The following is a 115343-nucleotide window of genomic DNA, read 5'->3' as shown; positions in this document are numbered from 1 at the left end:
AAAATGTAGAAGTATCGATATAAAAAACTTTGGAGCTGGGACACAAGGAATCGAAAAAGAATTAAGAAAAATATTGCCAAATAAAGAAATCTATAGAATAGATGGCGATGATGAAAATGTAGATTTTAAAGAAGGGCAAAGAATAATTGTAGGAACTGCAAAGGCTTTCAAAAATATCCGTTGGGAGAAGACAAAACTATTTTTATTTGTAAATATTGATACAGAATTAAATTTGCCAGAATTTGGTGCTCAAGAAAAAATTTGGCATTTAATTCAAAAAGTTCAGTTTACTAGAAAAAAAGATAGTTCATTTTTTGTACAAACTTTATCGCCAAACCATTTTTTGTTTAAATCTTTGTTTGAACCAGATAGATTTTATAGAATGGATTTGAATGGGCGCAAAGCTTTAAACTATCCACCATATAGTTTTATTGTAAAATACATGTATGGCCACGAAAATGAATTTACCGCTCACAAAGAAGCAGAAAAACTGTATAATGAATTGACAAACGGGGTAAAAACATGTAAAATAATGGGTCCACTACAAAGCACGCCAATGTTTTATAGGGGGAAATATTGGTTTGTGATTTTGCTGAAAAAAAAGCTTCACGAAACAGACGAAAAACGCTATAATGTATATAAAGAAATAGCGGAAATTAACAAAAAGATCCCAAGCGAATGGCGGATTGATGTAAATCCATTATCACTATTATCAATATGATTTTACCAATTTTAAAACATCCAAATGAAATTTTAACTACAAGGTCCCGCGAGGTTGATCTTGATTTTGTGGTATCCAAAGAAGCAAAAAAGTTGATAAAGGATATGGTAGAAACTATGTACAACGCAGACGGAGTTGGTTTGGCTGCGCCACAAATTGGAAAAGAAATCAGACTTTGTATAATTACAAAACAATTCACTCCAGACAAAAAAGATTTGGTAATGTTCAACCCAACTTGGGAAAAGACTAGTAGAAAAAAAGTTTCTGATACCGAAGGATGTCTTTCTGTTCCGCACACTTTTGGGAAGGTAAAAAGAATGAAAAATATAAAAGTAAAAGCAGTAAATGAAAAAGGTGAAGAATTTTCTTTTGAGGCCGATGGATTTTTTGCTCGTATTATTCAACACGAAGTTGACCATTTGAACGGCGAACTTTTTATATTCAAAGCTAAAAATATCCACGAAGAAGAAATAAATGGAAAAATCTAAAATAAAAGTAATATTTTTTGGGACGCATAATTTTGCGGTAGAAATTTTGAAAGGACTTTTGAAAGCGCCTTTTATTTCTGTTGAAAAAGTAATTACTCAACCAGACAGACCTGTTGGCAGAAAAAAAGTAATGACTCCTCCGCCGGTGAAAGTTTTTGCACTTAAGAATGGTTTGGAAGTAATTCAACTAGAAAGCCTAAAAACAGCAAATGCCGAGAATTTTAAAACAGATGTGGGAATTACTGCGCAATATGGTTTAATCGTTCCAAATCAGATTTTGGAAGCTCCAACGCATGGAATTTTAAATGTGCACACCTCGCTACTTCCCAAATATCGTGGAGCCTCTCCAATTCAAACTACACTTATAAATGGTGATGATGAAACTGGAATTACGGTTATGCAAATGTCCGAAGGTTTAGACGAAGGTGCAATTTTGAAACAAGAAAAATTGGAAATTTTAGCAGATGACACCTATTTGGATATAGATGAAAAATTAGCAGAAATTGGTGCAAAAATAATTGCTCAAACTGCCAAAGATTTTATAGATAAAAATATAATTCCCCAAGAGCAAAACGACTCAAAAGCAACTTTTTGCAGACAACTAACCCGAAAAAATGGTAAGATAGATTGGAGCCAAACAAATGCTCAAATTTATAATTTATATCGTGGGCTAACTCCTTGGCCAGGAATTTCTACTTCTTGGGAAGGAAAAAATCTAAAGCTTTTGAAAATTAAACCTTCAGAAAAGGAAATCCACGTAGGAGAAGTACTGATAGAAGGAAAGCAAATCTTCGTAGGAACTGGTGAAAAATCTATTGAAATTTTAGAACTTCAACTAGAAGGAAAAAATAAAATGGATGCACAAACTTTCACAAATGGTTTTAAAGCAATAGATAACGCACAGCTTTCGTAATGAGAGTTAGTTTTAAGTATGGTTTCGTTAACTAAATTTTAGGATTTAGGTAGAAACAATATTTAAAACTAACTCTTCAAGTATGCTAAAATTCCTCGCAAATCCAAAAAAAATCTTCAACGAGAATGTTCTTCTTATGGTTTCCATTTTTATTGGCGTAAGAATTCTATCTTTTTTCCTTGCACCACATTTATTTATCCAGGCAATAATATCACTGTCTTTTGTTTTTTTATTTGGAATTTTATATTTTTACAAACCCGAGTGGGCGTGGATAATTTTAATCGGTGAATTATTTTTGGGTGGAGCTGGACATTTCTTTGAGTTTGCTGGGCTTTCCATTCGAACCATGCTTGTACTTACTTTTATAGCTCTTTGGTTTATTACTCCACTTTTAAGCAAAAAATACAAACACAATGCTTCGCTTCCTGTCGTCCCTTCTTTTTTAATTTTATTATTACTAATTTATCTAGGCTTAACTTCTGTAATGGCACTTGTAAATGGTCATGGGTTTAGAGCTGTTGTACAAGATTTTCTACCATTTTCAATTTTACTTCTTACACCGGCTTCTTATTATTTTCTAAAAGAACGCGAAACTCAAATTAAATTTTTACAATTTGCAGTGGCTTTTATAACTGGCTCATTTATATTTTCGTTATTCAATTTTATTGTTTTTTCGGCTGGTTTTACCAAAATCCATGGAATTTATTACAAATGGTTTCGCGATGTGGCAATGGGCAAAATCACAGAAATGGGAGATGGATTTTTTAGAATTGTAACGCCAGAACATTTACTTCTTGTAGTTTTAAGTTTAGTTTTAGTTGGACTTCTAATTAAAAAACAAAAAGACTACAAAAAATTCTTAGTAGCACTTTTGCTGTTTAGTTTTTTTGTCTTAATTCTCAACTTTTCCCGTGCATACTTTTTAGGATTTGGAGTTGGACTTTTGACTCTCAAATACAAACATAGCTGGACAAAATGGACTCAAATCTGTGCTTTTAGTATTGCTTCTGTATTTTTGATATTTTTTGGTACTTCCCTACTCGCAAGCGGTGGAAGTTCACTCGGACTTCCACTTTTGGGAGTTCGTACAGCTAGCTTTGTGCAACCACAAATAGAGACAAGCACAGCCACCAGAATGACCTTAATTACACCTATTTTCGACAAAATAAAAGCCAGCCCAATTGTAGGATCTGGACTTGGGGCAACTATCACTTACACAAGTTTAATAAGTTATGACAAAATCACTACACGGCAGTTTGACTGGGGATATTTCGAAATGCTAGCCGAACTTGGAATCATAGGACTTGCCATATTTTTGGCCTTAATTTTGTATATAAAACGGACATTAATCACAAAAATAAATATTGTCCAAAGTGATTACAAAAACCTATATATTGGGCTTTTTGCTGGGCTTATTGCTTTACTTATCATAAATATCACAACTCCAGCACTTTTCCATACGCTTGGGTTATTCTTCATTGTAATTGTTATATCTATATCTTCTAACTCTGTAACAATTTGGGAGAAAATAACCGACTTTTTCACCCGTTTTGTACACAAATAATTTTGGCTAAATTTAGCCAAAATTACCCAAATACTCTTGACAAAAGTGCTTTAAGGGAGTTTAACATGTTTAAGTTAAAAAATGTAATTACCGTTATTTTTCTAATTTTTCCTTTATTTTTTTCTTTTTTAGTTTATGAAATAACACCTTCAAAAATTACATATTTAATAATTATCTTAACATTAAGCATAGTTTATTTTCTTTTTTTATGGTCTTTGCTTTTGTGGTTTCCGTTTTTAGGAAAACACTCAGCTAAAACATTTATAGTAGGATTTCCTACTTCTTTTGTACTTTTTATTATAGGAATAGGGATGACATAATAAGAAAATAGTCACAAAAGTGGCACCGCTCATCTACGAGCCATGCCACTTTTTTCATTTTAAGTTGCCAAAGCACCATTTTTAGTTTAATCTTAAATTAAGATCTTTTTACAAAAGAAGATAGAAGTGGAAAATAAAGAATTGAAGAAGAAACTATCAGAAGCCTGCAAAAAATCTGAAAGAATTCGCATAGATTTTTCACCAGTAAATTTGGATTGGGTTGAGAAACTTCTACGCATGGAACAGCGATGTTTTCTCACTTTTTACATAGGAACAAAAACTATATTGCAAAGATTAAAAATCAAAGGAGGTTCCATAATAGAAGATCATGGTATGCGAGTTGAGATAACAATGGCCAACTTATTCCCCACCGGATTTTTTACCCAACAGCTTGCTCAATATATTTCAGACATTTCATAAAAATAAAACTCACCAGAATCACTGGTGGGTTATTTTATTGTTTTTATATAACATTTTATTTAAACTGTTCCACAAATTTTGTAAAACCAGCAGTATTTACAAAATAATTTCTTTCATTTTTTTCTAAATTATTATTTATATTTGTTATTTGTTTTTTAATTTTATCTTTTTTACTTTTGTTATCTGAAAGTAAATTAAAATATGTTCCATCTAAAAACGAAATATAATATATTTTTACTTTTTTCTTTCTTTCGCTTTGTTCAATAAGTGATATTATCTCATTCATTTGTTTGTTTTGTCCACCACCACCCTCTTTCATATGTTTATGTTCTAAAATATAAATATTATTTCTATAACGAAACAGAAAATCAGGCATTTTATCTTCTTTTTTGGAACTCCATTTAAAATTAATTTTAAAATATTTTAAAATATCTTTAAAAAGCTTTTTACCTTTTTTATCTGTTTCAATAAACTTTTTCTTATTAAAAGACAAAAAATCTTCAATTTTATTGTGGTTACCATCTTCAAAACCAGCATCTTTTAAAATACTAGAAACTTTAATATTTCCTAAAGAACCACTTTGTTTATGTGCTTTAGCATCACGACCGACCTGAAGTGTAACTGGCGTATAACCATATTTTAAATAAGTTTTGTGTCTTAAATCAATATATTTATTTAAAATCTTTTTTATTATTTTTCTTTGTTCTTTTTCTTCAATCGAACAAAATCCACTATAAGACAAATCTACAACAGACCAAAATGATACAAATTCTGAATAATTTATATTTTTATATTTTAAAACCTCTAGTATATCTAGAATAATTTGATTCATTAATTTATTATTCTTTTTTTTCTTAGCAAAATTATAAGTAGAAATTAATTCTAATAATTCAACATTTTTACTCACTAATTCATTTGGCTTATTAGGATTATCGGAAATAATCAAATCTTCATTTTTTATATACCAATCTTCAATTATTGACTCTTTATTTTCAAGTGAAAATTCAAATAATTTTATATTATTTATTTTTTTCATATAATAAACTGTTTATATTCATTTGTTTTTTGTAAATTAAAGAATCATATGCTTTTTCTAAAATAGCTCTAGCGGTTAAATAATCTAATCTTCTTCGCCTCTCTCCATTTTTTTTATTTCCTTTAAATGGTGATAATAATACATCATCTGTTTTTATTCTAAATTCTTGTAATAATTTATTACTTTTTTCTATAATTTTTTCTATATTTTCTTCTTTAATATTTATGTCTATTAAAGTTATTAAACGAGAACTTTGTTTAATTTTAGATAATGAATAATTAAGCTCCTCTCTTTTCATAAAAGATATTGGTCTTTCTATGCTTGTTGTATCTACAGCTCTTAAAGCTATTTTTCCATGTGGTGCATTAAATTTAATTGGAATATTTTTTGTTGGCTTAAATCTCATTTTTTCATATTTATCTAAATCACCTAAAAGTTTATCATTTTTATATAATAAAATTTTATTATAATTTTTTATTTTATTATCAAAACAAACAACACAAGTTGGAATTTCTGTATCCTCAAACATTAAACCTTCTATAATTGTAATACTCTTCATTCTATGTTTTGGAAATTTTGAATTTATAAATGTTTCTGGAATAATCATAACGCCAAAATTATTTTTTAAACTCCTTTCAATTGCTATTTGATATAAATCATTAAACTTAGAACTTTCAAAATAATTTGCAACTTGCTTATAAATTTTTTTTCTTTTAGCGCTGTAATTAGTTAAATAAGGAGGATTAGTGATTATAATACTATTTTTAATAATAGGTATATCTAAAAGACTATCATTAAATTTCCAATTTAATTCTAAATCCACATCCAAACCAATTGTTTTTTTAAATCCAATCTCTTTTGCAACTTTTAATAAATCACCTCCTCCAGCAAAAGGATCGAACGCTATTTTAGAATTTGTTGATTTTATAAAATCAAAAACATGCTTCCTAAGCCAGAAGTTATTTTTAGTAAAAAATTGTCCTAAAATTTGTTTTTTATTTTCCACACTTTTATTTTACACCTAAAATAGAATATCTCAAAAAATAAATTTATTTCAAATTATATTTCTCCTCTATCACTTTCCTGGCTTTTTCGTGTTGTTTTACTCGTTTTTTGAAGAATGGTAGAAAATTCCAAGGTTTTTTGTAGGCAAACTTTGGAAGCCAAGTACTTATTCCAGCTTTTTTGGGAGTTGCTTTAAACAAATATTCATTTATCCAAATTCCTTTTTTACCCTTCTCTGCCATATTTAGCCACAAATCCCAATCTTGAAACCTTTTCAAAAACTCATCGAATCCGGGAAAATCTTCTCTATAAATAAGTGAAGTTGTAATTATGTAATTTTTCTTTTTCAATTCTTCCACATTAAATTCCATTGCTGGCATTTTTTTGAAACCAAAGTGAAAATTAGAATAAGCAAAACTCGCTGATTCATTTTCTACCAAAGCCAAGTGCATTTTTTCTAGCATATCCAATTCACCCACAATATCATCATCCCAAAAAATCACAAACTTTCCAGTTGATTTACTAAACCCTTTATTTCTTGCCGACGGCGCACCTTGATTTTCTTGTCTTATCAAAGTAATCTTTTCAAAAAATAACATATCTTTGAGCATGTCTTCCACAGGAATTTTACTTCCATCGTCCACTACAATTACTTCTATATTTTTGTAAGTTTGCACCATTATACTTTGCAGTGTTTCTAGCAAATGTTTTCCTGGATTATATGTTGGCACTATTACACTTATCAAATCGCTCATAGTATTAATTATTGTTTTATTTTGAACAAAGGACTGATGTTTTATTATAATTATTTATGTTTTGGTGATATTGTACGGGGATATTTCGACTCCACTTTGTTCCGCTCAATATGACGTAAAATAATAACGTCATCCTGAGCGACAATCGAAGGATCCCACAATTTAATTCACCAAAACATAAAATTCATAATTTTGATGATACTTTTCCAAGATCCCTCAAGCTCCACCTTGTTTCGTTCGGGATGACATATATATTTTCTCAACTTTCGACTTTATAAACTTTCTACTTTTTACAATATTTTTGTTAGTTGTTTTTCCCACACAAATTCTTGTGCTACTCTATTTTTTGCATTTTCACCAAAACTTTTTGACAATTCCTCATCTTGCAATAATCTTATAACTGCACTTTTTACAGAAATTCCATCGTAAGCATCTACCACAAAACCTGTTTTGTTATTTATTACAGCCTCCTGTACTCCCCCGCTAATTCCTGCAACAGACGGCAAACCCACAGCCCCAGCTTCTAGGAAAACTAAACCAAAACCTTCTTCTAAATTATTTTCTTTGTCTTTATGAGTTAAAAGTAAAAATAGATCTGCCAAATTATAATATTTTTGTAATTCTCCATTTGGAACATCTCCTAAATATCTTACAAAATTCTGCAAATTCTTCTCACGCACAATCTTCCAAAAAACATCGCTTTTTTCTCCGCTACCTGCCACAAGCCAAATTACATTTGGCATTTCTTTTATTATTTCTGGTAAAACCTGCAAGAAAAGTGAGTGCCCTTTTCCTTCTGCAATTCTACTTGCGGTCAAAATTACCTTTTTCCCACCCAATGCCAATTCGCTTCTTAATTTTTCCAAATCTCCTTCGTAATTTTGAAGGAATTTGTTGTTTGGACAAGGATAAACAACTACAGTTTTTTCAATTAAACTTTTTGTATTTATTATAGCCTGCGTTTTTAAATATTCACTGTTCACCACAATCTTTTCTGCATTGTTTACAATTTTTGCATACCACTTCTTTTTTCTTCTTGTCCTCACCGCCATCTGCACATCTGTGCCGTGCAAGAAAACTAAATATGGAATCTTGTACAACTTATGGATAAGATACGCTATATAACCAACTGGAAGCACATGGTGGATATGGATCAATTCTATTTTTTCTTTTTTTACAATTTTTCTAATTTGAAAAAATAATTTTAACCACTTTGGCCAAAATAGTAAAAAATACGGTTCACCACGAAATAAATTTTCTTTTTCAATAACTTCTTTATTTTTTGGAGCCCAAATAAAAACCTCTCCACCCAAATGCTTAGAATAGTCAGAAATATAAGTAGAAATTCCACCAATTTGTGGTGGATATTCTAGTGTGATTATTAAAGTTTTCTTCATATTTTGTTTTTCCTAAAAATAAAATAAGCGTCTTTTACTTGTGAAATTGTCATTGTCTTCGTGGCAAAAACCATGACAGAATAAACCACCGCTCCAACCAGAACTGCACCAAATAAATTTATATATATGTTGGTCCACCATACAAAAATTCCCATAATTAAAGCTGAAAAGGCGGATTTAAGAAACATTTTGAAAATTCTAGAATGTTTCAACTTTATAACTTGTGGCACAATTGTATAACCCAAAACTGCAAGTAAAATATTTCCAACCAAAGCAGAAATAGCAGCTCCAACAACTCCGTAAATTGGAATTAATATTAAGTTTAATCCAACATTTACAACCATTACAAAACCAACAATTACTGTTTGTATTTTTTGCCTGTCGCAAGCATTTAGGAAAGCACCAATTGGGAAACTGATAAACGAAAATATCAAACTTCCAACCAAAATCTGCAAAGGTAAAATTGAATTTGAAAATTCTGGTGTATAAATTGTCAAAATAATATCTTTGGCCAAAACTGCGATTCCAACCGAAATTGGAAAAACCACAATAAGCAAATATCGTAAACTTTTTTCAAATAATTCTGATAATTTCTTTTTGTCTGAAACAAAATATTCACTAAAGCGTGGGTAAAGTGCAGCCACAAAAGCAAGTGGCACAAACTGAAAAGCATAAGTGATTTTGTATGGAATACTATACCAACCCACTGCTTCGTTGCCGGCGAGCTTGGAAAGTAAAATGGAATCTGCATAAGAATAAACCCGCGCAAAAATAGCAGCAATTGCAAACGGAATGGCGATTTGTATAAGACGAATAAAAACTTTTTTGTCGTATTTTGGACGCAGTGAAATTTTATGTTTTTTGTACAAAACTGTTGCAGAATAAAATACATTTAACATACTTGGAATTAGAAATGCAAACATCAAAAATATAAGCGGATAACCGTTGAAAAGGAAAAAAGTTCCCAAAATAAATGTAATGGTTTGACTCATTACAATTCCAACTGCTTCGTACTTTAAATTTCCAAATGCTCGTAAAATCCCATAAATGGAAAGATGGAGTGAATCAAAAAGCATTGTAATTCCAGAAAGATAAACCAAAGATTTTATATCCATTTCGTAACCCATTGCGTTTATTGCAATAATCACTCCAATATATGCAAAAATTCCAAGAATAAACTTTGCAAAAAGAACATTGGAAAAATATGATTGAGCTTTTTCTTTGTATTTTGCGCTTTCACGAATTAACACATTGTTTAGGCCCAAATCCACAAAAACCACAAAAATTGTGGTAAAAGATAACGCGAAAAAATACATTCCCACACCTTCAGCACCCAGCTGGCGCGCAATAAGTGTAAAATAAACAAAAGCAACCAACTTCTGACCAATAGAAGCTGTTATCATAAACATTGTATTTTTTGTTGTTGATGCCATATTTTTGTAAGTTCTTTATTCTTATTCTATCGTAGAAATAGTTAAAAAACAAGAAAAAAATGTAAAAAATAAACTTATTATCTAAAAACTTTTTTATTTTAGAGAATTAAAAAAACGGACAGTTTCAAACTGTCCGTTTATGTATTGTTAATTTTAAAAATTTTGACCACCCACGCAATACTGAGACCTATATTTTGCAAACTGTATAAGCCTGCAAGAAAAATAGAGGTGATAGAAAAGAATTGCATAATTTCAAAAAATAAAATATTTTCTATTTTTGAACTTCCAAAAATTATAAATTCAGTAATTTTATAGAAACCAGAAAAATAAACTGTTCCGATTCCAAAAAAAACCAATGAACATGCAACAATGTTCAAAAGAAAAGAAATATTTGCATCTTCGCTTGTTGTAATTGCCCAAATAGCGATAAATCCAGAAGTCATAGTTAGAAAATGCTGTAAACTTTCGGAGCTTTCAGCAAAAAATACTATGAAAATAAGTCCAGAAAACCAAAGTGCAAAAAATCCATATAAAATACTAGTTTTTACGCCAGCATTCAAAATAGAGATCTTGTCTTTTCTTTCCAGCTTAGAAATATCTTCTGGTAAAACATTTGTAAAAAAAGCTATTAAAAGTGGATTCAGAGAAATTTTGAAATCAGAATGCTTGCGCGGAGTAAAACTCCACGAAAGTTTTTCAGAAATTTTAAGCCCAATTTCGAACTCTTTTATTTCGACTCCTTTTTGCCTTACTTTCCACACATATCCCAACTCGTGGACTAAAAGTGCAAATATTCCAACAAAAGCCAATAAAAAGATAGACATCTCCCACCTCTTTTTTTGAGTTTAAATGAACAAAACTTAATAGATTAGAATATCACATTTTTTAGCTTTTGTCAATAGAAATGTAATGAAATCTGTATCTAAAAGCAAAATATGCTATAAAAATTATAAATATGCCTGCGATTATAAAAGGAGCTCTTAAATTTATACCCAAAAGCACTCCACCAATTACAGGACCTATTGCGTTTGATAAACTTAAATAAGAAGTGTTTATACCTAGCATCTCCCCTATTCTTTTACTGTCGGATATATTTGTTATAAGTGTTGTTATTATGGGTTTTACCAATGGATTTACAAGACTCAAAGCAACAGAAACTACTACAAAATACCAAAAAATAGGAATAATTGGTAATAATATAAAAGTTATTCCACGCAAAAATAAAGCTACAGATATAATATAGATTAATTTGAATTTTTTAGAAATAGGACCAATAGCAAAAATTTGCACAAGCATACTAACCATTCCAAAAAGTATAAGTAAGTAGGTAATATCCTGGACAGTCCCACCTAAACCATTTAAAATATAAGGTTGAAATGTAAAAGTAAACATTGTAAAAGTAAGTCCACTTGCTAAACTTATAATAAATAAAGGGGCTAGTTTTGGTATTTTATAAGCTGTAAAAATTTCTTTATTAAATAATTTTTTACAGTTTACACTAGTTTTTTCGTCTATTTTTTTCAAAGTTTCTGGAAGAAAAAATAAAGTAATAATCATTGCTGTAAATGCAAAAAGAGCCGACGCAATGTATGGCATATTTAGCGAATACTTAACAAAAACTAAACTTAAAATAGGCCCAACAATAAAGCCAAGTCCAAACATAGCACCAAAAATTCCAAATATTTTCGCGCGATTTTTAGGTTCTACAATATCAGAAATTACAGCTTGGGCTACAGAATTGTTTCCTCCAGTAACTCCATCTAAAAACCTAGCTAAAAATAAAAACAAGACAGTCGGTGCAAAAGCAGTCATAAGACTTGCGACTCCAGTTCCAAACAAACTTATTACCAATAATTTCTTTCTACCAAAAATATCTGCCAACTTCCCTATCACAGGAGTTGCAAAAAATTGTGCCAAAGGAAATAAACCAAAAAGTAGTGAAGTTTGAAAATTATTCAATCCATATTCACGAGCGTACACATAAATAATTGGAATTATAATCGTAAAACTCAATATATTTACAAAACCAATGAATAACGCAATAAATAGTGTTTTTCTCATAATTTCCTAAATATACAAAAAGTCGCAAGCGAAGTAACGGCAAGTTGCAAAAATGGAGTTAAACCTACTTTTAAATAAGGAACTAACGGCATAGATTCTCTATAACCCCACTTTCCCAAATATAATGAATGCAATTCTACAGCCGTAGCACTCAGAAATCCTATGAATAAAATCAAAACTATATCTTTTTTATTTATCTTTTTTACCCAATTTATGTCTTCTTTCAAAAATGCAATAAACAAATACAAAACTGTAATAAATCCTGCATCCCAAAAAGTGGCGCGGATTAACATTGGTATATGTTCTTTGAGGTTATCGGCGCAAGAATACAAAAATGAATGGGAAATTTCCCAGACAGAATTTATAGCAAAACCAATTAGAAAAACATATAAAATTGTTTTCCAGTTTTTTCTTAGAAATTTTATTGTTTTTCTGTGCATAATAAAAATTAAACAGATTAAATAAAAATGTTATATTAAACTTAACATCGTAAAATATATATAACCAATCTTAAATAGTTAAAACAAAGACTAACTTATTATTCCATCTGTTATTTTTAGTTTGACTGAGAATCTGAGATTTATATTAAATTTTATTTATGGCTTCAGAAATCCTTTGTACTGTTTTTTCTTTACCCAACACATTTGCAATTTCAAATGGGCTTGGTGAATTTTTCTTGCCAGAAAGTGCAACTCTCACAGGCCAAAGTACGTCCCCCACTCCGTAGCCTTTTTCACCTATCCAAGCTTTTGTTTTTTCCTCTAAAGTTTCAGTTGTCCAATATTCACTCTCCAAAGTCTCAAAAAACTTTACAACTTCTTGTAATTTTTCTTTTGCATCTTCTTTTGTGCTTTTTTTCCAAGTTAACAAGCCTGCATCATAATCCAAAGTTTCTGCAAACAAAAATGCAACTGCTTCTGGAATTTCTTTTAGTGTTGATACTCTATCCTTTTCCAAACTCACAGCTTTTAGCAAAAATTCTAAATCCGAACTCTTCAAATTTGCATTTACCAAAAATGGATCTGCATTTTCTAATAACTCTTCATTACTTAAATTTTTTATATATTGAGAATTGTACCAATCTAGTTTCTCACGATTAAATACTGCTGCCGCCTTAGAAATTTTCTCAACAGAAAATTCTTGTTCTAATTCTAATAAACTAAAAATTTCACGCTCATCACCAGGATTCCAACCCAAAAATGAAACAAAGTTTACCAAAGCTTCCGGCAAATATCCTACTTCTTTGAAATCTGTCACAGAAACATCACCGTGGCGTTTGGAAAGTTTTTGTTTTTTTTCATTTACCAAAAGTGATAAATGTGCAAACTGTGGAACTTTCCAACCAAACATTTCATACAAAACTATATGTTTTGGAGTTGAAGAAAGCCACTCTTCTCCACGAAAAATGTGTGTAATTTCCATCAAATGGTCGTCCACCACAACTGCCAAATGGTAAGTCGGGAAACCATCTGACTTCAAAACAACCTGATCATCTATGAGTTCATTTTTAAATTCTATTTCTCCACGCACCAAATCTGTAAATTTTGTAATTCCTGCGTCTGGCATTTTCATTCTTACCACAAACTTTTGACCTGCCTCCACTTTTGAATTTACATCTTCTTCTGATAATTTTTTGCAACATCCGTCATAACCAGTTGGTAATCTATTTTCTTGCTGAGTTTTTCTCAATTCTGCCAATCTCTCTGTACTACAAAAACATTTGTATACACTTCCTTTTTCCAACAATTCATCCACATATTTATGATAAATTTCCAATCTTTCAGACTGAACATATTTACCCAAACTTCCTATTTGTACAATATTTTTATCTTCATCAAAACTCACCCCTTCGTCTGGTTTTATTCCAGCCCAAAGCAAAGAATTCAATATATTTTCAACTCCACCTTCCACAAGTCTACCGCGATCTGTATCTTCAATTCGAAGCAAAAATTTACCATTGTTTTTCCTGGCAAACAAATACGCAAAAAGTGCAGTCCTCAAACCACCCACATGCAAAAATCCTGTCGGACTTGGCGCAAATCTAGTTTTTATCATAATTTTCATTAAATTGTGTAATATATAAATAAGGAAAAACAATCACGGCATTCCAAATTCTTTTCCATCTTTTTGGATTATTTTTGAGTCTCCACAACCATTCCAAACCAAAGCTCTGCATAATTTCTGGCGCTCGCTCCACACTTCCACTTATAAAATCAAAAGCTCCACCCACACCCATTACTATTTTTACATTTGGCAATTCTTTCAAATATCTTTCTATCCACTTTTCCTGCTTTCCGTGCCCAAATGCCACAAACAAAACATCTGCCTTACTTCTTCTAATTCTTTCCAAAACCAAATTATTTACAGTCTCCTCAACCCACAAACTTCCATCTTTGTTTTCTATTACTTGTGGACCTTCGTGAAAATCTGAAATTGCCAATTTTGGAAAAACTTTTGTTAAGTTCAGCGCTGTTTTTCTGACAACTTTTGCATCATCGCTTCCCAGCAAAAAAACTTTTACATCTTTCTTTTCTATAATTTTACAAATGTCCAACATAAAATCCACACCGGGAATACTTTGCATAGCCCCAAAAGAGCAAATAGAAATTCCTTTTCCATCGCAAATATTAAGATCTGCTTTGTTCAAAATCTCTCTAAAACCTTTATCGCCATGAGCTTTCACCAACATCTCTGGATTTGGCGTGTAAATTTTATACTGCGAATTTCCATCCAAAAAAACCTGAATTTTTTTTCCAGCCATTCTCCTAGTCAACTTGTCCAATCTTACTCCCAAAAAATACTTGTACATATAATTCTTTTTTCAAAACAAGCTCTTATAACTTATCATTATTAGCCAATTTTTTCCAGTATTTTTTGAGAATTTTAAATTAAACACAATTACATTGACTTTTTACGCAAAATATAGTAAAGTTTTAGCAGATCCTTAACAACCTAACCTTGGAGGAGAAAATGAGTGAAACCACTTTAGGTTCTGATGAACTTTGTGAAATTGATGAGGAAACTATTCAAGTAATTTTTGACTGCGTTACAAAAGATAATAAGGAGTTAGAAGAAGAATTAAAAAATCTTGCTTTTGAAATTTTAAAAGCAACGCTTGCAGGTAATATGAAAAAAATACAAACAACATCAATTCTATGTATGCAGAGACTATTGGAAGAATTTGAAAAAATCCAAGGTAGAAGTCCAAAAAGGCAGTAAACACTGTCTTTTTTTATTTCAAAAAAAATAGCCCAAATAAATGAGCTAATTTAATTTTATACCTGCAGTATATCTACCTATCAAAAAACCAGTTGTAATAGCACATAAAGAAGCTACAACACACAGACCGTAAATTTCAAAGTTTGTAATTGGGACATAATAATGTTCTTTTGGAAAAGTTAATGCCAAAAATATATAAAGTGTAGCACCAAAACACAAACTAAAAAATACGGTTAACGACGAAGTTAAAAGAACTTTTGGTATATTTATCTTCACTTTTTCCTCCTATTTTATTCAGAAAATAAGTATATACCAAAAATTATTCTTTTGGAAATATTTTATTGCCATTCTCATCATAAAGATGAACTGCCAAAACTGGACAAGCTTCTGCAGACATTTTCAAAATATCATCATCACTTGCATCTGGGTTTATAATATATGCAATATTCTCTTCATTCATTTTAAAAATTTCTGGCGCTACAACCACACAAGAGCGAGCACCAATACAACCTTCTTTATCAATTACAATTTTACAAATTTTACCTGTTTTTCTGGTAGCTTCAAATTTTTGTTCTTCCATATTATTTATATATCGCCTAAAAAATTATCTTTTAAATCTATTTTATAATCTTTATTTATTTTCTCCATTTCTTTTCCACTTTTATAAACAGAAAAATATTTATCTCCTTTTTTTATATTTACAAGACCACAGCAGTCACCTCCACATTCTTTAAAATCAAGGTCTATTTTACCATTTTGTACTCCAGCTTTCAAATTATATTTTTTCTCATAATTCCTCATTATTCTTTCTGCACCATTTTTATTGCAAGAAATACCATTACAGATACGGATTTTTTTCATAAAATAAAAACATTTAAATTCCCAAAGCTGCACGCAATTCTGCAGGTGGTTTCCACATTGGATCAAAGGTAATTTCCACTTCTACATTTTCAAAGCCTAAAACTTTGATTTCTTTTTTAACCTCTCCAATCAGCATTGGACCTGCTGGACAGCTTGGAGTTGTAAAAGTCATTATCACTTTTACGTCCTTTTCATTTAAAATTTGAATATCATAAATTAAACCCATTGTATAAATATCTATATTCAATTCTGGATCAATTACAGTTTCCAACCTTTCAATTATTTGATCTTTATTTATCATATTTTTTATAACCTTCTTTTTCAACTTCTTTTGCTAATTTTCTTTCTCCAGATTTTATAATTTTTCCACCCATTAAAACATGTACAAAATCTGGTTTTACATATTCCAAAATTCTATTATAATGTGTAATCAACAAAACTGAATTTTCTTTGTTGTGAAATTTATTTATTCCATTTGATACAATTTTTAAAGCGTCCACATCCAATCCAGAATCTGTTTCATCCAAAATCGCAAACTTTGGATTCAATACTGCAAGTTGCAAAACTTCTGCTTTCTTTTTTTCTCCACCAGAAAATCCGACATTCAAATAACGACTTGCAAAAGCAGGATCCATATTTAAATCTTTCATTTTTTCTAGCAAACTTCTATAAAATTTAATTGGGTTTTGAGCAACGCCTGTCAAAGATGATTTTGCCATTCTCAAAAAATTTGTAATCGTCACACCGCCAACTTCTGGAGAATTTTGCATAGATAAAAATAATCCAAGTTTTGCTCGCTTGTCTGGAGTCAAAGTTTTTATAGATTTTCCGTCTACCAAAATATCACCCTCTGTGATTTTATATTTTGGATGACCTGCCAAAACCAAACTCAAAGTAGATTTTCCAGAACCGTTTGGACCCATAATTGCGTGAACTTCGCCAGCTTTTATTTCCAAATTAATCCCTTTCAAAACCTCTCTTCCTTCAACTTCAACTTTTAAATTTTTTATTTCTAATTGCATACCTATTTTATTATTTTTTGAATTGTATTTTTTCCAAGCATTGCACACTTCATTCTCATATGACTAATTTCTATGTTTAACATTTCCAAAACATCTTCATCTGTTATTTTTGAAATCTCTTCTTTTGTTTTTCCTTTTATAAAATCTGTAATTAAAGATGTTGCGGCTTGCGAAATTGCACAACCATCTCCAAGAAATCCAACATCAAAAACTTTGTCATTTTCAAATTTGATTTTTATTTTTACCTCATCTCCACACATTGGATTTAATCCTTCTTCACAAATATCAAAATCAGCCAAATCTTTTTTATTCAGCGGGTTCTTATAAAGATACAAGATATTTTCTTTGTACATTTGCATTAAGCTCATATTAAAATAATTCCTTTACTTTTTTTAAACCTTCTACCAATTTATCTACATCTTCCTCATTATTATAAATCCCAAATGAAATTCTAGTTGTACCGTTTATTCCCAAATGTTTCATTAACGGCATTGTGCAATGATGTCCAGCACGAACTGCAATATTTTGACTATCCAATATACTAGCGATGTCGTGCGGATGTACTCCCTCAATGACAAAAGAAATTATAGAAATTCGCTCAGCGTACTCGCCCAAAATCTTTAAACCTTCTATTTCTTTTAGTCTTTTTATGGCATATGAACACACATTTTGTTCATGCTCCAAAATAGCCTTCATTCCAATATTTTGTAGATATTTTATAGATTTTGCAAGCCCGATAACTTGCGCAATTGGCGGAGTGCCGGCTTCAAATTTAAACGGTACTTCATTCCAAACTGCATTCTCGTAGCTAACTTTTGAAATCATATCACCACCAAAATTTACTGGTTCCAATTTTTCCAGCAACTCCTTTTTTCCAAAAATTACACCAATCCCAGTTGGTCCATAAAGTTTGTGACCAGAAAAAACAAAGAAGTCACAATCCAAATCTTTTACATTTATTTCTATTGAAACTGTAGATTGCGCGCCATCTAAAACTGTTATTGCACCAACTTTTTTTGCAATTTCAATTAGTTTTTTTGCTGGCGCTATTACTCCAAGTGCGTTTGAAATATGTGCAAAAGAAACTACCTTTGTTTTTTTATTTATTAATTTTTTTGCACTTTCCAAATCCAATTCTAGCTTTTCATTTAACTCTATAAACCTAATTTCAAACCCTTTATCTTTTGAAATCTGCTGCCAAGGAATCAAATTTGCGTGATGCTCCAATCTAGTTAGTACAATGTTATCACCGACTTTCAGGTCTTTACAAAGGATTTGTGCAAGCATGTTTAATCCTGATGTGGTTCCATTTATTAATACGATTTCTTGGCTTTCTGCAGACAAAAACTCTGCAATAACCTTTCTTGCATCTTCATATTTTTGGCTTGCATTTTCACTTAGTTTGTAAGCACCACGATGAACATTTGATTTTTCATTATAAAATTTTGAAATTTCTTCAACCACTACATTTGGGATTTGCGCAGTCGACGCATTATCAAGATAGACCAAACCACTAGAATCAAAAATTTTAAAATCTTTTTTTATGTTTTTTCCTAATTTCATATATTTTTTAATATGGTATTTTGCATTTCTTCACTCAAATTTTTTATAGCTTTTGACAAATGTCCAGAAACCAAAATTTCTTCAACTTGTTTTTCATTCAAACCTTTTGTATTTAAATAAAACTTTTTTTCTTCATTGAATTTTGTAATACTCACACCATGCGAACACTTTACATTTTCGTTTTCAATTTTCAAATTTGGAGCGACTTGGACTTTTGCATTTTCACTCAACATCAAAATTTCTGCCTTTTGAGATCCTATGCAGTTGTCTGCATTATGCTTTACACAAACTTCTTCTTTCAAACTCAACTGTGAATTATCATCCACCACAAATGCAGAATAAATATTTGAACTAGTTTTATCAGCCGTGTGCAATGCATTGTGATTTAGCTCAAATTTATCTTTTTTTTTCAAATTTCCAACACTATACACCTCTCCAACAGCTCCTTCACCAATTAGCTCTAAACTTAGCGATTCTCTACCGCTATCACCATTAAAAATATTGTAAATTTTCAGCTCTGCACCAGCCTTAATAACAACTTTATTGTTCAAGTCAAAATTTCCACCAAAATTCAAAATACACTGTGCTTTTACATTTTTTTCTACCACAATATTCAAATTCCTTATTTCAGAAACATCTATTTTTATTTCTTTATTGGATTTTATATTTAAAGTTTTGTTCATAATAATTTATCGCTAAAAAACCTAACCCACAGAATTTTCCATTTCCAACTCAATCAATCTATTTAATTCCAAAGCATATTCAAGTGGCAATGCTTTTACAATTGGTTCCATAAAACCAGACACAACCAATTTTACAGCTTCCTCTTCAGAAAAACCCTTACTCATTAAATAAAAAATTTCTTCTTCGCCAATTTTTCCTGCACGCGCTTCGTGTGTTATATCTACATCTTTATTTTGAATTTTCATTGTTGGAATTGTATTTGAAATAGATTTTTTCCCCATCAAAAGTGCATCGCATTCTACAGAAACAGAAGAATTTTTTGCTTTTTTATTTACAAAAACCATTCCACGATAAGTAGAAATTCCACCATCCACAGAAATTGATTTTGCTTTTATGTTTGACTTTGTATTTTCTGCTGCGTGAATTACTTTTGTGCCAGCATCTTGATTTTGACCATTTCCAGCAAACGCAATTCCCAAACTATCTGAGCACGAATTTTTGCCACGCAAAACAGAACAAGGATAAAGCATCGTCACACCAGAACCCAAATTTCCATTTATCCATTCTATCACCCCATCTTCATCTACCAACGCTCTTTTTGTATTTAAATTATAAGTATTTTTTGACCAGTTTTCTATAGAATAATAACGAACGCGTGCACCTTTTCCAACAAAAATTTCCACACAACCAGCATGCAAAGAATTTACAGCGTAGCGTGGAGCCGAACACCCTTCTATATATTGAACCTCGCTTCCCTCGTCTGCAATTATCAAAGTGTGTTCAAACTGTCCGCCTGCCATTGCGTTCATACGAAAATACGCCTGAAGTGGCAATGTCACTTTTACATTTTTTGGAATATAAATAAAAGTTCCACCAGACCAAACAGCCGCGTGAAGCATTGCAAATTTGTGATCGTTTATAGGAACACACTGATTCATAAAATGCTTTTTCACCAACTCTGGATATTTTTTTACAGCCGTATCCATGTTTTCAAAAACCACTCCCTGCTTTTTTAAACTCTCCTGAATATTATGATAAATAATTCCAGAATCATATTGTGCACCAGCTCCGGCCAAAGATTTTTTCTCGGCTTCTGGAATTCCCAATCTATCAAAGGTTTTTTTTATTTCTTCTGGCACATCCTCCCAATTTACAGATTCCTCTGCATCTGGTTTTGTATAATAAACTATTTCATCCAAATTTAAATCACTCAAGTTTGGCCCCCATTTTGGCATTTCTTTTTTCACAAACAAATCATACGCTTTCAGCCTTTTTTCTAGCATCCATTCTGGCTCATCTTTTTGTTTTGAAATTTCCAAAACCACCCCGCGTGTAATTCCCGGTTTTGTTTTGAAAAGAGAAAAATCACCATCAGCTTTATCATAAAGCTCACGGTTCTTTTTCAATCCATCTAGAATTTTCTGCTCTGCTACATTCATACTTATTTCTGTATTTTCTCTACTTCTCTTAAATTTTCCACAATTCCTGGCAAAAACTTCATCACATAATCTATTTCTTTTTTTGTCGTATTTTTCCCAAGACTAAACCTAACACTTGCCAAATTTCTTTCTTTTGAGTATCCACACACTCTCAAAACATGAGACAATTCTTCTGTTTCTGAAGTACAAGCTGAACCTGTTGAGCAACTAACTCCGTACTGATCCAAATAAAACATCAGACTTTCTCCACTTAATCCTTCAAAAGAAACATTCAAATTATTTACTAATCTTTTTTCTCCAAATTCTACACCATTTAATTTTATATTTTCACTTTTCAATTTTATTTCTTTCCAAAAATAATCTCTTACTTTTTCAATTTTCTTATTATTTTTTTCTTTATTTTTATTTGCAGAATCTAGTGCAAGTGCAATTCCAACTATTCCTGCTGTATTTTCTGTTCCCGCTCTCAAACCCATTTCCTGCTTTCCACCATAAATTAAAGGTTCCAACTCTAAACCTTTTTTCTTATACAAAATTCCGACTCCTTTTGGCCCGTAAATCTTACTCCCATTCATAGTCATCAAATCCACATGCAGTCGCTCTACCGCCAATTCTAAAGCTCCTACAGCTTGACAAGCATCGGTGTGAAATATAACTTTTGAATCTTTATTCTGTTTTCTAAATCTCAAAATCGCTTTGCCAATTTCTGCAATTGGTTGAACAGTTCCAATCTCATTATTTGCATACATTACAGAAACCAAAGCTGTATTTTTGTTCAATGCTTTTTTCAAATCTTTTACATTTACCAAACCATTTTCATCTACCGGCAAATATTTTATTTTAAATCCAATTTCCTCCAACTTTTTGATTGGTTCCAAAACTGAGTGATGTTCTGTTTCTGTTGTAATAATTTCACCTTTTTTAAAATTCTTGCGAACAACTCCAAAAATCGCCAAATTATTTGACTCTGTTCCACTTCCTGTAAAAATTATATTATTTTTGTTTGTCTTTAGATTTTCTGCAATAAGTTCACGCGCACCATTTAAAGTTTCTTTTGCTTTTACGCCAGCGGTATAAATAGAAGAAGGGTTTGCAAAATTATCCTCTATAAAAGAATTCATTATTTTTGCAATATTTCTATCTATTCTAGTTGTCGCAGCATTGTCCAAATAGACATTCTGCTTATTTTTTGGTTTTTTAGGCAACATATTTGTCTATAGTTACACTAGATAAATAATTTAAAATATCTATATTTATTTTTTGAAACACGCTAATTGTTTGGCACTCTGCCACCATTTTGCAATTTCTGTTATACTTAAAACATTCTACAATACTTTGTTCGCCGTCTATGATTTCTGATATGTCTTTCAAAGTCAATTCGTTCAACTGTTTTAACAAAACATATCCTCCATTCACACCTTTTGTAGATTTTACAATTTCGGCTTCACGCAATTTGCCAGCAATTCGTTGTAAAAAAAGGAAAGATATGGTAGTGTTTTTAGAGAACTTGCGAACACTAAGAGGCGCATTTTCTTCTTGGCGAGACAGCGCTATTAGAAATTGAATTGTATAGTCTAATTCCTTGCTAAGTTTTATCATAATTAGAGATTATCACTAAACACCATTTCTACCCAAATCTTTAAATTTTGACTGCGACTTCAAGAAAAAATATTTCCGATACTACGCAGGGCAAAGATTTTTTCTTTTCGTCTCGTTCAAAATTTAGAAATTTCGCTAACGAAAGCGTGTTTAAAGATAATCTCTTATCTCATACTGAATTAGTATGATATAACAATAATCCACTTTTGTCAACCAAATATGCAAACTTTTGAGAGTAAAATTATAAATACAAAAGAAATCGCCAAAAATACGATTTCTATAGAAACAGAAAAGCCAACAGACTTTAGTTTTAATGCTGGACAATTTTTACAATTTATAGTTCCAACCGCAGAAAAAGAAGTTTTACGCTCTTATTCTATAGCTTCTAGTCCAAATGATGGAACTTTACTTTTTTGTGTAAAATTGATAAAAGACGGAATTGCTTCTGAATATCTAAGGAATTTAAAAAGTGGAGATATTATAAAAATGAAAGGGGCTATAGGAAGATTTTCTGAGGAAGAAAGTGGTAATTCACTATTTTTTGTAGCAACCGGAACTGGACTTGCACCAACAATGTCCATTATTAAAGATCAACTGAAAAATAAGGGGAATAAAAATAAAATCCACTTACTTTTGGGATTTCGCTCTGAAAACAATATTATTTGGCAAGAAGAAATAGAAAATCTAGAAAAAGGATATTCAAACTTTACATATATGCTGACACTTTCTCAGCCAAGTGAAAATTGGAGTGGTATGCAAGGACGCGTCACACTTTACTTCAATCACCCATCATCAAGCTACAAATACTTTATGTGCGGAAATCAGGCTATGGTCTCCGAAATCCGCCAAACTCTAATTAAAAATAATATAGAAAACTCTCAAATCCACTTTGAAATTTTTTAGAAACAAAAAAAAGAGAGTTGAATATTCAACTCTCTTTTTTATTTTATAATTTATTTTTTATTTGATCCCAAGTTACACAACTTATATTTTCAATTTCTTGAAGAATATAATATAAAACATCTTTTTCTAATCTTTTTGGAATAGTGAAAGATTTTTGATTTTTCCAAGTAATTTTAAAATGACTACCATTTCCACCTTTTTTATCTATAATAAAACCAAAACGATTTAATGCCTTGATAAATTTTCTTCTTTTATTTTTTTTGGTAGTTCACTAAGCGAGGGCATATTCCTTACTACGTTTACCCACCTTATAAACTTTAGTTTCTTTTTTATATGAAGATGGAACTCCAAAAGAAGTAAGAATCGCATCTTTTATATTTTTATCTAGTTCTTTTACATTTTTTCCAGAAGTTATGATAGAGCCATAACGAAAATTATTACTTATCGCAATTTGCTCACCATTTTTTCCTTTCTTAAAATCAAAAGCTATATTATTATAAAGCCTGAAATAATCGTGCAATTCTAAAAGTTCTCTTGGTACTAAATCGCCCAAAATTAATTTTAAAATTTGATCTTTAGTTTTTTTGATTAAACTCATATTAAATAAATGATACTAGCTTTTTTTTAATTAAGTCAAGTATATCACAATAAAATTAGTTTAAAAATATTTATTTAAATTTCCTCTACAAACAAATTTCCATCTTCTGACCTGCATTGCCTAGGATAACTTTCCATGATTGAATTTCCCGCATTAGCGCATTCCTCAAAATTTGTAATAAAACTTCCATCCAAGAAAATACCACCTTTTGCTTCTTCTCTTTTCAACAACTCTTCCACCAATTCCTTTGCTGATTTATCGCCATCTATTTTTATGTCCAATCTCTCACTTACATTTTCCAATAATTTCTCATAACCTTCGTTTGAAACAGTTTGCTCTGCAGAAGTCACAGGCTGGCCTGCAGTCCTTTTGTATAGCAATTCCCCATCTTTATATTCATATACACCCTCCAAAGACTTTACACCACCAAAATCTGCCTCAAAAAGTCCTGGAAATGCATGCAGAAGCATGTAAGCATCAAAACCTTCAATTGGTTGTCCAACTTCTTCTATCCCAATCTCCACAAGACTAGATTGAAAAGTCTCTGCAGCCTCATTTATTTCCTCATTTGTAGGACTTTTTGCAAGCCAAATAACCGCAAAAATAGTAACAATTATAATTCCCCAAGTTATAAGTCTTTTTTTCATATAATACTTATTATTTTATAACCTTTATTAAATCTACTTTTTCTTCCACTTTTTCAACCTCAAACTTAACTCGCCCTACAACTTGTCCGCGCTCTGTTTCTACCAAAACTCGCCAGCTTCCAGCATTAGGATTAGTCTTAAATGAATAACCACGAAAACCATTGTCTCGCCCACCAACAATAGAAAAACCAACCCTATCTCTATCAATCCACTCATTCCCATTATGATATTGCCAACTGTGATAAATCTTTGCCTCAAGATCGGACGGAGCAAAAATTGCAGAATACACATAAACTTTTTCACCTTCTTTTATATGTACCGTTTGCCCAGGAATTATTTTATCAAAAAAGTTTTCTACTTCAGATATAAGTATATATTTTCCTGCTTTTCTCTCTATACTATGATAAACCCCTGCTTCACGTAATGCAAGTGGAATTGGTGGAATTATGTTTGCAAAGTACAAAAAATACATTCCAGAAAAAATAACTGCAATCACAAGTACAAAATAAGCTTTCTTTCTTTTTATACTTGGCACAATCCTGGAAAGCAAATAAATATATAAGGAAATTAAACCTAAACTTACAAAACCACCAAGTACAAAAGGCCAAGCGCTTACAGTATTTAATAAAAAAGATAAAAATAAAACCGAAATTGAAAAAAGTATAAAAAAGTAAACGCCAATTTGTACAATAGGCTTCAAATAATATTTTCTAAAAATATCGTTGGACACCATAAGCCCAGCGATAACCAAGACAAATGGCCAGCTCGCAGAAAAAGCCCCACTAAACCAATAAAATATAAGTGAAGCACTAAGCAGTGCACCAAAAGTAAATTGGATAAGGAGTGGCACATAAAGCCGTAGATAACTCCAATAAATAGTTCTATATTCCAAACCACTACTATCGTAATAATTCATAAAAGCTATCGCAAACCCTGCCAAGACAATATAAACACCAAGTATTATAAAAACTACATTTAGCTGAATAGTCCTAAAAGTAATAGCATCCATAATAACACCACCAAGCAAAAAAGCCGGCAACATAAATCGCTCATACTTTTTCTGTAGACTTTGCAGTTTCTTAAAATATTTAGATTGTTTTAGTTTTTTTATCACAAACAAATAAACTTACTTTTTAAGTAAGTCTATTATACCATTTTTATTTTATTTAAGTAGTTTACATTTGACTCCAAATATATATTCCACCAATAATTACTATTACAACCACCATTACTCTAAAAATAATTTTAATTATCCTTTCTATATTTTCTGCTTTCATATTTTTACAATGGAAGAGTCAAATTTATAGAATTACCCACTCCACCTACAGAAGTTTGACTAACTGGCATTTCAAAATTTACTGCGATTGGTAATATGTCACCTGTAATAGTTGGGTAATAAAGCATTTTATTTTTTACACCATACTCATAAATTTCCTTTGTCACTTTTACATCCTGTTCACAATATTTTTTTATCTCATCTATTTTTCCTTCATCCCACCATTTCATAGCTTGCAATCCGTCTGCGCTCTTTTCTATCTGCAATGTGGCTTTTGCAATATCATTAAGCCTATACCTTTTTCCACAAGATTCTTTTATAACTTTCAACAAATCCAAATGTGGAAAACCTTTCAAATCTCCAGCATAATATTTATTCAAAATTGGAATATCAAAAGATTCACTGTTATAACCAATCAACCTCTCAGCTTTTTCCAAAATTGGCCACAAATTTGTCAGCTCCTCTTTTGTATAAGATGAATATTTTCCTGTTTCGATTTCACAAATAGAAATAACGGTCATCTCTAATTCTGCAAAATTCCTAATGTCTCCTGTGGTTTCTATGTCGAATACTACTTCTCTTGCCATAAATATTTAGATAAAAGAAAAGGCATCCAAAGACACCTCTTCAATTGATTACAAAAAACTATTTCTTTGCCTTTTCCAAAGCTTCATCAATTTGAGTCTTATCAAAACCTACCAAAATCTCTCCGCCAATATCTAAGACTGGCACTCCAAGCTGACCAGATTTCTTTTGCATTTCTTCTGCTTTTTCGCTATCCTCTGCCACATTTATATCTTCAAACTCTACTCCTTTTTCTTTTAAGTAATCTTTTGCCTTGTGGCAATAAGGACATGTCGGCGTACTGTAAACCAAAACTTTCATAGTTTTATATATTAATACTTAGTTTTTAAATTATATCACTTTTATTTTTTTGAAACAACTAAAATTGCAGTTATTTTTTGTGCAAGCGGAGTCTCGTGAGATCCTGTTTTGTAATCTCTCAATGAGCTCATAATAGTGCTATACGAATATCTAAACTCTTCACCACGCTTTGTACCAGGATCATTGGTGATAAACTCACTTTTTTTCTCATCATACCCACGAATTACAAGCATATGAATCTCTGGCCCAGGAGCTACAAAATATGGATTATTCAAAAGTCTTCCGTCAGAAGGAATAATAACCACCTTTCCGTCGGCCAAATATTTTTTAATATCATTTATCGTAATGTCATAAAATAATTCTACATTTGGATAATTATAATATTCTGTTAATAGCCTTTTTGTGTCTGCCGTAGAGCTATCATGAAAACTACCCCACTGTTCCATTTCCCAAGCAGACATTTCTGCTATCTCTTTTGTGGCTTGTTCTTTACTCAAATTCTCATCATTTGCCCACCTCAAAGCCATTAACACGCTTGCCTCTTCACAACCATCCTGATATCTACTATCGTCCCATTGTGCAAATGGAGCTTGCGATGTAAACGGTACATTGTGATTCACCTTCATTGGCGTTGCTTCTATGTCTATTTTTGGTGGAATCACTATTTCAACTATTTTTTTAATTATACTTTTTTCTTCCACAACAGGTTCTTCCTTTTTTTCTTTAAACCATTCTTCTTTTGGTGATTCTTCTACTTCTACCTTATTGCTTGCAGGGAATATACTTTTTGTAGTTGAAACTATCTCATCTACTGTTTTTGTAATTGGCTTTGGCAACCTACTATATTTCACATAAAAAAATGATAAAAAAAGAATAATAAATAAACCACAAACCAAAAAGAAATATAGAAAAAATGAACTTTTTTTCATAAAAACATTGCCCCTTAAGTAAATTTATAATACTATTAGTATATCATTAAAAAGAAGTTTATGATAAGTAATGCAAAAAAAGAAATTGTAGTAATAGGAGGTGGAACCGGAACTTTTACTGTTTTGAGTGGTCTTCGCAATTATAATGTAAATTTAACCGCCATAGTGTCGATGGCAGACGACGGCGGGTCTACGGGGACTTTGAGAAGTGAGTTGGGAGTTTTACCTCCCGGAGATGTTCGTCAATGTCTAGTTGCCCTATCTACTTCAGATGCTTTTATAAACAAGTTAGTGAACCATCGCTTTACAAACGGCTCTTTAAAGGGTCATAATTTTGGAAATATATTAATTTCTGCATTGGAGCAAGTGACAGGGAGTTTTGACAAAGCCATAGAAAAAGCAGGTGAAATTTTGAATATAAAAGGAAGGGTAATTCCAGTCACTTTAGAAGACATAACTCTTATGGCAAAGTTAGAAAATGGAATGGTTTTGGAGGGAGAACATACAATTGATACAGGAAACCTAACAGGATTAGAAAAAATTTATCTAAAAAACTCAGCAAATGCAAACTCAAAAGCTATAAAAGCAATAGAAAATGCGGATTTAATAATTATCGGACCTGGAGATGTTTATACAAGTCTATTACCAAATTTACTTATTCAAGGAATTTCTAAAGTAATTCAAAAAAATAAAAATCCAAAAATGTTTATTTGTAATCTAATGAATAAGCCTGGGCATACAAATAATTTTTCTATTGTAAATTTGACAGAAGAAATAGAAAAATATTTAAAAGATACTTTTGATTTTGTATTATTCAACACAGCAAAACCACTAGAAAACCTAACAAAAATTTACAAAGAAGATGGTCAGGAAACAGTTTCAATAAATTTGGAAAGGCTTAAAAAAAGAAAACTTAGATCTAAAACAAAATTTTTTGGAACTGATTTATTAAGTCCGATTAGTATAAATTTACAAGAAGGAGATAATTTAAAAAGAAGTTTGGTTCGTCACAGCCCAGAAAAATTGGCAAAACTAATCTTTTCAGTTTTATGATTTTACCAAAAAATAGTTGTATCTTATTCGACTTTGATGGCACGCTCACAACTTTTAGAGATAACAAAAAAGGTTTGTGGGATATTTTTCTTAAAAAAGGAATTTCAAAAGAAACTATAGAAGAAAATTATAAAAAAACTAAAAGTAATGCTTTTAATTTTGAAAAATTTATAAACTCTTTTGATAATTTAGAAAAAGAAAAGGTTTTAAAAGAAATGCAAAAGTGGCTAAAAGAAAATTTAACTCTTTATACAGACGCAGAATTTATAAAAAACAAAAACTTTTCATTTGTTTTGTTTACTTTTGGTGATCCAAAATACCAAATTGAAAAAATAAGAGCTGTAGGAATTACACCAGATTTATTTTTATTCTCTGAAAAATTCCCAAAAATAAACTCAATAAAATCTTTTATAGAAAATTTAAAGTTCGAAAGAGAAAAAAATGGTCCACTTATTTTTATTGACAATTCCTTTTTAGAATTAGATGCTGTACGAGATGCTGGATATTCTGAAAATGAAATAATTACAATCTGGCTAAACCGCAAAAATTCCACCGAAAAACTAAAATATAAACATTTAGAAATAAAAAGTTTAGATGAATTAAATTTTTAATAAAAAAACTCTAGACTTTATAAGTCTAGAGTTGTGTTTTATTTCTTATTCAAACCTCTGCGCTTACGCATTTCTTCAAATGCAAGCAAAGTATCCTTAAAAAGTTTATTGCTCATCCGAGCTTGAGTAAAATGTGATTCCGCAAGTTTTGCAGGATCAACTTTTACATTGGTTAAATTTGCCATAGTAAAATCTGCACGATCTAAAAAAGAGTCTGAAAGGTCTGCACCGGCTAAATTTGCATGTCCAAAATCTGTTTCCACCAAATATATTCCTGACAAATCCGTACCTCTTAGATCTGCACCTCCCAATTTTGCACCCATTAAATCTATAATTATAGAAGGTGCTGAGTTTTTTCTGTGTTCTTCAATAATTTTTTCACCACCAAATTTAAAAATTCGTTCAACCAATCTCTCGTCTGCCATTTTCATCTCCAAAGCTATTGTCAATTTAAATAATTGACATTTAAATTAACCTGCACAAACCTTATCATTTTTATTAGATTTTGTAAGGGTTAAAAACAAAAAACTGCCGAAGATAATTGGCAGTTTTTTTATTTGAAATTTTTAGTGTTTATTTATGATCTTTTTTCTAAATCAATTTTATTATATTTTGAGCGAAAATTTTATAAAAAAGTGAAGTATATCGATACTATATTGAACTTTTTTATAATATTTGTAGCCAAAATAGAATGATATTGAATAGGAAAAAGATTGTAAATAAACGCTTATTTTTTAACGCTTTCTCCACTGATGACCACGTCTTGCTCTTCTTCTTCCCGGTTTCTTTCTTTCTTTTCTGCGCGAATCTCTTGTTAAATATCCTTCTGCTTTTAAGGCTGGCTTAAATGTTTCATCTAATTCTACTAATGCTCTTGCAATTCCATGTCTAATAGCTTCTGCTTGGCTGTTTACTCCACCACCCAATACTCTTATAGAAACATCAAATTGTCCTTCTTTCCCTGAAACAACAAATGGAGATAAAACTTTTTCTTGCCACAAAATAAGTGGAAAATATTCTTTCAACTCTTTGTCATTAACAACAACATTACCTTTTCCTTTTTGGATACGAACACGAGCTGTGGCAGTTTTTCTTCTACCAACAGTGCGGATCATTGTACTTTGTTTATCAGCAACCATAATATTTAAACCTTAATAGTCAAACGCTTCATCATGTTGTTGCGCAACTTATTCTTTGGCAACATACCATAAACAGCTCTTTTCATAACTTCTGTAGGATCTTTATCAAAAACCTTTTTCATAGGAGTTCTTTTTAGACCACCCGGATGCATAGTATGGTGGTAATAGTCTTTTTGTACCAATTTTCTTCCTGTAAATTTTACTTTTCCAGAATTTAAAACTGTCACAAAATCACCACAATCTGTATGTGGAGCAAAACTAGCCTTATTTTTACCGCGCAAAATCATAGCAACTTCAGTTGCCACACGACCAACAGCTCTATCTGTTGCGTCAATTTCATGTTTTTTTCTAATTATTTCTATAGCCATATTTTTAAACAAACTCTATCTTAACTATTGGAGCACCATCGTTTTTTCTAGTTCTCAACTTTATAATACGAGTGTAGCCACCCTCTCTTTCTACATATTTTGGTGCTACTTCTTCCATCAATTTCTTTACTGCTTTTTCTGTAAACAATTTACGAATAACAAGCCTACGAGAAGCTAGTGTATTTTTTCTTGCTTTTGTTACCAAAGGTTCAACATAAGTTTTAAGAGCTTTTGCTTTTGCTTCTGTTGTCTCTATTGCACCATGCAATATCAAACTTTCTGCCAAATTCTTAATAAGAGCAGTTCTGTGTGCCTTCTCTCTTCCCAGTGTGAATTTTTGTTTTCTATGACGCATAAAATTTTTTTACCTATTTTTTTGTTGTTTTCTTTTTAGCTGGAGCTTTTTTAACAGCTGCTTTTTTCTTTGCTGGAGCTTTTTTCTTTACTACCGGCTTAACTTCTGCCGAAGCATCTGATACTAACCCAAAATAATCCATTAAAATCTTTACAGCTTGAGATACAGCTTCTTTTGGTGTAATAGTTCCGTCTGTCTCAATATTCAAAATCAATTTTTCATAATCTGTCACATCACCAACACGAGTTAACTCAACATTATAACCAACATCACGAATTGGAGTGTAAAGTGAATCTATACCAATTGTTCCCAAATCAAATAATTTTGTATCTTTTTCTCCTACTGGAACATAACCACGACCATTTCCAACCGTAATCTCCATTTCAAAATTCTTGTCTGCAGTTGTAAGTGTTGCAATTTTTAAGTCTAAATTAGAAATTTCAACATCAGAATTCTTTTCAAAATCTGCTGCTGTTACATCTCCAAGCCCTTTTTTATTTAAAAACAATGTCACAGATTCTTCTGAAAAAGAACGAACAGCCAACTGTTTTAGATTCATAATAATTTCTATAACATCCTCTGCAACACCTTCTGTAGCAGAAAATTCATGTTGCACACCGTTAATCTTTACAGACTCAACAGCCGCGCCAGGTAATGATGAAAGTAATACTCTTCTAAAAGCATTCCCCAATGTTACACCATAACCTTGATGACAAGGTGTAATAATAACCTGACCTACATTTGTCTGTTCACCTTCTTTGAACTCAATTGTGTTTGGCAATAAAATTTGCTCCATATAATAAATATTTATTATGGAAATCTCTTTAAATATGATTTCATTATTGAAACAATACTTTAAGATAATTCCTTAGAGGATCCCCTCCTTTTTATATTAACGTGATGAGTAGTACTCAATTATTAATTTGACATCAAAAACTCTTTCAAAATCATTCTCATTTGGAGTACTTACTACTTTTCCTGATTTTTTTGCAGAATCTACAGAAATCCAAGATGGTAGTTCAGTATTTGACAAGTCTTCTTCTATATTTTCAAAAATTTTCTTTTTTATCTTACTTTCTTTGATTGCGACCTCGTCTCCAATTTTTACATTATGTGATGGAATATTCATATACTTACCATTTAAAGTAAATAATGAGTGATTTACCATTTGTCTTGCTTGCGCTCTTGTCTTTGCAAAACCCATTTTATAAACAACATTATCCAATCTCATCTCCAAAAATTGATGTAGATTTTTTCCAGAATCTCCAGACACTTTGTTTGATTTTTCAACATAAGTGCTAAACTGTCTTTCTCTAATTCCATACATAAACTTAGCTTTTTGTTTCTCTAAAAGCTGTTTACCATAACTAGAAACATTTTTACGCCTTCTGTTTACACCCTGAACTCCAGGTGGCTGACTCAAACGCTTAGAAACTTTTGCAGGATTACTTTTTAATCCTAAATGTACGCCAAAACGACGTGCTAATTTATTTTTTGGTCCAATATACTTTCCCATAGCTAAACTTTAAATTAAACTCTTCTTCTTTTACGAGGTCTACAACCATTGTGTGGAATAGGTGTAACATCCTTTATAGCCAAAACTTGAATACCGCTAGAGTTGAAAGCGCGTATTGCAGACTCTCTTCCTCCGCCAATTCCTTTTACAAAAATACTAACCTCTTTAAGTCCGCACTGCTTTACAGCTTCTGTCACCTTTTTAACTACCTGGCTTGCTGCGTACGGAGTAGCTTTTTTTGGTCCTTTAAAACCAACCATTCCTGCACTAGCCCAACCCAAAACATTTCCATTTTGATCAGTTACTGAAACAATAGTATTGTTAAATGTTGCCTGAATATAAACTCTTCCTGTTGGAACATTCCTTACAATCTTTTTTTTCTTTGCTTTTTTAGCTACTTTTGCCATAAATATGTCAAATTAATTAAGTCTTTTGTGCTCCTGGCTTCTTTCCGCTAGTAGCAAGATTTCTAACATTCCCTCTTCTTGTGCGAGAATTTGTTTTTGTTCTCTGTCCACGCACAGGCAAACGTTTTGCATGGCGAGATCCACGATAAGATTTAATATCTCTTAATCTTTTTATATTTGAAGAAACAATTCTTCTTAAATTACCTTCTGTTGTTAAACTTTTTTCTACTATGCTACGAATTGAGTCTTCCTGCTCTTGTGTTAAATCTTTAACAGAAGTGTCAGGATCAATTCCAGCACTTTTTAAAACATTTTTGGCACTAGTTTGGCCTATACCAAAAACATAAGTAAGCGCTATTACTACTTTTTTTTCTTTTGGTATTGATACTCCAGATATTCTCATAAAATACTTTTATTAGGCTGATTTCTTTCTTTGTTTTGTACCTTGTCTTTGTTTATGTCTTGGATTTTCACAAATAATATAAACAACGCCACGTCTACGAGTGACCTTACAGTTGATACAACGTTTTTTTACAGATGACTTAACTTTCATAAATAAATTTAAAATCTATAAGTAATTCTTCCTTTTTTTAAATCGTAAGGTGTCATTTCTATTTTTACTTCATCACCAACACCTAAACGTATTCTGTGAATACGCATTTTCCCTGATAAATGTGCCATTATTTCGTGCTCATTTTCAAGTTTAACCCTAAACTTTGCACCAGGCAAAAGTTCTTCAATTGTACCCCTAACTTCTAATACTTCTTTGTTCGACATGTGTATTTAATTAACTGGCAACATTTTACACCAAAGTGAAAAAAATGTCAAGCCAAATTTTATATTTCTAATTTATTTCTTATTTTAGCAGTTTTTATAATCTTAATATTATATCATTTTTAACTATAAATCCAGTACCTATACAAGAAAAAATTCCAAGAAACCCCAAGGGCAATAGTACCAATTCTAACAAGTTTTGCATCGAATTCCAAAAAATGATTAAAAATAATCATAGTCGCGATACCTATTATATAGTTAAATCCTACTACAATCAAGTACTTTATAAACTGCAAACGAATTAATACCATTTTTTTACTACCAAAAGACCAATATTTATTTAGAAAAAATACATAAAAAAAGACTGGAATTTGCCCCAACATTACAGCTCTGACAGAATCTAAATTTAAAAAATCTTTTATAAGAATAAGTAGCGATAAATCCAATAAAAGTGCTGTTATTCCAACCACAAAATATCTAAAAAATTCCAAACGCAGACCCCAAAGAAAATTTAGGCTATGTTTTATTTTAATTTTTATAATTTCTATTTGCATTTTAGTTATTCAAGTATAGCTTTTATTCTACGGACTCCTGCACTTACAGATTCTTGTTTTTTAATTCTAAATTTACCCAAACCTCCTGTGCTTTCTACATGTGGACCACCACAAATTTCCTTGCTTGCTATTTGCGACCCATCTCCAATTGTATAAACCTTTACCTTGTCTCCATACCTATCTCCAAAAAGTCCTATTGCACCTTGAGATTTTGCTTCTTCTACAACCATCTCTTTAAAACTCGTTTGTAGATTACTCTCTATCGCTTTATTTACGAATCTTTCTACTTTTTGAATTTCTTCTTCTGTGAGTTTTTCTGAATGAGAAAAATCAAAACGAAGCCTTTCTGAAGTTATATTACTTCCTTTTTGTTCTACGCGGTCACCAAGCACCTCTCTAAGCGCACTGTGAAGTAAGTGTGTCGCTGTGTGATATTTTATACTCATCTCGCCGTCGTCTGCCATACCTCCTTTAAATTTTTGTTCTGCACCTTTACGGGAAAGTTCTTGATGTTTTTTTAATTCTTCGTTGAAACCATTTTTTAAGTTTTCAATTTCATTTTGAAGTAAGCTTCTTTTAGGTAATTGTTTGATTTCCTCAATTGAAGCCTCAAAATCAAATCCATAAGTTTGATACATATTAAATAAAAATTTAGCATCAAGTTTTGTTGGTACATATCCATCAGATACATCAACAAAATCTAACTTTTGACCTGACTTTGGGTCTTGTACACGCATTTGAGTTCTCAAAATTTTCAAACCTGTTTGCAAAGTTTTTCTAAATTTTTCCTCTTCTTTTAAAAGCTCACTTAATATTGTATCTTTATTTTGTGATAATTCTGGATATGTAGTTATATAATAATTTATTACAGAATCTGCGAGTTCTCCACAAAAATTACCTTCAATTCCAATTTTGTTCGCAAATCTAACAGCACGGCGAACAAGTCTGCGTGTAAAATAACCCTGATCTTTGTTCGAAGGACATGCGCCATCTGAAATTAAAAAAGTTGCAGCGCGCAAATGATCCATAATTACACGAAAAGATTCTTGTACCTCTGCTGAACTATAATTTTTACCACTCAGTCTTTCCAAAGTTTGTCTCATTTTATCAAAGATATCTATAAGAAACACATCTGGCACATTATTTTTTGCTGCCATTATTCGCTCTAGTCCACCACCAAAATCAACATTTTTTTGTGGTAAAAGTTCAAAACCAAGATTTGTCTTTATATATTCCATAAAAACATTGTTTCCAATTTCCATAAAACGACCACAGTCACAGTTTGGATGGCAAGATTCACCTGCCCAATGAGATTTTTTATGCAACCCTAATTCTTCTCCAAAATCCCAAAACACTTCCGTGTCTGGTCCACCAAGTTGACCTACTGGCATTTTTTCTGGCTTTCCACACATACTCCACCAGTTTTTACTTTCATCATAATAAAAAATTCTTCCATTTTGCATTCCAAATTCCGGATCTCCAACAATTTTTGAACTTACTCCAGCAGACACAAATAATTCTTGCCAAATTTTTGCGGACTTTTCATCTCTTGGAATATTTAAATTTTCCTTTCCTTGAAAAACTGTCACATAAATTCTATCTGGATCTAAGCCTACAACCTTTGTAATAAACTCAAAAAACCAAGAAATTTGCTCTTCCTTGAAATAATCACCAAGCGACCAATTTCCAAGCATTTCAAAAAAAGTAGTATGTCTATTATCACCAACCTCCTCTATATCTTGTGTGCGAAAACATTTTTGTGAATTTGTAATTCTCACACCAAGTGGGTGTTTTTCGCCAAGTAAATATGGAACCATTGGTTGCATTCCAGAACTTGTGAATAATGTTGTGGGGTCATTTTCTGGTAAAAGCGAAGCAGAGGAAATTCTTTGATGTCCTTTTCCTTTGAAAAATTCTAGATATTTTTCTCTAAGTTCGTTTGTGTTCATAATTTTAGTTAATCTCTCCCCCACCTAAACATACGTTCTTTTTATAAAAAACTGCAAATTGTCCTGGGCTTAGTGCCCATTGTTTTTTTGTAAAATTTACTGTCAAACCATTATTTTTATCTTTTTTGATTGTACATTTTTGTAAGACTTGCCTGTGACGAAGCCTTACTTCACAGTTTAATGGAAATTTTGACTCATGTCCACTAATCCAAGAAATATTTTTTACTTTTATTTCTTTTTTATACAAAAGTGGATCTTCTCTCTCTCCTACCACAAGCTCATTTTTTTGTAGATTTTTTGCAATTACATACATTGCCTTACTTTTTTTACCTCTTGCTTTCATGTCTACCCCAAGCTGACGCTGACCAAGTGTATATTTATGCAAACCATTATGTTCTCCAATTTGTGTACCGTCATTTAAAATTATTTTTCCTTTTTCTGGTTTTATTTTTTGTGCCAAAAATTCTCCAATTGAAACTTCGCCGATAAAACAAATTCCCATACTCTCTTCTCTGTTTGCATTTGGAAGTTCTTTTTTTTCTGCAATTTTCCTAACCTGTTTTTTATTCAATTTTCCAAGTGGGAAAAGAGTATGTTTTAGTTGATCTTGATTTAATTGATGCAAAAAATATGTTTGATCTTTATTTTTATCTTTTGCTTTTTCTAGAAAATATTCTCCTTTTTTATTTGAAATAGAAGCATAATGACCTGTTGCTAAAAAATCGAATTTTAATTCTTTGGCTTTATCCAACCAAAATCCAAACTTTATAAATTTGTTACAAAGCACATCTGGATTTGGTGTATTTCCTTTTTTATATTCTTTGAATAAATAATCCACTACAAATTTTTTATACTCCTTTTCAAAATTAAATGTTAAAAAAGGAATACCCAAAAAAGCAGCAACTTTTATCGCTTCTCTTCTGTCTTCTTTCCAAGTGCAAACCCCCTTTACCTCTTCCTCATCGCTCCACTGACGCATATATACGCCTGTGACGCCATAACCTTGACCCACAAGAATAGATGCAGTTACGGCAGAGTCCACACCTCCAGACATTGCTACTAATATTTTATCTTTCTTCTTTGTCATAATGGTTTAAACTAACATAAAAAGAAGAAATACTCAAGGAGCAGAATATGTAGAGTCAAACTCAAAACCAAATAAAATAGCTAAAAGTAAAATCTCAAAAAATATAATATAACTAATCAGACCAGAGACAACATTTCCTAAAATTAATTCTAAAAGTATAAGTGAGGCAATCCAAACTACTCCCAATAAAATTCCCTTTTTTGTATTTGGCTCGTCTTGTTTGAAATACCATTTTCCATTTACAAACAAAAAAGGTATTAGAAGTACCCACAAAATTATATTGTAAGCAATTTCTGAAAATTCATAACTAATAAAACCAATAAAAAACCAATTATACAAAATTATAAATAAAACTAGAAAAAGTGAAGACAGTAATAATCTAACAATTTTCATAAACTATAATGTATAAACCAAACCTATAATAAACACACTCAAAAATACAAATAACCAACCAAATGTAGACATTAGCATAACGCTAGCAGCTTTGAAGCTTTTGTGAATTGTCTTTTTCATTGGTTCAAAAAATATAAGATATGCGATAACAGAAGCAGACACTACAAATAAGAAGAGTCCAAATGTCACCTGTATTACAGAAGCTATCTCACCGTTGAATAAGCTATCAAAAGAAAGCAACATTGTAGAAACAAAAAGACAATAAAATACCACAGCAATAGCATGCGTAAACCCTCGCCAAAATGGTCGTCTGTAATTTTTTGAGAAAAGCATAAATATTAAATTATTATTTTAAACTTCTATTATAATGACAGTGTTGCCCTGACTTTATCTGCTATGTCTGTATTACCCGGATTTATCTCTTGTACTTGCTTAAAGAAGTTTAGGGCATTTGCACGATCCCCCCTTCTTTCGTATAAAAGACCTAAACTATACAATGCGTTGGAGTAATTTGGTGTTAATTCTGCCGCCCTAATCCACAAAAGCTCTGCTTGTCTATCGTCTTCTCCTTCATTTTTGTTGTAAAACATTCTTCCCAAACTAAACAGTACTTCTGAATTATTTTGAACAAGATTTAAAACAGGCGTATATACAGAAATTGCTGAGTCTAAATCTTCTTTTGCTTCAAACAGTTCTGACAAATTTAGATAGGCAACCAAATAATCTGGTTTCAATTCTATTGCTTTTTTGTAAGCCTCCTCTGCAGTATCTAGATCTTCACCAAAAACGGACACATCTCCCAAATACCACTGTAAAACAGGGTTTGTAGGTTCTAATTCTACTGCTCTTTGAACCGCATCTTTTGCCCAATCATTTGCTTCTGGCACAACACTTCTTGCATTCATATACATTACAGCCAAAGTCTCCCAGGTTTCCACATTTTTTGGTTGAAGACTTGTGGCAGCTTTTGCACTATTTACTGCGTTTGCTATAAACGCAGAAATTAACTCTGGATTTGACTCCTCTTTTATAGATTCTGTTCTTGCTTTTTGCAAGTTTACACGAGCTATGGCCACATAATAATCTGCATAATTTGACCTATACTGAACTGCCTTTTGTAAATTTAACTCCACATCTTCTATATTTGAAGATCTTACAGCTTTTGTAAAGTGTATTTCTGCCAAATAAATCTTTGCACTAAACACTCCAAAAACCATAAGTGCTGTCACCAAAAGTACAAAACCAAATGATAATGCCAGAGAATATTGAGGAGAAACATGGAGTGAAATTCTTTTTTCTTTTATAAGCCCCGGTATGACAGCTGACAAACTTACAACAACAGCACCTAAAAGCCACCACCAGAGCCACCATAAAACAATACCGTAAAATGCTAAAGCTAAACCAATAGAAGATACAAGCCAGACGACAACCAATACAAAAACTTCTGTTCTAACAACCTCACTATCCCCTTCTATCAAAAACTCAGAATCTTCCTTTTCTCCTTTCTTTTTCCAAACAGAAGGTCTAGTCTTGAGCCAACCGCTAAGTGCACTACCGACACCCAATAAAAGTATGAATAAGAAACTAATAAAACCAAATATTCCAAACTCCAGCAAAAGCGAAAACACTGAGCTGTATGGATATTGAAATCTAGTAGACCAAACTATACTAGACATATTGAATTCCACAGGTTTGTTTTCTGAGAATCCATATACAAAAGTACCAGGACCAGAACCAAATAAAAATATTTTTGCACTAGAAAGGAAGCTGTCTGCGGTTACTTGAAATGATGGCTGTACACCAAGAGAGACTTCTACTGGTAAATTCATTTTTAACAAATTTGGTGAGCCAAAAAATACAAATAATAATGCAATAAGGAATATAAAGAAATTAAATGAAATTCCAACTACACCAACTTCTGCTAGCAAACTTGTACTCACTACCAAAAGTATTCCAGCTCCAATTGCAAAAATAATCCAAGAAATAGCAAAACCAACTTTCAAAAGTACAATGAAAGTTAAGAAAAAAGTAATTGCAGGTAAAATTTTGGATGTCCAGGTTTTTCTTTTTATAGAAAGTAGCCCCAACGATAAAACAGCTCCCAAACCTGAAAAAATACCGAACAAACTACTTTTTTGACTAACTGTATTTTGTGCTATATATTTGTGTAAAATATCTAAACCAGGCAAATCTAGAAGTATAAATAAAAATGCAGATATTGAAAATGAGACTAATAATGTATTTATAAGTGTGTTCCATTTTTTGGAGGTATCAACCAATTGTAAAAACAACCAAAACCAAAGTATAAAAGCAATAATTGAGCTTGCATTTAATAAAAATATATCTGTTTTACCAGCAAAACTAATAGAAGATGACAGTGATAAAAGAGATGAAACAATTGTAATTAGGAAAAGTACCGCGATTGGTATATCAAAAATTGTACGCTTTACCACCAACTCTTTTGAGAGAATAACTTTTGTAAGCCAAACCAACAACAAAACCAAAACTAAAAAATAAAGCATTAGCTGTTTTGGAAGTGTAAGAACATCTGATGTAAATGGAAGATAAAAAAGGGGTATTCCAATAGTTCCAATTAAAAAAATAATCATTCCTATTTTGGAAAATAACTTATCGTATTTACTACTTACTTTTTTCTTTAAAAATGACATACACTATTTTTCTTTATTTTTTAATACTAAATTTTTAAGTGAAACGGTCTCTTCTTTTGACCTGTCTGGCTGCTTAACCTCTACTTTATTTTGTTTATTATCATAATTTTGTTTTTTATTATTTGGCTGAGGTTTTTTAATTGGAGTGTGAGGATAAATCTTTTTTGGTGGTTGTTTTTTTTGTTGTTTATTTTTCTTTCTTTCTATTTGTGCCAACTCTTCCTCGGATGGCTGACTCCACCTTAATATCTTTTCTTCTATATCAGACCTAGGAGTTCCATATCTTTCTCTTGAAACTCTCAATACTTTATCATAACTTCCTGTTGGAGAACCGATTGGTGACATTGTAGCCGCACTAAAAGGTTGAGAAGCCACCCCATCTATCATTAATTTTAAAAATATTTGGAACTTTGAAAGATTTACAATATCTTCTATAACAAAAGTTGGAGAAAATTCTTTCTCCATAGATTCTGCATCTGCGGCACCAACCCTAAAACTAACCACAGTTCCAACATTTCCAAAAACAGCGTCTGCTACAACTTCGTCTAATTGAGCAACATATTGATGAGCTAAAATCAAACTTAGACGATATTTACGCGCCTCGGATAATATGTTGGCAAAAGATGGAGTTGCAAAGTTTTGAAACTCATCCACATATAAAAAGAAGTCTTGACGATCTGCTTCTGGAATATTTACACGCTCCATAGCTGAAAGTTGAATCTGTGTGATAAGCATTCCACCTAACAGCCTACTATTATCCTCTCCTATTCTTCCTTTGGACAAGTTCATTATAAAAATTTTCTTATTATCCATTAGTTCTCTAATATTTATAGTTGATTTTGTTTGGGCAACCATATTTCTAATAACAGTTGCGCTCAAAAATTGACCGATTTTGTTTTGAATTGGGGCGACAGCTTCTGCAGCATACCTATCATTATAACCAGCGAACTCTTTTTCCCAAAAAGCTTTTACAACAGGATCCTTTAGGTTTGCCACCATTTCGCTTCTAAATGTTTTGTCCCCTAACAACCTATTTATACCTAAAAGAGTTGAGCCTTGATTGTCTAGTAAAGTAAGTAAAGTATTGTTCAAAATATATTCCATTCTAGAGCTCCAAGCGTCTGGCCAAATCTTTTTGAAAACTGCCATAAGTCCTGCAGCCACAAGATGTTTTTGCTCTTCATTTTTAACCTCTAAAATATTAAATCCAATAGGATTTTCTCTGTCTGAAGGGTTGAAATATACAACATCATTTATACGATTTGTCGGTATATAATCTATAATTTTTTCTGCAAAATCCCCATGAGGATCTACCAAACCAACTCCATGTCCAGCATAAATATCATGCAAAACCATATTTTCCATCATTGTTGTTTTTCCCATTCCAGTTTTCCCAATCACATACATATGTCTACGACGGTCGTCTAGTTTAATACCAAAACGCCGCATTTGATTTCGGAAATTGGTTTCAGCGAACAAACAGATATCTTCCTGTTCTTCTTGTTTTGCTTGTTTTGCTTGTAGTGATTTTAATTGCGGTGTTGGCATGTTTTTATTTTATATTATCGCAATCTTATTATATCATATTACAAATAAAATCTAGCATATCTTATACACAATTTGACAAAACTCTATTTTAAAAGTTTACTTAATATAAAAGGAGGTTATTATGGGTGTTAATTCTGGAGGTCTTATTTTCAAAGATTTTTGGAAGATGAGAGAAGGTTTTTACAGACTTACATCTCAAAAAAGTATATACATTCACAATTCAAGTCCAAAAAAACTTGCAAAATTAGGTGTTGTAGAAAGATACTATATTTTAAACTTAGCTTTTGGTAAAATAGGTCCAAAAGCAATGACCGCAATATCTTTTCTACTTTATATAACATTCCAAAACCATTGTATCGCGTGGACAGGTATCACCTGGACACAACTATTTAAAGAATGGGATAAAGAGACAAGTAAAGTGCAAAATGATATTGCAAATAATGCAAACATAATTTGCTTTGATGAGGTTTTTTTATCGCCAGAAGGGTTTTCATATTTAGCCGAAGGTTTGATTGAGGCGGTGCAAAAAGGATATCTTTTTATTATCCCAACACCAAACCAAAATGTAATTTACTTCCCAAACAGATTTCTAATTCAAACTATTATAGATGAATATAACGATACCATAAAAAGAAATCTGAAACAAGCAAAAACCCGCTAAGATTAGCGGGTTTTTTTAAACTTTATTTAAGTTTATTACTTCAAAAGTGAATTTATAGTTTGCTCTAGTGAACTAAATGGTTGAGCTCCAGAAATTTCTACCATTTCTCCGTTTGGTCCAATTGCCACACTATAAGGAGTTCCTCGAATTCCAGCTTTTTGACCATCCAAAAAGTCATCGTTTACTTTGTTGTCGTATTTTCCACTTTCCACGCATTCTGTAAATTTGCTTATATTTTTCACACCGACTTGCTGTGCATATTCTGGAAGTTTATCTAAATCCAAACCATCATTTGAAGGAGTTACCTCATTTATTAGATCAATAAATTCCCAAAATTTATCTTGTTCTCCTGCACACTCTGATGCGTTTGCTTCAGCACGCGCTTGTCTGTGCAAACTATCCAATGGAAAATGTCTAAAAACCCATTTTACATCGCCATCAAACTTGTCCATTACCTCTAACATTGTATTATGAAATCTCTTACAAAACGGACATTCTAAATCTGAATATTCTACGATTGTCACTTTTGCATTTTTATCTCCACGAATATGATCTTTTTTTGTAACACTACGAATTGCAATTTTCTTATTACCAACATCTTCTGTGCCTACTTGTTGATTTCTGTTATTATTAACATCTACTTTTGCATTATCTCCGTTTACATAAACTCCAAGCAAAATAAAAAAACCAATCGTACACAAAACTAATATTCCAATTACAAGCCCAGATGCAAAAACCTTTCCCGGAGAAAGTGATTCAAAAATAGAGCCATTTCCTTGTTTGTTGTCCATACGCAAAAATATTTATTATTTAATGAATTCTAAGTATAACACTATCTAAAAAATAAAAGCAAGACTTTCTATTTTTCTATTTTTTGAGGTTTAATGTTCTTATTATTTTTAATCATTTTCTTTATACCATCCAAATTTAATAATCCCGCTTGTGCACCCAGATGTTGTACTACAGAAGATGCGTTAAATGTTCCCCATCGCATTGCTGTTTTTATGTTATTTTCCAAAACTAATGCGCTTACAAAAGCTATTGTGTACGCATCTCCAGCTCCAGTCCTCTCTAAAATTGGAGTATCAAAAATACCCATTTTATACATATCCTCTCCATTATAAGTATAAGACCCTTTTGGCCCGTCTGTTATTACCACCTTCTTTACTCCCAAATTATAAAATTCTTTTAACAAAATAGGCACACTACTATTATTTTTTAATAAAATTTGTGCCTCACGCTTGTTTACAGACAAAACTTCTGTTTTCTTTAAAATAGGCTTCAAAACTTTTAAACCTTCCTTTATTTGAAAAGTCCCCGGATTAAACGCAAGTTTTGCTCCACTTTTTTCTAAATAATTTAATAATTGTTTGTGAAGTGGTTTATGTCCGAAGGCTAGCGAAGTAAAATAAATCCATTTAGATTTTCCAAATTTTGGCAATTTATATTCACGCGACTCATGATAAACAAAAATTGTTCGCTCTCCATCAAAATTCAAAACCGTAGAATAATTTGTAGGCTTAGTTTTATCTATTTTCAAAAATTTACTTGAAACCTTTTCTTTTGTAAAATTCTTTTTTGCCTCTTTTCCACCAATATCATTTCCAACGACAGTATAGATTGCAGTTTTTAACCCAAGTCTAGACGCACCAACAGCAGAATTCGCTGCATTTCCTACTCCGTGCAGGCGAATTATTTTATTTACTGGTATTTTATCTGCATAATCAACACAAAGCTGGCAAATATCTTTTTTAATCTTACAATTTACTGTCGCCTGATCTATCTCCAAAAAAACATCTGTCGTTGTATCCCCTATTGAAATTATATCGTACATATTTTTTTAATTTAAATTAGTTAAATGTTCTGCCAAGCCTATATAACTAGAAGGTAAAAAACATTTTAATTCTCTTTTTATATTAACACTTATTTCCAAACTATCTATAAATAAATGCAAGTCTATAAGTCGTATTTCACCAGTTCCACGAGATAATTTTTTAAGTTGTTCATAAGGTGCTTTTACTCCCTCTCTGCGTAAAACTGTTTGAATTGCTTCTGTTAAAACTTCTGGGTGTTTTTCTAATTCATCTGAAACTTTTTTATAATTTATAGCAATTTTTGAAAGTCCTTTTAATAATGATTTGTACGAAATAAGGCAATGAGAAAAAGCAACACCAAAATTTCTTTGAACAGTAGAATTTGACAGATCTCGTTGAAGTCTAGAAATTGGTAATTTTTGTGAAAAAAAAGTAAACATACTATTTGCTATACTTAAATTTCCTTCGGCATTTTCAAAATCAATAGGATTTACTTTGTGCGGCATTGTGGAAGATCCAACCTCTCCTATTATTATTTTTTGTGTAAGCCAACCATCACTTATATACCTCCACAAATCTTGAGAAAAATCTATTAAAATTGTATTTACTCTACGCAATGCATCAAATATTTCTATAAAACTATCTTGTGGTTCTATTTGAGTAGTAAAAGAATTAAGTTCTAACTTTAGAAAATTATTTTTATTTAAAACTTCCACAAAATCCTTACTAAATTTCAACCAATTTACATTTGGATAAGCACTATAATGTGCATTATAATTTCCTGTTGCACCATTTAACTTTACTAAAATTTGATTTTTCTTTATTATTTCAAACTGTCTTTGTAGTCTACTCAAATAAACTTTAAATTCTTTACCAAAAGTTGTAGGAGATGCTGGTTGACCATGTGTTCTGGCTAAAATGGAAATAAAACGATTTTCTTTAGAAAAAATAGAAATTTCATTCATTATATTTTCAATAAAAGGAAGTATTACAGATTCCAATGAATCTCGTATCATCAAAGCATAAGAAATATTATTTATATCTTCTGATGTTAAACCAAAATGAACCCATTCTGACACATCTGAAAGTGAGCTATTTTTTAATTTATTTTTAATAAAATACTCAACTGATTTTACATCATGTCTTGTGGCTAATATTTCCTTATATCCTGTCTCTTCTAATTCTTTTACAATATTTGCATCTTCTAATGTTAAATTTTGTAATTCTTTTAATAAAAAATTTTCCTCCTTTGAAAATAAGCGCACGCCTATTTGGGCGTGCTCTGAAAGCATTATTAAATATTTTATCTCCACCTTTACTCTATATGAAATTAAACCGAACTCACTACAAATTTTGCTTAATTCATTTGTTTTATTTTTATACCTTCCATCTATAGGACTTATAGCCAAAAGTCTTTCCATATATTAAATAAGATAATTCTGGACAATCACACCCACGATTACTCCAACCAAAACCCCCAAACCACCAAGCAAAAGCATTTCTAAACCTTTTCTAATTTTATTAATTTTAAATATTTTACCACTAACCACTCCCAAAACAAAAAGTGCTACGAGAGAAAAAACTATTGAAACCCAAAATGCTGTCATAGACTCTAAAAAAAGATATGGTGAAAGTGGAATAAAACCTGCCAAAAAATAAGAGACAAACATTATAGAGCCGGCAACTATTGAAGTCCCAAAAGGTGTATTTTTCTTTTTGCTGTATTCCTCTGCTGTGTGCTCGGACAAAAGACTACCAATACCCATAGATGTAGCCTCTACAAATATCAAAATAATTCCTGTGATAATAATAGTACCACGAGCTACACCAGTAATAGCCACACCAGAAATAAGCCCAATTGTGGAAACCAAGCTATCCTCTACTCCAAATATAAAATTTTTTACATAAAGCGCGTAGGTCTTTCTAGAAAACTTTGCCATATTTTATTTTTTCTTTTTTCCGTTTTTAAAAAATATTTTCCAAAAACCTGGGTGATCTACAACCAACTCGGTAATAAGCGCAAATGGAATTGAAACTGCCAAAACAACCCACATAATTCTCCAACTAAATGTTGCGTCTGTTGCGAGCACAACAGCCAACAAATCTTCTACTGTTCCCATTACTACCCCAATTAAAACGAACTCCAAAATACGAAATTTTTTATTTCTATATGGCATATAAATGATTAAAAATAAAATAATATTGTTAACAGTTTTATTATACATCATTTTGTGATTAAGCCCCAAAAATGTTAAAATTAAGATATATGAAATTTATACACAAAAATTCTAGAATTTCAGAAAGAATATTCAAAAAACATATAGGGAAACTCTCTGTTTATTTTAAGCTTTTGCAAGAAGTTATAGATAGAAATTCTTACGATTATTTAGAAAGTTCTATCAACTGCCCTTTTGACAGAAATACTCTGGGGAAAGTTTTGGAAATGGCAAATAAAAAATCTAGTGCAAAATTGAAATATATAATTGTAATAGGAATTGGCGGTTCAAATTTGGGAACAAAAGCAATTTACGATGCACTTTATGGACATTTTGATATTTTGGAAAATAGAGCACCAAAGATGATTTTCCTAGATACCAACAATCCTGTATTTATAGAAAAGCTTGGAAAACTTATCCACAGTTCAAAAGATAAAAATGAATTTTTGATAAACGCAATCAGTAAATCTGGCGAAACAACTGAAACTATTGCAAACCTAGAAATTGTCGCCAAAATGTTTTCAAAAAAGTTTCCAAAATCATTAGACCGATTTGTAATTACCACAGACTACCAATCCAAACTTTGGCTAATAGCACAAAAAAAAGGAATATCTACATTAGCAATTCCGCAGAAAGTTGGAGGTAGATTTTCTGTATTTTCTGCTGTTGGACTTTTTCCTCTTGCCGTTTTAGGAGTAGATATAAAACAACTACTAAACGGCGCAAAACTAATGCGAAGCCGCTGTACGCATTTTGATATTACCAAAAATCCTGCCTTACAATCTGCCATAATTTTGTACGAATATTATAAAAAAGGCCTAGAAATTACAGATACTTTTGTATTCAACCCAGAATTGGAATCTTTGGGAAAATGGTATAGACAGCTTTTGGCAGAAAGTATAGGAAAAGAAAAAAGTAAACGAGGAAAAAAAGTAAACGCCGGAATTTTACCAATTGTTTCTGTGGGTTCTACAGACCTGCATTCTGTGGGTCAACTTTATTTGGGCGGACCAATAAACAAAACTACAACTTTTGTAGAAATAAAGAAAAATTGGGTAGATGTGCAAATTCCAAAAAAACGAAGATTTCCAGAACTTGCAGAAAATATAACCGGAAAAAGTGCTTTGCAGATTATGACTGCAATTATGAACGGCACAAAAATAGCTTACAAAAAAAGAAATTTGCCATTTTGCGAAGTTGTTTTGGACGAGCTAAATCCAAAATCATTTGGAGAATTTATGCAGTTCAAAATGATAGAAATAATGCTTTTGGGAAAACTTATGGACCTAAACACTTTTGATCAACCAAATGTAGAAAATTATAAAATTGAGACAAAAAAGTTATTGAAATAATTTTTTTAAAAGAACAAGAAAAAACAGGACTAACACTTTATTTTAATTACTTACAAAAATAGTGACACTGCACCGGGATATTTCGACTCCGTTTCACTTCGCTCAATATGACGTGAATAAAAATATGTCATCCTGAGCGGAACGAAATGGGGTCGAATGGATCCCCGTACAATATCACCAAATATAAATAATCAAACCAAAACACTCGCACTTTTTGCTTACTCTGCCTAATCTGCTTTTTAAACAATCCACTAAAACTTTTTTTAACCACAAACTTTTAACAAACAACCATATGTATTTTGCCACAGCGAAAGAAATGCAGTTTTTAGACAAGATCGCAGTAGAAAACGGTCTTTGCGTAATGCAGATGATGGAGCTGGCTGGTTGGCACATGTTGCCACTCATCACAAGTATGAGTATCTCCAAAAAATCTCATATTGTTGTAGTTTGTGGTACTGGCAACAAAGGTGGAAATGGTTTATGTGCAGCACGGCATTTGTTAAATCACGGATTTAGAACATCCATTATTTTAATGTCTAAAAACATAACAACGCAAGCAAAACACCATTTAGATTTATTACAAAAAATAGACGCAAATATTTTGACAGTCAAAAATTTGGAAAAGCAAGATGAAATAGAAAAATTAATAAACTCTAGCACACTAATTATAGACGCCTTGATTGGGTACAATTTGAAAGGTGCACCGCGTGATAACTTTGCCAAAATAATAGAAATGATAAATAAAACAAAAAAGAATGTCATTTGCTACGACATTCCAACTGGAATAGACCCAACCACCGGAGAATGCTTTGAGCCACACATTCGCGCTTATGCCACACTTAGCCTAGCACTACCAAAAAAAGCATTTACCAAAAACAAAGCAAAATCAAAAAGTGGAAAAATCTTCATCGCCGACATCGGCATCCCCCACTTTCTATACGAGCGAGTTTCACCAAATAGCAGGCCTAATTTTGGGCAGGTGAAAACTTTCTTTGCTCCTATTTAAGAGTTTACAAATCAAAGTGTTTGGTTAAATAGTTCTTAATTTCACTAAGAACTTCTTTTTTTACCTCTCCAATTTTATGAGAAAATCTAACAGGATCAAAAGAAATAATATGTTGCACTTTTATCACAGAATCATGTAATAATAAATTATTATTATCTTTTTCAACCAAAATATCTTCTTTTAAAGCTTTATCCAATTTTGTAGATAATGGCATAATTGTCACAAGATTTGACTTTTTTATTTGTAAATTTGATTGAATAATAATTGCAGGACGTTTTTTCTGATACTCATGCCCAACTGAATTTTCACTAAAATCAACTAAATAAATATCACCTTGTTTCAAATCCGGATTACGCATATTTCTTAAAATTATCAGCATTATTATAATAAGATTCTTCCTCACTGGACAAAGAACCTAGATTTTTTAAAGAATCAATTGCAGAAATATCGCTAAACATATTTAAATTTTCTTCTGTGGGATTTTTCATAATTTTTACCACAGTTCCAGCAATTAAATATTCATTTAAATCTTTTTTGTGTATATATATTGGTGTAATATCTTGGTTTGACTCAGACATTAAAACTATTTGCCTATTTTTTTTGTCAAAAAAAACTTTTTTTATATTTGCGACATCATTAATAATAGAAACCATATATAAACCACTTTCTAGCTCTTTTTTTTCACTATCCACAATCACATAATCTCCATCTTCAATACTATTTCCACGAATATTAGCACGATTCATAGAAGAGCCAACTGCACGTAACACAAACAAGCTTTCGATTCTTTTGGCAAGTTCGCCCAAAATATTTTTGGTCACTTTCAAATATCCTTCTACATGATTTTCTGCAAAATATGTCGCTACACCACAATTTGCACTTCCCAAAATAGGCAAAGAAATAATTTGAGTTTTTTTGTCCATTCCGGGTTTTATTTTTTTAATTTCTTTATTTTTTTTGTCCACAAAAATAAGCCCTCTTTTTGCGAGCTGATCCAAATGATGTTTTATTTTTTGCGGACTTCCTGTTTCGTTTATCAATTTGGCAATTTCTCTAAGTGATAAACCAGAAATATCTTTTGTTTCCAAAAGATTGAGAATTTTTTCTTGAAGATGGTGCATATTTCTACTTCAAATTATTTATTATCTTTATTATACCATAAAATATTATTTTGTCAATAATTAAGTAAGTCTTATTTTTCTTGACATTTAAACCAATCCTTTATATACTAAAATCATTACTATTGCACTTTTTTATGTTTGTCGTGGATACATAAAAAATATGCTTAAAAGTTGAAATGGTAGTTTTATTAATCTGTAATACAAAGATTATGGCAAAAAACAGAAAAACCAGCAAAAAAGCTGGCAAAGCTGCAAGCAAAGTTCTTAGAGATAAAAGAACAAGTAAACATTCTAAAACAGCAGCAGGAAGTGCAATGTCACAGCGTGCACCAAAAAAGAAACAGAAAAAGTAGACAAGCATAAAGACAAGTTTTAAAAGACTTGTCTTTTGCTTTTTAAAAATTATATAAAATTTTCAGCCCCACAATAAGGACAGAAAACTTTTTTACTCCCTACCACCTGTACAATATTGTTTATTGTTTCATCTTTATATTGAAAATTTTCTTTACAGCCAAAACATTTAGTTTTACAAATTCTATATCCAACTCCATATTTACTTCTAATATTATTAATGCTATCTTCCACGGCTTCGGGTATCCTATAAAAACCTATGGATATTTTATCTTTCTTCAATTCTATAATTTCTTTTTTTATTTCTTTTCTGTCTTTTTTTTCTGCTTTTCTATATTCTTTTTCTTTTACTTTAATTAAAATATCAAAATCTTTTTTAATCTCTTCTTGTCTTTTTTTATAAATTATCTCTTGTTCTTTAAAAAAGTCTTCCGTCCTCTGTTTGTGCTTTTTATTATTTAGATGAATAATAATCGCAGCAATAATCGCTCCAATAGTAAACAGTACAGCCAAAACAGCTACCATAATAGCATAAGGATTAAACCAAAAACTTAATTGCTAATTAGTCTTTTCAACAATTTCTGCGTAATTCATTAACATTATATTATATTGATTTGGTGCTGATTGTATTATTGTTGTATTCATATTTTTTAATCAATTCTATGTTTGTGGCGTAAATCCAGATTTAACTATATCCACAATTAATTTAAATTCTTTAGAGTTTTTATACTTTCCCCTATTAATTATAAATAAATTACCATCTTTTTTAAAAGCTATTTTTGAAAAACTACTTTGCATTTTTTGTTTATCAACTTTAATATAAATACTATAACAATTTGGTAAATAAAAAAGATAAAAACGTCTTTTATCCATATATAACTTAACTGGATTAAGAAAACTTTTATCCACAATCCCATCTAAACCATCTTTTTCAAATTGAGTAATAATAAACGGATAATCTATTAACTTTTTATATTTTTTATTATAGATTATGTCCCTCAATATTTCCTCATATTTATTTAATTGAACAAACCCATACTCATCCAAAGAAGATATACCAGCTCTCCACAATAAGGAAATTATGAAAAAACTTAATTTTTCATAATCCACATCTCTAATTATAAACGCGCTTTCAGTCTGTGGATGTTTTTCTAATTTTTTTTCTAAAAAAACTTTTTTACCATATTCATCATATAAACCAAGATCACTATCGCAATCTTTACACAATATATTCATGTCATAACTTCCAACTGGTCTTCTTTTAATATGTTTATTTTTCCTAACCATTATTAAAGAACTATTATCATCTGACGGATAAAGAAAATCATAAAAAGTTTTAGGTATGATATGTGCTTTTATTAAACTTTTGTCTTTTTTACATAGTCTACATTTCATATTATTTAAAAAACCTTAATAATCAAATTTCATCGTTTGCATATTAAATCTTGATGTTCCACTTTCCCCCTTATCTGACCATATACCATGATAATAAATATATTTTGACCCCTCCACATCTATTAAAATTATTTTTTTAAATGGGTAATTTTTAATACAAATTTTTTGAGATACAGTCAATGGACTCACTTCACAAGATTCACAGAGTATTATTAAATTACAATCAGTATCTCCATATTCTTTTGAAAGGTCGTTAATATAATTAATTAAATCATTAGTATTATTTTGTTTTAAAGATTTCCCAAATCTTTTTAATTGAAAATCAATTCTGCCTTTTTTAGAAGGAATTGCAATAGAAAAATCTATTGGAGTATCTTTAAAAAAACCATCTTTTATAAGATTGATAAAATCTTGCTCAGACATAAGATTATCTTTTGGTAATTTTCTTTTATAACTTTCCTTTACCTCAAATCCTATAAAACATTCTTTTCCAAATTGCCTTTCACAAAATTTAGACATGACCAAAGAACATATCATTTCAATATTATCAGTATCTTGTATTTTATTAGAAGTAATATGGGAGAGATAGTCAATTATAACCCAATTAGGAAAATAATATAATTCTTTTTTCATATCAATTTTAAACTTTATCAATTTCCTGCATAATTCGGTGGGTTTCGGTTAGGGAGACTATCATTTCTTGGTAGTGATCTATGTCTTCATTGCTTAGTTCTCGTTCTCGGCGGTCTTTGAGCCATTTTTGGGCTGGTTGGTATCCGCCGATGTAGAAGTTCCAGGCAACTTCTGGAACATTGCCAAAATATTGAGTATAATTTATAAATACTTTTTCATCTTCGTATTTTGGATATTTCTTTTCAACTTTATTTGAACCACTTTCTGGGAAAGTTGTGATAAAATTTGAAACTTTTGGAGATTCTAATAAATGCAATTCTCTCAATTCTTTTCCTAACCCAACTAAATTCCAAAATTTTTGCTTATTTTCTGGATATGGAACACGGGGGAAATCTATTTTCAAAAATTCTTTGTATTTTTCACGATATTTTGGAGAATGAAGAACTGCATAAATATAATCCAAAATATTTTCTGGTGTAAAAATACTACCATCAGTAATTTGTAGAGTTGGATTATTTGAACTACGTGATACTAAAGTGGCTCCAACTTTATTTTTAATTTCTCCTATTATGTCTATGTTAAAATTATAATTTTTGATGCTATCATTTACATAAGAATATAAAGGAAATACATATCCAATTTCTGATGTTTTATTAGAAACCAATGTTGATTCTGTAATATTGTTAGTTATAAAATTATGTTGATATGATTTACCAGCTTTAACCTGCCTACACAAAACTAATCCTACATTATTTTTATTATTAAAATGTTTCATTGTTTCTTTTCTAGAACGCTCGATAAAATCATTATGATAATATATCCACCTATTATCAAACGGGCGATAGGAAATTTTTTGAAGATTTTTTTCATCAAAAATATGTTTTTGTGCCTTTATAATTTTCCAGTTTTGGTTTTCTCGTAAATTATATTTTTGTTTTGCTTTATCAGGATCAAGCATTAAAAAATCTTTTATTTTAATTATAAGTTTTTCTCTTGAATTATTGATAATAAATTTATCGCGAGAAGTCACAATACCTACTGAATTTGTTTCCATTAAATCTACAATTGAAAAACCTTCATTATATTCTTTTTTCAACTCGTTATTAAACGGTATAAAATAAAGATTTGGTTTATTTGGAGATAATTTTTTCCATTTTATAGATTCCCAATTATTTTCATTTAATAAATTATATTTTTTATTTTGTTTTCCATAAAAATCAGCATGGTAAACTTTTGCAGTTTTGTTTTTTGAATTTTTATTTTTTATTGCAAAAATTATAGAAGTTCCTGTTTTAATTCCAAAGACATTTTCATCTTTTCCTCCTTCAGAAGTTGTCTCGTTTTTATTTGCATTCCCATGCAAATCTAAAACATAAATTTCACTAAAAGTTTCCATTAAATGCCAACGCATACCTCTGAAAGTTGGATTATCTAAATATCCATGAGGTGTGATAAAGCTTACAATTCCTTCTCCCGTTTTTTCTATTTGATTTTCAGCAAAACGAATAAATTTTACATAATCATCGTTAAGCCATTTCGAATTTCGCTCTTGAAGTTTTTGATTCCCTCCCGGTTCTACTTTATAAACATTATGTCCTTTATAATTTTTATTAGAACTTTCACCAGAATAAGGAGGATTACCCAACACAACCATAATTGGCATTTCAGATTTAATTTTTGAAGCTTGGTTTGATTCTTTTGTTAGCCATTGCCCCATAAAAAGATCGGGTATTTTATCTATTGCACCTTCTAAGCTATTAGTAAGCCATACAGACAGCCTTTCATCTCCTTTATAACCAAGTTCTTTTAGCGTAATCCCAAGTTTAAGGTGAGCCATAGTATAACTTGCCATCATCAGCTCAAAACCGTGCAAACGCGAAAGTAAGCTATCTCGAACATAAGAATCCCACTGACCTTCTTGTCCAACAAATTTTTTGTGTATTTCATGAATTACTTCATTTAAAAATGTACCAGTTCCTACCGCAGGATCTAGAATTTGTACTTTATATGTTTGTTTTATTATCCTTTTTACGTTATCTTTTGTTCTACCATCTTCTCCTTGAACTTTGGCTTTATATTCTATTTTTGTGGTATCAGCAAGTCCTTTACTTAAACCAAATTTAGTTTTTAAAATCTGGTCCACACTACGAACAATAAAAGAAACTACCGGCTCGGGCGTATAATACACTCCTCTTTTTTTACGAAGTCCTTTGTCATAACTAGTCAAAAAAGTTTCATAAAAATGAAGAACAGGATCTTTTTGTTTTTTCTCAAACTCTTTGTGCATTATATATGCTACACTTGTAGACGAATAAGTTTCTATCAAACTATCTACCAACCACGCAATTTTGGGATCATAATCTGTGCCAGCCACATGTCCAAAAAACTTTTTCAAAAGTGGATTGGATGAAGGTAATAAATCTTGAGCTTCGTGACGAGAAAAATCTTTCTCTGTTTTATCATAATAACGAGCCACAAACAACCCATAAACAAGAGTTTGAGCATACATATCCGCAAACTCATTTTCCGAAAGATCACGAATAAGAACTTGTTTAAATGATTCGTATTGAGCAAAAATGTCTGAGTCTTTATTTTCACTAAGTGAAGCCAAAGCATTGTCACGAATAATCCGCGCTTTACTTGCCATTATTTCTGCCAATCTTTTTGCAGATTTAATTGTTCTATAAGACGGAGTTATATAATCCTGAATCAAATTTACGAATTTATCAAAATTTTCTTCTGTTGGTACAATTTTATTTTCCTCTTTTACCGCAATTGAAACAGATATTTTTTCTCCCTCTTCTGGAATAAATTGAAAATCATAATAATTTGTAAGTAAAATTTTCCCAAAAGCATCTGCATAACGTTTTGCCTGTTTTTGTGTATCTGTATTTTTTATATCTACCGTCACATCCTTGCACTCTGCATAAGCAATTGGTGTATCACCTTTTTTAAACAAAAAATCAGGCGCATTTCCACCTGTATAGGCTGGCTCATTTATTGCCTGAATATTTGAAACTAAACTTTCAATCAATATCTTGAAATCAGATCTATAAGTATGCTCACGTGCATCTCCAGTATCTAATATCTTTTGAACATTATTAAGATACTCCAAAACTAAATTGTTATATTCACCACCCATAAAATTTTTATTTAAAATGTTCTTCTACTTTACCTTAAAAGCAAAAATATTGAAAATTTTAATTCCAATATTTTTTATTTATAAGTTGTTTTATTTTTATAATTATACTTAAAACTGTGGATAACTTTGACAAATGCACGACATTGTAGTATATTGAAATTGAAGTATGCAATAATAACTTTCATTTATGCCTTAGTATTCCCTCAGACCATCTGAGACTTAAGCTAAGGAATACCATAATGTTAGACGCTACTTCACCAAACACCTCAATCCCCCGATTGAGTTTTTTGGTTGTTAAATTTATTTTCCCAATAATCTTTAAACATTTCTCTTCCTTCAGCAAGAATATTATTTTGCAAAATACCAAATAATTCCTCTCCTAACGGTTTTTTATTTAAATAAGATGCTATAACACCAACAATCCAGTCTGCTAATTGAACATTTGGAAAATCTCTTGAATTAACTCTTTCTATTTTAATATTTGCACCGCTTGGCAAACTAGGTAATAAATGAATTTTTATGTTATTTACAAATTCTTTCTTACTTACACCTTTTAATTTTCTTTGATCACAAAAAACATGAAATAATAGATCACTTGCAGAAGAAGTATACATTTCCAATGTTTCTGCAACTATTTTTGTATAAAGTAAGCCCGTTTGAATTTTCTCTTTTCTTTTGTATTCTTCTGGTATATTTTGCCTTTTCAAAAAAGAAAAACGAATCCTAACATCTAACTTAGAAATAAATTTAACTGTTTTAATTCTTAATTCATCAGAAATACCAGAATCAGAAAACTTTATTTCAGGTCTAAATCTTATTTTTTTAGGAAATTTATCTTTAGACCAAGATTTAAATCTTTTTTTGGTTCTTTTGTGATCCCCAACAGTAAAAGAGCCTATTACAAAATAGTCCTCTGAATCGTTTTTATGAAATTGTCCACTTTCATCCAGAAAAATATGCATAATAAAATAAATTTATTTTATTTCAAAAACTTTCTCACTTTCCACCAAAAACCAAACCTCATCAATTTTGATAGAGAAAAATGCCCACCCTTCTTTTTTAGTATAAAAGTTGCACCTATTTTTTTGCAGAAATTTTGGACTGGATTGAAGTTTATTATTTTATCGTCTTTGGCATGGAAGACCAAAACTTTTTTACCATCTATTTCATTTATATGATTTATAGGATTGAAAAATTTGCCCGTCAAAAGCTTTTGCCAATTTTTGTCTGTGGATCTATAAGCATTATAAAATGAATTTTTTATTTGCTCCACAAATTTATCCAAAGGTTCTTCTTCACTTGGCTCTGTCCAGTCCACAAGCGGAGAAAATGCTACAACTTTTTTTACCAAATCACTCCGCGCGCACATTAGCGCCGTAGCTCCACCAAAGCTAGATCCGACCACACACACCTCTTTTGGATTTACCTTGTACTTATCGCCGTTCCAGCCATCTTTGAAGCCTTTTGGCAACTCGTCTATTATGTCCAACACATCTTGCTCTGGTGAATTTTGTAGAAATTCTCCACCACTTTCCCAAGTCCCGCGGTATCGCAAGTGAAAAACCCAAAAACCTTTTTTTGAAAAAAATTTCAACAACTTTTTCTTGTTTGGAAGTGTCGGCAAACCATCACACAAAATCACAATTTTATCTGAATTATGTTTTGGTGGTAGAAATTCTGCAATTATTTCATTCTTAAATTTTGCTCGTAAAGTATGCATTTAAAAAAATTACTTAATTCAATATTTTAGTGATTTTATTGCAAGATCCATTCGACTTCGCTCTGCTCCGCTCAGGATGACATAAAGAAAATATATATTTATTTTTCTTCTTCAACTTTTAAAATTCTCACAATGTAAACCATAAGCACAACAACAACCAAAGTCATAACGACAGCATAAGCGAATTTTGCCCACACATATTGACCGCTTACTGGGAATACAGCTTCAATTAGTGATTTTATAGCGTCGTTCCAAGCAAACGAGGCAACAAGTCCAAAACCAGCTCCAATATATTTTACAAAATTAGACTTTATTTCTTTTTGCAATTTTTTACTTATTTTTTGTTTTGTTTTTTTTGGCATAAAATTAATATTAGTTTTTAAAGTTAAAAGTTCGTAAAGTTTATAAAGTAAAAAAGGGCAAATATTTTATTTTGATTATTTATATTTTGATGATAATGTACGGGGATATTTCGACTTCGCTTTGCTTCGCTCAATATGACGTGATTATTCTCTTTTTCCCCTCCTAAACCTCCCCAACATTTGAAATTTCCTGCCTGCTGGATAGGCTGGTTGGACTAATTTTTTATAAATATTTACGGTCCTTTTGAGTATACAAAAGGATTGCGAGTGTAGCGAATTGCGGCGAGCAAAATAAATGTTTATATAAAATTAAGCCTAAAATTGTCAACCGTTCGGCACTTTTGGTTACCTTTTGGTGTCAAAAGGTAAAGTAAGAATATTTTAGTATTATCGTTAAAAGAGAGTGTGTTTGAATCAATGTTTAAGAGATTTCTCACTTTGGTTCGAAATGACAGAAGAAACTCAAGATGATGTAATAAATTTTTCTTTAGACTTATTAAAAACTTTTTTATATTCTTCTATGATTTTATTTTGCGTACTATTTTCTAATATTTTCAAAACCTCTTCATGAAACCAAATTCTTTCTTGTACATTTGAACTAAACTTTTTTAAAACACCTTCATCTAGCCCTCTAAAATCAATTGAAAGTGAGGTCATATTGTGAATCTTGTCTGCGGTAGCAACCAGCAAACTTTCTTCAGGAGCAGTTTTCAAATTGTCCAGATAATTCTGCTTTCTCTCTTTCCAGTTTTTTATATTTTTATCCTCTGTCACACCCATTACGATATCTTTTATTTTTTTACCAAAATCTCGCTCCAAATCTTCTGGCGTGTAGCTTGTATCCTCTATTGTATCGTGAAGCAAGCCAGCAATTATAATATCTTCGTCCGAAGTATATTGCGACAAAATTAGAGCAACACCTACCAAATGCGAAATATATGGAGTCTTCTCCAGATCTTTTCTAGTTTGCCCTTCATGAAGAAGAGTGGTTTTTTTTATTGCATTGTATATTATTTCACTAAACATATTTGTAAAAGTTATAAAGTTCTTAAGGTTTAAAGTTAAGAAAAGAAAATGGAAACATTACTTTGATTTAATTATTTATATTTTGGTGAGTCAAATTAGGGGATCCATTCGACTTCATTCCGCTTTGCTCCATTTCGCTCAGGATGACGTGATTAAAAATTCTACCATTTAGAACAAGAGAAGTGGAAAACAATTCGAACATTTGGAACTTCTACTTACCAACTTCCACTAGATCCGCCTCCGCCAGACATTCCACCACCAAAACCTCCAAAACCACCACCTCGTCCACCTCTACCTCCACGACCCATTCCTATCCACCATGGCACAGTTCCCAGAGATTTATGTTTACTGTGAGATTTAGAAACAAAAAAATCGAACATTAGCCCAAGTGGAATTAAAACAGCAATAGATATAATTCCAGTAAATAAAAATCCGTAAATAAACCCAATTACAATTCCACCTATTCCACCCAAAACACCACCTGCCCACCAAGATTTGGAAGCACTCAAAATACTAGTAATCGATATAACTACAAAAATTACAAAGAAAAATATAGTTTGATAATCGTAGCCAGTTTGTGCTGTTTCTGCTTTGTTTATTGCTTCATATTCCCCTTTTGTCGCACCAATCATTACATCTAGCGCACTATTTACGCCCTCAAAATATAACTCTTGTTTAAAATTTGGAACGAGGAAATTTTGTATAATTTGATGACTTTGCAGATCTGTAAGCGCACCCTCCAAACCATAACCAACCTCTATCCTCATTTTCCTGTCATCTCGAGATATTAAAAGCAAGACTCCGTTGTCATTTTTCTTTTTCCCTATTCCCCACTCTGCAAACAATTCTACTGCAAAATTTTCTATTGTATCCTCGCCCAAATTTGGAACTGTCACAATAGCGATTTCGTTGCTAGTTTCTTTTTCAAAATTTGTTAGTTTTTGATTTAGTACATCTTCCTGTTCTTGGGAAAACATATCTGCAAAATCATTTACAAAACCAGTTGGCGTACCCGGATTTGCATAACCAAAAACAGCCACTGGAAATAATAGTGTGGCTGTAATTAGAAAAGCTAGTGCTTTTATACGATTCATAACTTTAGATTATTAAAGATTTACTTCCACGGCTTTTTCTGATCCTTCTACTGATGCAAAGTATGTTCTCTCTTCAAATCCAAACATACTTGCAAAGAATTTTGCTGGAACACGCTTTACAAGTGTATTAAATATTTTTACTTCATCATTATACCTCTTACGCTCCACTGCAATTCTATTCTCTGTTCCTTCTAGTTGAACCATTAGAGACTGAACTGTATCTATAGATTTCAAATTTGGATAATTTTCCATTACAAGCAGCAATCTTCCAAGTGATGATTCCACTTGATTTGTAGCTTGAACTTTCTCTTCTGGAGTCACAGCTCCTGAATATTTTGTTCTAGCATCTGTAATATTTGCAAAAACTTCCTTCTCTTGCTCCATTGCTCCTTTTACAGAATTTACCAAATTTGGGATAAGGTCAAAACGCCTTTGATATTGTGTTTCTACCTGGGCCCACTGCCCATCCACTTGCTCATTTGCTGTCACCATCTTATTATATATATTGAAGGCATAAAAACCTACCAATGCGAATACAACTAACAATACAATCATTACTCTTTTCATAACATTTACTTTTAAAATATTAAATATAATGGTATTGTAGAATAAATTAACTAAAAAATCAACTATAAATATATGGAAACAGAAAAAAAAGAAAATTTAACTGAGAATTTTGAAATCTCAAGCGTAGAATCAGAAGATGCGTCGCAAGATGCAAAAAATTTGGCAGATATTTTAACTGGAAAAATTAAAACCTCTCCAAAAGAATATGCTGAAAATTTAATTAATAATGAAATAAACGAAATTCCATCCGGAACTGAGTTTACAGATGAAGAAAAAGCTACATTTATAAGAACTGCTCAGTCTAGAATGGAACAAGAAAGTAAAATTTTTTTAGATAAAGTATTGCAAGAAGAGTGGACAGACGAAGAGACAATTCAAAAAGCAGGTGAAATATTGAGATCTATAGAAGATATTGCAAGAAAGATGATTTGGGAAAAAGTACAAAAAACAGAACAAATCTCTCAAATGAAAGAGGCAGAAGGTGTAAAAGAAGAAATTAATGACTCTGAAAATATAGAGCTGTTATCAAAACTAGAACTAACCAACACAGAAAGACAGCAGGTAATTGGCAATCTCATTGACCAGCAACTAGACTTGGCAAAATCAAGTAAGCTGTTTAAAGAAGATGTTTTAGGGTTTAGTGGAGATACTCTTCCATATTTAAGTGACGCTGAGAAAACTAAAATTATTGGATTGCTCGACGCCACAGCACTAAAAGCTAAAATGAAAGAACTTGAAAGACAAGCAACAAGCCCGCAAATGTCTGATCAAGATATAAGTATTAAAGCAATGGAAATATTAAACGGATCTGCAGATTTTGGAAAAGGAATGAAAGAGTTAGTCACAAACAAAATAAATGAGGCTGTTTCAATTCGCCAAACAAAAACAACAGAGACACCAACAGTAGGAAGCCAACCAAAAGTACAAACAGAAATAAAAGGACCAACTCCAATTAAAGAAGGTGTTTGGGGAAAAATTAAAGGTATTTTTGGTGGAAAATAATACAAAACCCTTGACAAACAGGTGAAAAAATGTAATAATTGAGCGTTGCTGAAAAGTAGCGTTCTTTTAATCAATAATAGAGGAGGAAGTAATGTCTAAAAATGTTCTTCATTTTCCAACTCACAAAACCAGAAAGCCCACGACAAAAGTAGATCTATACAAAAAACTAAGTCTGCTTATTAAAAAAAATCCAAACATAGAAAATCCAACACAGGTTTGGCTATTTATGTCTTGGCTTCTGAATGATCTTTTCCAGACAAGGTCTGTAAAAGTAAATTCCGAAAAACTCGCACAAACACTTATATATTTTTATGAAGACAATGATAAATTTTATGTAAATGAGTTAAATATATTATGTGCAGAAAATAAAGAAAAATATATTCAAATTCTTTATCAAATACATATAGCTATTACTAAGGAAGTTGACCGTCAAAACGCAATAGGACTGGCGTCACTTCTACTTTATATTAAAAGAAAAGGGTTCTAATCAAAACCACCGCTTGAAACGGTGGTTTTTTTTATTTTTATCTTTTTACCAAATTTTCCACCAAGGTTTTTTTGGTGGGACTTTTGCCATTTCCTCACGACGCTTATTCTCTTCAGCCTCAGAAATCTGCTCTGCAGTTGGAGCTTGAAATCCCTGCGCCTGCACTTCTGGACTTCCGCCACCAATGTTTTGAACACCGTCTCTGGCTGTCTGCTCAACTTCTACAGATTCTTGTACTTCTTGTTGTTGAGCTTCTTTTTGATATTCTGGATTCACTTGCACACTTTCTTCTGCACCAACTTTTTCCAATTCTTGATTTAACTTTGAAGCATCCAAAGACACTCGTTCATTTGGATTGTACGATTTTTCTCCTTCCATAAAATTATATTATATTAAACACTGCTGTCCTTTACATTTTCCAATGTCACTGTTTTCTACTTCTATTACCGCAGATTTATAAATACAATAATCACAATCTTCATCTGCTTCTGGAATTTCATTTTTTACCAAAGTTTTGTGTGCCTCTACCAAAGTTTTTTCTATCCAACTACCATCTCCTTTATACGGAATTACATCTATATCAAATTCAAGTTTTCCATCGAATGCTTCTTTGTCTGTTTTACCATTACAATAAACAAAATATCCTGTGTCTGAAGTATCAAATCCATTTTTACGCATAAGCCACTGGTAAACTTCCATCTGTCGCTTATAGCCAATTTGCCACGGTGCACTTATATTCACTTGCCCGTCTTTACTTGTAGCTTTATAATCTACCACTATTATTTCATTTTTTGGATTTACCCACAAATCGTCTACCGCACCAGTGATAATAAAATTTGTAGGCTCGTGCAAAAATGTGACGCCTTTAAAATTTTCTCTCCACTCATCCATTTTCTCGTGAGCAAAAGGAATTGCATCTACATTGTATGCTTTCATAAGTGGGTGTTGGGTATTTTTTGCTCTGTGAATATCAAATTCTTTTTTTAAAAGTGTATCTACTGCAGAATTTAGATTAAATGGAAATCCAGGTGGACGACCAACCCCAAGCCTTCTGTCTATATAAAAACATCTTGGACAACTCAAAAATAAATCAATTTTTGAACGACTCAATCTAAACGGCTTTTTACTTTTTGGATCATACAAATTTCTACTCCTTTTTCCTTTATAAAATTTGGACATATTTTTTGTTTATTATCTTTATAATATAATCTATATTCACTTTTTACTCAACTTAAAACTTATACACAGTTTACTTTTATTTTAAATAGTATAAAATAAAAGTATATTTCTTTCATAAAGGAGAGGAAGATGCGTAAAAAAATGCCGTCTGTCGAAGAATTACCAGTTTCTGATAGAAAATTTGTAATTGTAGAAAGTCCTTATAAAGGAGATAACCCAAATTGGACTGATGTTGATTTCAACCTTGCCTATTTAAATCTTTGTTTGAATGATTGTTTTCAAAGAGGTGAAATTCCTTTCGCAAGTCATGCAATTTATACCTTATCAGGCGTCTTAAACGATAAAGTTAAAAAAGAAAGAATAATAGGGATTGAATCTGGTCTGGAACTTGGGAACACCCTTTTGAGAGCTAACGGAATAAAAGCTATTTATCACGATATTGGAATGTCCAAAGGTATGAAAGAAGGTCATAAACAAGCCTTAGACTTAGGTCTTAGAGTCGAACTTCGCAGACTTCCAAAAGATATTTTCAATGCACTTTGCACAGAATGGGATAAAACAAACCTCATTCGCCCATAAACAAAACGGAACTTTTATAGCTCCGTTCTTTTTTTATTTCATTTTTTTCAAAATATCTATATTCTTTTTGTCTGGTCCTTTCTTTTCTCCAAAACCCGGAACTTCCAAAATCCACGGAACTTTTTTGAAATCTTTGTTTTTTGATAAATTTTTGAAACTTTCTAAACCTATAAAACCTTCTCCTATATTTTCATGTCTGTCATGCTTGGAATCAAACTCTGTTTTAGAATCATTTGCGTGAATACATACTACATTTTTCCAACCAAATTCTTTGTCACATAATTTTACAAAATCTTTTATCTCTTTTTGTGTATATCTCAAAACTCCCGCTTCAAATGCGTGTGCTGTATCCAAACAGACTTTTACTCTTTTACTACTCACTTCTCGGAAGATTTCTCCTATTTCTTCTGGAGTGTTTCCAAGTTTTGTGCCACCACCAGCAGAATTTTCTATAATTAAATTGGTTTTACCGGGAACTTCTTTCAAAACTTTTTTCATTCCTTTTATAGCACGCTTTATTGCTTCTTTTTTTGTTGTGTCTTTGCCAGAACCCACATGAAAAACAAGTCCTTCTGCGCCAATAACCTCGGCGATTTTCATATGCCCCACCAAACTATTTATTGAGGCGTACCACAATTTATCACTAGGACTTCCCAAATTTACCAAATAACTTGCGTGCAAAAATATAGGCCCAACTTTTGATTTTTTGTGTACTTCTTTGAAATTTTTAACTTCTTCATCTGTTGGTTTTTTTATCTTCCAAGTTCTAGGCGAAGAACCAAAAATTTGCACAGCCTCTGCACCAATTATTTCTGCATTTTCAAAACAATTTATCAACCCACCTGCTACCGAAACATGTGCTCCTATTTTCATAATTTAAATTTTTATTATTTGTTTATTTTTTGTTTTGTGATATTTTCACGAGATCCTTCGACTTCGCTCAGGATGACATGTGTATGTTTTGCGCTTCGCTCAAGATGATGTGTCGGTTTTTTACTCCTTATTAAAAACTATTTTACTACTATTTTATATTTTGATCTCAACTCTTTTCTACAAGCTTTATAATCTGGTATTTCCTGCTCTACCAAAGCCCAAAATCTATGAGAATGATTCAACTCCACCAAATGACAAAGCTCGTGAACTATAATATATTCTGCCAAATGCTCTGGTAAAAATAAAAGTCTATAATTGAAATTCAAACTTCCTTTGGATGAACAACTTCCCCACCTACTTTTTTGATTTCGCACACAAACTCTACCAATTTCAATATTATAGCTTCCTACAAAAATAGCTATTTTATTTTCTACCAATTCCAACGCAGTTTTTTTGTGTTTTTTATAATGGTCGCTACCACCTTTCAGTAAAATATAATTATTTTCATAATTTGCAAGACTCTTCAAAATCCAATCCTGTTTATCTTCAAAAATTCTTTCAACATTTACAAACCTTTGTCTGTGTGGAATTGTCACCAAAATATCACGATCACTCAAAATAGCAACACGCACATATTTTGCGCGCTTGCTTTTTTTAATTTCATAATTTATTTTTTTTCCACCCAACTCTAAGTTAGCCATTTTCTTTATTTTTTTCTTCCCAATATGCTTCAGCTTCTTCCTCCATTTTTTCCAAACGAATATAATAATCTGGAAATTCTTTCAAATGTGCCCACGCTATTTTTCCAGTTATCTTTGTATCATCTCCACTAACATCTGTTTGTGGATCGTGAGCTCCATGCTCCAATTCTACATGTAAACCTTCTGCAAATTGCTCTACATCAAAAAGAGAAGTTTCCCAGTTTATTCCAATCTCTGTCCCAATCTGTTTTGCCTCGTCCAAATTAAATTTCTTTAAATTTTCTAGTGTCATAATGTTTCTTTTTTACTGTATTTATAAATGTATAAAATATCTAAAATTGCGAAAGTGTTCAAGAAAAATAAAGCCACAAACCATCTCCATTCTTGTTTTTTGTAAGCTTTCCACATTGCATAAATTTTCCAAGGCAAAGCCCAAAAAATGAGAACCCCGGCCACAGACCAAAAGGATTTCATGTTATCCAAATGCGTTAAATTATAGAAAAAATCTTCCATAAAATAATTATAACCTCAAAACACAAAAAAGGAAAGAAAAAATGCCGAAATTAATCGACATTTATAAAACTCAAAACAAATATTTTATTTCTGATAAACGATCCTTACCACCATGCTTTTTACTTCTGGAGCTTGAAGCAGAAAAATCAGAATGTTCTATCATAAAAGAACAAAAAGGTTCATCACCGACCACATTACAAGAACCACCCGAAACAACATCAAATGTGACAGCCATTAAATTTATATTCATTGGATCATCTCTATTTTCCAAAGGAAGATACAAGGAATATACAAATTCATTTAACAAAAGTTCTTCGACCTCTACTCTAATTCTAAATATATTTTTACCATCCTCATTTCCATCATATATAAAATGTGCTCCAGGTAAATTTGTTAGCCAATAATAACTAAACTTCTCTGTTATTGGATTGTCTATTTCAATGACTATGTCTAAATATTTATAACTATCAAAATCATTATACTCATCAAAATAAAAAGATAGTGAAATTTCATCTGTCATTTTTACCCATCTTGGAATCCAACCTGCAAGAAGTGGTGGCTTTTCATCCATCGCAACTTCCAGGTATTCCACATTATCTACTCTTTCAACAAAAAAATTTTTAGTTTTAGATAAATCTCCGTAAAAAAAATCTTTGCTCGTCCAAATATGAATATATCGAACCCCTAAAAACTCCGCATCTTCATCTACTCCTTTTACAAAAGATATCGCATCTAAGAGTAAATTGACATTCTCTCGCAACATTAAACTTATAGAACTCTTTTCAAAAGATAAATTAACTTCTGCCAATTCTACCTTTCCAGAATTATCACCTGTCCAAATCTTGAGTTTCCAAAGACTTATAGGCTCATTGAAATAAATACGAGCTAAAACCTCTCTATTAAATTGCGTTACATCTTTTGGTTCTGAACTATTTTTATCACAACTAGAAAAAAATACAAAAGATAAAACAAAAATTAAAAAGAACATTACATACTTACTCATCGCCACCTCCTTTTGTTTGTATTTCATTTATATCACAAAAATGGCAAAATGGCAATTTATTAAACTAAAAAATACCATAAAAACGGTATTTTTTAGTTTAATATAATTTTTATTTACTTTTTCTTTTTAAAACCCTATTTACTGCCAAAACAATATCTTTCTCTGTCATTCCATATTTTTTCAACAATTCTTCTGGTGTTCCAGACTCTCCAAACGAATCTGGCATTCCTAAAAATTCTATAGGCACAGGATGATATTTGGAAGTTAACTCTGCTATTGCTCCACCAAGTCCACCAGCGATCTGATGTTCTTCTACTGTCACAACCGCACCTGTTTTTTTTATTGAAGCAAGTAGTACTTTTTCATCCAACGGTTTTATTGTTGTATTATTTATGACTTCTACATTTATTTTTAAACTTGTAAGTTTTTTTGCAGCAAGTAAAGCCTTATGTACAAGAGGACCACAGGCAATAATTGTCACATCACTCCCCTCTTTGAAAACATTTGCTTTTCCTATTTCAAAATGAGTTTTTGGTGTAGTAAAAACTGCAGTTGCTTCACGAGCAAAACGCAAATATACAGGTCCTTTCATTTTTGCAGCTGCAATTGTAGCCTTCTTAGCCTCCTCGTAATCACATGGTGCAAGCACAGTCATATTTGGTAAAACTCTAGTAATCGCAATATCCTCCAAACCTTGATGGGTCGCTCCGTCTGGCCCAACAGAAATTCCAGCGTGTGCACCAACAATTTTTACATTTGCCTTGTTATAGCATACAGAAACACGAATTTGATCCCAATTTCTACCTGGATTAAAAACTGCATAAGATGAACAAAATGGAACTTTCCCCTCCAAAGCCAAACCAGTCGCAACTCCTATTAGATTCTGTTCTGCCACACCAATCTCCAAAAATCTTTCTGGATAAGCATCTTTGAAACCTTCGGAACGAGTTGACTCTGTAAGATCGCAACACAAGACCATTAGATCTTTGTTCTTTCTTCCTTCAATTACAACACCGTCTCCATAACCATTTCTAGTTGGGACCATTTTTACACTTTTGTCATACCAATTTTTTACCAATGTTTTATCGTACATATTTATAATAAATGTTCTAAGTATTCTATTGCTTCGCCTACCCAAAATATTCTTTTCTATTTTATTATTTGTGATACTTTCACGAGACCCTTCGACTTCGCTCAGGATGACGTATTTTATTCATGTCATATTGAGCTGAGTGGAGTGGAGTCGAAATATCTCGGTGCAATATAATTAAAATATAAATAGCTAAACCTTTTTCTGTCATCCTCACCTTGACTAAGGATCCATTTCTTTTCTTTTTTTTAAAAAATTATTGAACAAAAATTTGTTTTCTACTATTTTTTAACTCTTCCAAAGCATCTTGTAACTGCTCCTCTTTGGAAGGTGATCGCTCTGTTTTTAGTTTTCCCGGTGGAGCTCCGTGCCAACGATAATCATTTTCCATAAAACTCACCCCTTTTCCTGGAATTGTGTGTGCCAAAATCATAACAGGTTTTTCATGAATATTTTTTGCCAATTCACAAGCTCCAATTATTTCTTTCATATTGTTTCCGTCTATTTCCAAAACATGCCAACCAAATGCTTCATATTTGTCTTTCAACGGATTTAACGGCATTATCTCTTCTGTGGTTCCGTCTATTTGAATATTGTTTCTATCCATTATAAAAATAAGATTGTCTAGTTTGTGTTTTCCTGCGAGCATTGCAGCTTCCCAAGTTTGACCTTCTTGTTGCTCACCATCACTAACAATACAAAAAACATAATGTCTTTGCTTGTTCATCTTTGCAGCAATTGCCATACCAACCGCTACCGAAGAGCCTTGCCCAAGCGGTCCAGAAGAATGCTCCAAAGCTGGCATATCCAAAAAAGATGGATGTCCTTGCAATTTTGAACCTAATTTTCGCAAAGTTTTTAACTCTGAAAGTGGAAAATAGCCAGAACGCGCCATAGCGGCGTATCGAACCGGAACAACATGCCCACAAGACATACAAAGCCTGTCTCTTTTTGCCCAAGCTGGTTTTTTTGGATTATGATTTAAAACACGAAAATAAAGTGCTGTAAAAATATCTGCCAACCCAAGAGGACCTGCAGTATGCCCAGAATTTGCTTCTGCCAACATCTTTAAGAGATCTTGTCTTACGGTATTTGCTATTTTTTCTAAATCTGAAACTAAAAAATTAAACTTCTTTTTTGGCATAACAAAAAATTATGTATTTATTCAATTATACCACACTTTTTATCTTGTTTATATTTCTAAAAGGATATATAATAAACAAACTATAATAAAATATTTAAGAAATAAAATATATGGAAAATGAAAATTTTAGAAAACCAATTGTAGGAATGCAATTGCCAGATTTATCTGTGAATATCTTTCACGAAAATAAATTGGAAGACAATGTAGAGCTTTCAAAATTTAAAGGAAAATGGCTTGTGCTGTTTTTTTACCCAGCAGATTTTACATTTGTATGCCCAACCGAGCTTACAGAGCTTGCAGATAAATACAAAGAGTTTAAAAGTTTGAATGCAGAAATTTTGAGCATTAGCACAGACACATCTTTTACTCACAAAGCTTGGCACGACAGCTCCCCTTCTATCGCAAAAATCCAATATCCAATGGGAGCAGATACAAGTGGAAAGTTGTGCAAACAAATGGGAACTTATTTGGAAGACGAAGGGCTTTCACTTCGCGCAACTATTATTGTAGATCCAGAAGGATTTATAAAAACTTATGAATTGCACGACAATAGTATTGGTCGTTCTGCAGACGAATTACTACGAAAACTTCAAGCTGCTATTTTTGTAGATGAGCACAACGGAATGGTGTGTCCAGCAAGCTGGAAACCTGGGAAAGAAACTTTAACTCCTGGAATTGAATTGGTTGGTAAACTATAAGAAAGACAGTAAATTAGGCAGATTAAGTAAGAAAGGAAAAGAAAAAACACAGACGTCATATTGAGCCTAGTGAAACGAAGTCGAAATATCTCGGAATTGCGTCACCAAAACATAAAATATTCATAATTCTGATAACTCTCTCTCGAGATCCATTCGACTTCATTCCGCTTTGCTTCATTCCGCTCAGGATGGCGTGAAATATTATGTCATATTGAGCGTAGTGAAACGAAGTCGAAATATCCCCGTACAATTTCATATAATGTAAATAATTAAAAACAAATATTAGTTTTTTTCTGTCATTTCGAATCCAAGAATACGGGTGAGAAATCGCTTATATTTTGTGATTTTAAAATGTTTAAGGGAACTCTCACTTTGTTCGAGATGACAAAATTAATTCATTAAATATAAAAATATGAAGCACGAATTACCAAAATTAAAATATTCTTATGATGCTTTGGAACCGTTTATAGATGTACAAACAATGCAAATTCACCACAGCAAGCACCACCAAGGATATACAGATAAATTCAATAAATCATTAGAAAAATATCCAGAACTTCAAGAAAAAAGTGCAGAAGATATTTTGAAAGATATTTCTAGCTTAAATATTTATGAAGCAGACAAAAATGCTATCAAAAATAATGGTGGTGGATATGTAAACCACAATTTATTTTGGAGTGTTTTGGGGCCAAAAAAACAAGTTGATGAAAACTTAGTAAAAGAAATAGAAGAAACTTTTGGATCTTTAGAATCTTTCAAAGAATTGTTTAATAAAGAAGCAGGCACAAAATTTGGGAGCGGTTGGACTTGGCTTGTTCGGGATGAAAATGGAAAACTCCAAGTTTATTCTACTTCAAACCAAGATTCCCCACTTTCAACTGGACACACCCCAATTTTGACTTTAGATGTTTGGGAACATGCTTACTATCTAAAATATCAAAATAGACGAGCCGAATATATTGAAAACTGGTGGAATGTTTTAAAACTTTTACCTTAAAACTTTTATAAAATAAAAAACTGCTTAATTTAAGTAGTTTTTTATTTTATAAAATTTATTTTTATTAAGATTCCAAGATATTTAAAAATAAAATATAACCAAATTTAATTAAAAAATTTTTGAATATTTGCTGTTAGCTGATGTACGCTTTTCCTTTTATTTTCTCTTAAGAAAATGCCTCCATAAAATGGACAAAATTGATTTTTTGTCTTGGTTTTTGGGCAGAGGGATTAAGGACGAATGGTCGAAATCCAAAACACCTTATCAGATTATTTCTTATTTTTTAAAGATATCACGCAAAATACATAAAAAAGTATTTCTATCCCAATTATCGAGGGTTATTGTATTTCTATTCATAAAAGGTATATTTTTTTTGTTCACGCAATCTTGGGCGGTTAAAATTTCATATTTGTCTGAATTATTCATAAAAGCGGGATCAAGTGTTTTGATTTTTGTGAGCAATTCCGAACTAATGCTTCCATCTTTTGTGAAGCAATCTTTTGTAATTAATAGTGTAGTATAATTCTTATTATAATTTAACCAAACATGCCATGGTTCTCTAGGATTTCCGGATTCCTGAAATGAAGGTATTAAGTATCCAAGAATTGGTATTGGGGAATCTACATTAACAATATAACGCAATTCACGTTCTTTGGTGCAAACATATAGCGCGACCACTTATAACCAAACCATTTATTTACTAACTCACGCAACATACTTTTTACTTAAAGATTTAAATAAGTACGCACTACAAGATTTAGAATCAGTCCCATTATTGCCAATGCACAACCCCACTCTGCCTCAAGAACATTTTTTCGAATATTTTTTTCGATAGGGTCTTTTAGCGATTTGTCAGCATAATACAAACTTATTAGTCCTGTTATTATGGTAAGACTTGCTACACCTAATTCTGCCAAGATTACAAATGCGAGAGCTGTTTTGCTGTGTTCAAAAAAGAATGGTTTTTTTCATTTTTTTCTCTTATTTCACGCCACATTTCTTCACGGGATATTGATGGGGTTTTCTTTTTGGCAGACATATTAATTATGATTATTTAGTAATTGTTTTTGGAGTGTAGCGGAGAAAACTCAATTACTTTTTTATTAAAAATAAAAAAATCAATTTTGTCCATTTTGGGAAAGCGAAGGCGATAGCCCTAAAAGGAAAAGCATATTTCAGCTAATATTTGTGTATAACCGAAGTTGGCTGGCTATATAATATTGTATTGGAGTATGTTTATAACCAACCAATTTGCGCGAATGAATAGAGCAAAGCGGAATGAATGAGCCGGTTATACACTGTTAGCTGATGTTGAGCTAATTTATTTAACAACTATTGAGTCAAAAATCGCTTTCACTTCTTTTTTAGTTTGGCTGTCATTCTCGCTGTAATAGAGCCAGACTTCGTACTGATTGTCACCAGAACCTACAGTTAGGGTTTTCTTTGGCACGTAACCATCAATATCTTCTTGTGTTTCAGTACCTTCAAAGCCCCATGGACGATCTCCAAAGTCTTTCATCTGAAAAATTTCCACTCTTTTATTTCCTGCTTTTTCCACTGTCAAAGCTGGGAATGATTGTGTTACTAGTGTAACTGTGTAGCTATTTGGATAATTAAAAGAGTATTTTTCAGATGAATATGTTTCCATGCCAGACCGGATTGATAGCGATTGTGTTGCGCTGTCTGGCTCGGCTGTTTGATATGACTGCCAATAGTAAACTCCTCCCCCAACTACGATTGCCGTAATGATTACAGCGAGAACGATTTTTGACGTGTTTGATTGCATACGTTGTTTTATTAAGAATAATTTGATTATAAATGACTATTTAAATTAGCGCAATTTCAGCTAACGTGGCGCGGATGATCCGAAGTTTCTTGGAGCAAATCCCGAAGGGTTTGCGGAAAGAAATTTTGGATATCCGCTGTTAGGCGAAGTCACTGCCGAAGGGAGTGGTAAATTTAACAAATGATGAGTATCCGCGCCACGTTAATCAAAATACACAGCCGAATGGAGTGATTTTGACTAACTAGTTTATTATCCGAAATATATTTAAAATAATAATTATATTTTATATTAAATGTGAACTTCCTAATAATAATCCGCCAACTTATCCACAATATCAAAACCGCGGATACGCTCTAGAGCTTTTGCCTCGATCTGACGGATACGCTCGCGTGTCACATCAAACTCTCTACCAACCTCTTCCAAAGTATGTGTGACTCCGTCGGTCAATCCAAAACGCATTTCCAAGATCTTTTGTTCACGAGCAGAAAGATCTGAAATAGCTTCGCGAATATAACCACGCAAAATTCCACGACCAGCACTTTGAGAAGGTGTCATATTTTTGACATCTTCTATAAAGTCTGAAAGTGATGAATCATCATCATCATCTCCCACAGAAGTCTCAAGAGAAACGGTTCCTTGAGAAATTTTTATAATGTGTTTAATTTTTACCAAAGACTCATCCATTTCTGCAGCAAGCTCTTCTGGAGTTGGGTCACGCCCCAAATCTTGCAAAAGTCTTCTTTGCATTTGTTGAAATCTGTTGATAGTCTCTACCATATGCACCGGAATACGAATTGTCCTAGATTGGTCTGCCAATGCGCGAGTAATAGCCTGGCGAATCCACCAAGTTGCATAAGTAGAAAATTTATAACCACGCCTATAATCGAACTTTTTCACTGCGCGAAAAAGTCCAATGTTCCCCTCTTGAATTAAATCTAAAAGTGTTAAAGATTTTCCAACAAACCTTTTTGCAATTGAAACTACCAAACGCAAGTTTGCCTCAATCATTTTCTTTTCAGCTTCTTTATCAAACCTTTCTTTTCTCTTTGCAAGTGAAACCTCCTCTTCTGCAGTAAGCAAAGGAATTTTTCCTATTTCACGCAAATACATTTGAATAGAATCCTGAGCAATTGAACTTAGATCGAATTTACCACCAGCCGTATCTGGATGTTTTCCTTGTAAACCTTCCAAAAGTTCATTGTGTCGACTTCTGTCTCCCAAAATTCCACCATCTTTGGATTCTGTAATAGTAATACTATTTACATCCAATTCATCCAAAAACCACAGATAAAGTGGTAAATATCTTTCTAAATGTGGGAATATACGCAAAACTTCTATTTCTATCAAAAAACCCCTACCCCTACCTTTTTGTATCAATGACATTACTTGCAATTGAGACGGTGGGGGTGGCAGATCAGATTTTTTGATTATAGATCTTTTTTGCACCTTTTTTTCTACATCTTTAATACTTCTAGGTTTTCTAGAAGTTTTAGCTTTTATTTTTTTTGTAACAACTTTTTTTGTTGCCTGTTTTTTTACTGAAGTTTTTTTGTCGTTCTTTGGTTTTTTGACCGTTAAACGTGTTTGAACTGCCTTTTTAGCAGTTTTTTTATCCCCCTTTTGAGTTGTAGTTTTTTTAGCTTTAGCTGGCATAAATATTAGCCAATACTTTAAATTTAAAATTAATTCTTTTTTAACATTTTATTTAATTCTAACAAAAGTTCTGAGGTTTTTTGATTATCCCCCTTATTCTGTGCTCTATCTAGTAATATTTGCAGTTTTTGAAGTTGTTCCTTTTTCCAATCTTCTTTTATTTCTTTTATTGCAAATATAATGTCTACCTCTGCTTTGTCTTTGTTAAAATTATAAATTTCTTTGCTTCCTTTTCCTTCTAAAATTAAAATTTTAGTTAAAATTTCTGCATCTTTGAAAACAAAATAATCTTGTATTTTTGTAAAATCAAAATCACAAGACTTAGTATACTCTTTTTTCAGCAATTCGTAAAGTTTTTTATACTCGGAACCAGAGAAATACTTTTCTTCTAAATTTTTAAATACTAATTCTGCTGTTTTTGGAAACTTAAAAAGTAAAAGTAAAACCTCTTCAATAAGCAAATCTAGTCTATTTTTTTTTATTTCAGTTTCTTCCTCTTCTTTTTGTTTATCCTCCACCTTTCTAAATCTTTTTTTCTGCAAAGAAAATAACCTCTTCGCCTCATCTCGTAAAACTGAAATATCCACACCCAACTCCGAAGAAAGTTTTTGCATCCAATGATCTTTTTCAATCTCTTTTGGAATAAATGAGATTTCCAAAAGCAAATCCTCTGCTATTTTTTGTTTATCTTTTGGATTATTTACATCTTTTCCTTTGAAAATTCTCTCAAAATTCCAATCCATTACATCTTTTGCACCATCCACCAATTCAAACCATTTTTCTTTATCTTTTTTTATAGCTTCGTCTGGATCTTTACCAAACTCTTCTTGGAGCATTACAACTTTTACACTCATTTCTTGAGTTCTTGCAATATCCACACCTCTTTTTGCTGCAATTTGTCCAGCATTATCAGCATCAAAACTCATTATCATTTCTGGCGCATATCTTTTCAAAAGTTTAATTTGCCTTTCAGTGAGCGCCGTACCACTACTTGCCACAACATATCTCATATCTGCCTGCCAACAAGCTATCACATCCATTTGCCCTTCTACCACCAAAACTTTTTTTTGTTTTCTTATTATTTGCTTTGCTTTATTCAATCCAAAAACCACAGCAGATTTATCATAAACAGGACTTTGCGGAGTATTTACATATTTTCCCCCACTCTTTTCTGTTTCTACTAATACACGACCCGTAAAACCAACTACATTATTGTTTATATCCCAAATTGGAAACATAATTCTTCCTCGAAATCTATCATAAAAACCTCGCCCACTCATAGAATTTGCCCCATCTTTTTTTATAGTCAAACCGGAAAACACCAAATCGTCTATTGAAAATCCTTTTTTGAGCAGATAATTTGTCAGCAAACTCCACTGATCTGGTGCAAAACCAATTCTCCACTCGTCTATTGTTTCCTGTATCAATCCTCTATTTTTCAAATAATCTCTCGCAGGCTTAGCCGTTGGCATTTTTTCTAGAAAATTATAAAAAAATCTAAGTGCCTGAATATTTATTTCGAACAATCTATTTTTTTGACTTTTATCTATTTCGCTTTTGTAAGTTTCCATCTCCACCCCAGCCCTGTTCGCCAAAAGTCGCAAAGCTTCCACAAAATCCATTCCTTCTATTTCTTGAATAAAAGTAAAAATGTCCCCTCCTTTACTACAACCAAAACAATGCCAAATCTGCTTTTCTCGGCTCACCATAAAAGACCCTGTTTTTTCGGAATGAAAAGGACACAAACCTTTCAAGTTTGTTCCTGCAGGTTTTAGCTTTACATATTCACCTACCAAATCACCCACATCTATTTTGTCTTTTATCAATTGTGTATTTGTATCTGCCATAATTTATATACTTATAATATACTTGAATCCACAAAAATATCAAGCTAAAAAAATAATTGACAATTTAATAAAAAAAGATTAAAATTATAACATTATTTTTAACTCTAAAAAAATAGTATGAATTCCATACTCAAGACACTTCGCGGGAAATTTAATCCCTCAAAATCTAAAAGGTTTGTAAAAAAAGCCTTATTTTTTTCACTTTTTGTATACGCTGTCGCACCTTTTATTGCAAAAGCTGGTGAAGGCGCTGTAGAAGGTCACGGAGCACTTGCATCTACTTTTTTGTGGATTGCTGTGATATTGATATTTGCAAAAATATCTAGCTTAATTGAGAAATTTGGACAACCGTCTGTTTTGGGAGAATTGGTAATGGGTGTTATTTTGGGAAATATTGCACTACTTGGAATTCACTGGTTTGAGCCAATAAAACACGATTCTATTATTACATTTTTGGCAGAATTAGGAGTTGTAATTTTACTATTCCAAATAGGATTGGAATCAAAAATAAGCGAAATGAAAAAAGTTGGGACCAAAGCATTAATGGTTGCAATTGTTGGTGTTGTTCTACCTTTTATACTTGGAGCTTATATTGTGGGGCCTTGGCTTATGCCTGGTTTAGATCCAAATGCTTACTTATTTTTAGGAGCTGCACTTACAGCAACCTCTGTAGGAATTACAGCTAGAGTTTTCCAAGATTTAGGAAAACTACAAATGAAAGAAGCACAGATTGTACTTGGCGCTGCTGTAATTGACGATGTTTTAGGACTTATTATTTTGGCAGTTATTTCTGCACTTGTGACGGCTGGAGCAGTGAGTTTAGGAACTATTACTTTAATCACTGCAAAAGCAATTATGTTCCTTGTTGGTTCAATTGTTTTAGGTCAATTACTTGCAAAACATATTGGAAAATTGTTTTCAAAAATTCACTCTGGTGTTGGAATGAAATTTACAATTATAATTTCATTTGGTCTTATATTTGCTTATCTTGCTTCTATTATTGGACTTGCTCCTATTGTTGGTGCTTTTGCAGCAGGATTAATTTTAGATTCTGTTCACTTTAGATTTTTCAAAGATCCAGAGGTTGTAAGCCATGTAAAAGAAGCTGTACAAGATGCGGAGCCAGCTCTAAAGGCAAAGGTGACGCGCGCCATAAATAAATATTCAGATCATCATATAGACGAGCTTATAAATCCAATTGGGCACTTCTTAATACCTATTTTCTTTGTTGTGACAGGCATGACTGTAAAAATTGAGACGATGTTTGATATCAAGGTTTTGGCAGTTGCTCTGACTTTAACAGTTGTAGCATTTTTCGGAAAAATCATCGCTGGTTACGCCGCTGGAAAAGGTGTAAACAAAGCTTTGATTGGTTTTGGAATGGTGCCTCGTGGTGAAGTTGGGCTTATCTTTGCAACAATTGGAAAAACTCTAGGAGTTGTTTCTGACGAAGTATTCTCTATAATCGTAATTATGGTTATTTTGACCACACTTCTCACTCCACCTATTTTGACTCACTTGTTGAAAAAGATGGATAAAAAAGAAACACTTGCTAGAGCTTAGAGAAAAATAAACAAAAAAACCTGTTGTAAAAAGCAGGTTTTTTTATTTAAAATTTATTTCCTATCCAAAGTTTTCTTCTGAGCCGTAGCCAAAATCTCCGGCATCTGTTTTGAATGAGTTTTTATTTTCTGGTATTTTTTCTTCTAATACAGTTTCACCAAACACCCTTTCCATTGGGAGTGAAATTGGCGGTTCTGATTTCTTGCCTTCTGATTTTTGTAGAAGCGGAGTTTTAACTGTGGAAATAGGAAAATGCCAAATAGTTGCAAGTTCTTCTATGTTCAAAACAAAAGGATCTGAACCATTTGAAATCTTTCTTTTTTTGTAAGAGTTCAATAAATTTATCTTTTTTGTGTTTGAACGATTTTTAGTAAAAAAGTATGATGCCCCTACTCCACTCTTTGGAACTAAAGAGTTTGCACTTGGAACATTGAACTGATTAATAGCACCCATTAATGCACTGACTCCTCTGTTTGGTCTAAAAACTTCTTTGCGAGCCAAATACACCCCTCTCATTTTTGTCCTAAAACCAATCTTACTAATTTTATTTTCCATTGCTTCTACAAGTTTCACTTGTCCTGGAGTCATCATAGAAAGCTTGTTCAAAGGCTCTGGTCTTGTTGGAGTTGATTCTGTAGTGAAAAATTGATCTCCAATACCTTGCAAAAGTTTTAACGGTGCATCTGTCATCATGTCTCCAATTGATTTTGACGAAGAATTTTCACCAATCATCTCTTTTATTTTTTTGATCGCTTTTTCTTTCCAATTATTTGAAATTGGTGAAATTAGAATCTGAAACCACATTTGCTCACCTTGACCAATCCTACTAAAACTCTCCAAAAAAGCACTCATTGGATCACGAAGTGCAGTAGTTTCTGTTCTTGCTACAGAATGCTCAAAATCTCTGTAAGTACGAAGTGGGTAAGCGTTGTTTTCAGCAAGACCAAAATCTGCCGCCCAAATGTCATATTCTTCATCTGGAAAACTTTTTGGTGTATTTATTGTATAATCTTCCACTTCTGTAATATCTGCTTCTGGATATTGAGCATACATTGCAGCTTCTACCAAATCTCGCAATGACTCCTCTGTGCGAACCAAAAATTGAATATAACCATCTATACTAATAATCTCAAAACTAAACCAACGCTGAACAAAACCACCGCGATATTTTTCTGCAATATCTGGCTTATTTAGTGCACCTGCCAAATGAGCAAAAAGTTGTTCTACTGCTTTTGGACTCTGTTCATTGTTTGCTGGAATATCTATTGCAAGCAAAACCCACTTCCAATCTTTCATATATTTTCCCTGTCTGTATTCTACATAAAAATAAATAGCAACAAACAAAAGAAGCCACACAAAAATAGCCCAACCAAATGTAATAAATAATTTGAATATTACAACATCAACAGGACTCGAAAAAAAATCTATCAATAATTTTATAAATGAATCTAAACTTGTCATAATTAAGCATCAACCAAGTTATACACAGCTGTATATACTATCAGAATTCCAATAGCTGTCCAAAACCAGCCGTTGGCACCAGAAACATAACCAACCCAATAAATTAGCAGAGCTACTAAAGCTCCAATAAAAGCAATAAAATGTCTGATCATATTTTATATTATAATGATGAATTTATTATATCATAGAAATAATATATACGATATCTTATTTTTCCCCCTAACCTCCCGAACATTTGAAATTTTTGGACTAATTTTTTATAAAGATTTATGGTTTTCTGAGAATACAGAAAATAACGAATTTAGCGAACTGTGGTGAGTTAAATAAATCTTTATAAAAAATTAAGCCGTAAATTATCAACCGTTCGGCACTTTTGGTTACATCTTGGTGTCAAAAGGTAAAGTGAGAACATTTTGATGTTATGGTTAAAAAAGAATGTTTTTAAATCAATGTTTAAGGGATTCTTGCTGGCAGGCAAGCCCCGCTTTGATTCAAAATGACAGAAAAAGGAACTAATATTTTATTTTAATTATTTATGTTTTTGTGATATTGCACAGGGATCTTTCGACTCCACTTAGTTTTGCTCAAGATGCCATAAAGAAATAATACAAATAAAAATCTCGCTTAATTGCGAGATTTTTGAATTTATATATTTTTTACTTTTTTCGTTTTGCCAAATCTTGCCAAGTCGCCAAAAGCGGTGCTGCTAAGAATATTGAAGAATATGTTCCAGTCAAAATTCCAATTATAAGTGCAAGTGAGAAGTAATGGATTGACTCTCCACCAAACAAGAATAATGCTGTTAACACTAAAAGTGTTGTAGCAGAAGTATTTATTGAGCGCGGGATTGTATCTTGCACACCTTGATTGATAGATTCCACAAATCTGTCACTTCCTTTTTTAATAAGATTTTCACGAACACGATCGAATACAACAATAGAGTCGTTTACAGAATAACCTAAAATTGTCATTAATGCCACCACAAACGCCACATTTATTTCTACTCCAAAATACCTACCTAAAATTGCAAATATACCCAAAGTAATAATAACATCGTGAACCAATGCAATAATAGCAGAAACACCATACTTCCAAGATTGGATCGGTCTTGAAACTCTTCTAAAGGCGTAGGCCACATACAAAACTATAGCGATTATAACTGTCAGAATAATATAAACAGACCTTTCTCTAAGCTGTGTACTGATAGTTGGTCCAATAGTTTCAAAACGCTGTTCCAAAACTCTATTTTCTTCTGTTTCAAAACTTGCCCTAACTTTTTCCAATATATCTTTGTGTTCTTCCTCACCAATAAATTTCATTTTTATCAGAACACCTTTTTCATCCACAGATTGAACAGCTACACTTTCATAACCTTCCAGAACTTCCATTATCTCTGAGTTGTTTGGTCGCTCTGTCGCAAACTCAAACTCCATAAGTGATCCGCCAGCAAAGTCTATTCCTGGTTTTAGACCAAACACTGCAAGCAAAATTATACTTATTCCAACAATAACAGCTGAAAAAGTAAAACTAACCTTTCTATAATCTACAATTTTAAAGTTCTTTTTCATATATTTATTTTGCATCTTTATTTGGTCTATATCCTAAAAATAACATATTCCCTTTTTCTTTGAACCAAGGAGCTATATATCTCAATAAAACTCTTGTGACAGTAATTGCTGTGAACAAACTTACAAATATACCAATTCCAAGTGTAATAGCAAAACCTTTTACAAAACTTGTACCAAGCATAATAAGTAGCGCACAAGTAATAAGTGTTGATATGTTTCCATCTCGAATAGAGCTCCAAGCGCGAATAAACCCTTCTTCTGTGGCAGTTTTCAAACTCTTTCCCAATTTCAACTCTTCTTTTAACCTCTCAAATATAAGAACATTTGCATCCACAGCCATTCCAATTGAAAGTACAAAACCTGCAATTCCAGCCAAAGTAAGTGTAACACCGATAAGCTTGAACAAAGCAAGTGTAAGTGATATATAAAGTGATAAAGAAATAACAGAAATTAACCCAGGAATACGATAGTACACAATCATAAATATCATAACCAGTACTATTGCAATCGCTGCAGCTTTCAAACTTTTTTGCATAGATTCTATACCTAGTGTCGCACCAACTGTTTGTTGAGATATTATCTCAACAGGAACAGGAAGTGCACCAGCGTTTAATCTTTGTGAAAGTAGTCCTGCTTCTGTAATGTTGAAACTTCCACTAATTACAGCACTACCGTCTGTGATAGGCTCATTTACTCTTGGGATACTTATCGGCTCACCGTCCAAATAAATCGCAATCGGCTTTCCAACATTTTCAGTAGTTATATTTTTAAATAATTCTGTTCCTTCAGAATCAAACTGAAGTGAAACTTGAACAGCCCCAGTGTTTGGATTACTTACAACCTCGGCTCTTTCCAATTGTTTTCCAGAAAGTCCTGTATTCATCCACGGATCTTGTGGTGGTAAAATATCTAATTCTGATTTTGTGCTGACTACCAAATACCAAGCTTCTATGTTTTGGTTTATTTTTTCATCTGTTTTATAAATTATATGAAAACCGTATTGAGTTTCTACTGGACCCACTATTTCTCCAACACTCGCATTAAACGAAGCTTCTCCAAAATCGCCTACCATTGCCTCTTTTGGAAAAAACCCAAGATCTCCACCATTTTCCTTTGAACCTGGATCTGTGGACCATTGGATTGCTAAATCTGCAAAATTATCAGCATTTGCCTGCTCAAAAATTTTCTGTGCTTTTGCCAACGCTTCTGTTTTTGTATAATTCGCACCCTCACACCTAGAAGCACCTAGATAACAAATCAAAATATGACTTGCACGAACCTCCATATCCCCATCTGTAGACCCACCTCTTTTTGCAATTGCAAAACCTTGATTTGTTTCTAGTAATTCTTGAGATACAGAACCATCGCTTACAGAGCTAGCCCAACTGTACAAATCTGCATAAGGACCAACACTAGAAATAAACCCTAAATATCCACCATTATTTCTGCTTAGTTCATCTTCTGAATTTTGCTCCGCAAACTCTTCAAAGTCTGTACCGTTTTTAATTTCTGTTAAATATCCTTCTGCTTTTTTACGAGCTATTTTATTAAACTCGTCCATTTCTATTCTCTCCTCTTCTGTTAGTTCACGCGGAGGAATTATGTTTTCTTTTTTAAATTCCAAAATTGGAGTCTCGCCAATTTTATCTTTTGCTTCTTGTATATCTGTGACACCTGGTAATTCTACAATTACACGATAATCTTCTCCAACTTTTGTTGTTTGTACATTTGGCTCTCCCACACCAATTGCGTTTACACGCCTTTCAATTACATCTCTCACACCTTCTACTGCATCGCCACGATCTTCCACATCTATCTGACTAACATCAGCTTGATATACAAGATGGGCTCCACCTTGAAGGTCTAACCCTAAAGCAAACTCCTTGTCCAAAACCATTGGGATTCCAATTCCTGTTTTATTATTTATACTTTCTACCCAACCGTTGAACAAGTTTGGCGCGTCAAAAATAACTGTCGCCAAAAGTAACACAAAAATTCCTATCACTCCCCACCTTGTCTTTGCACGCAACTTCTTCTTTATTGAACTCATAAATAAGATTATCAATTATGTGAGTCGAAACCACTCATAAATATATCACCTACCGAAAATTCTAAATTTTGACTGCGACTTTAAGAAAAAATATTTCCACTATTATTATAGTTCAAAGATTTTTTCTTTTCGTCTCGCTCAAAATTTAAAACTCTCGCAACGGCACAATATTTATTAGCGGTTCCTATTATATACCACCCCTCGTAGCAAGTCAATATAAAATTGTTAATAAAAGATTGTTTTTAAAACAATCTAACATCTTTTTTATCAGAAATTCATATAAAATGCAAATTTACAACAAAATAAACAAAAAAAGAGGTGAAATAAATCACCTCTTTGAATTTTACAAACTATCTAATCTCAAATTGATTACACAATTCATTATATCTTTTTGAACCAAAAACTTCTCTAGCATCCGAACTGTCTAATGTGGTAATAATATGATATATCACAAAAGGAATATTCAAAACTCCAGAAGGTTTATTTTCTAATTTTAGATAATTTTGTCCTAAAAAATTACCACTAATATGCATAGTCCCAACATTATCAAGAATAGCAAAAACTCTATCTATTCTATGCTGTCTTTGCCCTAAAAAATATTCAATCGATTCTCGAATTGCAGGACAACTGAAAAGTCTCATAAGTTGATCGTCGTTGTAATCACTATCTTCAGGATTGTTATTTTTTGCTTTGAGTGTTTTTGACTTTTTCTTTTGTCTTTTACTCTTTTTACCCCTCTTCTTTACAACACCACCGTTTTGAATAGCTTTATTTATAAACTTGTCTGTATGAGCTCTTCTTATGTCAGCCAAGCGTTTTTCCTCCGCCATTCTTTCTTTTTTGCTTGCTTCCAAAAAGTTATGTGCTAAAGGATCTTTTAAGCATTTCTCGCAAACTAAAAGATTCCTATCTCCATAACACTGCAATTCATTGGCTGAATACTCTTTTTGGCAAGATTGACATTTAGCATAGGTTTTCACTTCCCCTCCCTTCCTTGGATTGAGTTTGTAAAATTGTAAAGAACTATTCTGCCAATTTATTATACTACATTCTTTTCTTAATTCTTGCAAGCTAATTAACCAAGAAATTTAAAACTTTTTTCCTTTTTTCCATCTATTTCTATAGTTTCCAAAAATATTTATATATTTTTATTAAACAAAAAAACCTGTAATAAGACTTTTTTATTATTTTAAAATACCACAAGCGAGGCTTTTTATCTTCTTACTTAATCGCTAATCTACTTTTCCTACTCTCCGTGACATTTTTTATACTTTTTTCCACTTCCACAAGTACAAGGATCATTTCTTCCAACTTTTTTTCCGCTTTCATCTCGTTCCTTTCCTTTTTGTCTTATTCTTCTTTTTCCTGTATCTCCACTATTCTTTTTTGCGCCTTGCAATATAATTTTATCATTTGCCATTACAGTTGGCGCAACTTTCAACCCTATACTTACTTTGAAAAAAGCATAAACAACTTCTTTTTGAATATCTGCCAAAAGTTGATTGAACATAAAATAAGATTCTTTTTTGTATTCCACAAGTGGATCTCTTTGTCCATAACCTTGCAAACCTATGCTTCCACGCAAATAACTCATACTTACCAAATGCTCTACCCAAAGAGTGTCTATTGCACGCAGAAGTATTCCTTTTTCAACCTGCTTCATCATTTTTTCACCCTTTTCTTTTTCTCCAGAATATTCTGTAAATTTATCTTTCAAAGAATTGTATTCTGTCTCGGCCTTATTCATCAGGAATTTTACTATTTTGTCTCTTGCTTCTACATCTTCCAGTTTTGAATCCCCACTTTTTCCCATATGAAGAAGTTCTTCTCGTTCACTATTTGTAAAAGAAAAAATAGTATGCATTATTTTATAAATACCTTGCAAATCCCACTTATCCATATCTTCCACATTTGTATTTTTAGAAACTATATATTCAATTTCTTGCTCTACATCAGACAAAATTAAGTCTCTAAAAGAAGTAAAGACATCGTCGCTTGTGCTCAATTTTTCACTAGGATTAACAACAACATCCAATCCTTTTTCCAAATCCAAAATTGCTCTTCTTTTTTCATATATTACACCTCTGTGGCGACTTAGTACATCATCATACTGCAAAACATGTTTTCTAATATCAAAATGATGGGATTCCACTTTTTTCTGTGCACCTTCCAACATTTTTGTAATGATTTTAGTCTCAATTGGCATATCTTCTGGGACTTTCATTTTGTCCAAAACAGTTTTCAGCCTGTCCCCTGCAAAAATACGCATTAAGTCGTCTCCAGTTGAAACATAAAATTGAGTTTCTCCTGGATCACCTTGACGAGCAGAACGACCACGAAGCTGGTTGTCTATTCTACGAGATTCATGACGCTCTGTACCCAGTACAAACAAACCACCTAAATCTTTTACCTTTTGCTCTTCATTTTTATCATACGGCGCGCCACCCAGCTTGATGTCTACTCCACGACCAGCCATGTTTGTAGCAAGCGTCACAGCACCAACTCTACCAGCTTGCGCTACTATTTCACCCTCGCGTTCATGGTTTTTCGCATTCAACACTTCATGTTTTACTCCATTTTCATCCAAATACCTACTCAATTCTTCATTTTTTTCTACAGAAATAGTACCAACCAAAATTGGCTGACCTCTTTCTTGGCATTCTTTAATTTTTCTCAAAACCGAAATATTTTTACCTTTTTCTGTTTTATAAATTCCATCAACATGGTCTTTTCTTTGATCTGGTCTATTCGTTGGAATTACAATTACATCCAACGAATAAATTTTTATAAATTCCTCTTCTTCTGTTTTTGCAGTACCTGTCATTCCAGAAAGTTTTTTGTACATTCTAAATAGATTTTGAAATGTAATAGTCGCCAAAGTCTGGCTTTCGCGCTGAATAGCAGAACCCTCTTTTGCCTCAATTGCTTGATGCAACCCTTCTGAATATCTGCGACCTGGCATTTTTCTACCTGTAAACTCATCAATAATCACAATACTCCCGTCAGCTTCAACCACATATTGTTTGTCTTTTATAAACAAAACTTCTGCTTTTAAAGCCTGTTCCAAATGATGAATTTTTCTCATTCCAGCTTCAACATACAAGTTATCCACACCCAGCCAACCTTCAACTTTTTTGATTCCTTCTGCTGTCAAAACAGCGCTATTCAATTTTTCGTCTATTTCGTAGTCTTCTTCTTTTTTAAATCTTTTTGCTATATTTGCAAACTGATAATATTGTTGTGCAGCTTCTTGTGCAGGAGCAGAAATAATAAGCGGAGTTCTAGCCTCATCGATTAAAATTGAATCTACCTCATCGATAACGCAATAATGCATTTCGTTTCCCGGACGCATTACCATTTCGTCTAGGCTTTGCGCCATATTGTCGCGCAAATAATCAAAACCATATTCATTGTTTGTTCCATAAGTTATATCACATCTGTATGCTTCTTTTCTGGAACACGGACGCAGGAATTCGTCTTCTACTTTAAAACTACCTGCTTCGTCTCTTTCACCATCTTCATCACTTCCTTCTGGTCTACCATTTGAATCATAAATAAAACTAACGCGCTGATTTTGCACAATTCCAACAGTCATTCCCAAATAATCATAAACTTGCGCCATCCAAACCGCATCACGCTTTGCCAAATAATCGTTTACTGTCACAACATGAGCACCCTTTCCTGCCAATGCATTCAAATATATTGGCAAAGTTGCAACCAAAGTTTTTCCCTCACCAGTACGCATCTCGGCAATTTTTCCTTGATGCAAAGAAATTCCACCAATAAGCTGAACATCATAATGACGCATTTTGGTAGTACGCTTTGAAACTTCACGCACAACAGCAAAAGCTTCTGGCAAAATATCATCCAAAGTTTCACCTTTTTCCAATCTAGCTTTAAACTCCTTTGTTTTACTTTTAAGATCAGTTTCTGACAATTTTTCGTATTCATCTTCAAGTGAATTTGCCTTATCCACGAGTGGTTGAATCTCTTTTATATATTTTTTATTCTGATCTCCTAGCAATTTTGATAATAACTTTCTCATAAAAATTTTATTAAATAAGCCTTGCTTATACTAGGAGATTGTAGCATAAACATACTTTTTTGTCTATAGTTTTTATTGACAAAGAACATAGAAAGTGATATAAATTTAATGCTCTTTGACAACTCACAAACGGAGAAGTAGAAAATGGAAATGCAATCTCAAGTTTATGCTATTGTTTTTGATATTGGAAATGTTTTACTAGCGACTTCTTTTCAGAAAACAAATAAAGCCATGGCAGAACTTACAGGTTTAAGTGTGGAAGAGGTTGTAAAAACTTTTTTTAAAAATCCTACAGCAAGAAAAATTTGGCGACAATCACAAATGGGTAAGATAAATTTAGAAAAATTTTGTAATGAAATTCTCAGTTTGCTTAATGTTTCAGGACAAAATATAAGTCATGAAGAATTAAAACAAGCTTTAACTTCTAGCGGTTCTGAAAATCCAGAAATTTGGGAGCTAATTGAAACTTTTGCAGAAATAAATCCAAAAGTTAAAAGAGCTATTATTTCAAATAATGCTTCTTTATATAGAGAAAGCGGGCAAAAACTTATGCCGCGTTTGGGAGAGTTCTTTTCTCCTGAAAATATTTTTATGTCTCACAAAGTTGGACTAATGAAACCTGATCCTGCTATTTTTACCAGCACCTGTAAAAAACTAGGTGTTGCAATAGAAAATATAGTTCTTGTGGATGACAACACAGAAAATGTTGAACAATTCAGAAAAATGGGTGGGGTTGCGATTCAATATGATTGTTCAAAACATTATATAGTTCATTTGTGGACAAAATTGGGAAATATCGGTCTTTTATAAAAACTAAAACCCATACTTTTATTAGTGTGGGTTTTTTATTTACAAAAAATATTAAAAATGGTATAACTCTATTGATCTTTAAAAACTTACACAAGGAGAAAAGAATGACTTATCCAATTCGCGCAGTTGCATTTGATATTGGTCGTGTACTTATTGATTTTGAACATTTTGTGTTTTGCCAAAATATGGTTCCGCATTGTAATGAACTTGCAGCTACACAAATTTATCAAAGGATTTTTGGGTGTATTAAAGCTGTTAATTTATGGAATAGCTATGAATTGGGATATTTAAATACTAAAGATTTTGTGAATTCATTGAAATATGCTTTAGGAATTAAAGATGAAAAGTTTGAGGCTGAAGAATTACTTGAAATATCAACAACATCATTTTTCTTAAATGAAGGTATTTTAGAAATTCTTGATGATTTAATAGAAAAAAAAGTTCCTATTTTTATGATTTCAAATATATGTGAACTTCACTGGTCTGCCTTAAGTAGAAAATTCCCCTATTTAATAGATAGATTTCCAAGTCAAAATAGAATTTTATCCTTTAAATTGGGCATCAGAAAACCAGACAGTGCCTTGTATAGAATAGCCCTCCAGACGCTACAAATGTATACACCTAAAGAAAAGTCTAGAGGTATTCAAGATATTCTATTTATAGATGATCTTTTTGAAAATGTATATGAATTTCAACGCTTAACAGGCCAAGCAGAACAATATAGCTGTAGAACACACACAATAGAAGATCTTAAAAAAATAATTCGAAAATACAAAATCTGGCCATAAACCAAAACCCACACTTTAGTTAGTGTGGGTTTTTTATTTTAACTTTCTATTTTAATCTTCCAAATAATATTCTTTACTTTCTCTAATTTCCAGTCTATCAATATGTCTTCGTTTTTCTTTCATTTTTTCCAATTCAACTTTCAAATGATCTTTTGCTTTATCAATTGATTTGTACAAACTCTCGGCATCTTTTTCCATTCTTATTGTTGAGTTTGGTACAAATACATTGATCTTTGAATAAAAAATCTTTCCTTTATTATGATGGTTCGATTTCTTCCCTATTTCCACATCAATTTGCTGGATATTCTCAAAATATTTCTGAAGCATTTCCATTTTTTCTGTTGTGTATTGTTTTATAGTTTCAGTCAAATCTATTCCTCTTGCAGTTATATTTATATTCATAAAAATTAATTAAAAATAAATTAAGCCATAAACTGTCAACCGTTCGGCACTTTTGGTGTCAAAAGATAAAATGAGAAAGTTTTAATGTTATCGTTAAAAAAATGTGTTTGAATCAATGTTTAAGGGATTCCCGACTGCCAGCGTGCAGGTCTCACTTTGTTCGAAATGACAGAAAGGAAATAAGAATTTTACAAAATTCTTATTTCTTCTTCAATATTTATACTATATTTATCGTACACCCCAGCCTTTATTTTTTCAATTAAAACTAGAATATCACTAGCTGTAGCTCCGCCCAAATTCAATATAAAGTTACAATGTTTTTCACTAATTTGCGCATTTCCACTTTTCAAACCTTTTATTCCCAAACTTTCTACCAGCCAACCAACTGGAACCAAATTTTTATCCAAAAACTCTTGTAGTACCCCTTTCTTTTTCAATTCTTCTTTTTCTTCTTCATTTTTTATTTCATAATTTTTGAAAATACAACCACTAGAAGAAAAACCTTGTGGTTGAGACAGATTTCTTTGTTGAATATTTTTTATAGCTTGCTTCATACCCTCTTTTGCTTCTCCTTTTTCCAATTCCAAAACTACTTTCAAAACCACCTCATTACTTGTTTTAAATCTGCTGTCGCGATATCCAAACCCAGACTCTTTGTTTGTTATTTTTATTACTTCACCATCCTTATAAATTTCAACTTCTTTTACAAAATCTTTTACTTCCCCTCCCATTGCTCCAGCATTTCCACGGACTGCCCCACCAATTGTCCCAGGAATTCCAACTCCCCATTCAAAACCAGTCAATCCTACCTCCATAGATTTTCTAGCAACATCAACTGTGGCGCAACCTGCACTCGCCGTCAGTAAATTCCCATCCACATTTATTTCACAAACTTTTACTTTTACCACCACACCATCGTATCCCTCGTCTGAAACCAAAATATTACTTCCTCCACCCAAAATAAAATAATCTTTCCCAGATCCTTCTAAAAATTTCAATAAATCCACAAAATTTTGCATTTTCCCTACTTCCACAAAATATTTTGTAGACCCACCAATCTTGTAAGTTGTATGCTTACTCATAGGTTCGTTTGCACGAACCTTTCCAAAATTCTTCAATTCGTTGTAAAATAAATCCATAGGATACTTTTCAAAAGTTTAATTTTAGTGTATACTTACACATCATACAATATTTTAATTATGATAGAACTAACCAACCCAATAGTTTATGTGAGTCGCGATATTGAGCGCGCTCTTGGTTTTGATATAAATACTACCAACTACTATATTATCTCAAATGATAGTAATTTTGCAACAAAAACAAAGGAAGACAGAGAAAATGTTTTGTTAATAAAAAATGAAAAGATTTTGGATACTTATGAGCTTTTGCAAAATCCTGAAGTTGTGGAGTTTGTAAATAAATTCTCAAATCCACAGATTTTGGTTTTCAAAAATACAATTCAAATAGAAAGAATTTGTACAGAAAAAAACTGGACTTTGTTGAATCCACCAGCAGAATTGGTAAATAGAGTTGAACAAAAAATTTCTCAAGTGGAATGGCTTGGTGATCTTAGTAAATTTTTACCAAAACACAAAATAGAACTTTGTGGAGATTTAAAGTGGAATGAAGAAAATTTTATACTGCAATTTAACAGAAGTCACACAGGATCTGGAACTATTTTGGTAGAATCTGCAAAACAATTAATTGAAATAAAAGAAAAATTTCCAAAAAGAGAAGCTCGAATTACAAAATACATAGATGGTTCACTTTTTACAAACAATAATTCTGTAACCAAAAATGGAATTTTGTTTGGAAATATCAGCTATCAAATTACAGGGCTTGCGTCTTTCACAAAACAAAAATTTGCAACAATTGGAAATGATTGGGGTTTTGCAAATACATTTTTAAACGAAGAACAGAAAACAGATTTTTTTAAAATTGCAAAAGAAGTTGGTGAAAAACTACAAAAAGACGGTTGGAGTGGATTGTTTGGAATAGATGTTATTTTGGAAAAAGAAACAGGAAAAATGTATTTAATAGAAATAAATGCTCGCCAACCAGCTTCCACAACTTTTGAATCAACTCTGCAAACTCCACATTCAAAAGAAGAAATCACAACTTTTGATGCTCATTTGGTTGGACTTTTGGATTTAGAAACAAATTCAAAAGTTAAACAAATTGAAAATGGCGCACAAATTATATTGCGAAAACAAAGTGAAACAAACATAACAGAATTAGCCAAAAAACTTTGTGCAGAAAATTTTACTGTAATTCAATACGAAAATGAAAAAATGGAAAGCGATTTACTAAGAATTCAAAGTAATGAATCCTTAATTTCTGCACCAAACAAATTAAACGAACTTGGTGAAAAAATAAAAAATATTATATCAACCTAAATTATATGAATACAAAAAGCCTATCGAAAAAAGCTCTCGGCGTAATCGCCGGATTCAAAGAATTGGAAATTTCAGGCCTTAAAATTTCTTGCCCATACTTCATAAACAAAGGAAAAAAAGTTCGTGCCGGATTGAAAGTAATGATCGGCAAAGGAAGTCCGGAAGATATAAAAAAAGAGATTGAACTATTGGCATTACGAAAAAAAGTTGATTTGAAAAAGTTGGACAAAAAAACATTAAATCAATTTTTTGTAGATAACAATATTGGAATAGACTGCTCTGGTTTTGTTTTTTATGTTTTGGACGCAGAGATAAAATCTCGCAAACTTGGTGGATTAAAAAGACACCTAAGATTTCCTTTGATAAAAAATCCGTTGCGCAAAATTTTGGCTCAATTTAGACCAATAGAAAATACAAATGTAAAAAATCTAGTACACAACAAAAATAGTTTTGAGGTAATGCTAAGCCAAGTAGAGCCAGGAGATTTAATTGCACTTACCGGCGCTGGAGAAAAAAATAGTTTTGATCATGTTTTGATTGCACACAAAGTTGGCTATGAAAATGATCTACCGACAATTATTCACTATACTCACTCACTAAAATGGTCTGTCGATACAAACCCTAGTCATGGAATAAAAGAAGGCACAATAGAAATATCTGATCCCAAAAAATCCATTTTGGAACAAAAATGGACTGAAAATAAAAAGACAGGAAAAGAAAACGAAACCCTTCAAAGATTTACAGATGCAAAATGGTTTGGGATAAGACGCTTGACAGCTTTTCAAAAATAATAGATCACCTTATTTAGGTTAGAAAAATAAAGGACTGACGTTTAATTTTATTATTTATATTTTGTGATATTGCATGGGGATATTTCGACTCCGTTTCACTTCGCTCAATATGACGTAATATTACCACGTCATCCTAAGCGACAGTCGAAGGATCCCCTATTTTGATTAACAAATTTTATACAAAAATAAAACTTGCAAATTAATGCAAGTTTTTTATATGGTTGGCAAATACTTCCAACATATTTTTCTTTTCCCAAAAAAAATGAATATCGTTAGTATCTCCTATAATAATTTTATAAACAAGGAGTGCTACTAGACAAAGAACAGTACACCTACAAATCCATTTTACACCTTTTTCCTGACCACTCACATCCATGTCTTTACTTTTTTTCATGATTTTCTCCTTTTGTTTGAGAGTGTTCTATGCAATCTATCATATATTTACAAAAAAATCAAGGTCAACTTGTAAAAAACACTACTTTTTGATACTATTTCACTATAGTAAAAATGCATTTAAAATTTCTTTCTTAGCTCCTCTTTACTCTATTTTTGCTACAAAAATTCTAAAAAAGTTCAATATAGTACTGCTATTTTTCACTTTTTTATAATGTTTTCGCTCAAAATATAATAAAACTGACCTAAAAAAAAGATTAAATAAATTCTTAGCGTTAAAATTTACCAATTATGACTATAGCACCAGAATCATTAGACTTACTTAAAACGGCCGTTGGATTCGGTCTTGTTTCGTGCTTTATTGCTTTTTTGTGGGCACCACTTCTTACAAAATTTTTGTACAAATACAAAATAACCAGAAGAGCTGAATACGATGCAACACTTGCGATGGGAGCTAGAAAAAGTAAAGTTGGTGTTCCAGTGATGGGTGGATTACTCGTAATTATCACAGTCGCAATAATCACAATGCTGTTCAATTGGGAGCGTGAGTTTACTTGGGTTCCAATTGGTGTCATGCTTTTGGCTGCGACTTTGGGAGCACTAGACGACATCATGAATATTTTTGGACAAAAAAGAAAACACAGAACCGTAAAACATATTTTAAAACTAATTCGTGTTCACAAAAAAATAAGTCATAGAATTTGGTTTGCAATCACTTTTCCATGGACAGTTTTCAAAAGAGCTACACTTTGGCTTGGTTCTCACCCAGGAAAAGGTGTACATGTTCACGAAAAATTAATCTTACAATTTATAGCTGGTGCAATTACAGCATATTGGATTTACTTTAAACTTGGCGAGCATTGGCGAGAAATTTACATCCCGTTCGATGGATTTTTGAATATTGGCTGGTGGATAATCCCTCTTATTATCCTTTTTGTAATGTTCACAGCAAACGCAGTAAATGTAGCAGACGGTATGGATGGTTTGGCTGGTGGCTCTCTTATCACAACTTTCATGGCACTCACAGTTTTGAGTTGGATTATTGGATACGAAGAAATTACAATTTTAAACGCTACGACCGTTGGCGCATTGATTACTTATACTTATTTCAACATCAAACCAGCTAGATTTCAAATGGGAGATGTTGGCTCTCTTGGGCTTGGAGCACTGCTGGCTATCAACGCAATCGTTATAAACAAAATGTTACTTTTACCATTTTTGGCATTTATTTTTTATATAGAATTATTGAGTGTAATCATACAAGTTGGAGGTCGTTATACACTTGGCAGAAGAATTTTCAAAATGGCACCGATTCACCACCACTTTGAACTTCGTGGTTGGAAGGAAGAAAAAACCGTAATGCGTTTTTGGATGATTCACTTAGCTTTTGTAATGCTTAGTATTTGGATAGCGCTGTTTTAATTATGAAATACCTGTCTTGGGACGAAAAAAATATAAATGATTTTAGCGAAGAAAACATAAACTCTTTGTACAACCAAGGTTATGTTTTTACACGCGTAGAAAAAGGATTGATGAACAAAACTCGTAGTGTTCGTATTGATTTAAGTAAATTTGAATTGTCTAGCGAAAATCGTAGAATACTCAGAAAAACAGAAGAAATACATCTTGAGCTTAAAAATTTACCACTTGAAAATTATCATTGGAATATTCACAAAATGGGTAAAGATTTTTACGAAACTAAGTTTGGTGAAGGGGTTTTTAGCGCAAACAAAATCAAAGAAATTTTTACAAATCCAGAAAAAAGCAATTTCAATAAAGTTTTTAAATACACCACAAACAACGAACCTGTTGGATATTGTATAGCTTATGAAAATTCAGAAATATTTCACTATTCTTATCCTTTTTACAATTTGAATACAGACAACAAAAATACAGGAATGGGGATGATGCTAAAAGCTATTGAATACGCCAAAACTATTGGTGCAAAATATATTTATTTGGGCTCAGCACAAAGACCAACCGATATTTACAAATTACAATTTAAAGGTTTGGAATGGTTTGATGGAGAAAATTGGAGTGATGATTTAGAAAAATTGAAAGAGATATTAGTAAAAAAACCAAAACACATACATTTCATAGGAATTTGTGGAGTTGCCATGAGCGCTCTGGCAATTGCATTCAAGAAAAAAGGTTGGGCTGTCACAGGAAGTGATGCTGGATTTTTTCCACCAATTTCTACACACTTAAAAGAAAAGCAGGTGACATTTTACCCAGGCTGGCATCCAGAAAAAATGGCAGCAAATGGAAATCCAGATTTGGTAGTTGTGGGAAATGTAGCAAGTTCTACAAATGCAGAATGGAAGTTTGTTTTGGAAAATAAAATTCCATATATGTCTTATCCAGAAGTAATTGCAAAATATTTTTTGAAAGAAAATTCACTTGTTTGCGCAGGAACTTATGGAAAAACTTCAAACACAACACTTTTGACTTGGATTTTCAAAAATTCAGAAATGAACCCAAGCTATATGTTTGGTGGGCTTTCTGCAAATATGAAGGAAAGTGCAGAAATTACAGACGGAAAATGGAGTATTTTGGAAGGTGATGAATATAAAACTGCTCGCTGGGATATAAAGCCAAAATTTAGTCTTTATTCCCCCACTCATGTACTTTTGACAGCCTCAGCTTGGGATCATGCAGATATTTACCCAACAGAAAAAGATTACAAAAATGCTTTCAAAAATTTAGTAAAAATGATTCCAGAAAATGGGCTTCTTGTGGCTTGTACAGATGGAAAAAATATTGCCGAAGTTTTAGAAGAATACAGTGGAAAATTGATAAAATATGGTGAATCTGTAGAAAACGATTATAGCTATAAAAACATAGTTCAAACAAAAGAAGGTTTAAGTTTTGATATTATCCACAATAGAGAAATTTACAAAATAATACTGCCAATTATTGGAGAATATATGGCAGAAAATATCTGCGGATGTTTTGCTATGGCGCACCAAACTGGAATTGAACCAGAAAAAATAATAAACGCACTGGGAAGTTTCCGTGGAATAAAAAGAAGATTAGAAAAAAGATTTAGTGGAGAAATAGATATTTACGACGATATCTCCCACTCACCTACAAAAGCAATTTCTGTATTATCCACACTCAAAAAGCTTTATTCTGAAAAAGTTATTGCAATTTACGAACCAAATACAGGAAATAGAAAAAGTCAGTCTTTTCCTTTTTATGACAATGCTTTTGAAAATGCGGATACTGTAATCATCCCAAGACTTACAAAAGTAAAATCTGCCAGCGAAGAAAGTAAACCTGCAGACGGAAAAGAATTGGCAGAAATTATAAAGAAAACTCACAACAATGTTTTATATTTAGAGCAAGACGCTGAACTTCTAGAATATTTAGAAAAAAATAGTGAAGCTGGAAATGTTATAGTTTTCCTAGGTTCCCACGGCTTCCGCGGAATGATTAAAAATTTGGTAGACAAACTTACATCGTCCTGAGTGGAATGAAGTGGAGTCGAATGGATCTCGTGAACAATTCACAAATTTAAAGATTAAAAAAGACGCTAATTCATTTCAGCGTCTTTTTTATTTTTATTCTTTTACCAAAGTTTAAAAGTATTTTTTACTTTATTTAATTCTACTAATATATCCATATACTTTTGATCCTCAAGCCCAGGCATTCCTGCACCATCGGCACTTCCTGACCAATAAAAACTGTAAGTTGAGTCGCCTGCTAAATACGTAATTGGCGCATCTGTGATAGTAGCATGGTTTTTATCTTCAGTTTTTACAACATATATATCAATAAACTTTTCAGTATTATTCACATCAATTATCCTAATACTTTCCACAAACTTTGTTCCAGTCATACCTTCTGAAACCACATCTTTTACATTACCCCATTTATTAGGCACAATAAAAGAAAAACGATAGATATTATTGGAATACTTTATTCCATCTATGTCGCGAATAACCTGAGAATGCAAACCTCTTTCATCCTCTATGTCTTTGCCTACCTCAGGTACATTTGCAAACTGCACGTTATTTATTTCTAAATTTGCTTGATTGTTTAACGAGTTTTCCAATTTTGTATCCCTTTCCTCAAACAAACTACAACCAGAAATTACAAGAACACCTACTAATACCACACCTATTAATACTACTTTAAATTTCATATTTTTTATTTTAATTAAATAAAACAACTTTTTTACTTAGTCTATTATCGCAATTATTTTCCTTCATCCACAACTTCTGCGTTTATCTCGTCTCCGTCTATTCCTAGAACAGAAAGAGTAATTCCACATTTATCACATTCTACAACTTGTCCAACTTTCACTTTTGGATGAGCTTCCAAATCCACATCATTTTTACATTCTGGGCAAACTAAATGCATATTTTTTTATTAATAAATTATTTTTCGTCCTAAATTCCAACCTCCCGAACATTTGAAATTTTTGAACTAATTTCTTTTTAAAACTTATGGTCCTTTTGAGAATACAAAAGGATAATTAAAATAGCGAATGCGGTTAATTAAATAAGTTTTAAAAATAAATTAAGCCTAAAATTATCAACCGTTCGGCACTTTTGGTTACCTTTTGGTCTCAAAAGGTAAAGTGAGAAGGATTGGGTTTTGAATTTAAAAAAAAGTTTTACTTATATATCACGTTTAAGGGATTTCTGACTTTAGTTCGAAATGACAGAGAAAAACTTTACATTACTATTAAAAGTTTAACATTGTTAACGGTAATTTTCAAACAAAAAGACCGAAATGAATCGGTCTTGTGAACTATTTTTTGGTTTTTACCTTCTTTGGCACATTCCCCTGCCCAAGCCAATAATAGAAAAGCGGGAAAAGAAAAAACCACACAAAAATAAAAACTGTTAAACTAAAAATTTTTGCGAAAGCGTAATAATATCCAATAGTTGGAATAGCCAATCCAAAATAAACAATCAAAAATACCTTCTTTTTACCAGAGTCTTTTATACTTTTTGCAAAATGAACATAAATCGCAAAAAAATTCAGAAAACTTTTTACTTTTAATAAAGAACTTAAACTTTTGAAAACTCCTACCTTTTTCATTTTTACCTCCAACAAAATGAAAGGTTCTTATTAGACTTTACACAAAAAAATGATTTTTGTCAATAAAAAAACCCCCAGACAAAGTCTGGGGGTGGTGACAATTGGCTCGCTTTGGAAAAACGATGTGGAAACCCCACTAACCAAAAGTCGATTGTGCAGTGAGAGGGCTGATCAGACCCGTTCTCTAACCCTTCTACAGGGTTGTTCGGGATTTTCCTAAGTACCATCAAACGATACTCAGAAACTCTTGGAACCCAAGAGGATTCACTTCCCGATTCTTCGGTGTCACTATATAATATAAATAGGACACATTCTTCGTACCCAACCAATTGCGTTAATGCAAATGGATCTGCGACTACACACCGCTGTACAAAGAACTTTAATAATACTTTCATATTATTTAAATATAATAGCACATTTTTAATGTTTTGTCAAGTCTTTTAAGACGAAATCACGAAAAAACTTGATACTTTAGCCAAAAACTGATATATTTAACATGTTAAAATATAGAATTTTATTTTAAATTTATGCAAACACCACAAAAATCATACCCAAATTTGGCAAGTAGTATCGGCGTACCAATGCTTTATTTGAAAAGAGAAGACATGCATGAGTACAAATCTCACAAAGGTAGGTCTATTCCAAAAATGATTGAAAGCTATATAAAGACAGGCATTACTGAATTTGTAGTATCCTCCTCTGGAAATGCAGGACTAACTGCTATGCTATTTGTAAAAAAACACAACAAAACAGCTCAAAAAGCTGTAAAATTAGCGGTTTTTGTGGGTAAAAAGATAAGTGAAGGCAAATTAAAACCTTTAAATAAGCTTACAGACGAAAATATAGAGATAAAACAAGTAGAAAGACCAAAACAACAGGCTTTTTTGGAGGGAAAAAAAGAAAATATCGCTTATTTAAGACAATCTACAGATGAAACTGCTTTGGAAGGATATAAGAGTTTAGCAGAAGAATTAGATGAAATAGAGAATTTGGAGGCTATTTTTGTACCAACTTCTTCTGGAACTACAGCAGAAGCTTTGGGAAAGCACTTTGAGAGTTTAAAACAAAATCCACAAATTCATATAGTACAGACAGAAAGTTGCAATCCAATTGCTAGTGAATTTATGAAATGGGATAAAATAGATGTAGAGGATTCAATAGCTGGAGCAATTGTGGATAATGTAGCGCACAGAAAAGATATAGTTACAGAAATTGTAAAAAACTCAAAAGGAAGTGGCTGGATAGTCACAAATAATGAAATAAAAAGCGCAATAAATATAACAGTAGAAGACACAGAAATAGAGATTTCACCAAACAGCGCACTTTCTGTGGCTGGACTTATCAAAGCTCGCGAATCTGGCTGGAGTTGGAATGGGGCAATTGTTTGTTTGATTACTGGAAAATGATGAGAAAACAAACTAGGTAGACTAAGCAAAAAAGGATATTTTATTCGTCATCCTCAACTTGATTGGGGGTCCAGGATTTGATTCAACATTCTGGTTTGCAGACTCTGGATTCCCAGTCAAGCTGAGAATGACAACAAGGCAAAAAACAAGCGAAACGATATAACAATTAGAACTTCTCAAATATGCACACAAAGAAAGAATTGGAAAAAATATTAAGATTTATAATTTCAAAAAAACCGCAACACAAATTTGGAGTAGATGATGCCAAAAGAATAATTGCAGGAAAAATGAAACTAAAACAACCTTCAAATAGGTTGCTTTTTGCTGTTTATAGAGAATTGGTTGAAAAAAAGAAAATAAAAAAAGATAAGAATTTAGAACTTTTTATGCGAAAAGCAGATATTCGCAGTTTGTCTGGAATTGCCGTTGTGACCTCACTTGTAAAACCATATAGTTGTCCAGGAAAATGCATATATTGCCCAACAGAAAAGCGAATGCCAAAAAGTTATCTTGCATCTGAACCTGCAGCAGCAAGAGCTCTACTTTTGGACTTTAGTCCTTACGAGCAAATGCGTAGAAGAATTGAAGCTTTAACAGAAAGTGGACATATTGCAGATAAAATTGAATTTATAATTAAAGGCGGAACTTGGAATGCTTACCAAATAAAATATCAATATTGGTTTATTTTGGAATCTTTTCGCGCGTGTAATGAATATGGAAAACCTAAGAAGGAGAAGGTTAGTTTAGATTCAACCTTAGAAGAACTTCAAGAAGCACTAGAAAAAGAACAAAGGAAAAATGAAAAAGCAAAATTTAGAATAATTGGGTTAACTTTGGAAACACGCCCAGACACAATTACACCAAAAACAATTTTCCATATGCGTAGGCAAGGTTGCACTAGAATTGAGCTTGGACTTCAAGCACCAGACGATAAAATTTTGGAGCTTACAAAGCGCGGACACACAGTAGAGCAATTCAAAAAAGCCATGTTTTTACTAAGACAAGCTGGTTTTAAAGTAGATCTACACTTTATGCCAGACTTGCCTGGATCTAGCCCGCAGCACGATGTAGAGATGTACAAGAGTTTGTTTGTAGACGAGGCACTGCGACCAGATATGGTAAAGATTTATCCTTGCGCAGTTTTGAAAAATACAGAGCTTTATAAATGGTACAAAAATAAAAAATATAAACCACAGAATCCAAAAGATTTGTTTGAGTCTTTGATAAAAATGAAAATTGCCACTCCGCTTTATTGTAGAATTTCTAGATTGATTCGCGATATTCCAAGTACAGAAATCACAGCAGGAAACTCCACTACAAATCTACGAGAAATGCTAAAAGAAAAAATGGCAGAAAAAGGTGAAAAATGTGTATGTTTGCGTTGTCGCGAAATTGGCAGACACAAAGAACTTGCAAATGAACCTCCCCACCTATTTGTGGAAATGTATGAAACAGTTGGTGGGAAAGAATACTTTATAAGTTATGAAACCAAAAACCGCGAAGCTTTGTTTGGATTTTTGAGACTTAGAATTCCAGAAAAAACTCCGAAAAAAATAGGAGTTTATAAATTACTCCCAGAAATAAAAAATTGTGCTTTTGTACGAGAGCTTCATACTTACGGACAACTTGTGGGAATTGGTAAATACAAGAAAAATGCAGCACAACACAAAGGAACTGGTAAAAAATTAATGGTTGAAGCAGAAAAAATTGCAAAAAAAGAAGGCTACAAAAAAATGGCTGTAATTTCTGGAGTTGGAGTAAGAGGATATTATAGAAAATTAGGGTATCGAAAAGTTGGTACTTATATGGTGAGGAAAATTTAAATAAAAAAACCATCTCAATTGAGATGGTTTTGCTTTTATTTGTTAAAAGCTAAGTTGTACAATTTTTCACCTAATTCTTCGGCCTCTTTGAATTCTGGATTAAAGTCTCTCCACTCTTTAGGAATTCCTTCCAAACCGCACTGGGCACCAAGCATAGCGCCAACCATAGAAGCTGTGGTATCTGTATCTCCACCAGCATTTACCGCTTCCAAAATTCCTGCTCGAAATTTATTCATATTACGAACAAATATAGAAACAGAAAATGCAACCGAACTTAAAGCAGAAAAAGCAGATCTACCCATACAAAACTTAAGTTTTAAAGCCAACAAATCATTATATTTCTCTTCTACAAACAACATTTCACTAAGCAGTGTTCTTTTATTTTTATTCCAATTTAACAATAAACCTTCAATTTCATTACCAACTTCACTAATAATAGACTTTAAATAACTATAGTTAGAATAAATATCACCAAGGCTTTCAGAAAAAATATCGTGTATTATACAACCCACCAAACATGCAGAATCAGATGCCTGCTTGTTTAAATGGGTAATAGAACTATTTAAACGAAGTTGTTCATATAATAAGTCAAGATTTTCTCCAGAAACAGAACTAAGAATTGCTAAAGGTGCAATCCTCATAGCCACACCAGCCCCATTTCCATAATTTTGCCTGTTAATTAACCTTCTAAAAGTTCCATACAAATCCACTCTATCCATATTACTATATTTCTGCTTTTCCTCACCAGAAAGAACATCTAAAAATTTTTTTACAGTATACAAACTTTCTCTGGTTGTACGACCCATTCCAACCACGCCACTTTTGTAAACTTCTACAAATCTGCGAGCACAGTCCATATGACTATAGCCGCCTTTTACAATTAAAGATTCTGTAAGTGCTTTTGTAAAAGCCCAATCGTCTGTGGTATCACCAACTTTAAAACGTAAACCCTTGTCCAATCTTCTTTCAAAAACAGAGAGATCTTCAAAATCTTTTATTCCACCGTTTGTAGCTTTTGCAATTTCTTGAAAAGTCATTACTTCACATGGCGCACCCATTGCGTCACCAATCATAATTCCCATCAAACAACCTTGAATATTACTTAGGATTTTTTTACTCATCTCCTCCTCCTTTTTTGAGTGTGAAAGATAGAAAAATTTCTTTTAAAATTGCTTTATTGAACTCTTTTTTAGACAATATCATACCTTGCCTCCTTTCCTCTTTTTGAACTCTCAAAATTGCAAAGTAAAACCAAATTATAAAAATTGTAATACAGACTAACAAAACATAGAAAAACACTACTCGCTCCTTTTAAAAAATGTTAAAGAACTAGCTTAAAATTATCATTTTTACAATAAAAAAACAAGACTTGTACTAATTTGCTTAAATTTGTTAAACTTTAAATACTAATGTTTTAAGAATATTTATGAATAAACTATCTCTAGAAAAATTTGATCCACAAGTAAACGAATCTATAAAAAAAGAAACTAGGAGACAGGAAAATGGTTTGGAGATGATTCCATCTGAGAATTTTGTATCAATGGCAGTTTTAGAAACTTTGGGTTCCGTACTTACAAACAAATATGCCGAGGGCTATCCTGGACGAAGATATTATGGTGGTTGTGAAAATATAGATGTAATTGAACAACTCGCAATAGACCGAGCAAAAGAAATTTTTGAAGCTGAACATGTAAATGTACAACCACTTTCTGGAGCACCAGCAAATATGGCAGCTTATGTTGCATTACTAGAAATGGGAGATACTGTACTTGGAATGGATTTGTCTCATGGTGGACATCTGACTCACGGGCATCCTGTGACAGCAATGGCAAAAATGTACAATTTTATAAGATACAAAACAAATGAGGAGGGTTTGCTTGATTTGGAAAATTTGAGACAAATGGCGTTGGAGCATAAACCAAAATTAATTTTGGTTGGTTATAGTGCTTACTCTCGAGAAATAGATTATAAGGGGGTAAAAAAGATTGCAGACGAAGTTGGAGCTTATACAATGGCAGATATTGCACATATTGCTGGGCTAATTGCAGGTGGACAAATGAATAATCCTGTGCCTATTTTTGATGTTGTGACAACCACAACTCACAAAACTTTGCGTGGACCAAGAGGTGGTATGATAATGTGTAAAAAAGAATTTGCAAAAAGAGTGAATAAGGCAGTTTTTCCAGGACTTCAAGGTGGTCCACACGAAAATAATATCGCCGGAAAAGCTGTAGCTTTCAAAGAAGCTTTGCAACCAGACTTCAAAGAATATGCAATTCAAATAAAAAAGAATGCAAAAGTTTTGGAACAAAAATTATCTGAGTTTGGTTTTAAACTTATGTTTGGTGGAACAGATAATCACCTACTTCTCATAGATGTGTCGCCAAAAAATGTGACAGGAAAAGAAGCAGAAGAGGCACTAGACAAAGCAGGAATTACAGTGAACAAAAATATGATTCCAGACGACACAAGAAGCCCATTTGATCCAAGTGGAATTCGCCTAGGTACACCAGCAATAACCACACGCGGTATGAAAGAAATAGAGATGGAGCAGATAGCAGTGTGGATAAATAAAGCTGTGGAAAATCACACAGATGATGCTATACTAGAAAATATAAAAAATGATGTGAAGGAAATGACAAGTCATTTTCCACTCTATCCAGAATTAAAAAAATAATATGGAATTTATAACCAATTCACCAACAGAAACAGAAGAAGTTGGAAAAAATTTAGTAAAAGAATTAAAAGGCGGAGATATTATCTTGCTAAATGGTGAATTGGGTGCCGGGAAAAGTACTTTTGTAAAAGGAATTGCGCAGGGTTTAAAAATAAAAAGAACTATAAATAGTCCTACTTTTACTTTGATGAATGTGTATACTTTGGACAAAGAAAAAAATGGAATAAAAAAACTTATCCACATAGATACTTACAGATTGAAAGATGAGGAAGCATTGATAGAAATTGGCGCAGAAGATTATATTGGAAAAAAGGATACTTTGACTTTGATAGAATGGCCAGAGAAAGTACAAGAATTAATTGCCGACAAAGATATAATTGAAATAGATTTGATACAAGCTGAAGAAAATAGAAGGAAGATTGTGATAAGGGGTGAGGAATAAATAAAACAAAAAAGAAGCTAAATTGCTTCTTTTTTGTTTTAACTAATTTATATTTATGGATGAATCAAAGAGCCTTTGAACTTTTTGCCTTTGATTGCTTTTTCTACTTGTTTTAGTTTCGTTCCATTCATTACTATTACAGACAATTTTAGCTTGTCTGCTTCTCGGCTAGCGATTGGGTCAAAAGGTAGGTTTGAGCCAGGAATCCACTCGTCTCCTACAATTTTTCTAAATTTTTTCCAAGTGATATCTTTTATCTTTTTAGCATCTTTATTTTTCTTTGGATCCTCGCTATAAATATAAGTTATATTGGATAAGTTTATAACTTTTTCTGCTCCGTACAATTCTGCCAATTTTACAGCATCATAATCTGTAGACCAACCTGGTTTCCAGCCAGAAGCTATCAAAATGTCTTCTTTCCATTCAATCTTTTTGGTTGGATTTTTTATTACTTTTGGATTTGCCCATTTACGAAAAATTGTTCGTACAAAATGTGCATTCAATCTAGTTGCATGAATTCCAATCCAATCTATATCCTCTGAAATAAGTTTTGTGACATCGCTCACCGCATCTTGATATTTTCTACTTGTTGCTCCCCCGCCACATACAATTATAAATCTGTAATTCTTTTCAATATGACTCAAGATCATTTTTTTGAAACCTTTTAGAAATTTTCTATTGAACCCTTCTGGTGGAATTATAAGTGAACCCCCAAGTGATAATACTATAATTTTTTCTTTATTTTTTTTCATAGTTTTAAAAAAGAGACCTAAGTCTCTAATTAATTATTTTAATTTTTTATGAATCAACATAAATAGCAATAGCAATGCGAAAGCCGTAGCAGTCATCATTGGAATTGTAATATACCCAAATTCAAATATTAATTTTTCTGAGCAACTAGATAGAAAGCTAGATGTATCGCAAGTGGTAATATCACGAGGCAACATCTGTAAAGTATAGTGATAAATAGAATATAAAATTCCTATCGCAGAAAGTAAAGTACTATAATCTGCAATTACTTTCTCCTTTTTCCATACAGCAAGACCAAACAATAATGATTGTGGAAACATCAAAATTCTCTGCTTCCAGCAAAGCTCACAAGGTAAAAGTGAGGCTACATCTGAAAAAAATAAACTTCCCACAATAGAAGAAAGTGCCACACCAAAAGCTAGTAAAAATGATCGTTCTTTTAAAAACTTCAAGAACTTTTTTACTTGTTTCTGCTTGTGAAGTGGTGGTACAAAAATAAAAATCAAAACCAACACAATGAAAACTTGCGCCAAAATAGTTCCGACCGATAATACTGTTACTGCTGTATTATATATATCCATAAAAATTATAATTTACGTCATCCTGAGCGAAGTCGAAGGATCTCGAGAAAATATCATAAAAACTAAAATTAATGAACTAAACACGAGATATTTCGACTCCACTTCGTTCCGCTCAATATGACGTGAATGATATTAGGATTTAATATACCAAAAAAGGATACATTTGTACAGGTTTATTTAATCTGATCCATGCTCAATTCCTCGTCCAATAAAATTTTTACACCATGCAGTAAGTCTGTGCGGAAAATCCTACTTCCAGACCGCTCAAGTCTTCGCATTACTCGCAAAGATGGGTGTCCATATTTATTTTTTCCAACAGGAATTATAGAATAATATGGTAAAACCATATCTACAAATTTATCTATTGAAGAAGATCCACTTCCATGATGACCAACTTTCAAAATATCCACACCTAGCTTTTCACCAAATTTTTCTATTAGATAAATCTCTAACTCTTGCTCCATATCACCAGTAAATAAAACTTTTTTACCAGCACTTTCCAATATAAAAACTATAGAATTGTTGTTATCTGACAGATTTTGAATCAAACTACCGTCTGGAAAAAGAAAATGCAAAACATCATCTCCTACAAACCACTTTTCCTCACTTTTTACGACATGATAATTTGAACCCTCTTTTTTTACTCGTCGCCAAAATTCATTCCAAAACTCATCGTTATTTTTATGCTGACCATTGTAAACCACATTTGCAACATCAAACCTCTCCAACACATCTATACAACCACCATAATGATCGTTGTCTGGGTGAGTGATTATTAGGTAATCTATACTTTTGTCACGAAAATCCATAACTCTACCCAACTCCTCCAAAACTTTTGCAGACTTTCCACAATCTACCAAAGCTTGAGTTCCATTTTTGAATTCTATAAAAGTTGCATCGCCTTGTCCAACATCAAGAAAATACAATTCTGTGACTTCTGGTAAATTCTCGGCTTGTACATATTCTGAAAAGTTATCTCTTTTTTTCAAAAAAAATAATGCGGCAAAAATAACTACCAAAATTAAAACTAAAATTATAATTACCTTTTTCATATTCTAAATTTAAGCCATCTAATTTCCAAATAATCATAAATTTGTTTATAGAAAATTAAACAAATATAAAACAAAACTACGACAATTGCAGGCATACTTAAATTTATAGATGCAAAAGAAAAATCTGCAAACCATCTAACAATTAGAATAACATATTCCAGTGCAATCCATGTAATCCACGAAATAATTTGGGCAAGTGGAAAAAAGATAAAAGATGAAATTACAGCCAAAAATCCACCCAACATTATAAATGGAATTATCCACAGGATGAGAATATTTGTAGGAAGTGCGACAATAGAAAATCTACCAAAATGAAATAGAACTAGTGGAAGTGTTGCGATAATTGCAGCTGAAGTTTCCAGAAAAATCTTTTTTAGTCCAAAAAGTTCTGGAATTTTTTCTGTGAAAATTTCTAATTTTGGAGTGAGGTAGATAAGCCCAGCGGTTGCCACAAAAGATAGTTGGAAACCTGCATCCCAAATTAGAACATAAGGATTGTGTAATACCATTGCTACGGCAGTGAAAAGCAATAAATTTATAGGATGCGACATTCTACCAAGCTGTTTTGCGAGTAAAACCAGAAGTCCCATAATTCCTGCACGCACTACGGAAGCACTAGCTCCAGCAAAAAGTACGAAAACACCAATCCCAGAAATAATAATCCAAAATGCTTTTTTGCGAGGGATTCGCAGAAAGCTCAAAATTACAATAAAAATTGCACCAATAATTGCAATATTATAGCCAGAGATCGCGACAATATGCGTAACGCCAGTTGTGTTGAAATCTTCTTGCAACTCCCCCAAACCCCCACGATAACCATAAAGTAATCCTGCCACAAAACTTGCGTTTGGCTCGTGCCACAGACGATTTATTTTTTGCGCAAAAGTATTTTTTACCGATAGCACAGAACTCATTAAAATATTTCCTTCATCCTCACCTATTTTGCGAATTTGCGGAACACCGCAATATGCAAAAACTTTTTTAAGTGCAAGATATTTATCAAAATTAAAATCTTCTATTTTTGTTGGTTTTTTTATTTTACAATATATTTCTAATTTATCTCCATATTCATAGCGAGGATAAAGTTCTGATTTAAAATAAACTCTACCTTCTCCAACTTTTTTATCTACTTTTTCGACATTTACAACATAGCGAACACTATCCACACGAATGTCTGGCTCTTGGATTACAATAGCAGAAAATCGAACATTCTCTTCTGCATAATTTGAAATATTGGTTTCGCTGGGAAAAAATAAAATATACCTGCCAAATGCAAGTAAAATTGCCAAAACACAAAGTGATGTAAGTCTAAAAAATTTGTATTTCCAAAAAATAATTAAAAACCCAACAACTACAAAAATTCCAAAATAAATGAAAACAAAATCAAATGAAAAATCTAAAATTGAAACAAAAGCAGTCCCAAATAAAAAACAAAAACAAAACGCGAGAAACGTTTTGCTTTTGGAATTTATTATTTTTTGAAGCATATCGGAGGCAGCAAATTAGGCAGATTATGCAGATCAAGTACCGAAGTTAAATATGTCATCCCAAGCGATAGAGAGAGTTCTCGAAATAGAATCATCAGAATTGTTAATATTTAAAATTTTGTGAATTAATTTGGGGGATCCTTCGACTTCGCTAAGGATGACACAAATATTCACGTCATGTTGAGCGAAGTGAAACGGAGTCGAAATATCCCCTTACAATTTCACAAAATATAAATAATTAAAATAAACGTAATCTTCTTGTTCTTTGTTAGCTACTAATTATTAGTTATTTTAAACCACAATACTTACCAATCTCCCTTTTACATAAATTACTTTTTTTGGTTCATTGCCTTCCAGCCATTTTTGTACTTTTTCTCTTTGCAATACCAATTCTTTTATTTCTTCTTCTGAAATTTCTGCTGGCACTTCTATATCATCACGAACTTTTCCGTTTATCTGAATTCCAACTTTTACAGTTTCATCTTTTATCATATTCTCATCATAACTTGGCCACAGCTCGTATGCGATACTTTCTGTGTTCCCAAGTTTTTCCCAAAGTTCTTCTGCCAAATGTGGTGCAAATGGTGAAAGGATTTTTAGAAAATTTTCCATATCTTCTTTTGATATTTCTTGTACTTTTGTAATTTCATTTACAAATTCCATCATTTTTGCAACAGAAGTATTGAAACTCATTTCTTCTATATCTTCACCAACTTTTTTAATTGTTTTGTGTAAAGTTTTATTTTGTTTCACATCTTTTTTTACAAATTCTTGTAAATTTACAACCTTATCCAAAAACCTTTTTACACCTTTCAAACCATTTGTATCCCAAACCACAGCTTGGTCAAATGGACCCATAAACATAATATAAAGTCGCAGTGCGTCTGCACCAAACTTTTCTACAATTTCATCTGGATTCACTACGTTTCCACGGCTTTTACTCATTTTCTCTCCATTTTCTGCCAAAATCATTCCATGACTTGTTCTTTTTTGATAAGGTTCGCTTTGTGGCACCACACCAATATCATACAAAAATATATTCCAAAACCTAGAGTAAAGCAAATGCAAAGTTGTGTGCTCCATTCCCCCATTGTACCAATCCACTGGCATCCAATATTTCAAAGCTTCTGGTGATGCCAAAGCTGTATCATTGTTATTATCCACATACCTTAGAGAATACCAGCTAGAACCTGCCCAATTTGGCATTGTGTCTGTTTCTCGGTGAGCCTCTCCTCCACAACGCGGACAAGTTGTTTTTAGCCACTCTTCCACACTAGCAAGCGGTGATTCACCACTGTCTGTTGGCTCATATTTTTCTACTTCTGGCAATTCAAGCGGTAAATTCTCATCCATAATCCAACCTGGATTTTGCTTTTCACCCTCATTTTGAAAATCACCTTTCTCGGCACAACTTTCACAATAAACCAAAGGAATTGGCTCTCCCCAATAACGCTGACGAGAAAATACCCAATCGCGAAGTTTGAAGTTTGTTTTTCTTTCTCCTAATCCTTTTTCCTCTAACCACGCAATCATTTTTTCTTTTGATTCTTTTGAAGACAGTTCGTTTAAAAAGTCTGAATTTACAACCCCACCTTCTCCCAAAAATGCACCTTCCAAAATATCTCCACCAGAAATGACTTCTACCATATCCAAACCATACTTCCCAGCAAATTCCCAATCTCTCTGATCGTGAGCAGGTACAGACATAATTGCACCAGTTCCATAAGTCGCCAAAACATAATCCGCGACCCAAACTGGAATCTCTTCATTATTTGCTGGGTTCACTGCTTTTATTCCTTTTAGCTCCACTCCTGTTTTTTCTTTTTGTAATTCTACCCTCTCCAAATCAGATTTCAATCCAGCCTGCTTTATATATTCTAAAACCTCATCAAAATTCTCTATTTTACCTTTTAATTCCTCTACCAAACTATGCTCTGGCGAAACTACACAATAAGTTGCACCAAACAAAGTATCTGGGCGAGTTGTAAAAACTTCCAGCATGTCATCTTGAGCGCTAGCCGAAAAATCCCCCTTTTGTTTAATACCAAACTTAACTAATGCACCCTCACTTTTGCCAATCCAATTTCTTTGTTGAGTTTTTGCGCGCTCTACATAATCCACATTTTCCAAACCATCCAGAAGTTTATCCGCATATTTTGTGATTGCTAGCATCCACTGGGATTTATCTCTTTTTTCTACCTCTCCACCACAACGCTCACAAGCCCCATTTACAACTTCTTCATTTGCCAAGCCAGTTTTACAACTTGGGCACCAGTTTATTGGCATAGATTTTTTGTAAGCCAAACCGTTTTTAAACAATTGCAAGAAAATCCACTGAGTCCATTTGTAATATTTTGGATCAGTTGTATCTATCTCACGAGACCAATCAAAACTAAAACCCAAAGATTTGAGCTGTCTTCTAAAGTTCGCTATATTTTCCTTTGTCACCTCTTTTGGCGCACGCCCAGTTTTTATAGCATAATTTTCTGTTGGCAAACCAAAAGCATCGTAGCCAATTGGATACAACACGTTTTTTCCATCCATTCTCTTTTTGCGAGCAATTATATCCATTGCCGTATAAGAACGCGGATGCCCTACATGAAGCCCAGCTCCACTTGGATATGGAAACTCCACAAGAACATAAAACTTCTCTTTACTCTCATCTAGTTTTACCTCAAAAGTCTTATTTTCCTCCCATTTTTCCTGCCACTTTTTCTCTATTTTACTAAAATTATATTTTTCCATATTTTTATTTCATTTTCCCTTGAATTTTAGCGAATTTTGAGGGGAAATGCAAATGAAAACAAAAAATAACCTAAAAAGGTTATTTTTTGTTTAAACTTAATTTTTATTACCCCCTATCCCCCATCGCCTCAGAAATCCTTTCCAATCCCACAATAAACGCTGCGACTCTCATATCAACTCCGTATTTTTCTTTTGCTTTCCAAACTGATTCAAAAGCTTCGTCCATTATTTTTTTCAATTTTTTGTTTACCTCTTCCTCTTCCCAATAATAATTTGTTGCATTTTGAACTTGTTCAAAATAACTCACTGTCACACCACCGGCGTTTGCCAAAATATCTGGTACAAACAAAACTCCATTTTTGTGTAAAATCTCATCTGCGTCTGGAGTCACAGGACCGTTTGCCAATTCTACAATTACATTTGCGCGAATACGCTCTGCGTTTTCTGCAGTAACTACTCCTTCCAAAGCTGCGGGCACCAACACATTTACACTCAATTCCAAAATATCCTCGTTTGAAATATCTTCTGCTCCAGCAAAACCAACCACACTTCCTGTGCTAGCTTTATGAGCTTTTACAGCTGAAATATCCAAGCCTTCTGTATTTACAATTCCACCTTTTGAATCGCTTACTGCCACAATTTTTGCATTTTGCTCTGCAAGAAAATCTGCCATTACTTGCCCAGCATTCCCAAAACCTTGAATTGCTACTGTAGTATCGCTTAAACTTTTATTCATTTTTGCCAAAACTTTTTGTAGTACAAAAAATCCACCTCTTGCAGTTGCTCTGTCACGCCCTTTGGAACCACCAAGCGAAAGTGGTTTTCCTGTTATCATTCCCGGTGCATGAGTTCCTGTCAATTTTTCATATTCGTCTAGCATCCAAGACATTATTTTTCCATTTGTATACACATCTGGCGCTGGTACATCTTGAGTTGGGCCTAGGTATTTATAAATTCCACGAATATATCCACGAGAAAGCTCTTCGAGTTCTCGCTCGGACAATTCTTTTGGATCTACGATAATTCCACCTTTTCCACCACCCAAAGGAATTCCAACGACTGCACATTTTAGAGTCATCCAAAAAGAAAGTGCTTTTACCTCACTTATATTTACATCCCAGTGATAGCGAATTCCGCCTTTAAAAGGTCCGCGAGCATTGTTATATTGACTTCTGTAGCCTTCAAAAACTTTTGTAGTGCCATTATCCATTTTTACTGGAATAGAAATTGTAAGCACGCGTTTTGGTGAAGATAATTCTGCCAAAATATCTTTGTCTAAATTCATTGCGTCCGACGCTCTTGTTAACTGTTTCATTGCTGAGTTGAATGGGTTATTCATAGTTTTTATCTGTTAAATAAGTAATATAAATTAAAAATTTTGTCATTTTAAGTATTGTCATTCCCGACTTGATCGGGAATCCAGAAACTTTAATAATTAAACAGTGATTCAGACTCTGGATCCCCAATCGAGTTGAGGATGACAGAAAAAGGAACTAATGTTTATTTTTAATTATTTATGTTTTTGTGAAATTGCAAGGGGATATTTCGACTTCACTTCGTTCCGCTCAATATGATGTGAAAAAATACGTCATCCTGAGCGAAATGGAGCATTGCGGAATGAAGTCGAACGGATCTCGAAATAGAATCACAAAAATTTAATTATTTGTATTTTAGTGATACTGCACGGGGATATTTCGACTTCGCTCAATATGACATAATAAAACATAATTAAATACACACTAGTATATACTAGTGTGTATTTATGTTAGTTCAATTTTCGACTTATTGCAAGTTAGATATTTTTATCAATTAGTTCTTGCAATTTTTCTTTTCCAATTCCACCCATAGCTTGATCTACAACCTCACCATTTTTGAAAACTAAAAATGTTGGAATGCTCATAACGCCATATTTTCCAGCTGAAATATTATTTTCATCTACATTTAACTTTCCTATTTTTACAGCTTTGTCTACATTTTCATTTGCAACCTCTTCTACAATTGGACCCATCATCTTGCAAGGCCCACACCAAGGTGCAAAAAAATCTACCAAAACTGGTACTTCTGAATTAACTACCTCCTCTTCAAAATTTGCATCTGTAAATATTTGTTCACTCATAAATTTAATTTAATTTAATTTCAATTCTCTGTCTTTTGTATCTTCTACGAAAACTTCCAAGATATCCTCTTTTTCAATTTTTACTTTTGTTTGAATACGAAGTCCACACTCAGAACCAGCAGGAACCATTTTTACATCTTGCTTTCCACTTTGTAGACCAATCAATTCTCCATATCCTTTAATTTCATTTCCTCTTGTAATTCTAACACGAGCATCTTTTCTCATTTTTCCATCTATTACCAAACCACCAATTGTGCTGTTATTTTTCTCTTCACGGAAAATAGCTTTTACATCCAATTTTCCAATTTCTGTTACAACTTTTTCTTTTTCAAGCAAGAATTGTAATTGTTCTTTTACCCAGTCTATTAAACCATAGATAATTTCAAAACGAAGAAATTCTATATCTTTATCACGCATCAACTCTTCCGAGCTTGATGTAGCGTTTACATTGAAACCAATCACAGTTCCACCGCTAGATTCTATCTTCACAATATCACTTTCATTGATATTTCCAAGTCCTTTTCCTACAATTTTCACCCCAACTTCTTTGTGTTCTATTTTTTCTAAAGATGCAATGATAGCCTCCAAAGAACCAAGTACATCGGCTTTTATCACCAAGTTCAAATATTTCTTTTTATTATCATCGTCTTCATTGCCTGAATCACTAGAAATTGATGTTTGCTGTGCACCCGTCTGCTCTAACTTTTTGCGTTTTACATCTATCTTTTTTGCAGAGCTTGCATTTGTATTATTCAAAACATCTCCCACAACTGGAGCAACCTTAAAGCCAATAATCTGAACAGGAGTAGATGGACTAGCTTCTTTTAAATCATTCCCATCATAATCTTTCATCGCTCGAACTTTTCCATAAATTTCCCCACCAATTACCAAAGGTTCACCCTTTTTCAAAGTTCCTGCCTGAATTAATATTGTAGCCACTGCCCCAATATTTTTGTCTAAATGAGACTCAATAACAGTACCAACAGCTGCAACATTTGGATCTGCCTGAATCTTGTCTTCATTTACATCTGCTGTTAAAAGTAAAATATCCAAAAGTTTGTCTATGTTTGTATTTGCCAAAGCTGAAATTGGAACTATTGGCACATCTCCACCCCAATCTTCTGGAATTACATCATTTTTTGATAATTCTGTTTTTACCCTATCTATATCTACTGTATCTTTGTCAATTTTGTTCAATGCCACAATATATGGAAGGTTTGCAGCTTTTATAATTTGAATAGCTTCTTTTGTTTGAGGTTTTACACCATCGTCTGCTGCCACAACCAAAATAGCCATATCTGCAACTTGCGCACCACGACTTCTCATAATTGTAAAAGCCTCATGTCCAGGAGTATCAATAAAAGTAAGAGGTCGTTCTTCTTTTGTTTTTGGATCTTTCCAAATAGTTTGGTAAGCACCAATATGCTGAGTGATTCCACCACTTTCTCCAGAAATTATATTTGCTTTACGAATTGTGTCTAATAATTTTGTTTTTCCATGGTCAACATGCCCCATTACAACAACGACTGGAGGTCTAGATTCTTTATTTTTTGCATTTTCTAAAGCTTCCTCCAAAATTTTAGTTTTCTCTTCTTCTTTTTCTTGCACACCCTTTCCACTTTCTTCTTTTTGAACACTAAAACCAAGCTCTTCTGCCATAATTGCGGCAGTATCATAATCAATATTTTGATTTTGGTTAGCCAAGATTCCATTTTTCATCAATTCCACAATAACCTGTGTCACAGGCATATTCAAACTTTCAGAAAAACTTTTTACAGTCATCACTTCTGGTAAAACAGCAGAAAGCCCACTTTCTTTACGAAGTGCTTTTTCAAGCCTGATCTTTTCTTCAGCTTCTTTTCTACGCTTATCATCTATATCTCTTTTGATATTTTTCCAACTACGCATTACCTGAAAAGCAACTTTGTCATCTACTTTTACAGCTTTTCTACCAACATCAAAACCATACTCTGGCAAAATTTCCAAAAGTTGTTGTGGGCGTACTCTTAATCTTCTAGCTAACTCTGTAACATTCATGTATTTTATTGTTTATAAATCTATTCCTAAATAATTATTCCGCCAAAATTTATATATTTCGACTACAACTTGATAAAAATTATTCATAAGTACTATCGCAATACCTCATAATTTTTATCTACGTTTCGCTCAAAATCTAAAAATTTTCATCGAAATCTTATTTAGTAATAGATTTAGTATATTTTTCTTTATACAATTCAACTGATTTCTTCACTGCTTCCATTGCTGATTCTCTTCCTTCCCAACCAGAAATTTCTACAGATTTGTCTTCAATTAGTTTGTATGTTTCAAAGAAATGTTGAATTTCTTTTACTGTGTGTTTATTTATATCTTCTAAATCTTTTACTTCATTCCAGCGTAAATCATTAACAGGGACTGCGATTACTTTATCATCACCTTCTCCGCCGTCTATCATACGCATCACTGCAATAGGACGAACATTTACCATAATTCCTGGGTGAAGTGGGTATGTTGTCAAAATTACAACATCTAGTGCATCCCCATCTTCCCACAAAGTCTGTGGCGCGAAACCATAATCAAATGGATAATCTTGTGCAGTTTTCATTGCACGATCTAGTTTGATAAGACCTGTTTCCTTATCTACTTCATATTTATTTTTAGATCCTTTTGGAATTTCTACAATAACTCTAAATTCTTCTGGAGCATTTTCTCCAAGTGATAGATCGTGCCAAAGATTCATAGGTTTTAATTAAAGATATTTGATAATAGCCCCAT

At 32.3% G+C, this 115343-nt stretch carries 126 protein-coding genes (1 of these 126 running past the window's edge); 30 read left to right on the top strand and 96 right to left on the bottom strand.

The window, feature by feature from the left end:
• The 6 genes from priA to L3J07_01390 form a co-directional block, all read left to right on the top strand.
• A protein-coding gene (gene priA / locus L3J07_01415; protein ID MCF6276487.1) for a primosomal protein N' crosses the window boundary here: on the top strand, positions 1-721 show its 3' portion. The gene continues 1136 nt to the left of window position 1, outside the view; the window shows 721 of its 1857 coding nt (coding positions 1137-1857); its start codon lies beyond the left edge, outside the window; the stop codon is at positions 719-721.
• The gene (gene def, locus L3J07_01410) at positions 718-1209 is read left to right on the top strand and encodes a peptide deformylase (protein ID MCF6276486.1); all 492 of its coding nucleotides are present in this window, start codon (positions 718-720) and stop codon (positions 1207-1209) included. The genes priA and def overlap by 4 nt, the downstream gene beginning before the upstream one ends.
• The gene (gene fmt / locus L3J07_01405) at positions 1196-2122 is read left to right on the top strand and encodes a methionyl-tRNA formyltransferase (protein ID MCF6276485.1); all 927 of its coding nucleotides are present in this window, start codon (positions 1196-1198) and stop codon (positions 2120-2122) included. The genes def and fmt overlap by 14 nt, the downstream gene beginning before the upstream one ends.
• 82 nt (positions 2123-2204) lie before the next feature.
• Positions 2205-3686, top strand: a complete 1482-nt coding sequence (locus L3J07_01400) for an O-antigen ligase family protein (protein ID MCF6276484.1) — start codon at positions 2205-2207, stop codon at positions 3684-3686.
• A 65-nt stretch (positions 3687-3751) separates the two neighbouring features.
• On the top strand, positions 3752-4006 hold the full coding sequence (locus L3J07_01395; protein MCF6276483.1) for a hypothetical protein: 255 nt from the start codon (positions 3752-3754) through the stop codon (positions 4004-4006).
• A gap of 126 nt (positions 4007-4132) precedes the next feature.
• Complete coding sequence (locus tag L3J07_01390; GenBank protein MCF6276482.1) at positions 4133-4426, top strand: hypothetical protein; 294 nt, start codon at positions 4133-4135, stop codon at positions 4424-4426.
• A 55-nt stretch (positions 4427-4481) separates the two neighbouring features.
• Here the strand turns inward: L3J07_01390 and L3J07_01385 are convergent, their stop codons facing one another.
• The 10 genes from L3J07_01385 to L3J07_01340 all read right to left on the bottom strand — a co-directional run bounded on the left by L3J07_01385 (position 4482) and on the right by L3J07_01340 (position 14922).
• Complete coding sequence (locus L3J07_01385; protein ID MCF6276481.1) at positions 4482-5462, bottom strand: hypothetical protein; 981 nt, start codon at positions 5460-5462, stop codon at positions 4482-4484.
• Positions 5446-6468 carry a hypothetical protein gene (locus L3J07_01380; protein ID MCF6276480.1) on the bottom strand — a complete coding sequence of 341 codons (1023 nt, stop codon included), beginning with the start codon at positions 6466-6468 and terminating at the stop codon, positions 5446-5448. Before L3J07_01380 ends, L3J07_01385 begins: the two co-directional genes overlap by 17 nt.
• Positions 6469-6511: 43 nt before the next feature.
• Positions 6512-7222: a glycosyltransferase family 2 protein gene (locus L3J07_01375; protein MCF6276479.1), complete on the bottom strand. Its 711-nt coding sequence runs from the start codon at positions 7220-7222 to the stop codon at positions 6512-6514.
• Positions 7223-7512: 290 nt separating this feature from the next.
• A complete protein-coding gene (locus L3J07_01370; protein ID MCF6276478.1) occupies positions 7513-8619 on the bottom strand; it encodes a glycosyltransferase family 4 protein in 1107 nt (368 codons plus the stop codon).
• The gene (locus L3J07_01365; GenBank protein ID MCF6276477.1) at positions 8616-10052 is read right to left on the bottom strand and encodes a flippase; all 1437 of its coding nucleotides are present in this window, start codon (positions 10050-10052) and stop codon (positions 8616-8618) included. Before L3J07_01365 ends, L3J07_01370 begins: the two co-directional genes overlap by 4 nt.
• Before the next feature lie 137 nt (positions 10053-10189).
• Positions 10190-10876 carry a hypothetical protein gene (locus L3J07_01360; GenBank protein MCF6276476.1) on the bottom strand — a complete coding sequence of 229 codons (687 nt, stop codon included), beginning with the start codon at positions 10874-10876 and terminating at the stop codon, positions 10190-10192.
• Between the two features lie 61 nt (positions 10877-10937).
• Positions 10938-12113 carry an MFS transporter gene (locus L3J07_01355; protein MCF6276475.1) on the bottom strand — a complete coding sequence of 392 codons (1176 nt, stop codon included), beginning with the start codon at positions 12111-12113 and terminating at the stop codon, positions 10938-10940.
• Entirely contained in the window at positions 12110-12553 is a 444-nt protein-coding gene (locus tag L3J07_01350; protein ID MCF6276474.1) for a hypothetical protein, read from the bottom strand. The genes L3J07_01355 and L3J07_01350 overlap by 4 nt, the downstream gene beginning before the upstream one ends.
• Before the next feature lie 145 nt (positions 12554-12698).
• Positions 12699-14168: a glutamate--tRNA ligase gene (gltX, locus tag L3J07_01345; GenBank protein ID MCF6276473.1), complete on the bottom strand. Its 1470-nt coding sequence runs from the start codon at positions 14166-14168 to the stop codon at positions 12699-12701.
• On the bottom strand, positions 14155-14922 hold the full coding sequence (locus L3J07_01340; protein MCF6276472.1) for a WecB/TagA/CpsF family glycosyltransferase: 768 nt from the start codon (positions 14920-14922) through the stop codon (positions 14155-14157). The genes gltX and L3J07_01340 overlap by 14 nt, the downstream gene beginning before the upstream one ends.
• 161 nt (positions 14923-15083) lie before the next feature.
• On the opposite strand from L3J07_01340, the gene L3J07_01335 reads away from it, so the two are divergent.
• Positions 15084-15332, top strand: a complete 249-nt coding sequence (locus tag L3J07_01335) for a hypothetical protein (protein ID MCF6276471.1) — start codon at positions 15084-15086, stop codon at positions 15330-15332.
• 45 nt (positions 15333-15377) lie between these two features.
• On the opposite strand, the gene L3J07_01330 is transcribed toward L3J07_01335, so the two are convergent.
• The 11 genes from L3J07_01330 to L3J07_01280 are packed head-to-tail and all read right to left on the bottom strand — an operon-like array spanning position 15378 to position 22500.
• Positions 15378-15608 carry a hypothetical protein gene (locus tag L3J07_01330; GenBank protein MCF6276470.1) on the bottom strand — a complete coding sequence of 77 codons (231 nt, stop codon included), beginning with the start codon at positions 15606-15608 and terminating at the stop codon, positions 15378-15380.
• 43 nt (positions 15609-15651) lie between these two features.
• The gene (locus tag L3J07_01325; GenBank protein MCF6276469.1) at positions 15652-15912 is read right to left on the bottom strand and encodes a ferredoxin; all 261 of its coding nucleotides are present in this window, start codon (positions 15910-15912) and stop codon (positions 15652-15654) included.
• Between the two features lie 5 nt (positions 15913-15917).
• A complete protein-coding gene (locus L3J07_01320) occupies positions 15918-16193 on the bottom strand; it encodes an NAD(P)H-dependent oxidoreductase subunit E (protein ID MCF6276468.1) in 276 nt (91 codons plus the stop codon).
• Positions 16194-16206: 13 nt separating this feature from the next.
• Positions 16207-16494, bottom strand: coding sequence for a metal-sulfur cluster assembly factor (locus L3J07_01315; GenBank protein ID MCF6276467.1), 288 nt, complete (start codon positions 16492-16494; stop codon positions 16207-16209).
• Complete coding sequence (sufC, locus tag L3J07_01310) at positions 16484-17215, bottom strand: Fe-S cluster assembly ATPase SufC (GenBank protein ID MCF6276466.1); 732 nt, start codon at positions 17213-17215, stop codon at positions 16484-16486. The genes L3J07_01315 and sufC overlap by 11 nt, the downstream gene beginning before the upstream one ends.
• 2 nt (positions 17216-17217) lie before the next feature.
• Entirely contained in the window at positions 17218-17583 is a 366-nt protein-coding gene (locus L3J07_01305; protein ID MCF6276465.1) for an SUF system NifU family Fe-S cluster assembly protein, read from the bottom strand.
• A gap of 1 nt (position 17584) precedes the next feature.
• Positions 17585-18778 carry a SufS family cysteine desulfurase gene (locus tag L3J07_01300; protein ID MCF6276464.1) on the bottom strand — a complete coding sequence of 398 codons (1194 nt, stop codon included), beginning with the start codon at positions 18776-18778 and terminating at the stop codon, positions 17585-17587.
• Positions 18775-19461, bottom strand: coding sequence for a SufD family Fe-S cluster assembly protein (locus L3J07_01295; protein MCF6276463.1), 687 nt, complete (start codon positions 19459-19461; stop codon positions 18775-18777). The genes L3J07_01300 and L3J07_01295 overlap by 4 nt, the downstream gene beginning before the upstream one ends.
• A 21-nt stretch (positions 19462-19482) precedes the next feature.
• A complete protein-coding gene (gene sufB / locus L3J07_01290) occupies positions 19483-20901 on the bottom strand; it encodes a Fe-S cluster assembly protein SufB (GenBank protein ID MCF6276462.1) in 1419 nt (472 codons plus the stop codon).
• 2 nt (positions 20902-20903) lie between these two features.
• Positions 20904-22109: a cysteine desulfurase gene (locus L3J07_01285; GenBank protein MCF6276461.1), complete on the bottom strand. Its 1206-nt coding sequence runs from the start codon at positions 22107-22109 to the stop codon at positions 20904-20906.
• The gene (locus L3J07_01280) at positions 22099-22500 is read right to left on the bottom strand and encodes an Rrf2 family transcriptional regulator (GenBank protein ID MCF6276460.1); all 402 of its coding nucleotides are present in this window, start codon (positions 22498-22500) and stop codon (positions 22099-22101) included. The genes L3J07_01285 and L3J07_01280 overlap by 11 nt, the downstream gene beginning before the upstream one ends.
• 219 nt (positions 22501-22719) lie before the next feature.
• On the opposite strand from L3J07_01280, the gene L3J07_01275 reads away from it, so the two are divergent.
• A complete protein-coding gene (locus L3J07_01275) occupies positions 22720-23403 on the top strand; it encodes an FAD-dependent oxidoreductase (GenBank protein MCF6276459.1) in 684 nt (227 codons plus the stop codon).
• Between the two features lie 271 nt (positions 23404-23674).
• Here the strand turns inward: L3J07_01275 and L3J07_01270 are convergent, their stop codons facing one another.
• From L3J07_01270 to L3J07_01245, 6 genes are all read right to left on the bottom strand, one after another.
• Positions 23675-24001: a hypothetical protein gene (locus tag L3J07_01270; protein MCF6276458.1), complete on the bottom strand. Its 327-nt coding sequence runs from the start codon at positions 23999-24001 to the stop codon at positions 23675-23677.
• Between the two features lie 74 nt (positions 24002-24075).
• The gene (locus tag L3J07_01265; protein MCF6276457.1) at positions 24076-24648 is read right to left on the bottom strand and encodes a hypothetical protein; all 573 of its coding nucleotides are present in this window, start codon (positions 24646-24648) and stop codon (positions 24076-24078) included.
• 10 nt (positions 24649-24658) lie between these two features.
• Complete coding sequence (locus L3J07_01260; GenBank protein MCF6276456.1) at positions 24659-25690, bottom strand: DUF2914 domain-containing protein; 1032 nt, start codon at positions 25688-25690, stop codon at positions 24659-24661.
• A gap of 239 nt (positions 25691-25929) precedes the next feature.
• Positions 25930-26511, bottom strand: a complete 582-nt coding sequence (locus tag L3J07_01255) for a ribonuclease H-like domain-containing protein (protein MCF6276455.1) — start codon at positions 26509-26511, stop codon at positions 25930-25932.
• Positions 26512-26569: 58 nt separating this feature from the next.
• Positions 26570-26809: a glutaredoxin family protein gene (locus L3J07_01250; GenBank protein ID MCF6276454.1), complete on the bottom strand. Its 240-nt coding sequence runs from the start codon at positions 26807-26809 to the stop codon at positions 26570-26572.
• A 41-nt stretch (positions 26810-26850) separates the two neighbouring features.
• Positions 26851-27660, bottom strand: a complete 810-nt coding sequence (locus tag L3J07_01245) for a C39 family peptidase (protein MCF6276453.1) — start codon at positions 27658-27660, stop codon at positions 26851-26853.
• Between the two features lie 138 nt (positions 27661-27798).
• Between L3J07_01245 and L3J07_01240 the strand changes: the two genes are divergently transcribed.
• Both L3J07_01240 and L3J07_01235 read left to right on the top strand, forming a co-directional pair.
• Entirely contained in the window at positions 27799-28791 is a 993-nt protein-coding gene (locus tag L3J07_01240) for a YvcK family protein (GenBank protein ID MCF6276452.1), read from the top strand.
• Positions 28788-29402 (top strand): hypothetical protein, encoded by a 615-nt coding sequence (locus L3J07_01235; GenBank protein ID MCF6276451.1) that lies wholly within the window; start codon positions 28788-28790, stop codon positions 29400-29402. The genes L3J07_01240 and L3J07_01235 overlap by 4 nt, the downstream gene beginning before the upstream one ends.
• Before the next feature lie 38 nt (positions 29403-29440).
• Here L3J07_01235 and L3J07_01230 read toward each other — a convergent pair whose 3' ends face one another.
• The 17 genes from L3J07_01230 to L3J07_01150 all read right to left on the bottom strand — a co-directional run bounded on the left by L3J07_01230 (position 29441) and on the right by L3J07_01150 (position 42161).
• On the bottom strand, positions 29441-29827 hold the full coding sequence (locus L3J07_01230; GenBank protein MCF6276450.1) for a pentapeptide repeat-containing protein: 387 nt from the start codon (positions 29825-29827) through the stop codon (positions 29441-29443).
• 309 nt (positions 29828-30136) lie between these two features.
• On the bottom strand, positions 30137-30541 hold the full coding sequence (gene rpsI, locus L3J07_01225; GenBank protein ID MCF6276449.1) for a 30S ribosomal protein S9: 405 nt from the start codon (positions 30539-30541) through the stop codon (positions 30137-30139).
• Positions 30542-30546: 5 nt separating this feature from the next.
• The gene (rplM, locus tag L3J07_01220) at positions 30547-30909 is read right to left on the bottom strand and encodes a 50S ribosomal protein L13 (protein MCF6276448.1); all 363 of its coding nucleotides are present in this window, start codon (positions 30907-30909) and stop codon (positions 30547-30549) included.
• A gap of 4 nt (positions 30910-30913) precedes the next feature.
• The gene (gene rplQ, locus L3J07_01215; protein MCF6276447.1) at positions 30914-31264 is read right to left on the bottom strand and encodes a 50S ribosomal protein L17; all 351 of its coding nucleotides are present in this window, start codon (positions 31262-31264) and stop codon (positions 30914-30916) included.
• Between the two features lie 13 nt (positions 31265-31277).
• Positions 31278-32060: a DNA-directed RNA polymerase subunit alpha gene (gene rpoA / locus L3J07_01210; GenBank protein MCF6276446.1), complete on the bottom strand. Its 783-nt coding sequence runs from the start codon at positions 32058-32060 to the stop codon at positions 31278-31280.
• 96 nt (positions 32061-32156) lie between these two features.
• Complete coding sequence (gene rpsD / locus L3J07_01205; GenBank protein MCF6276445.1) at positions 32157-32780, bottom strand: 30S ribosomal protein S4; 624 nt, start codon at positions 32778-32780, stop codon at positions 32157-32159.
• Between the two features lie 14 nt (positions 32781-32794).
• Complete coding sequence (gene rpsK, locus L3J07_01200; protein MCF6276444.1) at positions 32795-33187, bottom strand: 30S ribosomal protein S11; 393 nt, start codon at positions 33185-33187, stop codon at positions 32795-32797.
• A gap of 16 nt (positions 33188-33203) precedes the next feature.
• Positions 33204-33590, bottom strand: coding sequence for a 30S ribosomal protein S13 (gene rpsM, locus L3J07_01195; GenBank protein MCF6276443.1), 387 nt, complete (start codon positions 33588-33590; stop codon positions 33204-33206).
• A gap of 12 nt (positions 33591-33602) precedes the next feature.
• Positions 33603-33740, bottom strand: coding sequence for a 50S ribosomal protein L36 (gene rpmJ / locus L3J07_01190; protein MCF6276442.1), 138 nt, complete (start codon positions 33738-33740; stop codon positions 33603-33605).
• A gap of 8 nt (positions 33741-33748) precedes the next feature.
• Positions 33749-33964, bottom strand: coding sequence for a translation initiation factor IF-1 (infA, locus tag L3J07_01185; protein MCF6276441.1), 216 nt, complete (start codon positions 33962-33964; stop codon positions 33749-33751).
• A 119-nt stretch (positions 33965-34083) separates the two neighbouring features.
• Entirely contained in the window at positions 34084-34515 is a 432-nt protein-coding gene (locus tag L3J07_01180) for a GtrA family protein (GenBank protein ID MCF6276440.1), read from the bottom strand.
• A gap of 5 nt (positions 34516-34520) precedes the next feature.
• Positions 34521-36464 carry an alanine--tRNA ligase gene (locus L3J07_01175; protein ID MCF6276439.1) on the bottom strand — a complete coding sequence of 648 codons (1944 nt, stop codon included), beginning with the start codon at positions 36462-36464 and terminating at the stop codon, positions 34521-34523.
• A 4-nt stretch (positions 36465-36468) separates the two neighbouring features.
• The gene (mnmA, locus tag L3J07_01170) at positions 36469-37551 is read right to left on the bottom strand and encodes a tRNA 2-thiouridine(34) synthase MnmA (GenBank protein ID MCF6276438.1); all 1083 of its coding nucleotides are present in this window, start codon (positions 37549-37551) and stop codon (positions 36469-36471) included.
• 33 nt (positions 37552-37584) lie between these two features.
• Positions 37585-37944, bottom strand: a complete 360-nt coding sequence (locus L3J07_01165) for a hypothetical protein (GenBank protein MCF6276437.1) — start codon at positions 37942-37944, stop codon at positions 37585-37587.
• A gap of 3 nt (positions 37945-37947) precedes the next feature.
• Complete coding sequence (locus L3J07_01160; GenBank protein ID MCF6276436.1) at positions 37948-38277, bottom strand: hypothetical protein; 330 nt, start codon at positions 38275-38277, stop codon at positions 37948-37950.
• Positions 38278-38306: 29 nt separating this feature from the next.
• Positions 38307-40613: a tetratricopeptide repeat protein gene (locus L3J07_01155; protein ID MCF6276435.1), complete on the bottom strand. Its 2307-nt coding sequence runs from the start codon at positions 40611-40613 to the stop codon at positions 38307-38309.
• 3 nt (positions 40614-40616) lie between these two features.
• Entirely contained in the window at positions 40617-42161 is a 1545-nt protein-coding gene (locus L3J07_01150; GenBank protein ID MCF6276434.1) for a type IV secretion system DNA-binding domain-containing protein, read from the bottom strand.
• Between the two features lie 121 nt (positions 42162-42282).
• Between L3J07_01150 and L3J07_01145 the strand changes: the two genes are divergently transcribed.
• The gene (locus L3J07_01145; protein MCF6276433.1) at positions 42283-42822 is read left to right on the top strand and encodes a hypothetical protein; all 540 of its coding nucleotides are present in this window, start codon (positions 42283-42285) and stop codon (positions 42820-42822) included.
• Positions 42823-42857: 35 nt separating this feature from the next.
• Here the strand turns inward: L3J07_01145 and L3J07_01140 are convergent, their stop codons facing one another.
• From L3J07_01140 to L3J07_01120, 5 genes are all read right to left on the bottom strand, one after another.
• Positions 42858-43613 carry a DsbA family protein gene (locus tag L3J07_01140; protein ID MCF6276432.1) on the bottom strand — a complete coding sequence of 252 codons (756 nt, stop codon included), beginning with the start codon at positions 43611-43613 and terminating at the stop codon, positions 42858-42860.
• A gap of 68 nt (positions 43614-43681) precedes the next feature.
• A complete protein-coding gene (locus tag L3J07_01135) occupies positions 43682-44656 on the bottom strand; it encodes a carbohydrate kinase family protein (GenBank protein ID MCF6276431.1) in 975 nt (324 codons plus the stop codon).
• Between the two features lie 6 nt (positions 44657-44662).
• Positions 44663-46057, bottom strand: a complete 1395-nt coding sequence (gene purB, locus L3J07_01130; protein MCF6276430.1) for an adenylosuccinate lyase — start codon at positions 46055-46057, stop codon at positions 44663-44665.
• Between the two features lie 3 nt (positions 46058-46060).
• Entirely contained in the window at positions 46061-46576 is a 516-nt protein-coding gene (locus L3J07_01125; protein MCF6276429.1) for a VIT1/CCC1 transporter family protein, read from the bottom strand.
• A gap of 3 nt (positions 46577-46579) precedes the next feature.
• Positions 46580-46813, bottom strand: a complete 234-nt coding sequence (locus tag L3J07_01120; GenBank protein MCF6276428.1) for a hypothetical protein — start codon at positions 46811-46813, stop codon at positions 46580-46582.
• An 89-nt stretch (positions 46814-46902) separates the two neighbouring features.
• On the opposite strand from L3J07_01120, the gene L3J07_01115 reads away from it, so the two are divergent.
• Positions 46903-48204 carry a hypothetical protein gene (locus L3J07_01115; GenBank protein MCF6276427.1) on the top strand — a complete coding sequence of 434 codons (1302 nt, stop codon included), beginning with the start codon at positions 46903-46905 and terminating at the stop codon, positions 48202-48204.
• A gap of 292 nt (positions 48205-48496) precedes the next feature.
• Positions 48497-49210 carry an NAD(P)H-hydrate epimerase gene (locus tag L3J07_01110; GenBank protein MCF6276426.1) on the top strand — a complete coding sequence of 238 codons (714 nt, stop codon included), beginning with the start codon at positions 48497-48499 and terminating at the stop codon, positions 49208-49210.
• A gap of 4 nt (positions 49211-49214) precedes the next feature.
• Here the strand turns inward: L3J07_01110 and L3J07_01105 are convergent, their stop codons facing one another.
• Together L3J07_01105 and L3J07_01100 are read right to left on the bottom strand one after the other, a co-directional pair.
• Positions 49215-49568 (bottom strand): type II toxin-antitoxin system PemK/MazF family toxin, encoded by a 354-nt coding sequence (locus L3J07_01105; GenBank protein MCF6276425.1) that lies wholly within the window; start codon positions 49566-49568, stop codon positions 49215-49217.
• A complete protein-coding gene (locus L3J07_01100) occupies positions 49561-50331 on the bottom strand; it encodes a hypothetical protein (protein MCF6276424.1) in 771 nt (256 codons plus the stop codon). The genes L3J07_01105 and L3J07_01100 overlap by 8 nt, the downstream gene beginning before the upstream one ends.
• Before the next feature lie 209 nt (positions 50332-50540).
• On the opposite strand from L3J07_01100, the gene L3J07_01095 reads away from it, so the two are divergent.
• Positions 50541-50684: a hypothetical protein gene (locus L3J07_01095; protein MCF6276423.1), complete on the top strand. Its 144-nt coding sequence runs from the start codon at positions 50541-50543 to the stop codon at positions 50682-50684.
• A gap of 49 nt (positions 50685-50733) precedes the next feature.
• Here the strand turns inward: L3J07_01095 and L3J07_01090 are convergent, their stop codons facing one another.
• From L3J07_01090 to L3J07_01045, 10 genes are all read right to left on the bottom strand, one after another.
• On the bottom strand, positions 50734-51207 hold the full coding sequence (locus L3J07_01090) for a hypothetical protein (GenBank protein ID MCF6276422.1): 474 nt from the start codon (positions 51205-51207) through the stop codon (positions 50734-50736).
• Between the two features lie 135 nt (positions 51208-51342).
• Positions 51343-52077, bottom strand: a complete 735-nt coding sequence (locus L3J07_01085) for a hypothetical protein (protein ID MCF6276421.1) — start codon at positions 52075-52077, stop codon at positions 51343-51345.
• Positions 52078-52092: 15 nt separating this feature from the next.
• The gene (locus L3J07_01080) at positions 52093-52710 is read right to left on the bottom strand and encodes a hypothetical protein (GenBank protein ID MCF6276420.1); all 618 of its coding nucleotides are present in this window, start codon (positions 52708-52710) and stop codon (positions 52093-52095) included.
• A 7-nt stretch (positions 52711-52717) separates the two neighbouring features.
• On the bottom strand, positions 52718-55852 hold the full coding sequence (locus tag L3J07_01075; protein MCF6276419.1) for a DNA methyltransferase: 3135 nt from the start codon (positions 55850-55852) through the stop codon (positions 52718-52720).
• A 266-nt stretch (positions 55853-56118) separates the two neighbouring features.
• Positions 56119-56814 (bottom strand): DUF3800 domain-containing protein, encoded by a 696-nt coding sequence (locus L3J07_01070; GenBank protein MCF6276418.1) that lies wholly within the window; start codon positions 56812-56814, stop codon positions 56119-56121.
• Positions 56815-56831: 17 nt separating this feature from the next.
• Positions 56832-57572, bottom strand: a complete 741-nt coding sequence (locus tag L3J07_01065; GenBank protein ID MCF6276417.1) for a prolyl oligopeptidase family serine peptidase — start codon at positions 57570-57572, stop codon at positions 56832-56834.
• A gap of 98 nt (positions 57573-57670) precedes the next feature.
• A complete protein-coding gene (locus L3J07_01060; protein ID MCF6276416.1) occupies positions 57671-57934 on the bottom strand; it encodes a DUF5654 family protein in 264 nt (87 codons plus the stop codon).
• A gap of 462 nt (positions 57935-58396) precedes the next feature.
• Positions 58397-58960 (bottom strand): HD domain-containing protein, encoded by a 564-nt coding sequence (locus L3J07_01055; protein ID MCF6276415.1) that lies wholly within the window; start codon positions 58958-58960, stop codon positions 58397-58399.
• Positions 58961-59175: 215 nt separating this feature from the next.
• Entirely contained in the window at positions 59176-60054 is an 879-nt protein-coding gene (locus L3J07_01050) for a TPM domain-containing protein (protein ID MCF6276414.1), read from the bottom strand.
• A 12-nt stretch (positions 60055-60066) separates the two neighbouring features.
• Positions 60067-60621 (bottom strand): LemA family protein, encoded by a 555-nt coding sequence (locus L3J07_01045; GenBank protein ID MCF6276413.1) that lies wholly within the window; start codon positions 60619-60621, stop codon positions 60067-60069.
• A gap of 72 nt (positions 60622-60693) precedes the next feature.
• Between L3J07_01045 and L3J07_01040 the strand changes: the two genes are divergently transcribed.
• Both L3J07_01040 and L3J07_01035 read left to right on the top strand, forming a co-directional pair.
• Complete coding sequence (locus L3J07_01040; GenBank protein ID MCF6276412.1) at positions 60694-61623, top strand: hypothetical protein; 930 nt, start codon at positions 60694-60696, stop codon at positions 61621-61623.
• Between the two features lie 91 nt (positions 61624-61714).
• On the top strand, positions 61715-62110 hold the full coding sequence (locus tag L3J07_01035; GenBank protein ID MCF6276411.1) for a hypothetical protein: 396 nt from the start codon (positions 61715-61717) through the stop codon (positions 62108-62110).
• Between the two features lie 45 nt (positions 62111-62155).
• Here the strand turns inward: L3J07_01035 and L3J07_01030 are convergent, their stop codons facing one another.
• Together L3J07_01030 and L3J07_01025 are read right to left on the bottom strand one after the other, a co-directional pair.
• The gene (locus L3J07_01030; GenBank protein ID MCF6276410.1) at positions 62156-62488 is read right to left on the bottom strand and encodes a hypothetical protein; all 333 of its coding nucleotides are present in this window, start codon (positions 62486-62488) and stop codon (positions 62156-62158) included.
• Positions 62489-62497: 9 nt separating this feature from the next.
• Positions 62498-63289, bottom strand: coding sequence for a PD-(D/E)XK nuclease family protein (locus tag L3J07_01025; GenBank protein MCF6276409.1), 792 nt, complete (start codon positions 63287-63289; stop codon positions 62498-62500).
• 129 nt (positions 63290-63418) lie between these two features.
• Between L3J07_01025 and L3J07_01020 the strand changes: the two genes are divergently transcribed.
• A complete protein-coding gene (locus tag L3J07_01020; GenBank protein MCF6276408.1) occupies positions 63419-63868 on the top strand; it encodes a hypothetical protein in 450 nt (149 codons plus the stop codon).
• Between the two features lie 33 nt (positions 63869-63901).
• On the opposite strand, the gene L3J07_01015 is transcribed toward L3J07_01020, so the two are convergent.
• From L3J07_01015 to L3J07_00985, 7 genes are all read right to left on the bottom strand, one after another.
• Positions 63902-64741, bottom strand: coding sequence for a deoxyribonuclease IV (locus L3J07_01015; GenBank protein MCF6276407.1), 840 nt, complete (start codon positions 64739-64741; stop codon positions 63902-63904).
• Between the two features lie 137 nt (positions 64742-64878).
• On the bottom strand, positions 64879-65442 hold the full coding sequence (locus tag L3J07_01010; GenBank protein MCF6276406.1) for a M48 family metallopeptidase: 564 nt from the start codon (positions 65440-65442) through the stop codon (positions 64879-64881).
• Positions 65435-65734, bottom strand: a complete 300-nt coding sequence (locus L3J07_01005; GenBank protein MCF6276405.1) for a hypothetical protein — start codon at positions 65732-65734, stop codon at positions 65435-65437. The genes L3J07_01010 and L3J07_01005 overlap by 8 nt, the downstream gene beginning before the upstream one ends.
• Positions 65731-65955 carry a DUF5652 family protein gene (locus L3J07_01000; GenBank protein ID MCF6276404.1) on the bottom strand — a complete coding sequence of 75 codons (225 nt, stop codon included), beginning with the start codon at positions 65953-65955 and terminating at the stop codon, positions 65731-65733. Before L3J07_01000 ends, L3J07_01005 begins: the two co-directional genes overlap by 4 nt.
• A 70-nt stretch (positions 65956-66025) precedes the next feature.
• Positions 66026-66958: a hypothetical protein gene (locus L3J07_00995; GenBank protein ID MCF6276403.1), complete on the bottom strand. Its 933-nt coding sequence runs from the start codon at positions 66956-66958 to the stop codon at positions 66026-66028.
• A 109-nt stretch (positions 66959-67067) separates the two neighbouring features.
• Positions 67068-68051 carry a transketolase family protein gene (locus tag L3J07_00990; GenBank protein ID MCF6276402.1) on the bottom strand — a complete coding sequence of 328 codons (984 nt, stop codon included), beginning with the start codon at positions 68049-68051 and terminating at the stop codon, positions 67068-67070.
• A gap of 253 nt (positions 68052-68304) precedes the next feature.
• Positions 68305-69192, bottom strand: coding sequence for a transketolase (locus L3J07_00985; protein MCF6276401.1), 888 nt, complete (start codon positions 69190-69192; stop codon positions 68305-68307).
• Between the two features lie 146 nt (positions 69193-69338).
• Between L3J07_00985 and L3J07_00980 the strand changes: the two genes are divergently transcribed.
• Positions 69339-69890, top strand: coding sequence for a redoxin domain-containing protein (locus L3J07_00980; protein ID MCF6276400.1), 552 nt, complete (start codon positions 69339-69341; stop codon positions 69888-69890).
• Between the two features lie 412 nt (positions 69891-70302).
• Positions 70303-70887 carry a superoxide dismutase gene (locus tag L3J07_00975; protein ID MCF6276399.1) on the top strand — a complete coding sequence of 195 codons (585 nt, stop codon included), beginning with the start codon at positions 70303-70305 and terminating at the stop codon, positions 70885-70887.
• A gap of 1321 nt (positions 70888-72208) precedes the next feature.
• Here the strand turns inward: L3J07_00975 and L3J07_00970 are convergent.
• The 3 genes from L3J07_00970 to dnaG all read right to left on the bottom strand — a co-directional run bounded on the left by L3J07_00970 (position 72209) and on the right by dnaG (position 76173).
• Positions 72209-72673 carry a hypothetical protein gene (locus L3J07_00970; protein MCF6276398.1) on the bottom strand — a complete coding sequence of 155 codons (465 nt, stop codon included), beginning with the start codon at positions 72671-72673 and terminating at the stop codon, positions 72209-72211.
• A 303-nt stretch (positions 72674-72976) separates the two neighbouring features.
• Positions 72977-74326 (bottom strand): sigma-70 family RNA polymerase sigma factor, encoded by a 1350-nt coding sequence (locus L3J07_00965; protein MCF6276397.1) that lies wholly within the window; start codon positions 74324-74326, stop codon positions 72977-72979.
• Positions 74327-74355: 29 nt separating this feature from the next.
• Positions 74356-76173, bottom strand: coding sequence for a DNA primase (dnaG, locus tag L3J07_00960; GenBank protein ID MCF6276396.1), 1818 nt, complete (start codon positions 76171-76173; stop codon positions 74356-74358).
• 117 nt (positions 76174-76290) lie between these two features.
• Here dnaG and L3J07_00955 point away from each other — a divergent pair, with 117 nt between their 5' ends.
• Positions 76291-77736 carry a cation:proton antiporter gene (locus L3J07_00955; GenBank protein MCF6276395.1) on the top strand — a complete coding sequence of 482 codons (1446 nt, stop codon included), beginning with the start codon at positions 76291-76293 and terminating at the stop codon, positions 77734-77736.
• 60 nt (positions 77737-77796) lie between these two features.
• Here the strand turns inward: L3J07_00955 and L3J07_00950 are convergent, their stop codons facing one another.
• The 6 genes from L3J07_00950 to secA form a co-directional block, all read right to left on the bottom strand.
• Entirely contained in the window at positions 77797-79197 is a 1401-nt protein-coding gene (locus L3J07_00950) for a hypothetical protein (GenBank protein MCF6276394.1), read from the bottom strand.
• 2 nt (positions 79198-79199) lie between these two features.
• Positions 79200-79349, bottom strand: a complete 150-nt coding sequence (locus tag L3J07_00945; protein MCF6276393.1) for a hypothetical protein — start codon at positions 79347-79349, stop codon at positions 79200-79202.
• 504 nt (positions 79350-79853) lie between these two features.
• Complete coding sequence (gene secF, locus L3J07_00940; protein ID MCF6276392.1) at positions 79854-80765, bottom strand: protein translocase subunit SecF; 912 nt, start codon at positions 80763-80765, stop codon at positions 79854-79856.
• A 4-nt stretch (positions 80766-80769) separates the two neighbouring features.
• Positions 80770-82815, bottom strand: coding sequence for a protein translocase subunit SecD (gene secD / locus L3J07_00935; protein ID MCF6276391.1), 2046 nt, complete (start codon positions 82813-82815; stop codon positions 80770-80772).
• Positions 82816-83165: 350 nt separating this feature from the next.
• Complete coding sequence (locus tag L3J07_00930; GenBank protein MCF6276390.1) at positions 83166-83795, bottom strand: hypothetical protein; 630 nt, start codon at positions 83793-83795, stop codon at positions 83166-83168.
• Between the two features lie 266 nt (positions 83796-84061).
• Positions 84062-86860, bottom strand: coding sequence for a preprotein translocase subunit SecA (gene secA, locus L3J07_00925; GenBank protein ID MCF6276389.1), 2799 nt, complete (start codon positions 86858-86860; stop codon positions 84062-84064).
• Between the two features lie 144 nt (positions 86861-87004).
• Between secA and L3J07_00920 the strand changes: the two genes are divergently transcribed.
• Positions 87005-87670, top strand: a complete 666-nt coding sequence (locus L3J07_00920; GenBank protein ID MCF6276388.1) for an HAD-IA family hydrolase — start codon at positions 87005-87007, stop codon at positions 87668-87670.
• A 26-nt stretch (positions 87671-87696) separates the two neighbouring features.
• The gene (locus tag L3J07_00915; GenBank protein ID MCF6276387.1) at positions 87697-88458 is read left to right on the top strand and encodes a hypothetical protein; all 762 of its coding nucleotides are present in this window, start codon (positions 87697-87699) and stop codon (positions 88456-88458) included.
• 51 nt (positions 88459-88509) lie between these two features.
• Here L3J07_00915 and raiA read toward each other — a convergent pair whose 3' ends face one another.
• Together raiA and murB are read right to left on the bottom strand one after the other, a co-directional pair.
• Positions 88510-88860, bottom strand: coding sequence for a ribosome-associated translation inhibitor RaiA (gene raiA / locus L3J07_00910; protein MCF6276386.1), 351 nt, complete (start codon positions 88858-88860; stop codon positions 88510-88512).
• A gap of 188 nt (positions 88861-89048) precedes the next feature.
• Positions 89049-89999, bottom strand: a complete 951-nt coding sequence (gene murB / locus L3J07_00905; protein ID MCF6276385.1) for a UDP-N-acetylmuramate dehydrogenase — start codon at positions 89997-89999, stop codon at positions 89049-89051.
• Positions 90000-90059: 60 nt separating this feature from the next.
• Between murB and L3J07_00900 the strand changes: the two genes are divergently transcribed.
• Together L3J07_00900 and L3J07_00895 are read left to right on the top strand one after the other, a co-directional pair.
• Complete coding sequence (locus tag L3J07_00900; GenBank protein ID MCF6276384.1) at positions 90060-91256, top strand: ATP-grasp domain-containing protein; 1197 nt, start codon at positions 90060-90062, stop codon at positions 91254-91256.
• Between the two features lie 5 nt (positions 91257-91261).
• A complete protein-coding gene (locus L3J07_00895; GenBank protein ID MCF6276383.1) occupies positions 91262-92047 on the top strand; it encodes a hypothetical protein in 786 nt (261 codons plus the stop codon).
• A 199-nt stretch (positions 92048-92246) separates the two neighbouring features.
• On the opposite strand, the gene L3J07_00890 is transcribed toward L3J07_00895, so the two are convergent.
• Positions 92247-92441, bottom strand: coding sequence for a hypothetical protein (locus tag L3J07_00890; GenBank protein MCF6276382.1), 195 nt, complete (start codon positions 92439-92441; stop codon positions 92247-92249).
• A 290-nt stretch (positions 92442-92731) separates the two neighbouring features.
• Here L3J07_00890 and L3J07_00885 point away from each other — a divergent pair, with 290 nt between their 5' ends.
• On the top strand, positions 92732-93862 hold the full coding sequence (locus L3J07_00885) for a phospho-N-acetylmuramoyl-pentapeptide-transferase (GenBank protein ID MCF6276381.1): 1131 nt from the start codon (positions 92732-92734) through the stop codon (positions 93860-93862).
• A gap of 2 nt (positions 93863-93864) precedes the next feature.
• Complete coding sequence (locus tag L3J07_00880; GenBank protein ID MCF6276380.1) at positions 93865-95910, top strand: Mur ligase domain-containing protein; 2046 nt, start codon at positions 93865-93867, stop codon at positions 95908-95910.
• A gap of 101 nt (positions 95911-96011) precedes the next feature.
• Here the strand turns inward: L3J07_00880 and L3J07_00875 are convergent, their stop codons facing one another.
• From L3J07_00875 to L3J07_00865, 3 genes are all read right to left on the bottom strand, one after another.
• Positions 96012-96587, bottom strand: a complete 576-nt coding sequence (locus L3J07_00875; GenBank protein ID MCF6276379.1) for a hypothetical protein — start codon at positions 96585-96587, stop codon at positions 96012-96014.
• A 53-nt stretch (positions 96588-96640) separates the two neighbouring features.
• The gene (locus tag L3J07_00870; GenBank protein ID MCF6276378.1) at positions 96641-96805 is read right to left on the bottom strand and encodes a lysine biosynthesis protein LysW; all 165 of its coding nucleotides are present in this window, start codon (positions 96803-96805) and stop codon (positions 96641-96643) included.
• 393 nt (positions 96806-97198) lie between these two features.
• Positions 97199-97492: a hypothetical protein gene (locus tag L3J07_00865; protein MCF6276377.1), complete on the bottom strand. Its 294-nt coding sequence runs from the start codon at positions 97490-97492 to the stop codon at positions 97199-97201.
• A gap of 527 nt (positions 97493-98019) precedes the next feature.
• Here L3J07_00865 and L3J07_00860 point away from each other — a divergent pair.
• Positions 98020-98898, top strand: coding sequence for a PLP-dependent lyase/thiolase (locus L3J07_00860; protein MCF6276376.1), 879 nt, complete (start codon positions 98020-98022; stop codon positions 98896-98898).
• Between the two features lie 182 nt (positions 98899-99080).
• Positions 99081-100721 (top strand): tRNA uridine(34) 5-carboxymethylaminomethyl modification radical SAM/GNAT enzyme Elp3, encoded by a 1641-nt coding sequence (locus L3J07_00855; protein ID MCF6276375.1) that lies wholly within the window; start codon positions 99081-99083, stop codon positions 100719-100721.
• 35 nt (positions 100722-100756) lie between these two features.
• Here L3J07_00855 and L3J07_00850 read toward each other — a convergent pair whose 3' ends face one another.
• Together L3J07_00850 and L3J07_00845 are read right to left on the bottom strand one after the other, a co-directional pair.
• Positions 100757-101842, bottom strand: a complete 1086-nt coding sequence (locus L3J07_00850) for an ADP-ribosylglycohydrolase family protein (GenBank protein ID MCF6276374.1) — start codon at positions 101840-101842, stop codon at positions 100757-100759.
• Positions 101835-102020, bottom strand: coding sequence for a hypothetical protein (locus tag L3J07_00845; GenBank protein ID MCF6276373.1), 186 nt, complete (start codon positions 102018-102020; stop codon positions 101835-101837). Before L3J07_00845 ends, L3J07_00850 begins: the two co-directional genes overlap by 8 nt.
• A 127-nt stretch (positions 102021-102147) precedes the next feature.
• Between L3J07_00845 and L3J07_00840 the strand changes: the two genes are divergently transcribed.
• Both L3J07_00840 and tsaE read left to right on the top strand, forming a co-directional pair.
• Positions 102148-103398, top strand: coding sequence for a serine hydroxymethyltransferase (locus tag L3J07_00840; GenBank protein ID MCF6276372.1), 1251 nt, complete (start codon positions 102148-102150; stop codon positions 103396-103398).
• A 1-nt stretch (position 103399) separates the two neighbouring features.
• The gene (gene tsaE, locus L3J07_00835) at positions 103400-103840 is read left to right on the top strand and encodes a tRNA (adenosine(37)-N6)-threonylcarbamoyltransferase complex ATPase subunit type 1 TsaE (GenBank protein MCF6276371.1); all 441 of its coding nucleotides are present in this window, start codon (positions 103400-103402) and stop codon (positions 103838-103840) included.
• Between the two features lie 53 nt (positions 103841-103893).
• Here the strand turns inward: tsaE and pyrH are convergent, their stop codons facing one another.
• The 9 genes from pyrH to L3J07_00790 form a co-directional block, all read right to left on the bottom strand.
• Positions 103894-104592 (bottom strand): UMP kinase, encoded by a 699-nt coding sequence (pyrH, locus tag L3J07_00830; GenBank protein ID MCF6276370.1) that lies wholly within the window; start codon positions 104590-104592, stop codon positions 103894-103896.
• 33 nt (positions 104593-104625) lie between these two features.
• Positions 104626-105171 carry a disulfide bond formation protein B gene (locus L3J07_00825; GenBank protein ID MCF6276369.1) on the bottom strand — a complete coding sequence of 182 codons (546 nt, stop codon included), beginning with the start codon at positions 105169-105171 and terminating at the stop codon, positions 104626-104628.
• A gap of 173 nt (positions 105172-105344) precedes the next feature.
• A complete protein-coding gene (locus tag L3J07_00820; GenBank protein MCF6276368.1) occupies positions 105345-106223 on the bottom strand; it encodes an MBL fold metallo-hydrolase in 879 nt (292 codons plus the stop codon).
• Positions 106220-107710, bottom strand: a complete 1491-nt coding sequence (locus L3J07_00815) for a ComEC family competence protein (protein MCF6276367.1) — start codon at positions 107708-107710, stop codon at positions 106220-106222. Before L3J07_00815 ends, L3J07_00820 begins: the two co-directional genes overlap by 4 nt.
• 291 nt (positions 107711-108001) lie before the next feature.
• Entirely contained in the window at positions 108002-110455 is a 2454-nt protein-coding gene (gene leuS, locus L3J07_00810) for a leucine--tRNA ligase (protein ID MCF6276366.1), read from the bottom strand.
• A gap of 106 nt (positions 110456-110561) precedes the next feature.
• Entirely contained in the window at positions 110562-111794 is a 1233-nt protein-coding gene (locus L3J07_00805; protein MCF6276365.1) for a Glu/Leu/Phe/Val dehydrogenase, read from the bottom strand.
• A 453-nt stretch (positions 111795-112247) separates the two neighbouring features.
• Complete coding sequence (trxA, locus tag L3J07_00800) at positions 112248-112571, bottom strand: thioredoxin (protein ID MCF6276364.1); 324 nt, start codon at positions 112569-112571, stop codon at positions 112248-112250.
• Positions 112572-112580: 9 nt separating this feature from the next.
• The gene (gene infB / locus L3J07_00795) at positions 112581-114608 is read right to left on the bottom strand and encodes a translation initiation factor IF-2 (GenBank protein MCF6276363.1); all 2028 of its coding nucleotides are present in this window, start codon (positions 114606-114608) and stop codon (positions 112581-112583) included.
• Between the two features lie 157 nt (positions 114609-114765).
• Complete coding sequence (locus tag L3J07_00790; protein ID MCF6276362.1) at positions 114766-115308, bottom strand: inorganic diphosphatase; 543 nt, start codon at positions 115306-115308, stop codon at positions 114766-114768.
• Positions 115309-115343 lie beyond the last annotated feature (35 nt).

The sequence above is a fragment of the Candidatus Magasanikbacteria bacterium genome (assembly GCA_021648085.1).
Lineage (GTDB): Bacteria > Patescibacteriota > Patescibacteriia > Magasanikbacterales > UBA922 > JAKITS01.
This window is presented reverse-complemented; position numbering and strand designations above follow the sequence as displayed.

Coding starts and splice junctions, on each gene's coding strand:
- L3J07_00870 (MCF6276378.1), bottom strand. CDS start 96,805: ATGCATTTAGTTTGCCCAGAATGTAAAAATGATGTGGATTTGGAAGCT.
- L3J07_01000 (MCF6276404.1), bottom strand. CDS start 65,955: ATGGAAGATTTTTTCTATAATTTAACGCATTTGGATAACATGAAATCC.
- L3J07_01255 (MCF6276455.1), bottom strand. CDS start 26,511: ATGGCAAGAGAAGTAGTATTCGACATAGAAACCACAGGAGACATTAGG.
- L3J07_01155 (MCF6276435.1), bottom strand. CDS start 40,613: ATGTCATTTTTAAAGAAAAAAGTAAGTAGTAAATACGATAAGTTATTT.
- L3J07_01370 (MCF6276478.1), bottom strand. CDS start 8,619: ATGAAGAAAACTTTAATAATCACACTAGAATATCCACCACAAATTGGT.
- L3J07_01250 (MCF6276454.1), bottom strand. CDS start 26,809: ATGAAAGTTTTGGTTTACAGTACGCCGACATGTCCTTATTGCCACAAG.
- L3J07_00880 (MCF6276380.1), top strand. CDS start 93,865: ATGAAATACCTGTCTTGGGACGAAAAAAATATAAATGATTTTAGCGAA.
- mnmA (MCF6276438.1), bottom strand. CDS start 37,551: ATGACAAAGAAGAAAGATAAAATATTAGTAGCAATGTCTGGAGGTGTG.
- L3J07_01320 (MCF6276468.1), bottom strand. CDS start 16,193: ATGAAAAAAATCCGTATCTGTAATGGTATTTCTTGCAATAAAAATGGT.
- L3J07_00855 (MCF6276375.1), top strand. CDS start 99,081: ATGCACACAAAGAAAGAATTGGAAAAAATATTAAGATTTATAATTTCA.
- L3J07_01090 (MCF6276422.1), bottom strand. CDS start 51,207: ATGGTAGCTGTTTTGGCTGTACTGTTTACTATTGGAGCGATTATTGCT.
- L3J07_01240 (MCF6276452.1), top strand. CDS start 27,799: ATGATAAGTAATGCAAAAAAAGAAATTGTAGTAATAGGAGGTGGAACC.
- L3J07_01135 (MCF6276431.1), bottom strand. CDS start 44,656: ATGTACGATATAATTTCAATAGGGGATACAACGACAGATGTTTTTTTG.
- L3J07_01110 (MCF6276426.1), top strand. CDS start 48,497: ATGTATTTTGCCACAGCGAAAGAAATGCAGTTTTTAGACAAGATCGCA.
- rpoA (MCF6276446.1), bottom strand. CDS start 32,060: ATGGAGCAAATTTTATTGCCAAACACAATTGAGTTCAAAGAAGGTGAA.
- rpsI (MCF6276449.1), bottom strand. CDS start 30,541: ATGGTTGCTGATAAACAAAGTACAATGATCCGCACTGTTGGTAGAAGA.
- L3J07_01115 (MCF6276427.1), top strand. CDS start 46,903: ATGAAATTTATACACAAAAATTCTAGAATTTCAGAAAGAATATTCAAA.
- L3J07_01365 (MCF6276477.1), bottom strand. CDS start 10,052: ATGGCATCAACAACAAAAAATACAATGTTTATGATAACAGCTTCTATT.
- L3J07_01020 (MCF6276408.1), top strand. CDS start 63,419: ATGCGTAAAAAAATGCCGTCTGTCGAAGAATTACCAGTTTCTGATAGA.
- rpsK (MCF6276444.1), bottom strand. CDS start 33,187: ATGGCAAAAGTAGCTAAAAAAGCAAAGAAAAAAAAGATTGTAAGGAAT.
- L3J07_00820 (MCF6276368.1), bottom strand. CDS start 106,223: ATGAAAAAGGTAATTATAATTTTAGTTTTAATTTTGGTAGTTATTTTT.
- L3J07_01150 (MCF6276434.1), bottom strand. CDS start 42,161: ATGCCAACACCGCAATTAAAATCACTACAAGCAAAACAAGCAAAACAA.
- secA (MCF6276389.1), bottom strand. CDS start 86,860: ATGAGAAAGTTATTATCAAAATTGCTAGGAGATCAGAATAAAAAATAT.
- L3J07_01055 (MCF6276415.1), bottom strand. CDS start 58,960: ATGTTTAGTGAAATAATATACAATGCAATAAAAAAAACCACTCTTCTT.
- L3J07_00825 (MCF6276369.1), bottom strand. CDS start 105,171: ATGGATATATATAATACAGCAGTAACAGTATTATCGGTCGGAACTATT.
- L3J07_01305 (MCF6276465.1), bottom strand. CDS start 17,583: ATGAGCTTAATGCAAATGTACAAAGAAAATATCTTGTATCTTTATAAG.
- L3J07_01070 (MCF6276418.1), bottom strand. CDS start 56,814: ATGCATATTTTTCTGGATGAAAGTGGACAATTTCATAAAAACGATTCA.
- infB (MCF6276363.1), bottom strand. CDS start 114,608: ATGAATGTTACAGAGTTAGCTAGAAGATTAAGAGTACGCCCACAACAA.
- L3J07_00885 (MCF6276381.1), top strand. CDS start 92,732: ATGACTATAGCACCAGAATCATTAGACTTACTTAAAACGGCCGTTGGA.
- L3J07_01010 (MCF6276406.1), bottom strand. CDS start 65,442: ATGGCTAACTTAGAGTTGGGTGGAAAAAAAATAAATTATGAAATTAAA.
- L3J07_01140 (MCF6276432.1), bottom strand. CDS start 43,613: ATGGACAACAAACAAGGAAATGGCTCTATTTTTGAATCACTTTCTCCG.
- L3J07_00900 (MCF6276384.1), top strand. CDS start 90,060: ATGATAGAACTAACCAACCCAATAGTTTATGTGAGTCGCGATATTGAG.
- L3J07_00920 (MCF6276388.1), top strand. CDS start 87,005: ATGGAAATGCAATCTCAAGTTTATGCTATTGTTTTTGATATTGGAAAT.
- rplM (MCF6276448.1), bottom strand. CDS start 30,909: ATGGCTATAGAAATAATTAGAAAAAAACATGAAATTGACGCAACAGAT.
- sufC (MCF6276466.1), bottom strand. CDS start 17,215: ATGCAATTAGAAATAAAAAATTTAAAAGTTGAAGTTGAAGGAAGAGAG.
- L3J07_01165 (MCF6276437.1), bottom strand. CDS start 37,944: ATGAAAATTGTTAGATTATTACTGTCTTCACTTTTTCTAGTTTTATTT.
- L3J07_01030 (MCF6276410.1), bottom strand. CDS start 62,488: ATGGAAGGAGAAAAATCGTACAATCCAAATGAACGAGTGTCTTTGGAT.
- L3J07_01325 (MCF6276469.1), bottom strand. CDS start 15,912: ATGGAAGAACAAAAATTTGAAGCTACCAGAAAAACAGGTAAAATTTGT.
- L3J07_00790 (MCF6276362.1), bottom strand. CDS start 115,308: ATGAATCTTTGGCACGATCTATCACTTGGAGAAAATGCTCCAGAAGAA.
- L3J07_01145 (MCF6276433.1), top strand. CDS start 42,283: ATGGGTGTTAATTCTGGAGGTCTTATTTTCAAAGATTTTTGGAAGATG.
- tsaE (MCF6276371.1), top strand. CDS start 103,400: ATGGAATTTATAACCAATTCACCAACAGAAACAGAAGAAGTTGGAAAA.
- L3J07_01100 (MCF6276424.1), bottom strand. CDS start 50,331: ATGCACCATCTTCAAGAAAAAATTCTCAATCTTTTGGAAACAAAAGAT.
- L3J07_01035 (MCF6276411.1), top strand. CDS start 61,715: ATGTCTAAAAATGTTCTTCATTTTCCAACTCACAAAACCAGAAAGCCC.
- rpsM (MCF6276443.1), bottom strand. CDS start 33,590: ATGAGAATATCTGGAGTATCAATACCAAAAGAAAAAAAAGTAGTAATA.
- def (MCF6276486.1), top strand. CDS start 718: ATGATTTTACCAATTTTAAAACATCCAAATGAAATTTTAACTACAAGG.
- L3J07_00850 (MCF6276374.1), bottom strand. CDS start 101,842: ATGAGTAAAAAAATCCTAAGTAATATTCAAGGTTGTTTGATGGGAATT.
- secD (MCF6276391.1), bottom strand. CDS start 82,815: ATGAGTTCAATAAAGAAGAAGTTGCGTGCAAAGACAAGGTGGGGAGTG.
- L3J07_01285 (MCF6276461.1), bottom strand. CDS start 22,109: ATGTTGCCTAAAAAACCAAAAAATAAGCAGAATGTCTATTTGGACAAT.
- L3J07_00815 (MCF6276367.1), bottom strand. CDS start 107,710: ATGCTTCAAAAAATAATAAATTCCAAAAGCAAAACGTTTCTCGCGTTT.
- L3J07_01275 (MCF6276459.1), top strand. CDS start 22,720: ATGCAAACTTTTGAGAGTAAAATTATAAATACAAAAGAAATCGCCAAA.
- L3J07_01295 (MCF6276463.1), bottom strand. CDS start 19,461: ATGAACAAAACTTTAAATATAAAATCCAATAAAGAAATAAAAATAGAT.
- L3J07_00995 (MCF6276403.1), bottom strand. CDS start 66,958: ATGAGTAAGTATGTAATGTTCTTTTTAATTTTTGTTTTATCTTTTGTA.
- rpsD (MCF6276445.1), bottom strand. CDS start 32,780: ATGGGAAAGTATATTGGACCAAAAAATAAATTAGCACGTCGTTTTGGC.
- L3J07_01235 (MCF6276451.1), top strand. CDS start 28,788: ATGATTTTACCAAAAAATAGTTGTATCTTATTCGACTTTGATGGCACG.
- trxA (MCF6276364.1), bottom strand. CDS start 112,571: ATGAGTGAACAAATATTTACAGATGCAAATTTTGAAGAGGAGGTAGTT.
- L3J07_01300 (MCF6276464.1), bottom strand. CDS start 18,778: ATGAAATTAGGAAAAAACATAAAAAAAGATTTTAAAATTTTTGATTCT.
- gltX (MCF6276473.1), bottom strand. CDS start 14,168: ATGATAAAAACTAGATTTGCGCCAAGTCCGACAGGATTTTTGCATGTG.
- L3J07_00990 (MCF6276402.1), bottom strand. CDS start 68,051: ATGTACGATAAAACATTGGTAAAAAATTGGTATGACAAAAGTGTAAAA.
- L3J07_00965 (MCF6276397.1), bottom strand. CDS start 74,326: ATGCCAGCTAAAGCTAAAAAAACTACAACTCAAAAGGGGGATAAAAAA.
- L3J07_00985 (MCF6276401.1), bottom strand. CDS start 69,192: ATGCCAAAAAAGAAGTTTAATTTTTTAGTTTCAGATTTAGAAAAAATA.
- fmt (MCF6276485.1), top strand. CDS start 1,196: ATGGAAAAATCTAAAATAAAAGTAATATTTTTTGGGACGCATAATTTT.
- L3J07_00955 (MCF6276395.1), top strand. CDS start 76,291: ATGAATTCCATACTCAAGACACTTCGCGGGAAATTTAATCCCTCAAAA.
- L3J07_00980 (MCF6276400.1), top strand. CDS start 69,339: ATGCAATTGCCAGATTTATCTGTGAATATCTTTCACGAAAATAAATTG.
- L3J07_00865 (MCF6276377.1), bottom strand. CDS start 97,492: ATGAAAAAGGTAGGAGTTTTCAAAAGTTTAAGTTCTTTATTAAAAGTA.
- pyrH (MCF6276370.1), bottom strand. CDS start 104,592: ATGAAAAAAAATAAAGAAAAAATTATAGTATTATCACTTGGGGGTTCA.
- L3J07_01050 (MCF6276414.1), bottom strand. CDS start 60,054: ATGAATCGTATAAAAGCACTAGCTTTTCTAATTACAGCCACACTATTA.
- L3J07_01045 (MCF6276413.1), bottom strand. CDS start 60,621: ATGAAAAGAGTAATGATTGTATTGTTAGTTGTATTCGCATTGGTAGGT.
- L3J07_00805 (MCF6276365.1), bottom strand. CDS start 111,794: ATGAATAACCCATTCAACTCAGCAATGAAACAGTTAACAAGAGCGTCG.
- L3J07_00945 (MCF6276393.1), bottom strand. CDS start 79,349: ATGATCAGACATTTTATTGCTTTTATTGGAGCTTTAGTAGCTCTGCTA.
- L3J07_01015 (MCF6276407.1), bottom strand. CDS start 64,741: ATGAAAATAGGAGCACATGTTTCGGTAGCAGGTGGGTTGATAAATTGT.
- L3J07_00840 (MCF6276372.1), top strand. CDS start 102,148: ATGAATAAACTATCTCTAGAAAAATTTGATCCACAAGTAAACGAATCT.
- L3J07_00970 (MCF6276398.1), bottom strand. CDS start 72,673: ATGCAATCAAACACGTCAAAAATCGTTCTCGCTGTAATCATTACGGCA.
- L3J07_01065 (MCF6276417.1), bottom strand. CDS start 57,572: ATGCATACTTTACGAGCAAAATTTAAGAATGAAATAATTGCAGAATTT.
- L3J07_01125 (MCF6276429.1), bottom strand. CDS start 46,576: ATGGCAAAGTTTTCTAGAAAGACCTACGCGCTTTATGTAAAAAATTTT.
- L3J07_01375 (MCF6276479.1), bottom strand. CDS start 7,222: ATGAGCGATTTGATAAGTGTAATAGTGCCAACATATAATCCAGGAAAA.
- L3J07_00950 (MCF6276394.1), bottom strand. CDS start 79,197: ATGACAAGTTTAGATTCATTTATAAAATTATTGATAGATTTTTTTTCG.
- L3J07_01265 (MCF6276457.1), bottom strand. CDS start 24,648: ATGAAAAAAAGACTTATAACTTGGGGAATTATAATTGTTACTATTTTT.
- leuS (MCF6276366.1), bottom strand. CDS start 110,455: ATGGAAAAATATAATTTTAGTAAAATAGAGAAAAAGTGGCAGGAAAAA.
- L3J07_00860 (MCF6276376.1), top strand. CDS start 98,020: ATGCAAACACCACAAAAATCATACCCAAATTTGGCAAGTAGTATCGGC.
- L3J07_01005 (MCF6276405.1), bottom strand. CDS start 65,734: ATGACACTAGAAAATTTAAAGAAATTTAATTTGGACGAGGCAAAACAG.
- L3J07_01270 (MCF6276458.1), bottom strand. CDS start 24,001: ATGAGTTTAATCAAAAAAACTAAAGATCAAATTTTAAAATTAATTTTG.
- L3J07_01400 (MCF6276484.1), top strand. CDS start 2,205: ATGCTAAAATTCCTCGCAAATCCAAAAAAAATCTTCAACGAGAATGTT.
- L3J07_01175 (MCF6276439.1), bottom strand. CDS start 36,464: ATGAACACAAACGAACTTAGAGAAAAATATCTAGAATTTTTCAAAGGA.
- L3J07_01395 (MCF6276483.1), top strand. CDS start 3,752: ATGTTTAAGTTAAAAAATGTAATTACCGTTATTTTTCTAATTTTTCCT.
- L3J07_00895 (MCF6276383.1), top strand. CDS start 91,262: ATGAATACAAAAAGCCTATCGAAAAAAGCTCTCGGCGTAATCGCCGGA.
- L3J07_01260 (MCF6276456.1), bottom strand. CDS start 25,690: ATGTTGCCGGCTTTTTTGCTTGGTGGTGTTATTATGGATGCTATTACT.
- L3J07_01315 (MCF6276467.1), bottom strand. CDS start 16,494: ATGATAAATAAAGATCAAATAATTGAAAGGTTGGAAACTGTAATTGAT.
- L3J07_01060 (MCF6276416.1), bottom strand. CDS start 57,934: ATGCCAAAAAAAACAAAACAAAAAATAAGTAAAAAATTGCAAAAAGAA.
- murB (MCF6276385.1), bottom strand. CDS start 89,999: ATGGATTTATTTTACAACGAATTGAAGAATTTTGGAAAGGTTCGTGCA.
- raiA (MCF6276386.1), bottom strand. CDS start 88,860: ATGAATATAAATATAACTGCAAGAGGAATAGATTTGACTGAAACTATA.
- L3J07_01040 (MCF6276412.1), top strand. CDS start 60,694: ATGGAAACAGAAAAAAAAGAAAATTTAACTGAGAATTTTGAAATCTCA.
- secF (MCF6276392.1), bottom strand. CDS start 80,765: ATGAAAAAGAACTTTAAAATTGTAGATTATAGAAAGGTTAGTTTTACT.
- L3J07_01350 (MCF6276474.1), bottom strand. CDS start 12,553: ATGCACAGAAAAACAATAAAATTTCTAAGAAAAAACTGGAAAACAATT.
- L3J07_01180 (MCF6276440.1), bottom strand. CDS start 34,515: ATGCAAATAGAAATTATAAAAATTAAAATAAAACATAGCCTAAATTTT.
- infA (MCF6276441.1), bottom strand. CDS start 33,964: ATGTCGAACAAAGAAGTATTAGAAGTTAGGGGTACAATTGAAGAACTT.
- purB (MCF6276430.1), bottom strand. CDS start 46,057: ATGGAAAGACTTTTGGCTATAAGTCCTATAGATGGAAGGTATAAAAAT.
- L3J07_01280 (MCF6276460.1), bottom strand. CDS start 22,500: ATGATAAAACTTAGCAAGGAATTAGACTATACAATTCAATTTCTAATA.
- sufB (MCF6276462.1), bottom strand. CDS start 20,901: ATGAATGTAGCAGAGCAGAAAATTCTAGATGGATTGAAAAAGAACCGT.
- L3J07_00890 (MCF6276382.1), bottom strand. CDS start 92,441: ATGAAAAAAAGTAAAGACATGGATGTGAGTGGTCAGGAAAAAGGTGTA.
- L3J07_01095 (MCF6276423.1), top strand. CDS start 50,541: ATGGCAAAAAACAGAAAAACCAGCAAAAAAGCTGGCAAAGCTGCAAGC.
- L3J07_01085 (MCF6276421.1), bottom strand. CDS start 52,077: ATGAAATGTAGACTATGTAAAAAAGACAAAAGTTTAATAAAAGCACAT.
- rpmJ (MCF6276442.1), bottom strand. CDS start 33,740: ATGAAAGTTAAGTCATCTGTAAAAAAACGTTGTATCAACTGTAAGGTC.
- L3J07_01355 (MCF6276475.1), bottom strand. CDS start 12,113: ATGAGAAAAACACTATTTATTGCGTTATTCATTGGTTTTGTAAATATA.
- L3J07_01120 (MCF6276428.1), bottom strand. CDS start 46,813: ATGCCATATAGAAATAAAAAATTTCGTATTTTGGAGTTCGTTTTAATT.
- rplQ (MCF6276447.1), bottom strand. CDS start 31,264: ATGCGTCATAGAAAACAAAAATTCACACTGGGAAGAGAGAAGGCACAC.
- L3J07_00875 (MCF6276379.1), bottom strand. CDS start 96,587: ATGAAATTTAAAGTAGTATTAATAGGTGTGGTATTAGTAGGTGTTCTT.
- L3J07_01105 (MCF6276425.1), bottom strand. CDS start 49,568: ATGCGTAATCCGGATTTGAAACAAGGTGATATTTATTTAGTTGATTTT.
- L3J07_00975 (MCF6276399.1), top strand. CDS start 70,303: ATGAAGCACGAATTACCAAAATTAAAATATTCTTATGATGCTTTGGAA.
- L3J07_01340 (MCF6276472.1), bottom strand. CDS start 14,922: ATGTACAAGTATTTTTTGGGAGTAAGATTGGACAAGTTGACTAGGAGA.
- L3J07_01230 (MCF6276450.1), bottom strand. CDS start 29,827: ATGGCAGACGAGAGATTGGTTGAACGAATTTTTAAATTTGGTGGTGAA.
- L3J07_01335 (MCF6276471.1), top strand. CDS start 15,084: ATGAGTGAAACCACTTTAGGTTCTGATGAACTTTGTGAAATTGATGAG.
- L3J07_01160 (MCF6276436.1), bottom strand. CDS start 38,277: ATGCTTTTCTCAAAAAATTACAGACGACCATTTTGGCGAGGGTTTACG.
- L3J07_01360 (MCF6276476.1), bottom strand. CDS start 10,876: ATGTCTATCTTTTTATTGGCTTTTGTTGGAATATTTGCACTTTTAGTC.
- L3J07_01080 (MCF6276420.1), bottom strand. CDS start 52,710: ATGAAAAAAGAATTATATTATTTTCCTAATTGGGTTATAATTGACTAT.
- L3J07_01025 (MCF6276409.1), bottom strand. CDS start 63,289: ATGTCCAAATTTTATAAAGGAAAAAGGAGTAGAAATTTGTATGATCCA.
- L3J07_01385 (MCF6276481.1), bottom strand. CDS start 5,462: ATGAAAAAAATAAATAATATAAAATTATTTGAATTTTCACTTGAAAAT.
- L3J07_01075 (MCF6276419.1), bottom strand. CDS start 55,852: ATGGGTGGTGAATATAACAATTTAGTTTTGGAGTATCTTAATAATGTT.
- dnaG (MCF6276396.1), bottom strand. CDS start 76,173: ATGGCAGATACAAATACACAATTGATAAAAGACAAAATAGATGTGGGT.